The following is a 113,887-nucleotide window of genomic DNA, read 5'->3' on the forward strand; positions in this document are numbered from 1 at the left end:
AGGGCTAGCCTCACGTTGTTAGAGTCTTGGAGGTAGAGCACTGTTTGGACTAGGGGCCCTCATCGGGTTACCGAATTCAGACAAACTCCGAATGCCAAAGACTTATCCGTGGGAGTCAGACTGCGAGTGATAAGATCCGTAGTCAAAAGGGAAACAGCCCAGACCACCAGCTAAGGTCCCAAAGTATACGTTAAGTGGAAAAGGATGTGGAGTTGCTTAGACAACCAGGATGTTGGCTTAGAAGCAGCCACCATTTAAAGAGTGCGTAATAGCTCACTGGTCGAGTGACTCTGCGCCGAAAATGTACCGGGGCTAAACGTATCACCGAAGCTGTGGATTGACATCTACGATGTCAGTGGTAGGAGAGCGTTCTAAGGGCGTTGAAGCTGGACCGTAAGGACCGGTGGAGCGCTTAGAAGTGAGAATGCCGGTATGAGTAGCGAAAGATGAGTGAGAATCTCATCCACCGAATGCCTAAGGTTTCCTGAGGAAGGCTCGTCCGCTCAGGGTTAGTCGGGACCTAAGCCGAGGCCGAAAGGCGTAGGCGATGGACAACAGGTTGATATTCCTGTACCACCTCTTTATCGTTTGAGTGATGGGGGGACGCAGGAGGATAGGGTAAGCGCGCTGCTGGTTATGCGCGTCTAAGCAGTTAGGCTGATGAATAGGAAAATCCGTTCATCGTAAAGGCTGAGCTGTGATAGCGAGGGAATTATAGTACCGAAGTTCCTGATTCCACACTGCCAAGAAAAGCCTCTAGCGAGATAAAAGGTGCCCGTACCGCAAACCGACACAGGTAGGCGAGGAGAGAATCCTAAGGTGAGCGAGAGAACTCTCGTTAAGGAACTCGGCAAAATGACCCCGTAACTTCGGGAGAAGGGGTGCTTATTGAGGTGCATAGCCTCGATGAGCCGCAGTGAATAGGCCCAGGCGACTGTTTAGCAAAAACACAGGTCTCTGCGAAGCCGCAAGGCGAAGTATAGGGGCTGACGCCTGCCCGGTGCTGGAAGGTTAAGAGGAGGGGTTAGCTCACGCGAAGCTCTGAATCGAAGCCCCAGTAAACGGCGGCCGTAACTATAACGGTCCTAAGGTAGCGAAATTCCTTGTCGGGTAAGTTCCGACCCGCACGAAAGGCGTAACGATCTGGGCACTGTCTCAACGAGAGACTCGGTGAAATTATAGTACCTGTGAAGATGCAGGTTACCCGCGACAGGACGGAAAGACCCCATGGAGCTTTACTGTAGCCTGATATTGAATTTTGGTACAGCTTGTACAGGATAGGTAGGAGCCTGAGAAGCCGGAGCGCCAGCTTCGGTGGAGGCGTCGGTGGGATACTACCCTGGCTGTATTGAAATTCTAACCCTCACCCCTGATCGGGGTGGGAGACAGTGTCAGGTGGGCAGTTTGACTGGGGCGGTCGCCTCCTAAAATGTAACGGAGGCGCCCAAAGGTTCCCTCAGAATGGTTGGAAATCATTCGCAGAGTGTAAAGGCACAAGGGAGCTTGACTGCGAGACCTACAAGTCGAGCAGGGACGAAAGTCGGGCTTAGTGATCCGGTGGTTCCGCATGGAAGGGCCATCGCTCAACGGATAAAAGCTACCCTGGGGATAACAGGCTTATCTCCCCCAAGAGTCCACATCGACGGGGAGGTTTGGCACCTCGATGTCGGCTCATCGCATCCTGGGGCTGTAGTCGGTCCCAAGGGTTGGGCTGTTCGCCCATTAAAGCGGTACGCGAGCTGGGTTCAGAACGTCGTGAGACAGTTCGGTCCCTATCCGTCGTGGGCGCAGGAAATTTGAGAGGAGCTGTCCTTAGTACGAGAGGACCGGGATGGACGCACCGCTGGTGTACCAGTTGTCTTGCCAAAGGCATCGCTGGGTAGCTATGTGCGGTATCCATCCAGAGGATGCCCAGCTAAGCATGAAGCCCCCCTCAAGATGAGATTTCCCATAGCGTCAAGCTAGTAAGATCCCTGAAAGATGATCAGGTTGATAGGTCAGAGGTGGAAGCATGGTGACATGTGGAGCTGACTGATACTAATCGATCGAGGACTTAACCAAGTCAAATAGTAGCGAACTCATTCTTACGATTCTTCTTCTGTATTATCTAGTTTTGAGGGAATGAACCTCAAATAAATAGTCCGGCGGTGATGGCGAGAAGGTCACACCCGTTCCCATACCGAACACGGAAGTTAAGCTTCTCAGCGCCGATGGTAGTTGGGGCAGGCGCCCCTGTGAGAGTAGGACGCTGCCGGGCAAACAAAAAAGACAACCTGAAATAGGTTGTCTTTTTTTTGCATTTTTCCAGCTTAAACTGACACCAAAAATAAATAGTAGTTTTTTCCCATAAATCCTATGTTTTGCAACTGCAGAATTTGGAGAAAATCATAATGTAGTGAATCGTTGCATCTTGAAAAAAATTTAAGTATAATTAATGTCAAATATAGTCAAAGTCAGATGATAATGGGGGGTGGGAAGATGAGGAACATCTCCGATATTATTGAAATGTATTTAAAGCAAGTGCTGGAAATGAGTGAGGCAGACCATGTTGAAATTAAGCGAAGTGAAATCGCCGATAAATTTCAATGTGTTCCTTCACAAATAAATTATGTCATAAATACCCGATTTACCATCGAAAGAGGATATATTGTTGAGAGTAAACGCGGCGGAGGCGGGTATATACGTATTATGAAAGTGGAGTCTCATGATTCTGCTGATTTAATTGATCATTTATTGTCACTTTTTCAAAGCAGGATTAGTCAAGCGAGTGCCGAAGATGTTATAGGGAGGCTTGTGCAGGAGGAAATCATCACAAATCGGGAAGCCAAAATTATGTTAAGTGTCATTGACCGTTCCGTCTTATATATTGATCTTCCATATCGCGATGAACTAAGAGCGCGAATGCTAAAGGCCATGTTAACCACTTTAAAATATAAATAATAAAGTTATATCGTAAATAATACTCATTCTTCTCCTACCACCGTGGGGAGAAACCAAGCTTTAGGAGAGGTGAAATTATGATTTGCCAGGAGTGTAATCAAAGACCTGCGGCACTTCATTTTACCAAAATTATTAATGGTGAAAAGACCGAAGTAAATCTCTGTGAGGTATGTGCCCAGGAAAAAAGTGAGATGTTCATATTTAATGGGCAATCCGGATTTAATTTTAATAATTTATTAGCCGGACTATTAAAGATTGATCCATCTTTTCAGACGCCCAGCCAGAGTCCATTTCAACCGGAGGAGGTCCTCCATTGTGGTCACTGCTCAATGACCTTCCCGCAGTTTTTAAAACTAGGCAGGTTTGGTTGTGCACATTGCTATGACACCTTTAAAGACCAGCTGCAGCCGGTTTTAAGAAGACTTCATAGCGGCAACTGGGCACATAATGGGAAAATTCCAAAAAGAATTGGCGGCGATTTACACCTGCGAAAGCAGATTGATGAGTTAAAGGTAAGCTTGCAAGAATGTATTTCACATGAAGAGTTTGAGAAGGCAGCAAAGATTCGGGATGAAATTCGCAGTATGGAAAGAAAGCTTGCCGGCCATGTTGAGGGAGGGGAGTAATTGTGTCACTCGAACATTTTTTACACCAAGCGGTAAGCTCTTGGATGAGTGAGGAAGGACCGGATTCAGACATTGTCTTAAGTACACGAATCCGCCTGGCCCGAAACTTTGAACAATATAAATTTCCAACATTATTTTCTCATGAAGAAGCAAAACAAATTACTTCTGAAATGGAGCGGGTCTTGCAAACGGCCGGTCTGCAAAAATTTAGCCCGATGGAGCTGTTGAAAATTAGTGAATTACAGCCGCTTCAAAAAAGAGTGTTAGTGGAAAAGCATTTAATCAGTCCTCATCTCGCGGAAGACTCGCCGGAAGGTGCAGTGCTATTAACCGAAAATGAAGAAATTAGTATTATGATTAATGAAGAGGACCATATCCGGATTCAGTGCTTGTTCCCCGGATTGCAGTTAACTAATGCCTTAATGGCCGCTAATGAAATTGATGATTGGCTTGAAAGCCATATTCAATACGCATTTGATGAAAAATACGGTTATTTAACCAGCTGCCCGACCAATGTTGGCACCGGGATTCGTGCCTCCGTGATGATGCATCTCCCGGGCTTGATTTTAACCCAGCAAATGAATCGTATCATACCTGCAATCAATCAATTAGGTTTTGTAGTAAGAGGAATTTATGGTGAAGGCAGCGAGGCGCTGGGAAATATTTTTCAAATCTCAAATCAAATTACCTTGGGAAAATCTGAAGAGGATATTTGCAGGGATTTGATGGGGGTTGTCAGCCAGCTAATTTCACAAGAAAGGTCAGCAAGGGAAGCATTACGAAAAACTTCCAACATACAATTAGAAGACAGGGTGTTCCGCTCATTAGGCGTTTTAACCAATAGCAGGATTATAGAATCAAAGGAAGCAGCCCGCTGTTTATCCGATGTTCGTCTCGGAATTGATATGGGCTACATTGATCAGATGTCCAAAACGATTCTGAACGAATTAATGATCCTAACCCAGCCTGGCTTCCTGCAGCAGTATGCCGGAGGACAGCTAAGGCCGCATGAAAGGGATATCAGACGTGCCGCGTTAATTCGCGAACGTCTTAAAATGGAATCTGAAAAAATAAAAGGTGAGGAGTGAGCGCTATGATGTTTGGCCGTTTTACTGAAAGAGCACAAAAGGTGTTGGCTTTAGCACAAGAAGAGGCAATCCGCCTAGGACACAATAATATTGGGACAGAGCACATTCTTTTAGGATTAATTCGCGAAGGAGAAGGGATTGCTGCTAAAGCCCTTTATGGACTAGGTTTAGGCTCTGATAAAATTCAAAAAGAAGTGGAAAACCTAATTGGCAAAGGCCAAGAGTCTTCGCAAATCATTCACTATACACCTAGAGCAAAAAAAGTTATCGAGCTTTCCATGGACGAAGCTAGAAAATTAGGCCACTCCTATGTCGGCACTGAGCATATTCTGCTTGGTTTAATCCGCGAAGGTGAAGGCGTTGCTGCACGCGTGCTGAATAATTTAGGTGTCAGCTTAAATAAGGCTCGTCAGCAAGTACTTCAGCTGCTTGGCAGCAATGAATCAGGGGGACATCAAGGCAGTGCATCCGCAAATGCCAATACGCCGACTTTAGACAGTCTGGCTCGCGATTTAACGGCAATTGCAAGGGAAGGCAGCTTGGACCCTGTCATTGGCCGCAGCAAGGAAATTCAGCGTGTGATTGAAGTCCTGAGCCGCCGTACGAAAAACAACCCGGTGTTAATCGGTGAGCCTGGTGTCGGTAAAACCGCGATTGCTGAAGGTCTTGCCCAGCAAATCGTCAATAATGAGGTGCCGGAGATTCTTCGTGATAAGAGGGTCATGACCCTAGATATGGGAACAGTTGTCGCTGGGACAAAATATCGCGGTGAATTTGAGGACCGTTTGAAAAAAGTAATGGATGAAATCCGCCAGGCGGGAAATATTATTCTATTTATCGATGAGCTCCATACTTTGATTGGTGCCGGCGGAGCAGAAGGCGCGATTGATGCCTCCAACATCTTAAAACCATCGCTTGCCCGAGGTGAACTGCAATGTATTGGAGCAACAACGCTTGATGAATATCGTAAATATATTGAAAAGGATGCAGCGCTTGAACGCCGCTTCCAGCCGATTCGTGTCGATGAACCGACTGCGGATGAATCGGTTCAGATATTACAAGGCTTGCGCGATCGTTATGAGGCGCACCACCGCGTATCCATTTCAGATGCAGCGATTGAAGCTGCCGTTAAGCTGTCAGACCGTTATATTTCTGACCGCTTCCTGCCTGACAAGGCCATCGATTTAATCGATGAAGCGGGATCAAAGGTAAGACTTCGTTCTTATACTACCCCTCCTAATTTAAAAGAGTTGGAGGTTAAGCTTGAGGAAGTCAGAAAGGAAAAGGATGCCTCTGTTCAAAGCCAGGAATTTGAAAAAGCAGCTTCATTAAGGGATTCCGAACAGCGCTTACGCGAACAATTAGAAGAAACGAAGAAAACATGGAAAGAAAAACAAGGAAAAGAAAATAGTGAAGTAACTGTTGAGGATATTGCTGCTGTTGTCTCTAGCTGGACGGGAATTCCAGTTTCTAAACTGGCAGAAACAGAGACTGCGAAGCTGCTTAATTTAGAGGAAATTCTGCATTCTCGTGTCATTGGGCAGGATGAGGCAGTTGTCGCTGTTGCCAAGGCTGTGCGACGTGCCAGAGCGGGATTAAAAGATCCGAAGCGTCCAATTGGTTCTTTCATCTTCCTTGGACCTACAGGTGTCGGGAAAACTGAATTGGCCCGTGCTTTAGCTGAAGCTATGTTCGGTGATGAAGATGCGATGATCCGTATTGACATGTCGGAGTATATGGAGAAGCATTCGACATCCCGCCTTGTTGGTTCGCCTCCGGGATATGTAGGGTACGAAGAGGGCGGCCAGCTGACGGAAAAAGTACGCAGAAAGCCGTATTCTGTTATTCTGCTGGACGAAATTGAAAAGGCTCATCCAGATGTATTTAACATTTTACTTCAAGTACTTGAAGATGGACGCTTAACAGATTCCAAGGGCCGGACAGTCGATTTCCGCAATACCGTATTAATTATGACTTCCAATGTCGGTGCAGAGGCATTGCGGCGGAATAAGTTTGTCGGCTTTAATATTCAAGACACAGCCGACCAGGATTACAAAGACATGAAAGGGAAAGTGATGGAAGAGCTGAAGAAAGCATTCCGTCCTGAGTTCCTGAACCGGATTGACGAAATCATTGTCTTCCATGCACTTGAAAGAAAGCACCTGAATGAAATTGTAACCCTATTATCAGATCAATTAATTAAACGCCTCAAAGAGCAGCATATTTCGATTGAATTAACAACTGCCGCAAGGGACAAAATCTCTGAAGAAGGTTATGACCCTGAGTACGGGGCAAGACCGCTTAAGCGGGCAATTCAAAAGCATATTGAAGACCGGCTTTCTGAGGAGCTCTTAAAGGGTACATTTTCCGCAGGACAGCATGCTATAATTGATGTGGAAAATGGTGAATTTACCGTCAAAACAGCAGAGAAAGAGACTGTAACAAAATAAACGGGTTATAGCTCAAGCGAAGTTTACTAGGTTTTTAAAAAGATGGGAGGTACACGTGAATATAAATGAATCGTGTACCTCTTTTTACATATGGATCGAATTCTCTGCAGGACTAGAGAGGAAGAATCACATGGTTAAACGGAAAACGAAATTTATGTGTCAGGAGTGCGGGTATGAATCCCCAAAATGGATGGGAAAATGCCCGGGCTGCGGCGCTTGGAATAAAATGGTGGAGGAAGTAGAGGTAACCGGTACAGCAAGAAGGGGGGCTTTTGCCCATTCCCAAGGCGGAACAATTGCTTCTAAGCCTACACCTATTACTTCGATTGAAATGGTCAGTGAACCTAGGATCCATACGGATTTAGCAGAACTAAACCGGGTTCTTGGCGGCGGTGTAGTAAAAGGGTCATTAGTACTAATCGGCGGTGACCCGGGGATTGGCAAGTCTACACTCCTTTTGCAGGTCTCCTCACAACTTGCGGGGAAAGGCCATCAGGTTTTATACATATCGGGAGAGGAATCGTTACGGCAGACAAAATTAAGGGCTGAACGATTAGGAATCTCCTCGGAAAACCTGCTTGTTTATGCGGAAACAAATCTTGAGGAAATTAATCGAACGATTGAGCAGAGTAATCCAAGCTTTGTTATCATTGACTCGATTCAAACAGTTTTCCATCCGGATGTGACATCGGCACCGGGCAGTGTGTCCCAGGTTCGTGAATGTACCGCGGAATTAATGAGAATCGGGAAAACAAAGGGAATTGCTATTTTTATTGTCGGCCATGTCACAAAGGAAGGGGCGATTGCTGGACCACGCCTGTTAGAGCATATGGTTGATACGGTACTTTATTTTGAGGGAGAAAGACACCATACCTATCGTATCCTCAGAGCTGTGAAAAACCGCTTTGGCTCAACAAATGAAATGGGCATTTTTGAAATGAAGGAATTTGGCTTGGAAGAAGTGGAAAATCCATCAGAAATTTTCCTTGAAGAACGGTCACGAGGAGCATCCGGGTCCACAGTCGTTGCCTCCATGGAAGGAACGCGGCCGGTTCTGGTGGAGATTCAAGCATTGATCTCCCCGACAAGTTTCGGTAATCCTAGAAGAATGGCGACGGGAATTGACCATAACCGGGTACCGTTATTGATGGCAGTGCTCGAAAAGCGGGTAGGACTTCTGCTGGCTAACCAGGATGCCTACGTAAAAGTTGCCGGCGGTGTTAAATTGGATGAACCGGCCATCGACCTAGCAGTTGCCGTCAGTATTGCCTCAAGCTTTAGAGACCAGCCGACAAGGCCGACAGACTGCATTATTGGTGAGGTCGGATTAACAGGGGAAGTAAGACGGGTATCCCGGATTGAACAGCGTGTCCAAGAAGCCGCGAAACTGGGCTTTGAGCGGGTTATCCTGCCAGCCAATAATCTAGGCGGCTGGAAGGGGCCGAAGGGAGTCGAACTCATTGGTGTATCGTCAGTCAGCGAGGCACTAAGGGCAGCATTAGGGGGATAACAGATGGAGCATAAAAAGTCCGGCGAACAGTCAATTATTGATTTATTGCAATTAATTGCCCCGGGTACGCCTATTCGAGAGGGGTTGGATAATGTCCTCAGGGCCAATACCGGCGGGCTGATTGTCATCGGTTATAATGATAAGGTTAAAACTGTTGTAGACGGCGGTTTTGCTATTAATTGTTCATTTTCACCAAGCTTTTTATATGAATTGGCGAAAATGGACGGTGCTATTATTCTCAATGATACCGCGAATAAAATTTTGATTGCCAACGCCCAGCTGGCTCCCGACCAACACATTCCCTCATCGGAGACAGGAATGCGGCACCGCACGGCCGAAAGGGTAGCAAAGCAGACGAAGGCGCTCGTAATCGCCATTTCCCAGCGCCGAAATGTGATTACCTTGTATCAGGGGAATCACCGGTATGCATTAAAGGATATTGCCGTCATTTTAACAAAAGCCAATCAAGCGATTCAGACATTGGAAAAGTATAAAGTTGTTATGGAGCAGACGATTGCTAATTTTAGTATTTTAGAGTTTGAAGAATCTGTTACATATAATGATTTTTTACTTGTCCTTCACCGGTTTGAAATGGTATTGAAAATTAAAAATGAACTGTTGACTTACTTGTATGAGCTTGGGACGGAAGGAAGGCTCATCCGCCTGCAGATGAATGAGATTCTAACGGAGCTGGAAGAAGAAATGATGCTGATTATCAAGGATTATGCCTTTGACCGGAACGTCAAACCGGAGGAGGTTCTGCAGAAAATTCAGGCATCGGTTAACAGCAGCAATATGGAGGACGTAGCGCTGCTAAAACTATTAGGCTATTTCGGCTATGTCCATCTTGAGGAGAATAAAAAACCGCGCGGCTATCGCATCCTCCATAAAATCCCAAGACTGCCGGCCGTCATAATTGAAAATTTAATCGAAACGTTTAAAGATTTATGCAGCATCATTGCGGCATCGGTAGAGGAATTAGATGAAGTTGAAGGGATCGGGGAAGTACGGGCGAAGAAGATTAAAGAAGGGTTCAAATTAATCAGAGAACGGCTGTACACAGACCGACATTTATAAAAAGTATTGCTAGAACTTTTGAACTATGATAAAATTAAAAATTTCAATTTATTTGACACTTATTTCCTCTGATGCTACCCTATGAGAAATAAGATTTTATCATAACAAAAAAATTTCAAGATGTTTACATTTTGGAAAAATAATTGGAAATTGGCGGTTTCATTTTTGTAAATATGTTTATAATTAATTAGAGGAGGTGAAGAAATGTTAAAACGAATTGTTCAGGCTTGCTTCCTCATTATTGGTGGTACGCTTGGGATCTTATTTCTGCCGGAATTATTTAAAGTAATAGGCTTGGAAACAACCGCCTTAATCAATAATTCCTATGTTACTGCTATTTTAGGTGCTATTATTTTTTATCTTCTTACCTTTTGGGCAGTAGATTATGTGTTTAATTTTATTAAGTGGGCTGAGGATTCCTTAGTCAAAATCCCGGTTACTGATGTGCTGTTTGGAAGTGTTGGGTTAATCTTTGGTTTATTGGTTGCCTTTTTAATTGGGTTTGCCCTAAATGCGGTGCAAGTACCTATCTTGAATGCAGTTGCACCAATCGTATTAACATTGCTGTTTGGTTATCTTGGCTTCCAGGTGGGCTTTAAGAAGCGAGATGAGCTTCTCGGGTTGTTTGGCAGAGGCAGCGGCAAGAAAAAGTCTGCGGAAGAAGAGGCAGAGAAGCCATCCGGGAAATCATTAAAGATTTTGGATACGAGTGTCATTATTGACGGACGTGTTGCGGACATTTGCCAAACGGGATTTTTAGAAGGAACGATTGTCATCCCGCAGTTTGTTCTGGAAGAATTACAGCATATCGCCGATTCATCCGATGTGTTAAAAAGAAACCGTGGCAGAAGGGGTCTTGACATTTTAAATCGGATTCAAAAAGAATTGGCCATTAAAGTAGAAATTTATGAAGGCGATTTTGAGGAAATTCAAGAGGTTGATTCAAAGCTGGTAAAGCTGGCTAAATTAACAAATGGAATTCTCGTTACGAATGATTTTAATTTGAATAAAGTGTGCGAATTGCAAAATGTAGCGGTTTTAAATATCAATGATCTTGCCAACGCTGTGAAGCCAGTCGTCCTTCCTGGAGAGGAATTGACGGTACAGGTCATTAAAGACGGAAAAGAGTATCATCAAGGGGTTGCCTACCTTGATGACGGCACGATGATTGTAGTGGAAGAAGGCAGAGAATACATTGGAAAACGAATTGAGGTTCTCGTCACCAGTGTGCTGCAGACATCTGCAGGCAGAATGATCTTTGCCAAGCCGAAATTATTAGAAAAAGCTTTATAATAATACGTGAATAGAGAGAAAGAATGAGGTTTTACTATGACTTACCAGGTCATTATCCCTGCTGCAGGTCAGGGAAAGAGAATGGGAGCGGGGAAAAATAAACTGTTACTTGAGCTTGCTGGCATTCCTGTACTTGTTCATACGTTAAAAGTATTTGAAGCGGACAAAACCTGTACAGGAATCATTTTAGCCATTCATCCTCAAGATGAAGCGGAATTTCGAGCATTAATCAAAAAGTATCGTCTGAGCAAGGTAATTGGTTTAGTGCCAGGCGGAAAAGAGCGGCAGGACAGCATTTTTAATGCCTTGAAGACGGTTAGAGATGATGGCATTATTCTGGTCCATGATGCCGCCAGGCCGTTTATTTTACGGAATCATATTCATCGTTTAACAGAAACAGCAGCGCAAACGGGTGCAGCGATTATCGGTGTTCCGGCTAAAGACACGATGAAAAAAGTTGGAAATGGTGTTGTGGAAGCGACTGTTGAACGTTCAAGCTTGTGGGCAGTGCAAACCCCACAAGCTTTTCGCGTTTCGCTGCTAGCGGCGGCGTATGAAAAAGCAGAACGGGACAGTTTCCTTGGAACAGATGATGCCAGCCTTGTGGAGCGCTTGGGGCATCCTGTAACGATGGTAGAGGGAGATTACGATAATATTAAGCTGACAACACCGGAAGATTTGTTTTTTGCAGAAGCCATTTTAAAAAAGAGACAAAAATAGAAAAGCCTCAGCGCCTTGCATAGGGCGCTGAAGCTGGATAAAAGGGGTTATAAATGATGTTTCGTATTGGACAAGGCTTTGATGTTCATCAATTAACGGAAGGGCGGCCGCTTATTATCGGCGGTATTACGATTCCTTATGAAAAGGGCTTACTGGGGCATTCCGATGCCGATGTGTTATTACATACTGTGTCAGATGCATGTCTTGGCGCAATTGGCGAGGGCGATATTGGCAAGCATTTCCCTGATACGGACCCTGAGTTTAAAGATGCTGACTCTGCTAAACTGATGGAGCATGTCTGGCAGCTGGTAAAAGAGAAGGGCTATGAGCTTGTCAATGCCGATTGTACGATTATTGCGCAAAAGCCAAAAATGGCTCCCTATATTGATCAAATCCGGGGTCGGATTGCGGAACTGTTAGAGGCGAACACAGATCAAATTAATGTGAAGGCGACGACTACTGAAAAACTGGGCTTTACCGGCAGGGGCGAGGGAATTGCCGCTCAAGCGGTTGTTCTTTTAAAAAAGGCAGACGTTTAGACTTTATCCGGTAAAACCATAGTGGTAAAATGAATCAAGATGAAACCAACTGGGAAAGTGGAGGCATTATAATGTCAAACGAAATACGTGTAAGATATGCTCCTAGTCCAACCGGACATTTACATATTGGAAATGCCCGTACGGCGTTATTTAACTATTTATTTGCCCGCAATAAGGGCGGCAAGTTTATTATTCGGATTGAGGACACGGATAAGAAGCGGAATATTGAGGGCGGCGAACAGAGCCAATTGAAATATTTGAAATGGCTCGGAATCGACTGGGATGAAAGCGTGGATGTCGGCGGTGAATACGGACCGTACCGGCAGTCAGAACGAAATGATATTTATGAAACATATTATAAGCAGCTGTTAGAAAATGGCCAGGCTTATAAATGTTATTGTACGGAGGAAGAGCTGGAGGCTGAGCGGGATGCGCAGATGGAACGCGGGGAAACACCGCATTATTCTGGTAAATGCCGCCACTTAACAGCCGAAGACAGAGCGCGTTTAGAAAGCGAAGGCCGCGAGCCGAGCATCCGCATCCTTGTTCCGGAAGGCAAGACCTATACATTTGATGATATGGTAAAGGGCGTCGTATCCTTCGAATCAGAGGGTATGGGCGACTGGGTCATTGTGAAAAAAGACGGCACCCCGACGTATAACTTTGCGGTATCTATCGATGATTACTTGATGGAAATTTCCCACGTCCTTCGCGGGGATGACCATATCTCCAATACACCGAAACAGTTGATGGTGTATGAAGCACTAGGCTGGGAACCGCCGACTTTCGGCCATATGACGTTGATTGTAAACGAAAGCCGGAAGAAGTTAAGCAAGCGTGATGAATCCATCATTCAGTTCATTGAGCAATACGAGGAATTAGGCTATTTGCCGGAAGCAATATTTAACTTTATTACCTTGCTTGGCTGGTCTCCTGCGGGTGAAGAAGAGCTTTACTCAAAAGATGAATTTATTCAGCTGTTCGATGCCAGCCGGTTATCCAAATCTCCGGCATTATTTGATAAGCAAAAGCTAACATGGATGAACAATCAATACATGAAAAAAATAGAGCTTGACCGGGTTGTGGAGCTTTCCTTACCGCATCTTATCAAAGCGGGACGAGTGAAGGAAAACCTTTCATCCGAGGAAAGAGAATGGGTAAAGAGCCTGGTATCGCTGCTTCAGGAAAAAATGAGCTTTGGTGCTGAAATTGTGGAGCTTTCCGATTTGTTCTTTAAAGAACAAGTGGACTTTGAAGAAGAAGCAAAAGAGGTTCTTGCCGGAGAGCAAGTGCCGGAAGTATTAAAGGCATTTTCAGAAGAGCTGAATGGCCTGGAACACTTCGAGGCAGAATCAATCAAAGCAGCAATGAAGGCAGTGCAAAAATCCACCGGTCAAAAAGGCAAGAACTTGTTCATGCCAATTCGAGCCGCTGTAACAGGACAAACCCATGGACCAGACTTGCCAAAATCAATTGAACTTTTAGGAAAAGAAAAAGTACAACAGCGGATTATGCAAATTATTGGTTAACATTCGGGTTAAAATGTAATATAGTAAATATACAATATTTTATACGAGCTAAAACGTCGAAGAGGATAAGTAAAAGAATGATGCCTGAAAGAGAGAACCATCACCGGCTGAAAGTGGTTCAGGCCGCTCATTGTTTGAAATGCACCTCTGAGCCCCATTTCAAAAGAGAGCTGTCTTGAGTAGATTTGGGCGGAACCTTTCCGTTAACAAGTTAGAGTGAGGCATGTTTGTTTCAGCTGTTGTTCGTTTAGCTGAAAAAAGACAGGTGCCTAATCAGAGTGGAACCACGCACAAGCGTCTCTGTCATTACGACAGGGGCGCTTTTTTATTCAAAATAGTTTACCGGAAGATATGGGGAGGGTTGAAATTGTTTAAACTGTTAAAGGAAGATGTTGATGTTGTATTTGATCAGGACCCGGCTGCCAGGACGTATTTAGAGGTGATCTTGACGTATTCTGGATTGCATGCGATTTGGGCGCACCGATTCGCTCATGCCCTCTATAAGCGAAAATTATTTTTCCTTGCACGGGCCATTTCGCAAATTAGCCGCTTTTTCACGGGAATTGAAATCCATCCAGGGGCTAAAATAGGCAGAAGATTTTTTATCGACCATGGGATGGGTGTTGTCATTGGTGAAACCTGCGAAATCGGTGATAACGTCACGATTTACCAAGGGGTGACATTAGGCGGAACAGGAAAAGAAAAAGGAAAACGCCATCCGACGATTAAGGATAATGTTCTTATTTCTACAGGGGCAAAAGTCCTGGGTTCGATTACAATTGGTGAGAACTCTAAGATTGGCGGCGGCTCGGTTGTGTTAAAAGAAGTACCGCCAAACTCGACAGTAGTTGGAATCCCGGGGAAAGTTGTGATTCAAGACGGCAAACGAATTAGTAAGGATTTAAATCATTGTGATCTGCCGGACCCGGTAGCTGACCGTTTCAAAGAGCTGCAGGCTGAACTGGATGATGTACGGCAAGAGCTTTACGAATTAAAACAAGAAAGGACAAAAGTGAATGGCCATTCGACTATATAATACACTGACTAGAAAAAAGGAAACATTCGTACCGCTGGAAGAAGGAAAAGTGAAAATGTATGTTTGCGGTCCGACTGTCTATAATTATATTCATATTGGTAATGCCCGCCCGGCTATTGTATTTGATACGGTCCGCCGCTATTTTGAATTTCGCGGCTATGATGTGCAATATGTTTCTAATTTTACCGATGTCGACGATAAATTAATCCGGGCTGCCAACCAGCTTGATGAGGATGTACCTACCATCGCAAATCGCTTTATTGAGGCGTACTTTGAAGATGTTTCGGCGTTAGGCTGCAAAAAAGCTGATGTTCATCCAAGAGTTATGGAGAATATGGATATCATTATTGACTTTATCAAACAGCTGGTTGAAAAAGGATATGCATATGAATCAGAAGGAGACGTCTATTTCCGGACACGCAGCTTTGATGAATACGGCAAACTCTCACATCAATCGATTGATGAACTGCAGGTTGGTGCCAGAATTGAAGTGGGGAATAAAAAGGAAGACGATTTGGACTTTGCCTTATGGAAGGCCGCAAAAGAAGGAGAAATCTTCTGGGAAAGTCCATGGGGTCCAGGACGGCCCGGATGGCATATTGAATGCTCGGCGATGGCGAAGAAATATCTTGGCGAAACCATTGATATCCATGCTGGCGGCCAGGATTTAACCTTCCCGCATCATGAAAATGAAATTGCCCAATCAGAAAGCTTGTCTGGCAAGACGTTTGCTAACTATTGGATGCATAACGGGTATATAAATATCGATAACGAAAAGATGTCAAAATCATTAGGAAACTTTGTTCTTGTTCACGATATTATTAAGAAGCATAATCCACAGGTTTTAAGGTTCTTCATGCTGTCTGTGCATTATCGTAACCCAATCAACTACAGCGAGGAATTGCTGGAGAGCACAAAGGCTGCTTTTGAAAGGTTAATAACCTCTTATCAAAATTTAAAGCACCGTAAAGAGGCGAGCACTAATTTAACAGATAATAATCAGCAGTGGTTTGATCAAATTGCCGGCTTACGCAGACAATTTATTGAAGCGATGGATGATGATTTTAATACAGCACTTGCGATATCGGTTTTATTTGAGCTCTCCAAATTAGCAAATTATTACCTGTTGGAAAAAAATACAGCAGTAGAGGTGATCGATACCTTTATTGCGGAATTTGAGACGCTGTTTGCTGTAATTGGTTTGTCGCTTGAGCAGGAAGAAATGCTGGATGAAGAAATCGACGCTTTGATTGAACAGCGGATTCAAGCAAGAAAAAACCGTAACTTCCAATTAGCTGACCAAATTCGCGATCAGTTAAAGGAAATGAATATCATTTTAGAAGACACCCCGCAAGGCACAAGGTGGAAAAGAGGCTAGTTCATGCTGGATTATGAAAATACATTAGATGCCTATCAATTAAAAGCACTTGCCCTGGCTTATATGGGTGACGCGGTATTTGAAATCTATGTCCGCCGTCACCTGCTATATAGCGGTCAGGTTCGCCCCCATCAGTTACACCGTGCCGGTACAAGATACGTCTCGGCTAAGGCACAATGTCAAATCCTGCTTCAAATGCTGGAGGAAGAAATTTTGCATGAGGACGAATTGGCGGTAGTGATGCGCGGCAGAAATGCAAAGTCCGGAACCGTTCCGAAAAACACCGATGTGCAGACATATCATTACAGTACAGCTTTTGAAGCGTTAATGGGGTATTTATATTTATCAGGTAAAATTGAACGTTTGGAAGAGCTTGTCCAAAAGGCGTTTTTATTTGTAGAGGAAAAGAAAGGAGGAGCAACATCATGAATCAAGAATACATCGTTGGCAAAAACCCGGTAATTGAAGCTTTAAAATCGGGCCGCGATATTAATAAAATCCTAATTGCAGAAGGGTCACAGCGCGGGCAAATGCAGCAGGTTATACATTTGGCTAAAGAGGCAAACGTTCTTGTGCAATTTGTGCCGAAAGTGAAGATTGACCAGATTACGGATCAAAATCATCAAGGGGTTCTTGCCTATGTAGCGGCTTATCAGTATGCGGAAATAGATGATTTGTTTGCGGCAGCGGAAAAGAAAAATGAACCTCCTTTCTTTTTGATATTAGATGAAATTGAAGACCCGCATAATTTGGGTTCGATTATGAGAACGGCTGATGCCGTCTCAGCTCATGGGATTATTATTCCAAAACGCCGCGCAGTCGGCTTAACGGCAACGGTTGCAAAAGCATCGACAGGAGCCATTGAATATATCCCAGTCGCCCGGGTAACGAATTTAGCCCGTACAATCGATGAACTAAAGGAACGCGGTATATGGATTGCCGGAACAGATGCATCAGGGACCCAGGACTATCGTCAGTTTGACGGAACATTGCCGCTTGGACTGGTAATTGGCAGTGAAGGAAAAGGGATGGGAAGGCTGATCAGAGATAAGTGTGACTTCCTGATTCGCCTGCCAATGGCGGGTAAAGTGACCTCATTAAATGCTTCAGTTGCTGCAGCCTTGTTAATGTATGAGGTCTATCGGAATCGACACCCTCTTGGGGGATAGGTTTTATGGATATCCTGCTAGTGGATGGCTATAACATTATCGGTGCATGGCCTGAGTTAAAGGCGCTAAAGGATCACGATTTAGCGGCAGCGAGAGATCGGCTAGTTGAAAGAATGGCTGAGTATCAAGCTTTCTCGGGCTACCGGGTAATTGTTGTATTTGATGCCTATTTTGTGCAAGGTACAGCAAAGAAATATAAAAATCATAAGGTTGAGGTTATTTTTACGGGTAAAAATGAAACAGCTGATGAGCGGATTGAAAAAATGGCGATTAGTTTAAGTAATCGAAAAACACAAATTCATGTGGCAACGTCCGATTTTACGGAGCAATGGGCCATTTTTGGACAAGGGGCCTTACGAAAATCAGCCCGCGAACTGCTCAATGAAATGGCCTCGGTAGAAAAGGGGATTGAGAAAAAAGTTAAAACAATTCAGGAAAAAAAACCGGTTTCCAAAATTCCAATTAGCGAAGAAATGGCAGAAATTTTTGAAAAGTGGCGCAGAGGACAAAAATGAGCCTCGACTTCAAAATATTTCTACTGTATAATAATGTTATCTATGCTTGTTGGGTGGAGGGGATCACGCTTGAGTACTGACTTCGGAACAATGGTCAATAAGCAGCTGTTCGTTATGGAAGACGAAGAAATTATTGATCTGGTGCACAAAGGTGATAGTGAAGCATTGGATTATTTAATCCATAAGTATCGAAATTTTGTACGTGCCAAGGCAAGATCCTATTTTTTGGTCGGGGCTGATAAGGAAGATATTGTCCAGGAGGGGATGATTGGTCTCTACAAGGCCATTCGCGATTACCGGGAGGACAAGCTGACTTCTTTTAAAGCGTTTGCAGAACTATGTATAACCCGCCAAATCATCACTGCGATTAAAACAGCGACAAGACAGAAGCATATTCCATTAAACTCGTATGTCTCGTTGGACAAGCCGATCTACGATGAAGAATCGGATCGGACACTAATGGATGTGCTGTCAGGTGCAAAGGTGCTTGACCCGGAAGAATTAATTATCAATCAAGAGGAATTTGATCATATAGAGATCAAAATGACGGAATTATTAAGTGACTTGGAACGCAAAGTCCTCGCTCTTTATTTGGACGGGCAATCCTATCAGGAGATCTCTGAGGAGCTTAATCGTCATGTGAAATCGATTGATAATGCCCTGCAAAGAGTGAAGAGAAAGCTTGAACGCTATTTGGAAATCCGGGAATTTTCCTTATAAAGTCAAAGGTGAATTACTCTGTTTTCGATAGTTATTGACATTAAATTGGGTGTCGTGTTACATTTTTAGGGATATATTGAAGGTGTTATGATGAGTAAAAAGGTGATTCTTGCTTGTGTTGAATGCGGCTCAAGAAATTACTCGACGATCAGCAAAGAGACACAATCTACTAGACTAGAATTGAAAAAATTCTGTAAAACTTGTGCAGCCCATACAATCCACCGAGAAACAAGATAAGTACAGGTTTTAGCACATGCTATTTGCCAAAGTTGGGGGTTACAGAGAATGCAGCGCATAAAGAAATTCTTCAGTGATGTTATTCGTGAAATGAGAAAAGTCAGTTGGCCAAGACGAGGCGAACTTACGCGTTCGACCGTTACAGTGCTAACAACCGTCGCATTTTTCGCTATTTTCTTTACAGTGTTAGATTTAGGGATTTCAAAATTGATTCGTTTAATTCTTGAATAATTACTATTAATTCATGGTATAATGGTAATCAATACAGGAAATTTTATCTAAAAGCCCGTTTTCACGGGTTTTTTAATTTGGTTAGAAAAGCACAGGCTTTTGAAACTTGCAAAAAATAGATGAATCTGGGAGGGACGGACAATCAAGTCCTCTTAAAATGGAAAAGAACTGGTATGTTGTTCATACGTATTCCGGCTATGAAAATAAAGTAAAAGCAAATTTGGAAAAACGGGTAGAATCGATGGGTATGACAGATAAAATCTTCCGTGTCGTTGTGCCTGAAGAAGAAGAAACTGAAATTAAAAATGGCAAGAAAAAGGTTGTAAAAAGAAAGGTATTTCCTGGCTATGTGTTAGTTGAACTAGTGATGACAGACGATTCTTGGTATGTCGTTAGGAATACACCAGGTGTAACAGGATTTGTAGGCTCCGCTGGCTCTGGCTCCAAACCAACTCCGCTATTGCCAGAAGAAGTGACACAATTACTAAAACGCATGGGCGTCGAAGAAAAACGTGTTGACGCAAACTATGAAATCGGTGAAACAGTCCGCGTGAAGGAAGGTCCATTCGCGAACTTTACCGGGAATATCGAAGAAATGGACAAGGATAAAGCAAAGCTAAAAGTACTTGTTAACATGTTCGGCCGAGACACTCCGGTGGAACTTGATTTCTCACAAATTGATAAAATCTAAACCGATATTGTAAAAAAACTTGAAATCATTATGAAAAAGTGTTAATATTTCAAAGGTCAGTATGTCTCAATTTAAGAGACATGACTTTTGCCAAGTTCTTTATTTTTTATATAAAGAAGATAGATGAGTGGGAGGGGGCCCCTATCCTAAATGATTGGATGGTAACCCTGTTAACCACATCACGGACTTTAAGGAGGTGTGTCTCGTGGCTAAAAAAGTAATTAAAGTTGTTAAATTGCAAATCCCTGCTGGTAAAGCTAACCCAGCGCCGCCGGTTGGTCCTGCACTAGGTCAAGCGGGTGTTAACATTATGGGATTCTGTAAGGAATTTAACGCTCGTACAGCAGATCAAGCTGGATTGATTATTCCTGTTGAAATTACGGTGTTTGAAGACCGTTCATTTACATTTATTACGAAAACTCCTCCTGCTGCCGTTCTTTTAAAAGTAGCAGCTGGAATTCAGTCTGGTTCAGGCCAGCCTAACCGTAATAAAGTAGCAACAGTAAAGCGTGATAAAGTACGCGAGATTGCGGAACAAAAAATGCCTGACCTTAACGCAGCTAGCGTTGAAGCAGCAATGCGCATGGTTGAAGGTACTGCACGCAGCATGGGTATCAACATCGAAGACTAATCCATGTAACTGTTATTGTGTAATGAGGGGGTTGCGTAGTTTTTAAATACTCGCAACCTTTTTCGTGGGAGATTAATTCGCTAAAACCACAAATCAAGGAGGAAATTTGAAATGGCTAAAAAAGGCAAGAAGTATATAGAAGCTGCGAAGCTTGTTGATCGCACAAAAGCTTATCCAGTTGCTGAAGCAATTGAACTAGCAAAGAAAACAAACTACGCAAAATTTGATGCAACAATTGAAGTTGCTTTCCGTTTAGGCGTTGATCCTAAAAAAGCTGACCAAAACATCCGTGGTGCTGTAGTTCTTCCAAACGGAACTGGTAAAACTCAACGCGTCCTAGTATTCGCGAAGGGTGAAAAAGTGAAGGAAGCAGAAGCTGCTGGCGCTGATTATGTAGGCGATTCAGAATACATCAACAAAATTCAGCAAGGCTGGTTTGATTTCGATGTAATCGTTGCAACACCTGACATGATGGGTGAAGTTGGTAAACTTGGCCGCGTATTAGGACCTAAAGGCTTAATGCCAAACCCTAAAACAGGTACAGTTACATTTGATGTAACAAAAGCTATTAACGAAATCAAAGCTGGTAAAGTTGAATACCGTGTTGACAAAGCTGGAAACATCCACGTGCCAATCGGTAAAACATCTTTCGAAAACGAAAAGCTTGTTGAAAACTTTACTACTGTTTTCGAAACAATGGTAAAAGTAAAACCTTCTGCTGCTAAAGGAACTTACATGAAGAACGTTACTGTTACTTCAACAATGGGTCCTGGTGTGAAGGTAGATCCATCTTCTGTTTAATCAGAAGGAAATTATTACTAATTGACAAACAAAACGACGTTGTCTATAATAAGTTTTGTTGTTTTAAAAATAAACATTTGTACCGTAGACAGCAGGTGCCTTCAGGCTTAATTCCCTGCCGAGGTTAGCGTATAGAATGAGCTGAAATCGTCGGCTATTTATGCATCCTCCATGTCTCACGTTTGATATGGAGGATTTTTAATGCCTGGTATAAATGTAGACAATCTACAGGAGGTGTAAAGATGAGCAGTGCAATCGAAGCTAAAAAACAAATTGTTGAAGAAATCTCTGAGAAGTTAAAGAACAGCGTATCAACAGTTGTTGTTGATTACCGCGGACTAACAGTTGCGCAAGTAACTGAACTTCGTAAACAACTTCGTGAAGCTGGCGTGGAATTCAAAGTTTACAAAAACTCTATGACTCGCCGTGCTGCTGACGCAGCTGAGCTTTCAGGCTTAAACGATGCATTAACAGGTCCTAACGCAATTGCGTTCAGTACTGAAGATGTAGTAGCACCAGCTAAAATCTTAAATGATTTTGCGAAAAAGAACGAGGCGCTTGAAATTAAAGCGGGGGTTATCGAAGGTAATATCGCAACAGTTGAAGAGGTTAAAGCTCTTGCTGAACTTCCTTCACGCGAAGGTTTACTTTCTATGTTACTCAGCGTACTACAAGCTCCAATCCGCAATCTTGCTCTTGCTGCAAAAGCTGTTGCAGATCAAAAAGAAGAACAAGGCGCGTAAGCTAATTTATTATTGAACTTTAAAATAAACGAACGAAAATTAAGGAGGAAACTTAATCATGACTAAAGAACAAATCATTGAAGCAGTTAAAAATATGACTGTTTTAGAACTTAACGATCTTGTAAAAGCAATCGAAGAAGAATTCGGTGTAACTGCAGCTGCTCCTGTAGCAGTTGTTGGTGGTGCAGGTGCTGCTGCAGCTGAAGAAAAAACTGAATTTGATGTAATCCTAGCTGGCGCTGGCGACCAAAAAATCAAGGTTATCAAAGTTGTTCGTGAAATCACTGGTCTTGGACTTAAAGAAGCAAAAGAACTTGTTGATAACACTCCAAAACCACTTAAAGAAGGCGTTTCTAAAGAAGATGCTGAAGCAATCAAAGCTAAGCTTGATGAAGTTGGAGCTAACGTCGAAGTTAAGTAATTTAGACATAGAGAAAAGCTCGCTGAAGAAGCGAGCTTTTTTTGGCTATATCCTCATGTATCTTCTATATATCAACTCCCCAGGGGGTGAGTCAGGTGACTGAACACTACTATTCTCAGGTTCAAAAAGTTGAAAGTGATCCAAAATATTGGGATTATACCTTAAGAAGCCATTCTTTTCGTTTCAAAACCGATAATGGGGTTTTTTCAAAAAGAGAAGTAGATTTTGGCTCGCGTTTATTAATTGAATCTTTTGTAATGCCCGAAACGGCAGGTTATGTGCTTGATGTAGGCTGTGGTTACGGTCCAATTGGATTATCTATTGCAAAGGATAATCCAGACCGGATGGTTCACATGGTCGATGTGAACGAAAGGGCGATTCAGTTAGCAAAGGAAAATGCGGCGCTGAATCGGATTAATAATATCGAGATATATGAAAGCGATCGGCTGTTGTCTGTAAAAGGAGATAATTTCTCTGCCATCCTAACGAATCCGCCGATTCGGGCAGGGAAAAAGACAGTTCATGATATTTTTGAGCAGAGTGCTGGGAAGCTTGTTCCAAATGGGGAGCTTTGGGTAGTGATTCAAAAGAAGCAAGGTGCACCATCTGCTATCGAAAAGTTAAAGACTATTTTTTCACATGTCGAAACAGTGGACAAAGCAAAGGGCTATTTTATTCTGAAGGCAGTAAAAAATAGTTGACTTGCAATTACCGCTGTGGTAGCATTATAAAATGCCATCATAATATTTTCCGATTTATTCCTATAAATACTTATTTTTCAGTATAAAATACGGATAAGAAGGAAATGATGACAAAATAATAGTCAAAATGTGAAAATGTGGTTTTTGAGTAAAAAACCCTTTTTCTTTTTGTCTTTTGAAAAAGAGTGTTACTCTTTTCCCAAAGGATATAGATTTTTTAAATAACGCTTGATTTGAGGGGTGAATCAGTTGACAGGTCAACTAGTTCAGTATGGACGACACCGCCAACGAAGAAGTTACGCACGAATCAGTGAGGTTTTAGAATTACCAAATCTAATCGAAATCCAAACCTCTTCATATCAGTGGTTTCTTGATGAGGGATTACGTGAAATGTTCCAGGATATTTCACCGATTGAGGACTTTACTGGTAACCTATCACTAGAATTTATTGATTACAGTCTTGGCGATCCAAAGTATTCTGTTGAAGAATCAAAAGAACGGGACGTTACATATTCTGCTCCATTGCGTGTAAAAGTACGTCTTGTGAACAAAGAAACAGGTGAAGTGAAAGATCAAGATGTATTCATGGGTGATTTTCCACTTATGACGGAAACAGGCACGTTTGTTATTAATGGAGCAGAGCGTGTTATTGTTTCTCAGTTAGTACGTTCACCAAGTGTTTACTTTAGCGGAAAAGTCGATAAGAATGGAAAAAAAGGATTTACAGCAACGGTAATTCCGAACCGCGGCGCTTGGCTGGAATATGAAACAGATGCCAAAGATGTCGTATATGTAAGGATTGATCGTACTCGGAAACTGCCCGTTACGGTTCTTTTGCGTGCATTAGGGTTCGGCTCTGATCAAGAAATCATCGAATTGATCGGTGATAACGAATATTTACGCAACACATTGGAAAAGGACAACACAGAAGGTGTCGATAAAGCATTACTTGAAATTTACGAACGTCTTCGTCCTGGTGAACCTCCTACTGTTGAAAATGCGAGAAGTTTATTGATTTCTCGGTTCTTTGACCCTAAGCGCTATGACCTTGCGAATGTAGGACGTTATAAAATAAATAAAAAGCTTCATATCAAAAACCGTTTGTTCAATCAACGTTTAGCGGAGACATTGGCTGATCCTGAAACAGGTGAAATTGTTGCCGAAAAAGGGACCATTCTTGACCGCCGGAACCTTGATCGAATCCTGCCTGCCCTTGAGAAAAATATTAACTTTAAGGGTTATCATCCTGTAGGCGGAGTAGTTGAAGATGAAATTATTCTTCAAGGGATTAAAATCTATGCTCCTGGGGATGAGAATGAAAAGGTTATTAATGTATTAGGTAATGCCTATGTGGCAGAACCAATTAAGAATATTACTCCGGCAGATATTATTGCTTCAATTAGCTACTTCTTTGATTTACTCCATGGAGTAGGCGATACAGACGATATTGACCACTTAGGAAACAGACGTCTTCGTTCTGTCGGCGAACTACTGCAAAACCAGTTCAGGATTGGATTATCACGGATGGAGCGTGTTGTACGTGAAAGAATGTCAATTCAAGACACGGCAACGATTACACCGCAGCAGTTGATTAATATCCGTCCGGTTATTGCGTCGATTAAAGAGTTTTTCGGAAGCTCACAGTTGTCACAATTCATGGATCAGACGAACCCGCTTGCCGAATTAACTCATAAGCGCCGTTTATCTGCGCTTGGACCAGGTGGTTTAACTCGTGAACGCGCAGGGATGGAAGTGCGTGACGTTCACTATTCCCACTATGGTCGGATGTGTCCGATTGAGACACCGGAAGGTCCGAACATTGGTCTTATTAACTCATTATCAACTTATGCGAAGGTGAATCGTTTTGGTTTTATTGAAACGCCTTACCGCCGCGTTGACCCTGATACAGGAAAAGTAACAAATCGGATTGACTATCTGACAGCTGATGAAGAGGATAACTATGTAGTTGCCCAAGCAAACTCACGTCTTGGTGAAGACGGCTCCTTCCTTGATGAGGAAGTAGTGGCTCGTTTCCGCGGTGAGAACACTGCCGTAAAACGCGAGCGGATTGACTACATGGACGTATCACCTAAGCAGGTTGTATCAGCAGCAACTGCTTGTATTCCGTTCCTTGAAAACGACGACTCCAACCGTGCTTTGATGGGTGCGAACATGCAGCGTCAGGCTGTACCTTTGATGCAGCCGGAGGCTCCAAGAGTTGGTACTGGTATGGAATATGTATCCGGTAAGGACTCTGGTGCGGCAGTTATTTGTAAGCATGAAGGTATCGTCGAGCATGTAGAGGCCCGTGAAGTTTGGGTTCGCCGTGTTAAAGAGGTTGATGGGCAAGAGGTTAAAGGGGATCTGGATAAATACCGGATGCTGAAATTTGTCCGCTCTAACCAAGGAACATGTTATAACCAGCGTCCAATTGTTAAGGTTGGCGACCATGTGGTAAAAGGTGAAATCCTTGCTGACGGTCCTTCAATGGAACAAGGGGAATTAGCCCTTGGCCGAAATGTTCTTGTTGCCTTTATGACATGGGATGGTTACAACTATGAAGATGCCATCATCATGAGCGAACGCCTTGTGAAAGATGATGTGTACACTTCTATTCATATTGAAGAATATGAATCTGAATCACGTGATACGAAGCTTGGACCGGAAGAAATCACGCGTGATATTCCAAACGTCGGCGAAGATGCCTTAAGGAATTTAGATGAGCGCGGAATTATTCGTATCGGTGCCGAAGTAAAAGACGGCGACCTGCTCGTTGGTAAAGTAACGCCAAAAGGAGTTACAGAACTTACAGCGGAAGAAAGACTTCTTCATGCCATCTTTGGTGAAAAAGCACGTGAAGTACGTGATACATCACTTCGTGTACCGCATGGCGGAGAAGGAATTGTCCATGATGTTAAGGTATTTAACCGCGAAGACGGCGATGAGCTGCCTCCGGGTGTAAACCAGCTTGTCCGCGTGTATATTGTTCAAAAACGTAAGATTCACCAAGGCGATAAGATGGCTGGTCGACACGGTAATAAAGGGGTTATCTCTAGAATTTTACCTGAAGAAGATATGCCGTTCATGCCGGACGGAACACCTGTTGATATCATGTTAAACCCATTAGGTGTACCATCACGGATGAACATCGGACAGGTGCTTGAGCTTCACTTGGGAATGGCTGCAAGACAATTAGGCATTCATGTTGCAACACCGGTATTTGACGGTGCCACTGAGGATGATGTGTGGGCAACGATTGAAGAAGCAGGCATGGCTCGTGATGCAAAGACCATTCTTTATGATGGCCGTTCGGGTGAACCATTCGATAACCGTGTATCTGTCGGTGTCATGTACATGATCAAGCTGGCACACATGGTAGACGATAAATTGCATGCCCGTTCAACAGGACCTTACTCACTTGTTACGCAGCAGCCGCTTGGTGGTAAAGCGCAATTTGGCGGTCAGCGTTTTGGTGAGATGGAGGTTTGGGCTCTTGAAGCTTACGGTGCAGCCTATACGCTGCAAGAAATTTTAACAGTTAAATCAGATGACGTGGTCGGCCGTGTGAAAACATATGAAGCCATTGTAAAAGGTGAGAATGTTCCAGAACCGGGCGTTCCAGAGTCATTTAAAGTATTAATAAAAGAACTTCAAAGCCTTGGTATGGATGTTAAGATTCTTTCCGGCGACGAAGAAGAAATTGAAATGCGGGATATGGAGGATGAGGACGACTTACAGCAAGTCGATACCTTAAACATTGCTCCTGATGCTCCAAGCATGGAATCTGAAAAGGTTGGCACTAAAGAATAAAAATTAACCCGAGCGCACGGCGCCCGATCGTGCGCTTCGAGTTTTTAACATCAGGGGCTAAGCCCTGAACGCTGCGGCGTTTTTCAACTGTCAGAGGCTAGATGTCAGAAGAACCGGTAAATCATCCGATTTCTTCAATCAAAAGGGAGGATAGGCCCTATGCTTGACGTTAATAATTTTGAGTATATGAAAATTGGTCTTGCTTCACCGGATAAGATCCGCTCATGGTCTTTTGGTGAGGTCAAAAAGCCAGAAACCATTAACTATCGTACGCTAAAGCCTGAGAAGGACGGATTATTCTGTGAAAGAATCTTTGGTCCAACAAAGGATTGGGAATGTCACTGTGGTAAATACAAGCGTGTACGTTATAAAGGTGTTGTGTGTGACCGATGCGGTGTTGAAGTAACACGTGCAAAAGTACGTCGTGAACGTATGGGCCATATTGAATTAGCTGCACCTGTTTCACATATTTGGTATTTTAAAGGAATCCCAAGCCGGATGGGGCTTGTTCTAGATATGTCCCCTAGGGCACTAGAAGAAGTAATTTATTTTGCTTCCTATGTGGTCACGGAAGCTGGTGATACTGCTCTCGAAAGGAAGCAGCTATTATCTGAGAAAGAATATCGCGCCTATCGCGAAAAATACGGTAACAAATTCCAAGCTTCCATGGGTGCGGAAGCAATTAAACGTCTGCTTTCCGATATCGATTTAGATAAAGAGGTAGATATTTTAAAAGAAGAATTGAAAACTGCTCAAGGTCAGCGTCGTACACGTGCGATTAAACGCCTTGAAGTGTTAGAAGCATTCCGTAATTCGGGAAATGAACCGTCTTGGATGGTACTTGATGTACTGCCGGTTATTCCGCCGGAGCTTCGTCCAATGGTGCAGCTCGATGGGGGAAGATTTGCAACTTCCGACCTAAACGATCTATACCGCCGTGTTATTAATCGTAACAACCGCTTAAAGCGTTTATTGGACTTAGGGGCACCAAGCATTATTGTGCAAAACGAAAAGCGGATGCTGCAAGAAGCAGTTGACGCGTTAATCGATAATGGCCGCCGCGGCCGTCCGGTTACAGGACCAGGCAACCGTCCATTAAAGTCACTTTCTCATATGTTAAAAGGTAAGCAAGGACGTTTCCGTCAAAACTTACTTGGTAAACGGGTTGACTACTCAGGCCGTTCGGTTATCGTTGTTGGCCCATACTTGCAAATGTATCAATGTGGTTTACCGAAGGAAATGGCACTTGAATTATTCAAGCCATTTGTTATGAAAGAGCTTGTTGAAAAAGGATTAGCCCATAATATCAAATCTGCTAAGCGCAAAATCGAAAGAGTATCTCCAGATGTCTGGGATGTGCTCGAAGATGTTATTAAAGAACATCCGGTTCTGTTAAACCGCGCCCCTACATTGCATAGATTGGGGATCCAGGCATTTGAACCGACACTTGTTGAAGGACGGGCAATTCGTCTTCACCCGCTCGTATGTACAGCCTACAATGCGGACTTCGATGGCGACCAAATGGCTGTTCACGTACCGCTGTCAGCTGAGGCACAGGCCGAAGCACGGTTATTAATGCTTGCGGCGCAAAACATCCTGAACCCTAAAGATGGTAAGCCGGTTGTTACACCGTCTCAAGACATGGTATTAGGTAACTATTACCTTACCCTTGAACGGGAAGGCGCTGTCGGTGAAGGGATGGTCTTTAAGGATACTGACGAAGCTATTCTTGCCTATCAAAATGGCTTTGTACATTTCCATACCCGCGTAGCCGTACATGCAGGATCTTTAAAGAATGAAACATTTACGGAAGAACAGAATAATAAGCTGCTCGTTACAACAGTAGGGAAACTTATTTTCAATGAAATTCTTCCAAAATCTTTCCCTTACCTCAATGAACCTACTAAGGGGAATCTTGAGGAAAAAACACCTGAGAAGTATTTTGTTGAAAAAGGTGAAGATGTTAAGGCTAAAATTAAGAGTATGCCATTGGTTGATCCATTTAAAAAGAAAGTCCTTGGAAACATCATTGCGGAAGTATTCAAGCGTTTCAAAATTACCGAAACATCGAAAATGCTTGACCGCATGAAGGACCTTGGCTTTAAATATTCCACTAAAGCTGGTATTACTGTCGGGGTAGCTGACATTGTCGTTCTCGGTGAAAAAGAGCAGATTCTTCATGAAGCTCAGGGCAAAGTGGATAACGTACAAAAGCAGTTTAGACGCGGTCTAATTACCGAGGATGAACGCTATGACCGAGTTATTTCCATTTGGAGCCAGGCAAAGGATACGATTCAGGGTAAATTGATGAAGTCCTTGGTTAAAACAAACCCAATCTTTATGATGAGTGATTCTGGAGCCCGTGGTAACGCATCTAACTTTACACAGCTTGCAGGTATGCGCGGTTTGATGGCGAACCCAGCCGGCCGTATCATTGAGCTTCCAATTAAATCAAGTTTCCGCGAAGGATTAACAGTATTGGAGTACTTTATTTCTACACACGGTGCGCGTAAAGGTCTTGCCGATACGGCTCTTAAGACAGCTGACTCTGGTTACTTAACTCGTCGTCTTGTTGATGTTGCGCAGGATGTTATTGTCCGTGAAGACGATTGTGGAACTGACCGCGGCTTCTCAATTCAGGCGTTAAAGGATGGCACTGAAATCATCGAGGCTCTTGACGAACGTTTAATTGGCCGTTATGCACGTATTACAATCAAGCATCCGGAGACAAAAGAAATTCTTGTGCGTGAGAATGAACTGATTACCGAGGATATCGCGCAAATTATTGTTGACGCAGGTATTGAAGAGGTAAAAATTCGTTCAGCCTTTACATGTAATACCCGCCATGGCGTATGTAAAAAATGTTATGGCCGTAACTTGGCTACCGGACAAGAGGTTGAAGTCGGTGAGGCAGTCGGTATCATCGCTGCGCAATCGATCGGGGAACCAGGTACACAGTTAACCATGCGTACATTCCATACCGGCGGTGTAGCAGGGGACGATATTACCCAAGGTTTACCTCGTATTCAGGAAATTTTCGAGGCGCGTAATCCAAAAGGGCAAGCAGTCATTTCTGAAATTGGCGGTGTTGTTGTCGGAATTAACGAAGGACGCGACCGCCAGCATGAAATCGTGATTCAAGGTGAAGTAGAATCCCGCACTTACAATGCGCCTTATACTGCACGCTTAAAGGTCGCAGTTGGTGACAATGTGGAACCAGGGCAGGAATTAACGGAAGGTTCTATCGATCCGAAAGAATTAATCAAAGTGAAGGATGTTATTTCTGTTCAGGAATACTTGCTTCGTGAAGTACAAAAGGTTTACCGTATGCAAGGGGTTGAAATCGGCGATAAGCACGTAGAGGTTATGGTGCGGCAAATGCTCCGTAAAATCCGCGTAAGCGATGCAGGTGAGACAGATGTGCTTCCAGGAACACTTCTAGATATTCACCAATTTACCGATGCCAATGAAAAGGCGTTATTAGAAGGTAAATTACCGGCAACCGGACGTCCTGTATTGCTTGGTATTACCAAAGCTTCACTTGAAACTGATTCATTCTTATCAGCAGCATCATTCCAAGAAACCACAAGAGTTCTTACTGATGCCGCTATTAAAGGCAAGCGTGATGAATTGCTCGGCTTGAAAGAAAATGTTATCATCGGTAAACTTGTACCAGCTGGTACTGGAATGCAGCGCTACCGTAAGGCTGAACCAGTGCTTCGTGATACAACTTCTGAAGAGCCAATCACAGTTGACTAAATAATTTTACGGTACTTGCTTAATAGCAAGTACCGTATTTTAAGACACAATAAATGAAAGTTTTGTTGACATCTATTTTTAAAGATGGTAATATATCAAAGGTGCTCCTATACACCTGATACTTTGGAGGATATCCATTATGTCTTATGAAAAAGTATTGCAGGCGAAGAAGTTCATTATAGGAACAAAACAAGCAGTGAAAGCACTACATGAAGGAACAGTTCTAGAGCTGATCGTTGCCGTTGATGCTGACCGTAAGGTAACGGCACAGGTAATAAACGAAGCCAAAGAACGAAATGTTCCAATTCATTATGCGGACTCAATGAAAAAACTTGGGAAAGCATGCAGAATTCAAGTTGGTGCGGCAGCTGTTGCAATTATCCGTTAAAAACTGTTTTTGTAGATCGAGCAATCTGCAAAAACTTTGTTTTTGCAAAAAAATGAACCACCTGGATGTGTGGACTTAACAATAATGAAGGGAGGAAATACACATGCCTACAATTAACCAATTAGTGCGCAAGCCTCGTCAATCAACGGCTGAGAAGTCAAAATCTCCAGCGCTAAACAAAGGTTATAACAGCTTCAAAAAATCTCAAACAAACGTATCATCACCACAAAAACGCGGGGTTTGTACTCGTGTTGGTACGATGACACCAAAGAAACCAAACTCAGCGTTACGTAAATATGCTCGTGTACGTTTGACAAATGGTATTGAAGTGACTGCATACATTCCTGGGATCGGCCACAACCTTCAAGAACACAGTGTTGTTCTGATCCGTGGCGGACGTGTAAAAGACTTACCAGGGGTACGTTATCACATCGTTCGTGGAGCGCTTGATACTGCGGGTGTTAACAACCGTATGCAAGGACGTTCTAAATATGGTACTAAGAGACCAAAAGCAGCTAAGAAATAATCATACAAAATAGAAGCTTCTTTGAAAGGAGGAAGAAATATGCCACGTAAAGGTCCTGTAGCAAAAAGAGACGTGTTACCAGATCCGATTTATAATTCAAAATTAGTTACTCGTCTGATCAACAAAATGATGATTGACGGTAAAAGGGGTAAATCACAAGAAATTCTTTACTCAGCATTTGATACTATCCGCGAACGCACTGGCAAAGAGCCAATGGAAGTGTTCGAAGCAGCAATGAAAAACATTATGCCTGTACTTGAAGTTAGAGCACGCCGTGTAGGTGGTGCAAACTACCAAGTACCAGTTGAGGTGCGTCCTGACCGTCGCTCAACTCTTGGGCTTCGTTGGTTAGTTAACTACGCTCGTCTTCGTGGAGAAAAGACGATGGAAGAGCGTCTGGCTAATGAAATCATGGATGCAGCAAACAACACTGGTGCATCTGTTAAGAAGCGTGAAGATACACACAAAATGGCTGAAGCAAATAAAGCATTTGCTCACTATCGTTGGTAATTTTACCTTCAATACAAAAACTTTCATACTAGGAAGGAGAAAGACCCAATGGCAAGAGAGTTCTCCTTAGAAAAGACTCGTAATATTGGCATCATGGCACACATCGACGCCGGTAAGACAACGACTACTGAGCGTATCCTTTATTATACCGGTAAAATTCATAAAATCGGTGAAACACATGAAGGTGCTTCTCAGATGGACTGGATGGAGCAAGAACAAGAACGCGGAATCACCATCACATCTGCTGCAACAACAGCACAATGGAATAACCACCGCGTTAACATTATCGACACTCCAGGACACGTAGACTTCACTGTAGAAGTTGAACGTTCCCTTCGTGTCCTAGATGGCGCAGTAGCCGTTCTTGATGCACAATCAGGGGTTGAACCACAAACAGAAACTGTTTGGCGCCAGGCTACTACCTATGGTGTACCTCGCGTAGTGTTCGTCAACAAGATGGACAAAATCGGCGCAGACTTCTTATACTCTGTAAAAACTTTACATGACCGTCTGCAGGCTAACGCTCACCCAATTCAGCTGCCTATCGGTGCTGAAGATCAGTTTACAGGCATTATTGACCTGATCGAAATGACTGCGCGTATCTACGGTAATGACTTAGGAACTGATGTTCAAGAAGTTGAAATTCCAGAAGAGTATAGAGCTCAAGCTGAGGAATGGCGTGAAAAGTTAGTCGAAGCTGTTGCAGAACTTGATGAAGAATTAATGGAGAAGTACCTTGGCGGTGAAGAAATCACTAAAGAAGAGCTAAAAGCAGCGATTCGTAAAGGTACAGTAAACGTTGAATTCTATCCGGTTGTCTGTGGTTCAGCATTCAAAAACAAAGGTGTTCAGCCAATGCTTGACGCTGTAATCGATTATCTTCCATCTCCATTAGATGTACCTGCTATCAAAGGGCATGTACCTGGTTCAGAGGAAGAAATCATTGAACGTCATTCAAGTGATGAAGAGCCATTCGCAGCTCTTGCATTTAAAGTAATGACTGACCCTTATGTTGGTAAATTAACGTTCTTCCGTGTATACTCTGGTACATTAGAGTCTGGATCTTATGTTCAAAACTCTACTAAAGGAAAGCGGGAGCGTATCGGACGAATCCTTCAAATGCACGCAAACAGCCGTCAGGAAATTTCTATTGTTCATTCCGGTGACATTGCTGCTGCTGTAGGTTTAAAAGATACAACTACTGGTGACACACTTTGTGATGACAAAAACCTTGTTATCTTAGAGTCTATGCAATTCCCTGAGCCAGTAATTCAACTTTCTGTTGAGCCGAAGTCAAAAGCAGACCAAGACAAAATGACGACTGCACTTCAAAAGCTTCAAGAAGAAGATCCAACTTTCCGTGCACACACTGACCAGGAAACTGGACAAGTAATCATCGCTGGTATGGGTGAACTTCACCTTGATATCATCGTTGACCGTATGCGTCGTGAATTTAAAGTTGAAGCTAATGTCGGTGCACCACAGGTTGCTTACCGTGAAACATTCCGTGCTTCTGCACAAGTTGAAGGTAAGTTTGCTCGTCAGTCTGGTGGACGCGGACAATACGGACACGTTTGGATTGAATTCTCACCAAACGAAGAAGGTAAAGGCTTTGAATTTGAAAACGGCATTGTTGGTGGTGTTGTTCCTCGTGAATACATCCCGGCAGTTGAGGCTGGTCTGAAAGATTCTCTTGAAAGAGGCGTACTTGCAGGCTATCCGTTAGTAGATATCAAAGCAAGACTTTTTGATGGTTCATACCATGACGTTGACTCATCTGAAATGGCGTTTAAAATTGCTGCTTCATTAGCACTTAAAAATGCTGCTTCAAAATGTCAACCAGTTATATTAGAACCAGTTATGAGAGTTGAAGTTGTTATTCCAGATGAATATCTTGGAGATATTATGGGACAGGTTACAGCACGCCGCGGACGTGTTGAAGGTATGGAAGCACGTGGTAACGCTCAAGTTGTTCGTGCAATGGTTCCACTTTCAGAAATGTTCGGATATGCAACTGCTCTTCGTTCCAGCACACAAGGCCGTGGAGTATTCTCTATGCACTTTGATCACTACGAAGAGGTTCCAAAATCAATCTCTGAAGAAATTATCAAAAAAAATAAAGGTGAATAATTGATTTTCACCTTTATTTCAAGTATAACTACTTATGTAAGAATGGAAACTGTTATTACTGGGCACTGCCTAACGTAGCAGTTTCCGCTTAAAAATATACTTAAATTTTACAATCCAAAGGAGGATTTTCCAAAATGGCAAAAGCTAAATTCGACCGCTCTAAGCCTCACGTTAACATTGGTACAATTGGACACGTTGACCATGGTAAAACTACTTTAACAGCTGCAATCACTTCTGTACTTGCAAAGTCAGGTAAAGCAGAAGCACGCGGTTACGATCAAATCGATGGTGCTCCAGAAGAAAAAGAGCGTGGAATCACAATCTCTACTTCTCACGTTGAGTATGAAACTGACGCACGTCACTATGCACACGTTGACTGCCCAGGACACGCTGACTATGTTAAAAACATGATCACTGGTGCTGCTCAAATGGACGGCGGTATTCTTGTAGTATCAGCTGCTGACGGCCCAATGCCACAAACTCGTGAGCACATCCTTCTTTCTCGTCAGGTAGGCGTGCCATACCTTGTTGTATTCATGAACAAGTGTGACATGGTCGACGACGAAGAATTACTTGAATTAGTAGAAATGGAAGTTCGTGACCTTCTTTCTGAATACGACTTCCCTGGCGATGACATTCCTGTTATCAAAGGTTCTGCTCTTAAAGCATTAGAAGGCGAAGCTCAATGGGAAGAAAAAATCCTCGAGCTTATGAACGCTGTTGATGAGTACATTCCAACTCCAACTCGTGATACTGACAAGCCATTCATGATGCCAGTTGAGGACGTATTCTCAATCACTGGTCGTGGTACAGTTGCTACTGGACGTGTAGAACGCGGACAAGTTAAAGTTGGTGACGTAATTGAAATCGTAGGTTTCACTGAAGAACCAAAATCTACTACTGTAACAGGTGTAGAAATGTTCCGTAAGCTTCTTGACTTCGCAGAAGCTGGCGACAACATCGGTGCTCTTCTTCGTGGTGTAGCACGTGAAGAAATTGAACGTGGACAAGTTTTGGCTAAACCAAAATCAATCACTCCACACTCAAAATTCAAAGCACAAGTTTACGTATTATCTAAAGAAGAAGGTGGACGTCATACTCCATTCTTCTCAAACTATCGTCCACAATTCTATTTCCGTACTTCTGATATCACTGGTATCATCACTTTACCAGAAGGTACTGAAATGGTAATGCCTGGCGACCACATCGAAATGACTGTTGAGCTAATCGCTCCAGTTGCGATCGAAGAAGGTACTAAGTTCTCTATCCGTGAGGGCGGACGTACAGTTGGGTCAGGTTCAATCACAACTATCGCTCAATAATTAGTATAAAAAAAGCAGCTGGGTGACGATCCAGCTGTTTTTTTGCGTGGACAAAGGGCGGAGCGTCGCAAAAGCGGATCTGAATGTAATTGTTAAGTGAATAATATATAGTTTTGTACAATAAATGAAGCGAAGCCAGGCTCTGTTCACACCGCCTTCTCTTATATAAATTCAAGTTCCTTCTATATATATAGAAAGAAAAATAGCGGTGGTTAAATTGGTAGATTGTTGGATATTACTGATATGTATTGAAAATCAAAATTTCAGCGGCTATAATTAAAAAAGTGTTCAGGACATGGAGAGAAAAATAATCGTAATAATTGTTGCGTTTGCTTTATCTTTTATGTATAATAAACAATGTTGGTCTTTGACTGCGATGATGTGAGAGGTTGCTGACACACCCGGCCGCTTTGCCATGGCGCTGTGTTAGGGAAATTCTCACGGAGAATGTCTATTTTAAAAATAGGCGAATAAAGGAGGGAAAATAATGGCAAAACAAAAAATACGTATCCGCTTAAAAGCATATGATCACAGAATCCTTGATCAATCCGCTGAAAAGATTGTTGAAACAGCAAAGCGTTCAGGTGCAGCAGTATCAGGTCCGATCCCGCTTCCAACTGAAAAATCTGTTTACACTATCCTGCGTGCGGTACACAAGTATAAAGATTCTCGTGAACAATTTGAGATGCGGACACATAAGCGTCTAATCGACATTGTGAACCCAACTCCACAAACAGTTGATGCATTAATGCGTTTAGACTTACCGTCTGGTGTAGATATTGAAATCAAACTTTAATCAAAATAAATGTGAAAAAAATTAGGAGGTGTGACTGAAATGACCAAAGGAATCTTAGGAAGAAAGATTGGTATGACTCAAGTATTTGCAGAGAACGGTAACTTAATTCCTGTAACTGTAGTTGAAATAGCTCCAAACGTTGTTCTTCAAAAGAAATCTGTTGAAAATGATGGATATGAAGCCATTCAATTAGGTTTTGAAGATAAGCGTGAAAAGCTGGCTAACAAACCGGAAAAGGGACACGCTAGCAAAGCAAATACTGCTCCTAAGCGCTTCATTCGCGAATTCCGCGGAGACGACTTAGCAGGCTATGAAGTTGGTCAAGAAGTCAAAGTTGATATTTTCGCTACAGGCGATTTAGTAGATGTAACAGGAATCTCAAAGGGTAAAGGTTTCCAAGGCTCAATCAAGCGCCACGGACAATCTCGCGGCCCAATGGCTCACGGTTCTCGCTACCATCGTCGTCCTGGTTCAATGGGACCAGTTGCTCCAAACCGTGTATTCAAAGGTAAATTATTACCAGGACGCATGGGCGGAGAACAAGTAACTGTTCAAAACCTTGAGATCGTTAAGGTAGATACTGAGCGCAACTTACTTTTAATCAAAGGTAACGTACCAGGCGCAAAAAAAGCTTTACTAAAAATCAAAGGTGCGGTAAAGGCATAACGATATCATAAGAAAGGAGGAACAAAGAATGCCAAAAGTAACATTATTTAACCAAAACGGTTCACAAGTCGGCGATATCGAGTTAAATGAATCTGTTTTTGGTATCGAACCTAACCAACACGTATTATTTGAAGCTATTGTGATGCAAAGAGCTTCTTTACGTCAAGGTACCCATAAAGTTAAAAACCGTTCAGAAGTTGCAGGCGGTGGTCGTAAACCATGGCGCCAAAAAGGAACTGGCCGTGCACGTCAAGGGTCAATCCGTTCGCCACAATGGCGCGGCGGTGGTACAGTATTCGGTCCTCAACCACGCAGCTATAGCTATAAATTACCTAAAAAGGTTCGTCGCTTAGCGATCAAATCAGCATTATCTTCTAAAGTAGTAGAAGAAAACATCTTAGTATTAGAAAGCTTAGCGTTCGAAGCTCCAAAAACAAAAGATTTCAAAGCTGTTTTAAACGGTCTTTCTGTTGAGAAAAAAGCATTAATCGTTACAGCTGACCTAGATGAAAATGTAGCATTATCTGCTCGTAACATCCCAGGTGTCACAGTCGTAACAGCTGATGGAATCAACGTACTAGATGTTGTAAATCATGAGAAGCTAATCATGACTAAAGCAGCGGTTGAAAAAGTAGAGGAGGTGCTTGCATAATGGATGCACGCGATATCATTAAGCGCCCCGTTATCACAGAACGTTCTACTGACCTAATGGCTGAAAAGAAATATACTTTTGAAGTAGATGTGAAAGCTAACAAAACTCAAGTTAAAGATGCCGTTCAAGAAATCTTCGGTGTTGAGGTTGAGAAAGTTAACATCATGAACTACAAAGGTAAATTCAAGCGTATGGGCAAATTTGGCGGTTATACAAACAAGCGTCGTAAAGCAATTGTGAAACTGACTGCTGATAGTAAAGAAATCGAATTCTTCGAATCATAAAAACTAACAAGAAGAGGAGGGAAATAAAATGGCGATTAAAAAGTACAAACCTACCTCGAATGGTCGTCGTGGAATGTCAGTATTAAGCTTTGAAGAAATTACTACTAGCACTCCTGAGAAAAGCCTTTTAGCTCCATTAAGCAAAAAAGGCGGCCGTAACAATCAAGGTAAGTTAACTGTTCGTCATCAAGGTGGCGGCCATAAGCGTCAATATCGTATCATCGATTTTAAACGCAATAAAGATGGCATTCCAGGACGCGTTGCCACTATCGAATACGATCCAAATCGTTCTGCTAACATTGCATTAATCAATTATGCGGACGGTGAAAAGCGTTATATCTTAGCTCCAAAAAATTTACAAGTAGGAATGGAAGTAATGGCTGGCCCAGAGGCAGACATTAAAGTGGGTAATGCACTTCCACTAGCAAACATTCCAGTTGGTACAGTTGTACACAACATTGAATTAAAACCAGGTAAAGGCGGACAATTAGTTCGTTCAGCAGGAACAAGTGCTCAAGTACTTGGTAAAGAAGGTAAATATGTACTTGTACGTTTAACTTCTGGTGAAGTTCGCATGATTTTAGCTGAATGCCGCGCGACTGTCGGTCAAGTAGGCAACGAGCAGCACGAACTTGTTCACATTGGTAAAGCAGGTCGTTCACGCTGGTTAGGCAAGCGCCCAACTGTTCGTGGATCTGTTATGAACCCTAACGATCACCCGCATGGTGGTGGTGAAGGCCGTTCACCAATCGGACGTAAATCACCAATGACTCCTTGGGGTAAACCAACTCTTGGTTATAAAACTCGTAAGAAGAAAAACAAGTCAGATAAACTTATTATTCGTCGTCGCAAAAAATAACGGGATTGAACTACGGTTCCAGCTGAGGGCCGTAGAACAATCACGAAGGGAGGTTCATTCATGGGTCGCAGCTTAAAAAAAGGACCATTTGTTGATGATCATTTAATGGTTAAGGTCGAAAAGTTAAATGAATCGGAGAAGAAGCAAGTTATTAAAACTTGGTCTCGCCGTTCAACGATCTTCCCACAATTTATCGGTCACACGATCGCCGTTTACGATGGCCGTAAACATGTGCCTGTATATGTTACGGAAGACATGGTAGGACACAAGCTTGGAGAATTCGCTCCAACTCGTGCTTACAGAGGTCACGCCGCTGATGATAAGAAAACAAGACGTTAAGAGAGGAGGGCATCCTAATGCAAGCTAAAGCTGTTGCAAGAACAGTTCGTATTGCTCCTCGTAAAGCACGTTTAGTCGTTGATTTAATCCGAGGAAAGCAAGTTGGTGAAGCGGTAGCCATTTTGAAACTTACTCCGAAGGCTGTTTCTCCAATAGTGGAAAAAGTATTAAAATCTGCTATGGCCAATGCTGAGCATAATTACGAAATGGACGTTAATAATTTGGTAGTTGCTCAAGCATTTGTAGATGAAGGACCAACATTGAAACGTTTCCGTCCTCGCGCAATGGGCCGTGCAAGCCAAATTAACAAACGCACTAGCCACATCACAATCGTTTTATCAGAGAAGAAGGAGGGATAATCTGTGGGTCAAAAAGTAAATCCAGTTGGTTTGCGTATCGGGATCATCCGTGATTGGGAATCTAAATGGTACGCAGGCAAAGACTTTGCTGAACTTTTACACGAAGACATTAAAGTTCGTGAATACATCACGAAGCGTTTAAAAGATGCTTCTGTTTCTAAAGTAGAAATCGAACGCGCTGCAAACCGTGTGAACGTAACAGTTCATACTGCTAAGCCTGGTATGGTTATCGGTAAGGGCGGTACAGAAGTTGAAGCACTGCGCAAAGCTTTAAATCAACTTACTGGCAAACGTGTTCATATCAATATTCTTGAAATTAAAAAAGCAGATATTGATGCAAAACTAGTTGCAGAAAATATTGCACGTCAATTAGAAAACCGTGTATCATTCCGTCGTGCACAAAAGCAAGCAATCCAGCGTGCAATGCGTGCAGGTGCGAAAGGTATTAAAACAATGGTATCTGGACGTCTTGGCGGTGCTGATATCGCTCGTGCAGAACACTATAGCGAAGGAACAGTTCCACTTCATACACTTCGCGCTGATATCGACTATGCTACAGCTGAAGCGGACACTACTTATGGTAAGCTTGGTGTAAAAGTATGGATCTATCGTGGAGAGGTCCTTCCTACAAAGAAGAAAACTGAGGAAGGAGGCAAATAATATGTTATTGCCAAAACGCGTAAAATTCCGTCGTCAACATCGTGGTAAAATGCGTGGTAACGCAAAAGGTGGTACTGAAGTAACATTTGGAGAATATGGTCTTCAAGCAACAGAAGCTTCATGGATCACAAACCGCCAAATCGAAGCTGCCCGTATTGCGATGACTCGTTACATGAAACGTGGCGGTAAAGTTTGGATCAAAATTTTCCCGCATAAGCCTTACACTGCTAAGCCTCTAGAAGTTCGAATGGGTTCCGGTAAAGGTGCTCCTGAGGGCTGGGTTGCTGTTGTTAAGCCTGGAAAAATTATGTTTGAAATTGCGGGCGTTTCTGAAGAAATCGCACGTGAAGCTCTTCGTCTAGCATCACACAAACTTCCAGTTAAATGTAAGTTTGTAAAACGTGAAGAAATTGGTGGTGAATCAAATGAAAGCTAATGAAATTCGTGACCTAACCACTGCTGAAATTGAACAAAAAGTTAAATCCTTAAAAGAAGAGCTTTTTAATCTTCGCTTTCAATTGGCGACAGGACAACTTGAAAATACTGCTCGCATTCGTGAAGTACGTAAAGCGATTGCTCGCCTGAAGACTATTGTTCGTGAAAGAGAAATCGGCTTTAATAAGTAAAAACTATGAGAGGAGGTTCACATAAATGAGTGAACGTAACCAACGCAAAGTTTACACAGGACGCGTTGTTTCCGACAAAATGGATAAGACTGTTACTGTTCTTGTCGAAACATACAAAAAGCATCCACTATACGGTAAACGCGTTAAGTACTCTAAAAAGTTTAAAGCTCATGATGAGCAAAACCAAGCAAAGGTTGGCGACATCGTACGTATCATGGAAACTCGCCCACTTTCAGCTACAAAGCGCTTCCGTCTAGTTGAACTAGTAGAAAAAGCAGTTATTATTTAATTGTTCGGATAAGCACTATTTCCGAAGGGAGGTTACACACATGATTCAACAAGAATCACGTTTAAAAGTTGCTGACAACTCCGGTGCTCGTGAAGTACTTACCATTAAAGTTCTTGGTGGCTCTGGCCGCAAAACTGCTAACATTGGTGATATCATCGTTTGTACAGTAAAACAAGCAACACCTGGTGGCGTTGTTAAAAAAGGCGACGTTGTTAAAGCTGTTGTAGTTCGTACTAAAAGCGGTGTTCGCCGTCCAGATGGTTCTTACATTACTTTTGATGAAAACGCATGTGTTGTTATCAAAGATGATAAGAGCCCTCGTGGTACTCGTATTTTCGGACCAGTTGCCCGCGAACTTCGCGACAACAACTTTATGAAAATTATTTCCTTAGCTCCAGAAGTTCTATAATATAAATTAAATTGCCTTTAAGGAGGTGCTTACAGATGCATGTGAAAAAGGGTGATAAAGTCAGAGTCATCTCTGGTAAGGATAAAGGCAAGACAGGTGTAGTCCTATCTGCTTTTCCAAAAGACAACCGCGTTTTAGTAGAAGGTGTTAACATCGTGAAAAAACATTCAAAACCTTCTCAAGCGAATCCACAAGGCGGAATCTTCAGCTTTGAGGCACCAATTCATGTATCAAACGTAATGCCTATCGATCCTAAATCTGGTAACCCGACTCGTGTAGGTTATAAAACGGTTGATGGCAAGAAAGTACGCGTAGCAAAATCCGGTGAAGTTCTAGATAAATAGTTTAAAGAAGAAGGGAGGTACACAAAATGAACCGCCTAAAAGATAAATTTGTTAACGAAATTACTCCAGCTCTTGTGAGCAAGTTTAATTATAAATCAGTTATGCAAGTACCTAAGATCGAAAAGATCGTTATCAATATGGGTGTTGGTGACGCAGTTCAAAATGCAAAGGCACTTGACAATGCAGTAGAAGAGCTTGCAATTATCACAGGTCAAAAACCTGTTGTAACACGCGCAAAGAAATCAATCGCTGGTTTCCGTCTGCGTGAGGGCATGCCTATAGGCGCAAAAGTTACACTACGCGGCGAACGCATGTACCAATTCTTGGATAAATTAGTTTCTGTTTCTTTACCTCGTGTACGTGACTTCCGTGGAGTTTCTAAAAAATCTTTCGATGGTCGCGGCAACTATACATTAGGTATTAAAGAACAACTAATCTTCCCTGAAATTGATTACGATAAAGTAAGCAAGGTTCGTGGTATGGATATCGTTATCGTAACAACCGCTAATACTGATGAAGAAGCTCGTGAGCTCTTAACTCAAATTGGAATGCCATTCCAAAAGTAATCGCTAAATAAGGGAGGCGAAAACGTGGCTAAAAAGTCAATGATTGCGAAACAAAAACGCACGCCTAAATTCAAGGTACAAGAGTATACACGCTGCGAACGCTGCGGACGTCCACACTCTGTATATCGCAAATTTAAGCTTTGCCGTATTTGTTTCCGTGAATTAGCATACAAAGGACAAATTCCGGGTGTTAAAAAAGCAAGCTGGTAAAACTAGAGTTTGTGGAAGGAGGTAAAATTAATGGTCATGACAGATCCTATTGCTGATATGCTTACTCGTATTCGTAATGCGAATATGGTACGTCACGAAAAATTAGAAGTGCCTGCTTCTAATATCAAAAAAGAAATCGCTGAAATTCTAAAGCGTGAAGGTTTCGTACGTGATGTTGAATTTATCGATGACAATAAACAAGGTATTATCCGTATCTTCTTAAAATACGGTACTAATAACGAACGTGTTATAACTGGCTTAAAGCGCATAAGTAAGCCTGGCTTACGTGTTTATGCAAAATCAAATGAGGTACCACGTGTCCTAAATGGTCTTGGTATTGCTTTAGTATCCACATCAACCGGTGTTGTAACGGATAAAGAAGCTCGTGCGAAACAAATCGGCGGCGAAGTATTAGCTTACGTTTGGTAAGAAGAGTTTTGAATGAATGGAGGTGCACTAAATGTCTCGCGTAGGAAAAAAACCTATTGAAATTCCAACAGGTGTAACAGTTACAGTTAATAACCATGCTGTTACCGTTAAAGGACCGAAAGGCGAACTTTCTCGCTCTTTTAATCCGGATATCACTATTAACGTAGAAGAAAATGTAGTTACAGTAACTCGTCCTTCTGATTCGAAAGAACACCGTACATTACACGGTACTACTCGTGCGCTCTTAGCGAATATGGTCGAAGGTGTTTCTAAAGGATTTGAGAAAAATTTAGAATTAATCGGGGTTGGATACCGCGCTCAAAAGCAAGGCAAGAAGCTTGTATTGAATGTTGGTTATTCTCACCCGGTTGAGATTGAAGCAGAAGAAGGCATTGAAATCGAAGTGCCTGCAAATACGAAGATTTCTGTAAAAGGTACTGACAAAGAACGTGTTGGTGCATTAGCAGCTAACATTCGTCAAGTTCGTCCTCCAGAGCCGTATAAAGGCAAAGGGATCCGTTACGAAGGCGAATTTGTTCGTCGCAAAGAAGGTAAAACAGGTAAGTAATGCCGCATAGGTAAACGAAAGGAGTGACGTAAATGATTACGAAGCAAGATAAAAACGCTGTTCGCCGGAAAAGACACGCTCGTGTTCGTGCGAAACTTAGCGGAACTTCTGCTCGTCCACGTCTAAATGTGTTTCGTTCAAATAAGCATATTTATGCTCAATTAATCGATGACGTATTAGGAGTTACTTTAGCAAGTGCTTCTACACTAGATAAAGAACTGAACCTTGAGTCTTCAAGCAATCTTGATGCAGCTAAAGCGGTTGGCGAATTAGTTGCGAAGCGTGCGGTGGAAAAAGGTATTACTTCTATTGTCTTTGATCGTGGAGGATACCTATACCATGGACGTATTCAAGCATTAGCTGATGCTGCTCGTGAAAATGGCCTACAATTTTAATAGACAAAGGAGGGACTAAAGAAACATGCGTCGAATTGATCCAAACAAGCTTGAACTAGAAGAACGCGTAGTTACGGTTAACCGTGTTGCAAAGGTTGTAAAAGGTGGTCGTCGTTTCCGTTTCACTGCACTTGTTGTAGTTGGCGACAGAAATGGCCATGTCGGTTTCGGTACCGGTAAAGCCCAAGAAGTACCTGATGCAATTCGTAAGGCAATTGAAGATGCCAAGAAAAATCTTATTGAAGTACCTATGGTTGGAACGACTGTTCCTCACGAAGTAATTGGACGTTTTGGTGCTGGTGAAATCCTGCTTAAACCTGCTGCAGAAGGTACAGGAGTTATCGCAGGTGGACCAGTCCGTGCGGTTCTTGAATTATCTGGAATTCAGGATATCCTTTCAAAATCTCTTGGAACAAATACTCCAATTAACGTCATTCGTGCAACCGTTGAAGGCTTAACACAATTAAAACGTGCTGAAGACGTAGCAAAATTACGTGGTAAATCAGTAGAAGAACTGTTAGGATAAGGGGGGGAAATCAAATGGCAAATAAACTTGTAATTACCCTCAGCAAAAGCGTTATTGGACGTCCAGAGGACCAACGCAAAACAGTTGAAGCTCTAGGCTTACGAAAATTAAATCAAACAGTTGAGCAACAAGATAATGCAGCCATTCGTGGTATGATCAATAAAGTTGCTCACCTTGTAACAGTTAAAGAACAGTAATAAATTGTTGTTTTTCATAAGGAGGTGCCGATATGAAACTACATGAATTAAAGCCTGCTGAAGGTTCTCGTCAAGAACGTAAACGTAAAGGGCGCGGTATTGGTTCAGGTAATGGTAAAACTGCTGGTAAAGGTCATAAAGGACAAAAAGCTCGTTCCGGCGGTGGAGTACGTGTTGGATTCGAAGGTGGTCAAACACCTTTAATGCGTCGTTTACCAAAACGTGGATTCACTAACATCAGCCGTAAAGAGTTTGCTATTGTGAACCTTGATGCTTTAAACCGTTTTGAAGATGGTACAGAAGTTACTCCAGAACTTCTGATCGAAACTGGTGTTGTTAGCAACGAAAAGTCAGGAATTAAGATTCTTGCTAAAGGGAACGTAGAGAAAAAGTTGACTGTAAAAGCTCACAAATTCTCCTCTGCTGCTAAGGAAGCGATCGAAGCTGCTGGTGGAACTACTGAGGTGATCTAATGTTCCAGACAATCTCCAATTTTATGCGCGTGGGTGAAATACGACGTAAGATCATATTCACCCTTTTAATGTTAGTCGTATTTCGACTGGGTACATTTATTCCTGTACCGAATGTAAATGCATCTGTACTTGCTGATCAAGATAAGCTGAGTGTATTCGGGATTTTGAATACGTTTGGCGGCGGTGCTTTAAAGCAGTTTTCCATTTTTGCAATGGGAATTATGCCGTATATTACCGCTTCTATCATTATTCAGCTGTTGCAAATGGATGTTGTACCAAAATTTACTGAATGGTCCAAGCAAGGGGAATCAGGCCGACGTAAGATTGCCCAATTTACCCGTTATTTCACAATAGTGCTTGGATTTATTCAAGCGTTAGGGATGTCCTACGGCTTTAATAATTTAGCAGGCGGCCAATTAATTGAAAACCCTGGAATAACTACTTATTTATTAATTGCGGTTGTGCTGACTGCTGGTACGGCGTTTTTAATGTGGTTAGGGGAACAAATTACCGCTAAAGGTGTTGGAAATGGTATTTCCATCATTATCTTTGCTGGTATTGTTGCCGGTATCCCAACGGTTGTTAATCAAATTTATGTTCAACAATTTGAAAATGCAGGCGAGGCATTATTTTTACGTATTGTGACCGTTGCATTAATTTTGCTTGCGGTGATTGCCATTGTAGTGGGTGTTATTTTCATCCAACAGGCAACACGTAAAATTCCAATTCAATATGCGAAGCGCATGGTTGCTGGACGTAACCCAGTTGGCGGTCAATCGACACATATGCCGTTAAAGGTAAACGCTGCTGGAGTTATCCCTGTTATCTTTGCTGTTTCCTTTATTGTAACGCCGAGAACTGTTGCATCATTTTTTCCGCAAAACGATGTAACCCTTTGGATCATGAAAGTGTTTGATTATTCTCATCCAATTGGCATGATTATTTATGCGGCTTTAATTATCGCGTTTACTTATTTTTATGCCTTTATTCAAGTTAACCCTGAACAAGCAGCGGAAAACTTACAAAAGCAAAGCGGCTATATTCCAGGAATTCGTCCAGGTAAGAGCACGCAAGAATATTTAACACGCGTCTTATATCGTTTAACTTTTGTGGGGGCAATTTTCCTAGCGATTATTGCAGTTCTTCCTGTCATCTTTATTAAGATAGCGAACCTGCCACAATCCGCACAAATCGGTGGAACAAGCTTGCTCATCGTTGTCGGTGTTGCGCTTGAAACATATAAGCAGCTTGAAGCACAATTAGTTAAACGTCATTATAAAGGATTTATTAAATAAAAGGTTTTACGATGGGGGCCCCCTCCCACATTATGGGGACCCCGTAAGCCTATTTTTTAAGCACGAGGGGGAATACGTGTGAATTTAGTATTAATGGGGCTACCAGGTGCCGGTAAAGGTACTCAAGCTGAACAAATCGTCGAGAAATACGGCGTCCCTCATATCTCTACTGGAGATATGTTCCGTGCAGCAATGAAAGAGGGAACAGAATTAGGATTAAAAGCGAAATCCTTTATGGACAAAGGCGAGTTAGTTCCTGATGAAGTAACAATCGGGATTGTCCGTGAACGTTTGAGCAAGGAAGATTGCGAGCAGGGCTTCCTATTGGATGGCTTTCCTAGAACAGTACCTCAAGCAGAAGCATTAGAAACTCTTTTAGAAGAGTTAAACAAAAAAATTGATTACGTCATTAATATCAATGTGGATAAAAGCATTTTAATGGAGCGTTTGACTGGACGCCGAATCTGTAAAGACTGTGGTTCTACGTATCATCTAGTATTTAATCCTCCTGCAAAAGAGGGTGTATGCGATCGCTGCGGCGGAGAGCTTTACCAAAGAGCAGATGATAACGCGGAAACTGTTCAGAACAGATTGGATGTCAATATCAAGCAGCAAGAACCATTACTTACTTTCTACGAAGCAAAAGGATATTTACGTACGATTGATGGTCAGCAGGATATTGAAAAGGTATTTGCTGATATCGAAGAATTACTAAGGGTTATCCGTTAATGCTTAACCCCAAAGATCCCGGCAAGCGACTCTCGAACATCTCCCGGAAAATTCGATAGTATCTGAAAGCAAATGGCTTTTCTATAGTCCTACAGAGTATGCAGGACCGAGAGTTGGGCAAGAATGACATGAGGATGCGATATTACCTCATTACATGAAATTTACTTGCGGACAAATGACGTAGAGTATGTTAAAATTGAAAGGTTGCTAACAACTTACGAACGAGAAGACTCGCTTTACAATACTAGTCTTTACGAACGTTTAATTTTCGAAAGAGAAGGGAGACGGGACCGATGGCCAAAGATGATGTTATTGAAATTGAAGGTAAAGTCATTGAAACTTTGCCAAATGCGATGTTTAAGGTAGAATTAGAAAATGGTCATACAGTGCTAGCTCATGTTTCCGGAAAAATTCGAATGCACTTCATTCGTATTTTGCCAGGAGACAAAGTAACTGTTGAGCTTTCTCCATATGACTTAACACGCGGAAGAATTACGTACCGCTTTAAATAGTTGCTTGCACTCCGTAATACTAAGGAGGTTAGGATAATGAAAGTAAGACCATCTGTTAAACCGATCTGCGAAAAGTGCAAAGTTATCCGTAGACGCGGTAAAGTTATGGTTATCTGTGAAAACCCTAAACATAAACAAAAACAAGGATAATACTCGAGGGAGGTGCACATTTTAAATGGCACGTATTGCTGGTGTAGATATTCCACGTGAAAAACGTGTAGTAATCTCTTTAACTTACATTTATGGTATTGGTAAAAATACAGCACAAAAAATCTTAGCAGAAGCTGGTGTTTCTGAAGATACTCGTGTGCGTGATTTAACTGAAGACGAACTTAACAAAATCCGTGATATCATTGACAAATTAAAGGTTGAGGGTGATCTTCGCCGTGAAGTTTCTCTTAACATTAAGCGTCTAATGGAAATCGGCTGCTATCGTGGTTTGCGTCATCGCCGCGGATTACCAGTTCGTGGACAAAATACGAAAAACAACGCTCGTACACGCAAAGGTCCTCGTAAGACTGTTGCGAACAAGAAGAAGTAATCGGCAAAGGAGGTTAAATTAAATGGCACGTAAAACGAATACACGTAAACGTCGTGTTAAAAAGAATATTGAAGCAGGAGTTGCACATATCCGTTCAACTTTCAATAATACAATCGTAACCATCACTGATGTACATGGTAATGCAATTTCATGGTCAAGTGCAGGCGCGCTTGGATTTAAAGGCTCTCGTAAGTCTACTCCATTCGCTGCACAAATGGCTGCTGAAACTGCTGCAAAAGTATCAATGGAACATGGAATGAAAACTTTAGAGGTTACAGTTAAAGGACCTGGCGCAGGCCGTGAAGCTGCTATTCGTGCACTTCAAGCTGCTGGTCTTGAAGTAACTGCTATTAAAGACGTTACACCTGTTCCTCATAACGGCTGCCGTCCGCCGAAACGTCGTCGCGTGTAATTTTTCTGTATAGAATTTGTATCATTCGTCTATAATGGGATATGATATGAATTTATTTAAAGTTTATACAGAAGATTTATTCCAGTTGTTGTGCACAAAACGGGAACATATACATGGGGGAATTTCAATTAGCGAACATCTAATTGAGGTTTCGACGTTTTGAAGGAGGGTTAATTGATGATCGAAATAGAAAAACCAAAAATCGAAACGGTTGAGATCAGCGATGATGCCAAATACGGTAAGTTCGTCGTAGAGCCACTAGAGCGTGGATATGGTACCACTTTGGGTAACTCCTTACGTCGTATCCTATTATCTTCACTGCCAGGTGCCGCTGTTACTGCGATTCAGGTCGATGGGGTACTTCATGAGTTCTCAACAATTGAAGGCGTCGTAGAGGATGTAACATCTATCATCTTAAATATCAAAAAGATTGCGTTGAAGATTTACTCTGATGAAGAAAAAACATTAGAAATTGATATCCAAGGTTCAGGCCCTGTTACTGCTGGTAACATTACCCATGACAGTGATGTGGAGATTCTAAATCCAGATCAGCACATCGCAACTTTGGCATCAAATGGACATCTACGTATGCGTTTAACTGCTAAGCGTGGACGCGGTTATACTCCTGCTGACCAAAACAAACGTGAGGATCAGCCAATTGGGGTTATTCCGATTGATTCCATTTATACACCGGTTTCTCGTGTTTCTTATCAAGTAGAGAATACTCGTGTCGGTCAGTTATCAAATTTTGATAAATTGACACTTGATGTTTGGACAGATGGAAGCACTGGACCAAAAGAAGCAATTGCTCTTGGTTCAAAAATTTTAACTGAGCATTTAAATATTTTCGTTGGGTTAACTGATGAAGCTCAAAATGCTGAGATTATGATTGAAAAAGAAGAAGATCAAAAAGAAAAAGTTCTAGAAATGACAATTGAAGAACTTGATCTTTCCGTTCGTTCTTATAACTGCTTAAAGCGTGCTGGAATTAACACTGTTCAGGAATTAGCAAATAAAACTGAAGAAGATATGATGAAAGTGCGTAACTTAGGCCGTAAATCACTCGAAGAAGTGAAGGCAAAACTAGAAGAGCTTGGATTAGGCTTACGTAAAGACGACTAGTTTTTACCTGGTCAATCCGTTTTAATGACTTCAACAAAGGAGGGAACCCTTCATGGCATACAGAAAGCTAGGACGTACAAGCGCACAGAGAAAAGCAATGCTGCGTGATTTAACAACTGATTTAATTATCAATGAGCGCATCGAAACAACAGAAACACGTGCGAAAGAACTTCGCTCAACTGTTGAGAAGATGATTACTTTAGGAAAACGCGGTGACCTTCATGCGCGCCGTCAAGCTGCGGCTTACATTCGTAACGAAGTAGCAAATGCAGAAAATGGTCAAGATGCACTTCAAAAACTATTCTCTGATATCGCTCCACGTTACCAAGAACGTCAAGGCGGTTATACTCGTATCATGAAACTTGGACCACGTCGCGGTGACGGCGCTCCAATGGTTATTATCGAGTTAGTTTAATATTGACTAACAGACAACAAGGGCGCTGGACAGTTTAGAACAAACTTGTTCTTTGCCCTTTTTGTATATTACCTGGTTGCTATTATAACCAAGCCAAAAAGAGTGTTACGATGAGCGCAACTCCAGATCGTTTGGAGCCTTCCCAGTTTCATATTACTTTTTTAGGAAGAAAGGAACTGTTTCCTTTTTTGTGACTCGTCTAGCTCATGCACCTCTCCCGATATTTTATAGTTTAAATATATAGTAGAAGCTGCTTACAAGCACTGCCCTGGGAAGAGGTGCAGGCTTTTTTTGTATATGGAGTAGAGAAGAGACTAGTTTAGGGGGGAGAAACTTCGATGAAAACGCCGATTGTGTCACTTAAAGAAGTGACTTTCCAATATGATGGACAGGAACGAAATGCGCTAAATCATGTTTCTTTTGATATTTATGATGGGGAATGGCTGGCTATTGTCGGGCATAATGGTTCAGGAAAGTCGACGATGGCCAAATTATTAAATGGACTGCAATTTCCTAACGAAGGTGAAATTATAGTTTGTGGGAATAAACTTAATGAAGAAAGTATTTGGGATATCCGTAGAGAGATTGGAATGGTTTTTCAAAACCCTGATAATCAGTTCGTTGGAACCACTGTCCAGGATGATGTGGCTTTTGGTTTAGAAAATATGGGCATTCCAAGGGAAGAAATGGTCCAAAGGGTTGAAGATTCATTGAAAAAGGTTAAAATGGATCAATTTCTGCATCAAGAGCCCCACCATCTTTCAGGAGGGCAAAAGCAGCGAGTTGCCATAGCTGGAGTGCTCGCACTAAGACCTGCTATCATAATTTTGGATGAGGCAACATCGATGCTTGACCCAAGAGGCCGGGAAGAAGTGTTAGAAACGGTAAGAACCTTAAAGGATGAAAAATCACTGACTGTTATTTCGATAACCCATGACTTAGAAGAGGCCGCAAAAGCTGACCGGATTATCGTTATGAACAAAGGTGAAGTTTTCCGTGAAGGTACCCCTGAAGAAATTTTCTCAATGGATGAACAATTAATTCAGCTTGGGTTGGACATTCCCTTTTCAGTGAAAATGGCAAAAGCATTTCGCTCAGAAGGAATACAATTATCCAAGTATTATTTATCGGAAGAAGAGTTGGTGACAGAGTTATGGACATCTCGCTCTCACATGTAGATTACCGTTATCAAGCTAACACGCCGTTCGAACGTTTAGCTATACAAGACGTTTCCATTGATATTCCTTCAGGAACTTATATGGCTGTAATCGGCCATACCGGTTCAGGTAAATCAACCGTATTGCAGCATTTAAATGCCCTGCTCGTCCCATCGGAAGGAACCGTAACGATTGGCGATAGAGAAATTAAAGCGCATCAGAAAAATAAAAATTTGCGACAGGTGCGTCAGCGGGTAGGAATTGTCTTTCAATTTCCTGAGCACCAATTATTTGAGGAAAGCGTGGAGAAAGACATTATCTTCGGCCCAATGAATTTTGGCGTTTCAGAAGCGGAAGCCAAAAAACGTGCGCGTCTTGCCTTGAAGCAAGTGGGACTTGGAGAAGAAATCTTAGAAAAGTCACCATTTGACCTGTCAGGCGGTCAAATGCGCCGGGTAGCGATTGCTGGTGTATTAGCGATGGAACCTGATGTCATTGTACTTGATGAACCGACTGCCGGTTTAGATCCTAGGGGCCGCAAGGAAATTATGGACATGTTTTATCAGCTTCATCAGGAAAGAAAATTATCCACGATTCTTGTCACTCACAGCATGGAGGATGCAGCAAGATACGCGGACCGCATTGTGATCATGCAGGAGGGAAAGGTTGCTAAAAAGGGAACACCGGAAGAGATTTTCTCATCGCCTGCAGAGCTCCTGCAAATGGGGCTGGACGTTCCAGAAGTAGTCCGTTTTCAGCTTAAGCTAGAGGAACAGGGAATGGAATTTGAAAAAATCTATTTGTCGATTGAACAATTATCATCTGCTGTCGCTGACGCGTTAAAGCGAGGTGTCCGATCATGATGGAAAAAATGATTTTCGGCCGTTATGTCCCAGCAGACTCTCTGATTCACAAAATGGACCCGCGTTCAAAACTGACCATCATTTTCCTGTTTGTTTGTATTATTTTCCTTGCTAATAATTGGCAGACCTATGTAATTATTGGACTTTATACATTTTTAATGATTGGATTATCCCGGGTTCCGATCCGCTTTCTATACGGCGGCCTAAAGCCGGTTTTATGGCTGGTGGCGTTCACGTTTATCCTCCAGCTATTTTTTACAAGGGAAGGAACTCTTGTGTATCAATGGGGTGTCATAAAAATTTATGCAGAAGGAATTAAAATGGGCTTTTATATATCCTTCCGCTTTTTCTTTCTGATTTTAATGACTTCGCTATTAACGCTGACGACTACACCGATTGAAATTACCGATGGACTGGAAACCCTTTTAGGGCCGTTAAAAAAGATTCGTTTTCCGGTTCATGAAATGGCCTTGATGATGTCAATATCGCTGCGTTTTATTCCGACATTGATGCAGGAAACGGATAAAATTATGAAGGCGCAAATTGCCAGAGGTGTTGAGTTTGCCAGCGGCCCGGTGAAAGAGCGGATTAAGGCGGTCATTCCATTGTTAATCCCGTTATTTGTCAGCTCGTTTAAACGAGCGGAAGAACTTGCGGTTGCGATGGAAGCCAGAGGGTACCGCGGCGGCGAGGGCAGGACTAAATATCGGCAGTTAAGCTGGAAGCAGGTTGATACCCTTCAGATTGTTTTTCTAGCTATTATTACAGTTCTACTCATTTTATTTCGTTCCTAATGGAGAGAATAATGCAAAGATACAAAGCAATTATTGCTTATGATGGTACAGAGTTTTTCGGTTATCAGGTACAGCCGAATAAGCGGACGGTTCAGTCAGAACTGGAGGCTGTTTTGGCAAAAATGCATAAAGGCGCTGAGGTGAAAGTAACGGCCTCAGGGAGAACAGATGCCGGTGTCCATGCGAGGGGACAAGTTGTCCATTTTGATTCGCCGTTATTCATTCCTGAAGAGAAATGGGTAATTGCTTTGAACTCCCTGCTTCCGGATGATCTTTCAGTTCTAACTGTTGAGATGGTAAATGAGTCTTTTCATGCCCGCTTTGCTGCGGTTGGAAAGGAATATCGTTATCGGCTGCTGTTATCGAAGATGCGGGACCCCTTTGAGAGTCGTTACGCTTACCGTTACCCTTATCCTTTGGATCTGGAGGCAATGCAGGCGGCTAGCTGCTATTTGGTTGGCAGACCACTTGATTTTACCAGTTTTTGCTCTGCCAAAACGGAGGTTGTCGACAAGGTCCGGACCATTGAAACAATTGATTATGTGTTGGAGGGGGACCTGCTTACGCTGCGATTTGTGGGTAACGGATTCTTGTATAATATGGTTCGTATTTTGGTAGGAACGCTTTTAGAGGTAGGCTCAGGAGACCGTAAGCCCGAAGAAATGGCCGATATTTTGGAGCGGCAGGACCGGCGCTTTGCCGGTAAAACCGCACCCGCACATGGATTGTATCTTTGGGAAGTGTTTTACAAAAAAAGTCTTTAAAACAACCCCACCTGGTGTAACATTTTCTTGACAATTGGATGCCAACTATTTATTATATAATATGTGTGTGTTTTTAATCCCACGATAAAGCCCCGGAAAGTCTTAATCGTGATTGAAAATATATGATTTGAAACTTAAGCTGCACAGTGGCATAACGTTCATTCCCGGAACAGAATCGGACGTTGATTGCTAATGATCGTGCGAAAACAATAATCTTAATGGATATTAATTAGGAGGGAAATTCATGCGTACAACGTTTATGGCTAATGCCAACAATATCGAGCGCAAATGGTACGTAGTTGATGCTGAAGGCAAAACTCTTGGTCGTCTTGCTTCTGAAGTAGCATCTATCCTACGCGGAAAACATAAACCAACTTATACACCACATGTTGACACTGGTGATCATGTTATCATTCTTAATGCTTCTAAGATTGAATTAACTGGTAACAAGTTAAACGATAAAATTTACTACCGTCACACTATGCACCCAGGCGGTTTAAAGCAAAGAACTGCTCTTGAAATGCGTACAAACTACGCTGAGAAAATGCTTGAGCTTGCTATTAAAGGCATGCTTCCAAAGAATTCTCTTGGTCGTCAAATGTTCAAAAAATTACACGTGTATGCTGGCGCAGAGCATCCACATCAAGCACAAAAACCTGAAGCTTACGAGCTTCGCGGTTAATTAAAGGGAGGGAAACAACTTGGCACAAGTTCAATATATTGGTACTGGTCGTCGTAAGAGCTCTGTCGCACGTGTGCGCTTAGTTCCAGGTACAGGTAAAATTGTAATTAATGATCGTGATATCGACACATATATCCCATTCGAAGCTTTACGTGTTGTTGTAAGACAACCATTAGTAGCTACTGAAACAGTTGGCAGCTATGATGTTCTTGTAAACGTAAGCGGCGGCGGTTATACTGGTCAAGCTGGAGCAATCCGTCACGGTATTGCTCGTGCATTACTGCAAGCTGACCCAGAATTCCGTCCAACATTAAAGCGCGCAGGTCTATTAACTCGTGACGCACGTATGAAAGAACGTAAGAAATACGGTCTTAAAGGTGCTCGTCGTGCACCTCAGTTCTCAAAACGTTAATTATTCGTTTCAAAGGCTCTCAACCAATTGGTTGGGGGTCTTTTTTTGTGTGCCAGGCATGTTCATTTACTTGGCGGTGTGAGTCCGCTATGGGCGTTGGGATATGCGAACCATTAGCTGAAGGCAAGGGTGTTCATGGTGACATGAAATCTGAAGGAAGCCCTAGGCAAATCCTTGGTCTGAGGTACACGAACCACATTTGAGGTTTCAATTTCAGGACGAGTTTGCAAAACAAATTGAAGTCCCAAATATCCCCGGATGGAATTGAAATAAATGTGGCAGACATATGAGGAGAAGGTGGATGAACTTACCCTGGGAGGTCTCTTGATACCCTTTAAAGGAACCTACTTAGTGATAAGTAATTGAATCTAGAGAAGTCAGCCGAGGTCATAGTATCAACCTTACGGTTGAGAAGGACTGAACGAAAGGAGCGACCATGTTAGAGCAGTTTACAAAGGAACGAGGAGACAGCCAATCATATGACTATAAAAGAAGTAGGTGAACGGAATTTACTGAGAACTTTTGTAGAGTTGAGTTACCTTTGTGCAACCTCAAGAGCATGGGAACAATATGGAATCTAATAACGAGTTAATTGTGAGAATTATAAGCCGAGATAATATGAACCTAGCCTTTCAGAGGGTTAAGAGAAATAAAGGAGCTGCAGGAGTCGATGAGAAAGATATAGAAGCAACTCGCCTTTATCTGAAAGAATACGGTCATGAAATCCTCCGACTTATACAAGAAGGAAAATATAAACCACAAGCAGTCAGGAGGGTAGAAATACCAAAGCCCAACGGTGGAAAACGTAAGTTAGGAATTCCCACAGTAACTGACAGAGTCATTCAGCAAGCAATCTCCCAAGTATTAACCCCAATCTTTGAGAAACAATTTAGCCCCTATAGCTATGGATTTAGACCTAATAAAAGCGCACACCAAGCAATAGAACAGGCTAGACAATATATCGAAGAAGGCTACTATTACGTAGTGGACATAGACTTAGAGAAGTTCTTTGATAAAGTACAACACGACAAGCTTATGTCCATCGTTGCCAAGTCTATCACAGATAAAATGACTCTGAAATTAATCCGTCGATACCTTCAAGCAGGTGTTATGGAAAATGGAGTTGTATCGGTGAACAAGGAAGGAACTCCGCAAGGAGGACCACTGAGTCCCTTACTTAGCAATATCATTCTAAATGAGTTGGACAAGGAGCTTGAAAACCGCGGGCATAAATTTGTACGTTATGCAGATGACTGTAACATATATGTTAAGAGTCTAAAAGCAGGGGAACGGGTCAAAGAAGGAATTACAGACTTCATTGAGAAGAAATTAAAGCTCAAAGTGAATGAGGAGAAAAGCGCGGTGGGAAAGCCAATAGCACGTGTATTCTTAGGTATGAGTTTTTATCAATGGAAAAGAAAATCTAAAATATACGTGCCAAAGAAAACCAAGGAAAGATTCGAAGGAAAGCTAAAGAAACTCACGAACCGTAATTGGGGAGTAAGTATGGAATTTCGTATTCTAAAGATTAATCAACTTATTCAGGGATGGGGCAATTACTTTAAAATCGCGGATATTAAGAAATATGCATCCTTAACTGACGCGCATATCAGAAGGCGATTAAGAGCCTGCCGATGGAAAGAGTGGAAGAAAACGAAAACTAAATACAGAAACCTGAAGAAACAAGGTATTCCTTCAAATGTCGCTTGGAGATGTGCCAATACCCGAAAGGGTTACTGGAGATTTTCCAATAATCCAGTCTTGGATTCAGCCTTGAATAAGGATTATTGGATAAGACAAGGACTTAAACAATTAACTCAAATAATTTCATAGAACTTTCGAACCGCCGTATACCGAACGGTACGTACGGTGGTGGTGTGCTGTGAAAGGCACATCAGAGATGAGGGAAGGTCCCTCGATGGAGATTGTACCAGGCAAATCCATCAAACAACCCTAAGCTGCTGCAATAAAGAGTTGTGGTAGTAAGCGTCTAGGGAAAAGGTTGTATTAAAACAATCATGTGAGATATACAAAGATGAACGAAAGTGAATCGCTGAAGAAGTATCGATAACGTAAAGATTTGTCAAAACTTGTTGTTCACCACTAGACAAGGATAAGAGCAGAAGATAACCTGGAAAGCTGACTGTTCGGCAAACGGTATTAAGGCGACATGAGTGTATATCAGGCTCTGATGTGAAACACAGGAACCTGCATCACGATGTTAAGCGAAAAGTCACAAGCTACAGAAAAGCAAGGTCGAAATAGCGAAGCGTGGTACAGGGGCGGAGGTGCTCGTAGTAGTAATGAAGTTGCTGTAATGGCAATGGAGCGAAGGGGCACCATCATTCAACTCAATATCTGATAACAACTGTGGAAACAGGAGGATTTGATGAAAGAGAGTAAGCCATTTAAAATCTCTAAACATGTTGTACTAACAGCCTTTAAAAGAGTAAAAGCGAATAGAGGTAGTGAGGGAATTGATGGACAAGACATAAAGGAATTTGAGAAGAATCTCAAAAGAAACCTTTATAAAGTTTGGAATAGAATGAGCTCCGGTAGCTATTTTCCTCCACCAGTTAAGTTAGTTGAAATACCCAAGAAAACTGGAGGGAAACGAGGACTTGGTATTCCAACAGTCGAGGATAGAGTTGCACAGATGGTAGTTAAAATGTATCTAGAACCAAAGGTTGAACCGATATTTCATGAAGACTCTTATGGATACCGTCCAAATAAATCAGCCATTGACGCTATTGGACAAGCAAGAAAAAGGTGCTGGAAATATGACTATGTCATTGAGTTCGATATTAAAGGATTGTTCGATAATATTGATCATGAATTATTAATGCGAGCTGTTCAAAAGCACACAAAAGAGTCATGGATAAGGATGTATGTAGAAAGATGGCTCAAAGCACCATTTATTGATTCGGAAAATCGTAAGATTGAAAGAAATTCGGGAACACCGCAAGGTGGAGTAATAAGTCCAGTTCTTGCGAACTTGTTTATGCATTATGCGTTCGATGTGTGGATGTTGCGAACAAATCCACGAGCGCCTTTTGAACGATACGCAGATGATGCCATCATACACTGCAAATCGGAAGAAGAGGCTCAGGACATACTGAGAAAACTTAATCAGCGGTTAAAAGAATGCAAACTGGAATTACATCCGGAAAAGACAAAGATTGTCTACTGCAAAGATAAGGATAGGGTAAATGAGTATCCAGTTATTGAATTTGACTTCTTGGGCTACACTTTTCGTAGGATTTTCATCAAAGACAGGTTAGGAAGACTACAATTTAATTTTCTTCCATCAGTAAGTAAAAAGTCCGGGAAATCTTTCCGTAGCAAGATAAAGGCAATGAATATTCATAAGTTTACTGGTTGCAATATCCAAATCATAGCAGAGATGATAAATCCGATGATTAGAGGTTGGCTCAATTACTTCACTAAGTACAATCCATCAGCAGTTAAATACTCAATTGATTGTGTAAATCGGAGATTAACCAAATGGGCAATGTGCAAATATAAGAGATTTAGAGGACATCGAAAAAGAGCCGAAACATGGCTTAAAGCACTGGCAAAAAGAGAACCCAGCATGTTTCCACACTGGGTTAAAGGAATGACTCCTTAATGGTTGAATGATATGAGCCGTATGAATCGAGAGATTCACGTACGGTTCTGTGAGAGCCTCTGGGTGAAACTCCTGGGAGCTACTCGACTGAGAGGTCGGGGGTTAGTCACCCCCTCCTACTCGATTGATTAAAGCAAGGTGGGTTCATTCCATATAAATAGGCTTCTACATCAGTAACAACGACCTATAAAGAATCATAATTTGTTGAAGAGAGCACAAGTACTATACTCGAGGAAATAATTGCCCAATTAAAATATTTTTTCTGCTCTCGTATCTGATAGTAAATACAAAGGGGAGGAAAAAATGTACAATTTTCAAAATGAACTTCAAGGGCTGGGAATGGATCCTTTTCGAGCTGGTGAATTAGTTCCAATTGGTCAACAGGCCCAAGATACACGGTTGTGGGGGCGCTGTGGCGGATTTCGTTGTGGCGGTTTTCGTTGCGGAGGTTTCCGTTGTGGTTTTGGGTGCGGTGGCTGTTTTGGGTGCGGTGGCTGCGGTGGCTGCGGTTTCGGCTGTGGTGGCTGTTTTGGCTTGGGTTTTGGCTGCTTTGGCATCGGTTTCGGTTTTATTTAATTGGCTTGCATTCTGGAAAATATTATTCCACAGAAGAAAGTGCCCCTGCATGGACCTGTGCCATTAGGGGCACTTCTTTACTTTGGTTATCATAATGGACAAAAATTCGTACATAAACTGATAGTACGCAAGTAGTTACGATTAGGGATAAGGAGGATCTGCATGGCGGAACTTAACTCGTCCTCACGTCTGAAGGTCAAAAGGGATACGTTTTTTCTACCGGATCAAGAGAGGGGGGTCTATTTTCGAAATAATGTAAGCTCATTCCGTATGGAAGGCAAAACCATTTATCAGTGGATTGAAAAATTGCTGCCTATGTTTAATGGGGAGCAAACCATGGGAGAACTGACACAAGGATTAACCGCACCGTACCGAGATAGGGTTTATGATATTGGAGAAACGTTGTACAAGAATGGGTTTGTTCGCGATGTCAGCAAAGATATTCCCCATCAAATAGATCCGCAGGTTCTTGAAAGGTATGCTTCACAAATTGAATTTATTGAGAATTTTATGGATTCGGGTGCATACCATTTTCAAGAATATCGTCAGAAAAAGGCTCTGGCCATTGGCTCTGGCCCATTCCTGGCATCGTTGGTTTCTGCCTTAATGGAATCGGGCCTGCCCAAATTAAATGTCATGGTAACAGATACCGTTCCAACCAATAGGCAGCGGCTCAACGAGTTGGTGAATAATGCGAGGAAAATGGATCCAGATGTGGAGATGCTGGAGGTGCCCTACCAAAAAGGGTCGGGGATAACTTTTTGGAAAGAAGCTATTCAACAATATGATTGGATTTTATATGTCTCTCAGGATGGAAATATAAATGAAGTAAGGGATCTAAATCAAGTTTGCAAAGAAGTAAACAAGATATTTCTCCCAGCTATCATTTTAGAAAACGCAGGTCTTTGCGGTCCGTTAACTCATCCGGAAACAGAGGGGTGTTTCGAGTCCGCATGGCGCAGAATTCATCAAACATCATTAAGAGCTGATGAGCAGTCTCAGGCCTTCTCTTCCACAACAGGAGCTATTTTAGCGAATGTCTCTGTATTTGAATTTTTTAAAATGGCTACAGGGATCCCAGATTCCAATCGGAGTGACAAAATTTATCTGGTTGATCTTGAAACAATGGAAGGAGACTGGCTTTACTTTATACCACACCCATCGATTACAGCTAAAACTGTTAAACCTGAACTGGTTGAAAATCTGGATGAAAGACTTCAACAAGAACCGGCCAGGGATGATCAACAGGGTTTACTCTTGGAGTATTTTGGCCGCCTAACTTCAAAAGAAATAGGTATTTTCCATACTTGGGAGGAACGAAATTTACCACAGCTTCCTCTTTCCCAGTGTTATGTTCAGGCAGTTGACCCCGTGTCTGAGGGACCGGCTGAACTCCTGCCGGAAGTGGTCTGTTCGGGCCTGACACATGAAGAAGCCAGGAGAAATGCTGGGCTGAAAGGTATTGAAATGTATGTGTCCAGATTGGCAGCATCTCCTGAATATAAATTTAATAATCAGACCAATTGGGTTGGTACGAATGTCCTAGAGGAATTTATTGGGGTCGGTTCAGGAGAAACAGCTGCAGAAGCTATTTGTCGGGGGCTGCAGGCCTATCTAGAGGAAGAATTGAAACACAGAAAGGATCATACGGTTTATCGTGTCCAAATGGGAGACATAGAAGATAATGAATGCCGATTTTATTTAAATGCGCTGACTACCCTGAACGGTTCACCGACCATTGGTTTTAAAGAGGATGTATTAGGCTTTCCTGTCGTCTGGGTAAGGACAAATGGCCATTGGTACACAGGTGCAGGTTTAAATACCACATTGGCACTTCGAAATACATTGCAGCAAGCACTTTTTGAAGCCCAAAATGGAATTAATTCCGTAGAGAGGCAACAAAAGGAGTCGATGAGATATTTAGAAAAATGGGGAACCAAAATGGAAATTCCTTCGTGTGAGGAAATGGCGCACTTGGAGCTATTACAATCCTCCATACAGGTTTTGAATAGACACAACAAAAAGATAAACGTCTATGATTTGTCGATTGAGCCCTTTTTAAAACAAGGGCTGGCAGGGGTATTTGGTGTGCAGGTACGAGAGGGGGCGTCCCCATGACTGCATGTATCCTCATTGAAGGTGCCGGTTTATTAGCGGATTATGTCTACAATCAGTTGTCCACCAGCTATTTTGTAAGACGTCAAAGCATTTTGGAGGAGGTTCCTTCAGAAACAGAATTGGCTCTGGTGCTAGACGATGCTTGGAATCCATCCGTTCATCAAAAGGCGGAACAGAGACTCAGGGCCGCCGGTATTCCATGGCTTCGGGGTTTCGTTTCTTTTGGTGAAGGAATCATTGGTCCACTCGTTAAGCCCGATACAGCGGGATGTTCCCTCTGTGCTGATAAACGGCGCTTGATAGCAGGACCCGATCGCCTTGAAATGTGGAGCCTTCGAACGAGAATGGGTACCGAAGCAGGGGGTTTGCGTGATGCATGGGCTTCACGATCAGGGCTGCTGCATATGGCCAGCTTGATTTGTAACGAAGTACAAAAAGTTCTTCATGGAGAATCCTCCTTCTTAGAAGAAAGGATGTTCATTACGAATCTGAGAACGTTAACGAACTCCAGTCATTTTTTCCTGCCTGATCCATTGTGTCTGATTTGCAGTCCTATACCTGATGACACATCAGAATTAGCTCAAATTAGCTTAGAGTCCAGCCCTAAATTATCTGGTGCTGGTTATCGCTGCCGTTCAATGGATGAATTGAAAACAGTGCTGGTTGAGGACTATCTGGATGATCGCACTGGAATCATGAATGGGAAAATGGAGGATTTCAGGCTCCCATTTGCAGATGTACTGGTTAACATGCCATTGTTTGGAGCTGATGAGGGGGTAGCTGGCCGATCTAATTCTTATGAAATGAGTGAGCTAACGGCTATTTTGGAAGGGTTAGAACGATATTGTGGAATCGAGCCTCAAGGCAAAAGGAAGAAGGTTCGTGATAGTTACCAAAATGTAAAGCATATGGCATTAAATCCTGCGACAGTTGGGCTTCATGACCAGGAACAATATGCAAAGCCTCATTTTCCATTTAAACCGTATCATCCTGAAGCCCCAATGAATTGGGTTTGGGGTTATTCGTTTTTACAGGAACGTCCTATTCTGGTTCCGGAGCTGCTTGCTTATTACAGTTTGGGCCATGGGGAGTGCTTTGTTTATGAAACCTCTAATGGTTGTGCATTGGGAGGGAGCTTGGAAGAAGCCATTTTCCATGGGATTATGGAGGTCGTCGAGCGGGATTCATTTTTGTTGACATGGTACGCGCAGCTGCCTCTTCCTCGTCTTGACCCTTATTCAGCAAACGATAAAGAATTAGAGCTGATGGTTAACCGGTTACGTGAGGTGGCCGGATATAAAGTTTATTTGTACAATTCGACAATGGAGCATGAGATTCCCAGCGTTTTTGCAGTGGCAAAAAACAGAGGACCAAAGGGTGTAAACCTTATTTGTGCAGCAGGCGCTAATCCCGACCCCATAAGTGCCGTAAAAAGCTCAATTTTCGAGCTCGCTGGAATGATGGTCAGACATGACAAACTATTGGAGGAAAACCGGCAGAAATATGAAGAAATGCTAAAAGATCCATTTGCAGTTCGTTCCATGATGGATCATGGCCTTGTTTACGGTCTGCCGGAAGCAGAGGACCGGCTGAACTTTTTATTGGATGATCATCGTCCATTACGAACGTTTGCTGAGGAATTTAAACAGCCTCCTACGAATCCTGATTTGAAGGAGGATCTTCAGGAAATTCTTCAAAGGTTCCGCCAATTGGATCTTGAGGTTATTGTGGTGGACCAAACGACACCGATAACAAAGCGAAACGGTTTATTCTGTGTAAAGGTATTGATCCCTGGTATGCTGCCGATGACATTCGGCCATCACCTTACCCGTGTCAAAGGGCTGGAGAGGGTCCTCCAGGTACCTATGAAGCTTGGCTATGTCAAGCAGCCGTTGTCATATGAACAGCTTAATCCATATCCTCACCCCTTCCCATAATGAAAACAGGAGGTGTAAGTGTGAAGCTTGAAACATTTCTGCATCATCTCCACTATGATACAGAAAAAGTTGCTCCCCTAGATTGGGAAGTGGATTGGGATGACGCGCCACTTCCCTATAAACTGTACCGCGGCTTGCCTGAGATTCCATTATCTGGAGATGTCCCTTTAACTCTCACAGGACGACAAGCTCAGGAAGAACCCAGAATAGAGGAGCTCGAGTCTTTCTTATGGTATGTTTACGGTTTAACTCAATACGCTCAATCCGCTTTTATCGAGGGGACCGAGGAAAAGGCTGCTGCAAGCTATGCACAGTTATTCCGCAGGTTCGTTCCTTCGGGTGGGGCGTTGTATCCCAATGAATTATATGTGTATGTAAAGCTGAAGGACGTACCAAAGGGAATTTACCATTACGATGTGGCGCATCACAGCCTCCGATTACTTAGGGAAGGAAATTACGATTCTTATTTGTCCAAAAGTCTTGGAAATAACTGTGAACTTTCAGATTGCTTCTGCACGGTTTTTGTCTCAACAGTCTTTTGGAAAAATTTCTATAAATATAATAATTTTTCATACAGACTCCAAGGCTTAGATACGGGTGTAGTCATTGGGCAAGCATTAGAAGTGGCTGATCGGATGGGATTCTCATCACGGGTATGTTACCAATTTCTTGATCGTTCTATTAATCACTTGCTAGGGCTGTCCGAACAGGACGAAAGTGTTTATGCCGTCATCCCTTTATCGATTCATCCGTCCATCCATTGTGCTGACAACTTTAATAGAGAAGAACATGTCTCTGCCGTTGATTTATCCCAAGAAGTGCCATTACTACAAACTGAAACTTATAATCGTTCAAAGAAAGTTCTTGATTATCCTCTGCTCAAAGAAATAAATAAAGCTTCGATGTTGGAAACAACACAATCATTTGTAAAGATAAAAACAGATGATCGTGTTACAAATTCCTTTAGTACGGAATTCATCATGCTGCCATTTACGGAGACCTTTTCGTACGATCTTGATTCTGTTTGCAGAGAGAGATTTTGTCCTGATATTGATTTTAAGATGGGAAAAGTGAGTCAAAAAACATTATCCACATTGTTAACAGAGACATTTTCCTTTGCGTATCATAATGACCTTGACGACACACAAGAGTATCTAGAAAATCGTTTATCATTATACGGTTTTTTTTATAACGTGGAGGGTGTTTCAAATGGTGCTTACGCCTATGACAAAAACGCCCATGCGCTTCGAAGAATAAAAATCGGGGATTTCCGTGAGAATTTGCAATATGGTTTAACAATGCCAAATGTAAATCTGTTTCAGGTTCCGCTTTGTTTGCATGTTGTTGGTGGCAAGGATCACCTTATAGATAAGTTGGGATATAGGGGATACCGAATTCAACAGATGGAAGCTGGTATACTCGTACAACGGCTGCTCCTGCTATCATGTGCCTTAGGGATGGGGGGACGCCCGCTGTTAGGATTTGATGTAAATCGATGTGATGAACTTTACCAAATTGGTTCGAAAGGGGAAACAAGCTTGATTCAGATTCCGGTTGGTCCATACCGTCCTCGTGCATGGTTAAAAGGGAGTTTGCTTAGCTAGTAAAGGGAGAGTACTAATGGTAAAACGGTCAAAAAGTAATCTGTATGTACCTTACTCTATAAATGTTTATTATTTATTAATTGTCAAAGGCTCTCAATTACTGGTTGAGGGTCTTTTTACATGACTTCGAAATCATAATTTATGGGTATGTATATAGTATGGGTAGTGCCGAAATATGACTCTACCCATTGTTCGTTAACTTTCTTAAGATTAACAGAAAGTTGGTACAATAATTGTATTTGGAGGTGGAGCAGGTGGAGCGTCTTGAGCCATATCCCGTAAAACGTTTCCAAGCACACCCAGATCGGTGGAGACAGCACCACAATTAGTTAGTGCAGCTTCTGCCAGAGCCAAGATATCTCCTACAGTTACGCATTCTCCAGGCGCAAAGCCTAAAGCCGCTCTTTGTGCAGCTGTTAGGGTTACTCTATAAGTCTCTAAAACACCGCCCACGCAGCCAAACGGCTGTACGGTGGTAGAAATACAGATGTTTAGTAAATTTGCAAGATACTGACGGAAAATAGCATTTAGAGCCGAAGGAAAGCCAGCTCCACAACGGGTTGTTAATATAGTTCTTGCTCCAGCTTGAGTTAGTGCCCCTCTTATAAAAGTTGCACATCCCTCAACATCTGCCACGTTTCCTGGACATGATCCGCCAATTACAGTAGCACAGGTAGTTTGCCCTGATAATACAGATTTGAAGAATGCTGAATGGGAGCTAATACATTGAATGGCATCACAAACTTCCATTTGAGTAAAAACAGTTGTGCTGAAACGCTGTGCATAAAACCCTTGTGAACGTGGACAAAAAGGTATAGGTCTGATTCCCAATTTATAAATCACCCCTTTTATTTGGTTAGAATATAATATTTTAACTTGTTAATAAGTGATTGGGCTTGTTTCATAATGGGGTTATAAATTAATTAATAAACCTACATAGGTATATATAAAAATTATTTATGGACCATCTAAAAGAGGGGTAAAGGGATCGAAGAAAATGGGATTTAGAGGATACCGGATTCAACATGGGAAGCGGGTGTACTCGTACAACGGAAGAAGGGCTTATCATTATATCTGTTTTCCCGCTTATCTTACCGGATAAGCGGGAAACTTATTGAAGGTATTGGCAGAACTATCCTTAGCAATCACCATGCTTATTAGGATGCAATGGAGGAGGAATAAGCCAGCCTTTTTCTTTATTCAAACGAAGTACTTTTGCACCGAGTGCTGCTTTTTGAATATGGAATTGACCATACATCATCGCTACATCTTCCCTTATAGATTTCCCAATCACTTGACTGCACAAAACTAAACCAGCTGCAATGTCAGCAGAAAGGGCTGCTGCAATTGCTGGATCAGGAATCCGAGCACCTACGGGAATATCCTCTAAACATGCTTCAGGTGGCTCCGGTGATGCTGGCGGCAGACCCACCCCGTTCTCTTTTAATATTTCTTCGACTTGTTTCTTTTCTTGCTGACAATTATCGATGGCTTCCAATAATAGCTTCTTTAAATCTTCATCTCCTGCATGGTTCATCATGGTTTGATAACCAGCAATCATACCGTTACCTGCCAATAATGAAGCCCAAAGATCAAAAACTTCACCATAGTGTAACGGTTCTTCTTTAGGATTTCCACTTAAAATACCCATAGTTGCCCTCCTCAATGTATACATTAGTTTATTCATCCTAGCGGCCCCTTTCCAGAAGCACTAACCCTTTTAAAGGATTTCTTACACCCATATATTCTCCATACATAAGTTTTAAATTCAGGTTTTAAATGGTTTTTGAGATGTAAGTGTCTAATTGATATTTGTTTAAAAATAGGCAGCATTCTCCGTCCTTGTCCCATACAAATTGTAGGTTAATACCATACAATAAAGCAGTTAAGGGAAGTAAGGAGGGGTGAATGTGGGGAAAAAATCAAAACAGAATGGAATCTCAAATCAAGTCATTTCTTCCATTGTCAATGATGTATTTGCTAAAAACGGAATCAATCCGGACGAAGTAAAAATATCTGATCAAAAAAAGAAGGAGATTAAGGCTTTAGTCAGTGATTTATCTAAACAAGTAAAGGAATTTGTTAGCAAGGAAGACAAAAAAATGAAGAAGGACAAAGATAAATAATTTTCATGACGAAGGATAGGAAAAACGCCCCTTTTTTCAAAAATAAATAAACATAGATATTTGTACAAGCCATTCGATAACAGCTTCCGTACAATATATCAATACTAGAAAAAGGGGGTGACTTTATGTCACGTACTAATTTTACAGGTGTGATGGGAGCTGCTGGGGCTGGAACAACACCTGGAAGCAGCGATTCTTTCCGCCAGACTGGGACTCAAAATATGACAACACTTCAAGATTCTACTGAATCCATTACTGTGAGAGGTTCAACTGGTGTTAATGTTACAACAACTGATACAAAAGCGGCTCTTTCACTTCAGGCAGGCTTACAGCTTGCAATTTCTTTAGTATTGTCTGTTGCTGTGGGCAGCACTGCACAAGGGGAACAATTGGCACAACAACTGACGCAGCAGGTTACAACTACACAAAGAAATACTCAAAGCATTCTTGTTGAAAATTCCTCAGCTGTTAATGTTACAACAGTGGATACTGATATTGCTGCAAATATTCAGGCATTGTTGCAGCTGCTTGTTTCGATTGTAGCAAGATTGAATATTTAGGAAGTCGAGGAAAGGGGTAACTTCCTCACTACCTTTTGGACAGCCTGTGCAGTTATTTGTCTCGGGCGTATAAGAAATTTCCAAAATCCAAAATAACACCTTGGTCAGAACATGACCAGGGTGTTATTTAATCGTCCAACTGGTTTCTTACGGCGTAGAGGGCTGCCTGTGTGCGGTCGGCGAGCTCAAGCTTTGCAAGTAGGTTCGACACATGTGTTTTGACCGTTTTTTCAGTAATAAATAAAGCCGCGGCAATTTCCTTATTGCTTTTTCCCTTGGCAATTTCCTTTAAAACATCTAGTTCTCTTTTCGTTAATTCCTCAATTAAATTTTTCTTCGAGTTATTTTTATTGGATAAGCTGGCCAGTAAATGCGAAGTAGCTTTTGGATGAAGCAGGTTTTCTCCGCTGATAATTTTTTTAATGGAGGCGACTAGTTCATCAGGCTGGATATCTTTTAATTGGTAACCGGAAGCCCCTGCCTCGAGTGCCGGGATGACATGGTCCTGATCGGAAAAACTGGTCAGCATCATAATTTTAATTTCGGGCTGACTTTGTTTGATCATTCTTGTTGCTTCGATTCCGTCCATTTCAGGCATCACTAAATCCATTAGAATGATATCGGGTTTGAGCGCTCCCGCCATTTCGACGGCTTCTTTTCCATTGGCGGCCTCGCCAACAATTTCAAGCCCCTTCTGTGTTCTTAGGAAAAAGACAAGGCCTCTTCTGACAACATGATGGTCATCAGCAATTAAAATACGTATATTCACGTTTTTCTCCCCCTAAAACGGAATGTGGATTTGGATTTCTGTCCCGCTTCCCGGCGTACTTTTCAATTGGAAAGTACCATTCAATGCTTCTGTTCGTGCTTTCATATTTTTTAAACCTAAGGAGGGGATGCTTGCATTCTCTTCGTAATGAAAGCCGCAGCCTGTATCAATGATTGTCAGGGCTACCCCGTTACTTGCAGTGTGATATAGTAACTTAGCTTTGGTGGTCTGTGCGTGTTTTTTACAATTCGCAAGGGCCTCTTGTCCGATTCGCCATAAAGTTTCTTCTACTTTTCCAGGAATACTGGCTGCGCCTGTGACCTTTGTTTCTATGGTTAGACCGAGCATATCGGCATAGCTTTTTAATGCGCTTACCAGTCCATTCTCTAATCCATGCGGCCGCAGCTGCCAGATTAATGCCCGCATTTCCCCAAGTGCCTCTTGGGCTAAATCTTGAATATAATGGAACGTTTGTTTAACTTCAGTATTTTGTGTCATTTCGACACCCGCCCTTGCAGTAAGGCTTAGGGAAAATAAAAGCTGATTAACGGAATCGTGAAGATCTCTTGCCAATCGGTTTCTTTCGGCAACAAGCGCTGTTTCTTGTTCGCGCTGAGTCAGCTTGATTCGTTTTAATGCGGTTCCGATTTGATAAGCAACTGCTTCAAGCAGAGCGAGTTCATTCTTTTCAAAATGAGTTTTGTGTGGGGAGCCGACATTTAAAATTCCGAACCGTTCTTTCCCAGCACGGAGCGGTACAGTTGCGTGATGGGTGAGGCCGCAAGTTTCCCCAGCCTTCTCCTCAATGGCATCTTCAATTCGTTTGCATTCCATAATATTGGTTGCTTTATTTAGCTGATGGTTATTGTATTTATTCACGCACCAGCAGGTTCCCTGGCACATCCTGTGCTTTTGATCAGCTGCTAAAGCGGGAGGCAGGGCGGCATCTGCTGCAAGGTGGTGGGTACCGTGTTCATCCATTAAAAAAATCCAGCCTGTTTGCAGTCCCGTCACATGGAGGAGTTTTTGCAGCACACCTGATAAAACTTCCTTTGTGTCTGTACCCTCATTTAAAAGCTCAGCAATTTCTTTTAAGATGCTGATTTCTTCATGACCAGCTTCGACGGACATTTGAATTCTCCTTCACATATAAGTTCTACTGCTATTATATCTTATTTGTAATTATCAGACTTCAGTTTAGATTAGTGAAAAAATTAGAACGTTTGACTCGCAATTAATATGGCCGATTTTACATAAAATGTATAAATAGCCAAAACCGGTTGAAAAATAGCCAAAACCCTTTGGAAAATAGCCAAAATAGATGAAAAAGTAGCCAAAACATATAAAAAAGTAGCCAAAAATCCAGACCAATAAAAAACTCACTGTTTACAACTGCAAAAACTCAATGATTTCCCCATCCGGCCCTTCATAAAAAACACTTTGCCAGCCATTTCGCAGCTCGTAGGGACCTTCAATTTTTCGCCAATCACAAAAACGTTTCATTACCACTTTAAGATGATTAACTTCAAAACAGATATGGGCTGTTTGATCGATACCGGTAAACAACTCAAGTCTAAAATCACCCAACCTTAGAAACCCAATTTCCTCATCCCCAAAAAACATCCTGCTTTCCTCTTTAAAGCCAAGATACTTTTTATAAAAGCTGATGGATTCCTCCATATTGCTCACTTCTAATCCGTAATGGTGAAAGCGCATGATAGATAGCCTCCTATTAGATAATTAAATTCATATCCCCAAATTCATGCCATAAATAGCCTGCTTCAATTGCTTGTTCATAGGCATGCAGTAAGTGGTGTTCGGTAATAAAGGAAGATAGCATATCAAGGTGGCTTGCCCGTGGCTCGTGAAAGCCAGTGAGAATTCCATCTGCAATTTTTAAAGGGAAATCCCTATGGACATATAGATTCGTCATACCCGACAATACCCCATTTCTTGCCGCTGTCTCAAGCGTCCTGACAACGGTCGTGCCAACTGCAATCACTTTTTTGCCGGCAGCTTTTGTTTTAAGAATACGCTCCATTGTTTGGTCTGGAATATGGTATTCCTCCACATTCTCTTCTGGTTTCTGGTGCCACTTGTCATCAAGCAGATAGCTTAACCCGGTATGCAGCTGGATAAAATCAACACCAATTCCTTGCTGCTTTAATTTAAACAGCAGCTCCCAGCTAAACGCTCTGCCGGCAGAGGGCATCTCCACGGAACCGGGATGACTTGCAAAAACGGTTTGATAATAATCTAAGGACCATGGATGTTGAATATATTCATAACGGACCGGTTCACCAAGTTCATAGATACTATTGAAAAGATCGGGGCCTTTTTTGGAAAACTGAATCACTTTAAGCGGCGAATTTTGTATTTCGCTTACTACTGTTGCTGACAAACCAGTTGAAAAAGTCAATCGGTCCTTGATTTTGACAGGAGCGGCGACAATGAGTGCTTCCCATGTTTCGTCAAGGCGACGTCTGGCTAATCGTACTTCTATTTTTGGTGCTATTAGCGCAGGATCCCGTAACCATTCCGCTTGTAAAACAGCCGGAATTGTACGGCTGTTGTTTAAAATCACTAAATCTCCAGGTTCTAGATAATGATTTAGGTGGTAAAAGTGATCATGGCGGACAGCACCTGAACGCCGGTCAAGAACCATCATGCGGACATGATCTCTTCTAATACCCCGCTTTTCAGGCGGGTGTGAAGCATTCAAATTATCAGGAAGATAAAAATCCAATGCTTTAACAGCAGCCATTCTTCATTCCTCCTCTGACTGAGCGGAAAACCGCTTCCCGTTTATTTCCGATGATTGATCGGATGCCAGATATAAAAAGATATCGACAACTTCTTCCGGTTTAGCTAACTGGTAATCGCAATCAGGAACGGCCAAGCGGTGCATATCGGTATCCATTTCACCAGGGTCCACCATGTTTACCCGTACATTGGTTTCACTAAGTTCATCTGCCCATGTTTGCGTAAGCCCTTCAACGGCAAATTTGGAGATTCCGTAAGCACCCCAGCCAGCATAGCCAACATGGCCGGCTTCAGATGTCACGTTGATAATCGAACCTTGATCTCGTTCAAGCATTCCTGGAATCACTCTTCTTGTCACGAGGAAGGGGGACACTGCATTTACCCGCAGTACCTCTGCAAAGTCCTCTTCAGAGTAATCAAGGAGCAGCGGCATCGGACTTGGTCCTAAAATGGAGGCATTATTTATTAGAACATCAATATGACCATAGGCTTCTTCCGTCATCGCAACAAATCGCTCCACATCTCTTGGCAAAGAGACATCAGCGGTGACCGCCAGCACTTCGGCGCCAAGCTGAACCGCCTCTTCTTTCACTCTTAGCAGGTTTTCCTCGGATCTTGCACAAATGGCGAGTTTAGCTCCGGCCTTTGCAAAAGCTAATGTTAATGCTCTTCCCAAACCTTTAGATGCACCTGTAATCATCACAACTTTATTTTTCAACATATTATCTCTCCTTTAGTTGTCTTGATGTCTTAAGCATATCGATTTTTAAAAATTCCATCTTCGTCGAAAAGCTTGAACTTTTCTACGACTTTTGACTGAGATGACGAGACCCCAATAAATTCCTTGTTGACACCAAAGTGAAATGGGGTTACACTATGTGTGTAACCGGTTACCTATCGATAACAGGTTAGCTTTTAAAATAAACAGAAATTTACACACACTCTTTTTTTATAGTGTGTGTAACCGGTTACCTATTTAATTTTTAAACAAACAGAAATTCTCGTCATTATTGACTCCTAAATGGTATAGCGGTAAGCTAACTGTAACCGGTTACCTATTTGAAAAATGGAGTGAAAACTAGTGGTTTCAATAAAAGATGTGGCCAGCCATGCGGGTGTGTCTGTTGCAACAGTATCCAGAGTATTAAATGCCAAAGGATATGTCAGTGAAGACACGAGGAAAAAGGTGGAACAAGCAATCGATGAATTGAATTACAAGCCAAATGAAGTGGCACGGAGCTTGTTTAAGAAACAGTCTAAAACAATAGGCTTAATTGTTCCGGACATTACCAACCCATACTTTCCAGAGTTAGCACGGGCGGTTGAAGATACGGCTGCGAAACTTGGTTATACTGTCATCCTTTGCAATTCCGATGGCAAAATCCAAAAGGAACAGCATTACATGGATGTACTGATGCAGAAATATGTGGATGGAATTATTTTATCCTCCGATACTTTAAGCGATGAGCAAATAAAAGCACTTCACATACCTGTTGTTAGTATTGACCGTGAAATTAGTAAGGATATTCCAACTATTGTAGTAGAAAATAAAAAAGGTGCAAAACTTGCTACACAATTTTTACAACAAAAAGGCCGTAAACGTATCGCTCATATCAGGGGTCCTGTTCATATCGTCAACGCAAACGAACGTTGTGAAGGGTATCAAGAGGTTGTAGGAAATGAGCAGTGGTTTAATGAAAGCTATATTGTAAACGGTCACTTTGAAATGGATGCCGCCATTGAGGCAACAATCGAACTCCTGCAGCGGCATCCAGAAATTGATGGCATTTTTGCGGCAAATGATACGATGGCAATTGGTGCAATCAAAGCAGTTCATAAGCTCGGAAAAAGAACACCTGAAGATATTGCAATTATTGGTTTTGATGGAATTAGCTTATCAAAGGCAACAATACCTGAACTGACAACGATTGAACAGCCTATTTATACAATGGGTGAAAAAGCGGCAGCCATGCTAATTGAATTTATAGAAGAAAAACCAATTGCGGAAACCTTTTATCGGTTGGATGTTCAATTGGTTGAAAGAGAATCATCATGATTTGGCAAGAGGAGGCTAAGGGTATGAACCCTAAACCAAAAATAACCATTGTGGGGAGCATCAATATGGATATCGTGACAATCACGGATCAGCTCCCCAAAATGGGGGAAACACTTATTGGCAAGCAATTTAAAATGAACCCGGGCGGAAAAGGGGCTAACCAGGCTGTTGCAGCAGCAAGACTTGGAGCGGATGTACGAATGATCGGCTGTGTCGGCAATGATAGCTTCGGACCTGTACTAAAGCAAAACATGCAGAAGGAAGGGATTGATGTAACCAATGTGGAACCGGTTACAGATTCCACAGGGACTGCGACAATTATCGTATATCAAGGCGATAATAATATCATTATCGTACCTGGAGCAAACCATCATGTGAATGCTGCGTTTGTTGAATCGAAACGGGATGTGATAGCTGATAGCGATGTCCTCATTCTCCAGCTTGAAATTCCATTGGATGGGGTACAAAAGGCTTTGGAAATTGCAAAAGAACATCATGTAAAGGTGATTTTAAATCCAGCCCCGATTTGCGAACTTCCAGCTGAACTGATAGAGAAAGTGGACTTTTTAACACCTAATGAACATGAATATGCGCTTTTACAAAAAGGGCTGGACGAAAAAGAACTGAAGGAAAAGGTTATTTTAACGAAGGGAAGTCAAGGTGTAGCCTTTTACCAGGGAGATCAAGAAGTCTCCATTCCTGCTTATTCGGTAAAAGTAGTAGATACAACAGGAGCAGGTGATTCATTTAACGGTGGATTTGCGGTTGCCTTAAGTAGAGGTATCTCCGTTTCGGAAGCCTGCCGTTATGGGAATGCTGTAGCAGCCTTGTCAACAACGAAACTCGGGGCACAAACAGGTATGCCGACAGGTGAGGAAGTTGAAGTATTCATTAAGGGGATGAAAGGGTAACCTTCCAATCTCCCCTGTGATAAATAAAACATATTAATAGCATGGAGGGAAATACAATGGTAAAAAGACCAATTATTATTGACACAGATCCTGGAATTGATGATGCAGTAGCGATTGCCGCGGCTTTATTTAGTGAAGAATTGGACCTCCGATTAATTACAACGGTGGCCGGTAATGTTAGTCTTCGAAAGGTAACCTATAACGCTCTAAAATTACTAAAGTTTTTTAATAAAGATGTCCCTGTTGCAATGGGCGCTGATCGTCCGCTGATTAAAGCACCAATTGATGCAAGCGATATCCATGGCGAAAGCGGAATGGCTGGTTATGACTTTGAAGAGCCATCCTATGACCTTCTATTAAAAGAAAACGCTGTAAACGCCATGTATAACGTGATTATGTCGAGTGTGGAGCCCGTAACCCTTGTGCCAATTGCTCCATTAACCAATATTGCGTTGTTATTAAAGATGTATCCTGAAGTGAAGGAACATATTGCTGAAATCGTTATGATGGGTGGCTCTACTGCTCGTGGTAATGCAGGAGTAATGGCTGAATTCAACGTCTACGCTGATCCGGAAGCTGCAAAGATTGTTTTCCAAAGTGGTGTGCCGATGGTGATGGTTGGTTTGGACTGTGGTTTGAAAGCGCTCGTTTATCCAGAGGATAGCCAACAATTAAAGGTAATGAACAAGACAGGGAACATGATTTATCACCTGTTCAATAATTACCGCGGCGGCAGCATGAAAACAGGTCTTAAAATGTATGACAGCACCGCCATTGCCTACTTATTACAGCCAGAAATGTTTACGGTTGTTGAGACTTTTGTTGATGTTGAAACAGCAGGGGAATTAACGGCAGGCTGTACGGTGGTAGATTTAAAAGGGTACCTTGGTAAACCAAGTAATGTAAAGGTTTGCACTGACATTAATCCAGAAATGTTTAAAAAATGGTTTATGGGGTAGCGTCAGGAAAATGCGGATTTACAACGTTAAGGAAATTCCAAAATAAAAAGCCAAATTTCTCAATATTAAGAAATTTGGCTTTCTTGTTGCTCTGGAAAAGCGCCCTTATATGTAGTATGATTTTCCACCGTATTCAACGTAAGTAAAGATAAGAAAAATGCCATATTCGTATCTTTGTAGAAGCATTATATTTAGTAAGTAATTATAGTTTTCAACGTAAACAACGATAGGACTTTACTTGGAGAGGTGGGTATGATAGGCTCGTTTGCCTGTTGAAACCTTAGCTTCAGCCTGTCAAGACAAATCGTACCCACAGAGGCTCCAAGTCAAGTCCTTAAACGCCTATTCTATGGATACATATAAACAATGATAAAGGGTGCACCATATCAATGTTTTGTTGTTGATACTATATATAATGGCCCGATTGTGGAATATTGAATTATTCAATATGGAAACAAATTTCCCCATTATCCTTTCCAATATTTTAAGCTCTCAAAAAAACCTCATTTACCTTATGATACGGTTCTCCGTGTTGTATCTAAATGAGGATTTATCACCCTCTTTGATTACGCAGCAACTTATCCTGTTTCCACACAGTTTATTACATCTTTTATCTTTACAATTCAATTCAAAACAAGTCCATAAACTACTTTGTGGACTTGTTTTTTTATAAAGCCATGAATAAAATGGTTTTCTTTTCAAATAATAAGTAAAAATTATTAAGGATTTTTTCAAATGTCAAACACACCAAATAACAATAACTGCCCAAATTATAAAAAAATTAAATATATCCTCAACCAATCACCAGATTTACTTTGCAGGACAATTGAGGTCGCTGGAGATTGTCTGGAAATCGTCTTTATGAAAAATTTAATTAAGGCTGAAACAGTTAATGAATATGTTATTAAATTCATTCAACAGCTGCCAAAAAAAGATATAAACTATTCTTATTTAATGAAGAATATCCCTATTGACGAGGTAAAGATTGACTTTAAGGAACAAGAAATTATTTCTTCACTTTTAAATGGATTCGTTTATATTTACTTATTAAAAGAAAATAAAGCCCTTTTAGTAAATTGTGCTAATCCAGTTGAAAGATCCATCGAGAAAGCAGAAACTGAATCTTTGGTATACGGCCCTAAAATTTCGTTTACAGAATCATTGTCTTCTAATATAAAAATTATCAGACAAAATCTAAATAATTCTAATTTGTGTACGGATGAATTGGAAATAGGAGAACTTGTTAAAAAGAAATTAAGAATTATTTACATTAAAGATTTAACGGATGAAGACATACTAAAAACACTTAAGCAGAAGCTTGAAAATATTACGGCTGATAATATAAGTGACAGTTCAGTTTTGGCACAGTGTCTTGAAGATAATCATTATTCGTTTTTTCCTCAGTTTATCATGACAGAACTGCCCGATCGATTTCTCTATTCTATTTTAAATGGACGGGTTGGCATCCTTTTAGATCGAAGCCCAGTGGCTATTATTGGGCCTGCTAATTTTTTTTCGTTTTTTGAATCAACAGAGGATATTTATTTACGCTGGTCTTTGAGTACTTTTATAAGATTTATACGTTTTTTTGCTATGGCTGGATCACTGCTCTTTACAGCATTCTATGTTGCAATCCTTACCTATCACTATGAACTTATACCATCTAAATTGTTAATTATCATTGGGCAATCACGTTCACAAGTTCCTTTTCCCCCTTTACTAGAAGCAATATTAATGGAGTTACTAATTGAATTACTTAGAGAGGCAGGGGCACGTCTTCCATCAAAAGTAGGTCAAACAATGGGGATTGTTGGAGGGATTGTTATTGGCCAGGCAACTGTTGAGGCGGGATTAACCAGCAATATTTTAATTATTATCGTGGCATTTAGTGCATTGGGGGCTTTTTCAGCTCCAATTTATGAAATGGGGACTGCTATAAGAATTGCCAGATTTCCTTTCATTATTCTAGCAGGTGTTTGGGGGTTTAATGGGATTATGATCGGTGTCTGTGTACTAGTTGTCCACTTGTTAAAGTTGACATCCTTAAATAGACCTTATCTTGCACCTCTATACCCGTTTAGAATAAAGGATTTAAAATACTTTCTCATACGGCTTCCACACCATTATTATAGGAAACGTCCTGTTGTCAATCGTCCATTAAACGTATTCCGGATAGGATGGAAATTTAAAAAAACAGAAAACGATTTAGATGAATTTTGAGGTGGATAATGAAATCAAATATTAGTTTTGTAAACGCCTATATTGCTTTCTTTATCATTCACACTTCACAAATCGAAATGGGCATACTTGGCGTCCCTAGAATTGTTTTTCTTGAAGCTAAGCAAGATGCCTGGATCAGCGTTCTACTCTCTGGACTATTCATTAGTGTTATCATTTGGATGATAATAAGCATCCTTGCTAAATATGAAAACTGTAATCTTTATGAAATACACGAGAATTTATTTGGTCGCTTTATAGGCAGTATCATCAATACCTTTATGGTTATTTACTTTATTGCAGCACTTTACTCTATCATCATCGCTTATGTTGAATTGTCCCTGACATGGGGATATGAGGGAGTTGATGAATGGGTAGGTGTTTTAGCGCTATTATTAGTAACCATTTATGCCGTATCTGGCGGATTCAGAGTAATTGCAGGGACATGTTTCTTATCCTTCTTAATGACTATATGGCTGTTATTTGTTATTTATCAACCACTTGAATCGATAAACTTCACTAGAATTTTACCCGTCATGTCTGCTACCCCAACACAATTAATGAAGGGAGTATTTAAAACCAGTTTTACAATGTTAGGTTTTGAAACTTTATTTTTTATTTTTCCATTTATAAAGGAGAAAAAAAAGCTGCTTTTTTTCAGTCAATTAGCAATCTGGTTTACTACACTTATTGTATTTATAACAACTGTTATTTCGATATTATTTTTTAGTCCAAAGGAATTAGAAATACATATTTGGCCTGTGGTCAGTATGATAAGCGCGGTCCATTTTCCATTTCTTGAACGGTTTGAATTTATTGCCGTTCCATTATGGATATTGGTTATTTTTCCAAATTTATGTTTATACCTGTTCATTTCTTCAAAAGGAGTAAAACAAATATTTCATTTAAAACAAAAACATGGTATATGGGTAATCTCAATAATCATTTTTATCACGAGTTTTTTTGTCACCAAAAGAGTCGACAATAACCTTTTTTTTGATCAAGTTGGTCATGTCGGCTTTTACCTATGGTTTATCTATCCGATCTTGTTATATTTCATTTCAATCATTAAATCTAAAATTTTTTCACAATCTTAACGGAGTTGAAACGATGAAAAAATGGCTTATTCTATTTTGTTGTCTTCTCTGTACTGCATGCGTGCCCCCTGAAAAAATATTAGAAAGGCAAGGGATTTCAACTATTATTGGTTATGATTTACTTGATAAAGATACATATAAAGGCTCTATTAGCTTGTTGCAATTCGACCGTAAAGAAGAAAAAACAAGTGAAACCATTTCTGCCGTCGGTACTACAAGCAAACAAATAAGACAAAGGTTAGAACAACAAACAAGCCACGACATTACATCTGGACAATTGAGGACAATACTATTTGATAAAAATATAAGTGAAATGATAGGAATTTCATCTTTTTTAGATACAATGCAACGAGACAGCAGCATTGGATCATTAATATTTTTGGCCATTACAAACAATACTGAAGAAGTCATTAAAAATAATAACTATGAAGAATACCCTGAGATGGGGTCATATATTTATCAATTATTGGATAAGCAAGAAAGGAAGGAATTGTTAATAAACTCCAACCTGCATGATTTTTCCTCCACTCTATATGAAATTGGCATCGATCCTACCTTACCTATTATATCGAATAAGAATGGTGCAGCACCCTATATTGAAAAGGTGGCATTATTAAAGGATGATAAAATGGTCGGTTCTATTTCTTTGACAAAAACCTTGTTCATAAAATTATTCACCAATCGCAGGGCTTCTTTGGGAGATATAACATTAAACATTCCTCTAGAGGTTTTAGAAAAAAAGGGAATACAACTAGTCGAAAAGCCAAAAGGAGATAAATTTTATATTACAATTCGCCCAATAAAGCACCGCGGAAGTATTGAATTATCTAAAGAAGATGAAGTTAAGCTAAACGCAACCATTTCGGTTTCAACTATAGAAGTACAGCCTGCAATTACTCTTAACAATAAGAAATCTATAAAAAAATTGGAGCAACTGCTTGGGGAAGAACTAAGCAAAGAATTGGGGGATTTTCTTGAGGAGTTAAGAAAATTAAATACTGATCCAATTGGCATTGGAAGAAAAATAAAAAGCATCAGAAAATATTCCAATTTAAGTGATAAAGATTTGCGGGAAAAGTATTCAAGTTTAAAGTTAAAATCAACTATTAAGGTTGAAATAAAACGAACAGGTGCTGTTGATTAGTAAAGATAGTAGAGAAAAATACTCTACTATCTTAGTATTTCAAGTATATTACGTTCAAGAATATTAACGAAGAAGAACCTCATTTACTTATGGTACGGTTCCCCGCTATTAATACTAAATTAAATCCTCAACAATCGGGCGCTTATATATAGTATCAACAACAAAACATTGATATGGTGCACCCTTTATCATTGTTTATATGTATCCATAGAATAGGCGTTTAAGGACTTGACTTGGAGCCTCTGTGGGTACGATTTGTCTTGACAGGCTGAAGCTAAGGTTTCAACAGGCAAACGAGCCTATCATACCCACCTCTCCAAGTAAAGTCCTATCGTTGTTTACGTTGAAAACTATAATTACTTACTAAATATAATGCTTCTACAAAGATACGAATATGGCATTTTTCTTATCTTTACTTACGTTGAATACGGTGGAAAATCATACTACATATAATGGCCCTTTAATGGAATAAGGAACGATTAATGTTTCCCTTCCGACAGCTTTCTATATAAAGAAGCCCTAGACACATTTGTAATTTCACAAATTTGATTTACAGTCATCCCTCCTTCTTTATATAGCTTTACTGCATAATTCATTCCTGCGTGATTTTTATGATATTTCTTTAACCGTCCTTTAAACTTGCCTTCTTTTTTAGCCAGATCGATTCCTTCACGTTGACGCATACGGATAAGATCTCGTTCTAATTGGTTAACACCAGCCATTACTGTAATTAAGAATTGGCTGTATGGATTATCCTCCGATAAATCTAGCCATGAATCCTTGATTGATTTTAAGCTAGCCTTTTTACTTCGTATTATATCAATCAATTCAAATAAATCCTTCGTACTTCGAGTGATCCGAGTTAGATCTGTAACATAAACTATGTCACCTTCGTGTAAATCCTCTAACATTTTTTGAAGTTGCTCGCGATCATTTGTTGCTCCAGAAACCTTTTCTTCAAAAATAATATCCATTTCTATTTCGTTTAATTGCTGAAATTGCCTTGAAGGATTTTGGCTAGTCGAACTGACACGTATATAGCCGATTTTTCGCAAAATATCACCTCATTTTTGAGACAAGTCTTATGAGACACTCTTAACTATGATTTTATCAGTCTACTGTACTTGTATCAATAGAGTACACTCTATTGATATATAATTGAACTAATTAACTGAATAATTATGGAAATGGGATGATACTGAATGAAAATTGCGAGAGGTAGAGAATTGCTTACACTGGAACAGAGGCAGGATTTTATGCAAATCCCTGAAGATGAATGGATATTGGGGACCTACTTCACTTTTTCCAAACGGGATTTAGAAATAGTTAATAAGCGAAGGAGAGAAGAAAACCGTTTAGGGTTTGCTGTTCAATTAGCTGTTCTTCGGTATCCCGGTTGGCCATACACTCATATCAAAAGCATCCCGGAATCAGTCATACATTATATATCGAAACAAATCGGTGCCACTCCATCTTCGATTAGTCTTTATCCTCAAAGAGAAAATACACTTTGGGATCATTTGAAAGAACTTCGAAGTGAATACGACTTTGTAACTTTTACTCTAAGAGAATATCGAATAGCACTTAAGCATCTTCATCAATTAGCTTTTGAAAATGGCGATGCCATACATCTACTACATGAATGTATAGATTTTCTAAGAAAAAACAAAATCATACTGCCTGCTATTACTACACTTGAAAGAATGGTGTGGGAGGCAAGGACAATGGCTGAAAAGAAACTGTTTAATACTGTTAGTCAATCTCTTACAAATGAACAAAAAGGAAAGCTTGAAGAGATCATTACTTCGCAGCATCCATCCGAATCCAATAAAACGATATTGGGTTGGTTAAAGGAACCACCGGGTCATCCTTCACCCGAAACATTTCTAAAAGTAATAGAACGACTCGAATACATACGAGGAATGGAATTAGAAACGGTACAAATTAGTCATTTGCATCGCAATCGCCTGTTACAACTATCTCGCTTAGGCTCAAGATATGAGCCATATGCATTCCGTGACTTTCAAGAAAATAAGCGATATTCGATATTAACCGTCTATTTATTACATCTTACTCAAGAGTTAACGGATAAAGCTTTTGAAATTCATGATAGACAAATACTTAGTCTGTTATCAAAAGGCCGTAAGGCTCAAGAGGAAATTCAGAAACAAAACGGTAAAAAGCTGAATGAGAAAGTTATACACTTTACGAACATCGGACAAGCTTTAATCAAAGCAAAAAAGGAAAAATTAGACGTTTTTGAGGTTTTAGAATCCGTTATCGAATGGAATTCTTTTGTCTCTTCGGTCGAAGAAGCTCAGGAGCTTGCACGCCCTGCCGACTTTGATTATATAGACTTACTGCAAAAACGATTTTATTCACTTAGAAAATATACGCCAACGCTATTAAGGGTATTGGAATTTCATTCTACAAAAGCAAATGAGCCACTTTTACAAGCTGTTGAGATTATCCGTGGAATAAACGAATCCGGAAAGCGAAAAGTGCCTGATGACTCACCTGTGGATTTTATTTCAAAACGTTGGAAAAAGCATTTATACGAGGATGATGGTACAACAATCAATCGTCATTACTATGAAATGGCTGTTTTAACAGAACTTCGGGAGCATGTTAGGGCAGGAGATGTTTCCATTGTTGGCAGCAGACAATATAGAGACTTTGAAGAATATTTGTTTTCAGAAGATACATGGAATCAAACGAAGGAGAATACAAGATTATCAGTTAGTTTATCATTCGAGGATTATATGACGGAGAGAACCAGCAGCCTTAACAAAAGGTTAAAGTGGTTAGCTACCAATTCCAACAAGTTAGACGGGGTTTCTCTTGAAAAAGGAAAGCTGTCAATTGCACGCTTAGAAAAAGATGTTCCAGAAGAAGCAAAAAAATTTAGTGCAAGCCTGTATCAGATGCTACCAAGAATAAAATTAACCGATTTACTGATGGATATTGCTTATATAACAGGATTTCATGAGCAATTTATTCATGCTTCCAATAATCGAAAACCGGATAAAGAAGAAACAATTATTATTATGGCTGCTCTTTTAGGAATGGGAATGAATATTGGTTTAAGCAAAATGGCTGAAGCAACACCCGGACTTACATATAAGCAATTGGCCAATGTATCACAATGGCGCATGTATGAAGATGCAATGAATAAAGCCCAAGCCGTATTAGTAAATTTTCATCACAAATTGCAATTGTCCTCCTATTGGGGAGACGGTACAACATCCTCGTCCGATGGTATGAGAATGCAGATAGGCGTTTCATCGCTACATGCAGATGCAAACCCACATTATGGAACTGGAAAAGGAGCCACCATCTATCGTTTTACAAGTGATCAATTTTCTTCTTATTACACAAAGATTATTCATACTAATTCAAGGGATGCGATTCATGTTTTGGATGGTTTGTTACACCATGAGACGGATCTAAATATAGTAGAGCATTATACAGACACAGCTGGTTACACAGACCAAATATTCGGACTGACCCATTTATTAGGATTTAAATTTGCTCCAAGAATACGAGATTTATCAGACTCAAAATTATTTACAATAGATAAGGCAAGTGAGTATCCAAAATTAGAAGTCATTTTACGTGGACAAATAAATACAAAGGTCATTAAAGAGAATTATGAGGATGTTTTGCGATTAGCTCATTCTATAAGGGAAGGAACAGTTTCAGCATCCCTTATTATGGGGAAATTAGGTTCTTATTCAAGACAAAACAGCTTGGCTACAGCCTTACGTGAGATGGGCCGAATAGAAAAAACGATCTTTATTTTGAATTATATTTCGGATGAATCATTAAGAAGAAAAATACAAAAAGGATTGAATAAAGGAGAAGCCATGAATGGACTGGCAAGAGCTATTTTCTTCGGAAAACAAGGCGAGCTTAGGGAACGAACCATACAGCATCAATTGCAAAGGGCCAGTGCCTTAAACATAATTATCAATGCCATCAGTATCTGGAATACTTTACATCTAACAAAGGCAGTTGAATATCAAAAACGGTCAGGTAGTTTTAATGAAGAATTATTGCACCATATGTCACCTCTAGGTTGGGAACATATTAATTTACTTGGAGAATACCATTTTAATTCGGAGAAAATGGTCTCGTTAGATTCTTTAAGACCATTGAAACTTTCTTAACGTTGTTAAAACTGGGGGAATCGTCTTGAAAATGGGCTTAGCGTTGTAAATCCGCATTTTCCTGACGGTACCCCTATTTGACTTTAGAGGAATAAACTAAATCACCTGTCTCCTTTATCGATTTAAGAGGAGACAGGTGATTAAAACTTTCACTAATATTAAGCCCGTTTTTACCACAAAACAGTACCTTTAAGTTTTATCCTTATTTCTTATATCGTTCTTACGAAAATCACTTTTCACTAAGAGAATACTCCCCACTTATTCATTTCTTCTGCAGCCGGAGATTGATATCCAATTAATTTACTATGTGTCCAGTTAAATCTTTTCTTTAATTCTACAAGATACTCTGCATACTTAAAAGAGGCTAAGCCTGGATCAATAACCGGTACCCTTAATTCCTCTTGTAATTCTTCATAAAAACCAAACTCTGCAGTACAACCCAGCACAATTACATCTGATCCCTTATTTTGTATGGCATTAAGGGCAGCCGCACGAATTCTCCTTTTAGTTTCTTCATGATCTTTCTGGAAATCATGTACCTTTATTTCTACTGACTCAAACGATGCAAGTTTTTCTATAAACCCGTATTTATGGACATTTTCCTTCATTTCCGGAATACATTTTCTTTCGCTCACAATTATTGAAAAGTTTTCTCCTAGGGTGGCAGCAAGATGAAGAGAAGCTTCAGATGGCCCAATAATGGCCATCCTTTCTGCCACCTCTCTGCAGGCCCTTAGGCCCGGATCATAGAAACAGCCAATGACTGCTGCATCGTACCCGCTAGCTTCTGCTTTTTGCACCTGATTAATTAATTCTGGCATAATCATAGCATTATAGGTATTGTATTGAAGGTGTGTAGGTCCAACACCTTTGAAAGAAATAACATCAACAACAGTACCAGGATCTTTTGCTGAATTAAGCAAATCCCGATACGGTATATCAAATACATCTGTATGCAACGGATTTATATACAAAATTTTCTTTTCCATTATGGTCCCCTTTCGTCTCATAAAGTTATCTCGTGAGGTCTACTAACCATTTTATGAATTACATATTGAATATTCAGTAAATTTTATATAATTATTCAGCTAATCCAAAATTTTCCCTTCCGTCTCTGGTAAGAAGAGTAACGTAATCATAGTAACAACCACAAATACTTCTATAAAAGAAACAGTTGCTACAAATGTCCAGCCCAAACCAATTACAAGACCTATAATAGAAGGGGCAAAAGTATTAGCCCAACGTTGTGAAGCTGCACCAAAGCTATATCCAGTTCCCCGAATATTCGTCGGATAGATTTCCCCGAACCAAGTATTCCATACTGCCCAAGCTCCCTGATTGAAGAATGATAGAAGGAAGTTAAAAAGGTATAATTCAACCATGTTAGACGAAAAAGCAAATAAGAAACCGCTTATAGCTGCGCCGGTTACAAAAAGAAATAGTATCTTTTTCCTTCCAAATTTAGCTGTCAAATGTGAAGCTAATACATAACCTGGAATTTGCATAATGGAGGTTAAAGCAATAAAACCTAAGCTTTCTGACATTGATAGTCCTTTTTCCATTAATAATGTAGGAATCCATGTATACAAACCCCAATAGCCAAAGGCAAGAGTAAAGTTAATAATTGTTTGCAATGTTGTAAGTTTTAAAATCTTGCCTTTAAAAATCTCAAGATAACTTCCTTGTTTGACTTTTAAAATTTCTAGCTGGACATTTTCATCTACTTTTACCTTTCCATCGCTCAGATAATTAATAATCTGTTTTGCTTCCTTTTGTCTTCCTTTTGATACTAGCCAATATGGAGATTCAGGTAGTTTCATTAGCACAAGGGCCCATAACCCAGCCATTGAACTTATAAAGAGAACAGATCTCCAACTTGCTAATAATCCACCTATTTCAGTTGAGAGTGCAGTTATCCCTACCGCAATTAGAACACCAAAAGGCCAGCCCGAAGATAAGTAACCACTTGCTTTTCCACGCTGCTTTACCGGCAATAATTCACCAAAGTACGGAAAAATACAAACAAGTACTCCAGAAATTGCTACACCAGCTAACAGCCTTGAAGTATAAAGCATGCTAAAGTTAATGGAAAAAACACTAATCAATGAAAAGATAGAAAAACCTATTAAACTATAAACCATTGTTTTTTTCCGACCTATTTTATCGGCGATGATCCCAAAAATATAAGCTCCCGGTATCATCCCTAAATAAATTGAACCAATTAGTGAACCCACTTGAACAGTCGATAAGTTAAACTCGGAAGCAATTGAACCACTAACAAAAATGATGACCATTAATTCCCAAGCTTCAACGATAAAAGCGAAGAATATCGCAAGTCCAATAAAAGCATGTCTCTTTGTAAAGGGCATATCATTAAAATATGAGCCCACCTGAACCTTTTCCCCTGAATTATTAATCATCAACGATTGCTCCGCCATAATACTCCTCCTTGGGAATGAATAGTTTAATCCTCTTTACTTTGGGGAATTGTACAGTAGTGTGAATTATCAATAAAATGTTTTGATAATATAACCATGTACTGGGGTTAATATGTTAATTTTTTTATAAGCTTGCTTTTTGTTTAAAAAGGCCCCATTCATGTATCTCCTTATCTGGAGGAGATTGATATCCAATTCTCTTACTATGGCTCCAATTAAATTTTTGCTTCATTTCTACAAGATATTCTGCATATTTAAATGGGGCTAAACTTGCGTCAATAATAGGAATTTCTAGTTCTCTTTGAATTACATTAAAGAAACCAAATTCCATTGTGCACCCCAAGATGATTACATCCGCCCCGTCAATTTCCATTGCTTCTCTTGCAGCTTGTTTAATCCTTTTTTCTGTTTCAGCATGATCCTTTTGAAAATCTGTTACTCCTAAATTGACAGATTTAAAGGAGGCGAGCTTATTTATACAACCGTATTTATGAACATTCTCTTTCATCTCTGGAATCCACTTATCTCTACCTACAATAATAGAAATACTTTCTCCAAGTGTAGAAGCAAGATTTAAACTGGCTTCTGCTGGAGCTGTTATTACCATTTTTTTAGAAATTTCCCTAGCTGCTCTAATTAGCGGATCATAAAAACAACCAATAATCGCTGCATCATAGCCATCCTTTTCTGCCTTATAAATGGTCTCTAGCAATTCTGGCATTATCATTCCTTCATAACAATTGTATTCTAGATGAATTGGTCCAGGCGCTGGTTTTAATGAGACAACATCCACAATCGTATCAGATTGTTTTACCTTCTCGTATTCTTCCTTAAATGTTTGATTATATAATTCAGTTGTGACCGGATTAATCCATAAAATTTTCTTGCTCAAATTGCTCACTCCTTCCTATTAATTCAACTTACATGTTTAAAATAGTTGAAATTCCTCAACTTCATCCTTGGGAGGTGACTGATACCCAACTTTCTTGCTATGAGTCCAAGAAAATTTTTGCTTTACCTCCACTAAAAACTCAGCATATTTAAGTGGTGAAAGAGTAGCATCAATAACAGGAACACCTAATTCATCTTGTAAAGAATCAAAAAAGCCAAACTCCGCTGTACAACCTAATACGATTACATCAGCCCCATCTTTCTCAATTGCTTCAATGGCAGATTCTCTGATTCTATTTTTTGTCTCTTCGTGGTCTTTCTGAAAGTCATGGACTCCTAAATCAATAGATTTAAAGGAGGCAAGTTTGTGTATAAATCCGTATTTATGAACGTTTTCTTTCATCTCTGGAATCCACTTTTGTCTCCCTACAATAACTGAAAAATTTTCCCCTAAGGTCGTAGCTATGTGTAATGCTGCCTCTGCCGGTGCAGTAATAACCATTTTTTCGGCTACCTCGCGACAAGCTCTAATTGCAGGGTCATAGAAACAACCAATAATCACTGCATCATAACCATCCTCCTCTGCCTTTTTAACTGTCCTCAATAATTCGGGAATAACCATAGCTTCATAGCAGTTGTATTCCAGATGAATAGGTCCTTGTCCTGATTTAAAAGAAACAAGATCCACAATTGTTTCTGGACTTTTGTATCGATTTAATTGTTGGGTATAATCCTCATCAAAAACTTCAGTGTGGAGTGGATTAATAAACAAAATCTTCTTTTTCAATATCTTTCCTCCTAAACATATTGTATCCTTACAAAGAGGGTTATCCCTTGAAGTAGCTAACAGATTATTTTTTGCTATCTTAATATCCCTTGTCCATTTCAATTTTTGAGCTTTTAGTGACAATAAGATCTCTCGAAAAATTATTTATACTCTCATGCCCCTCTGATGTAACTAAAACAATATCTTCGATTCTAACGCCAAATTTATCACTTAAATAAATTCCAGGCTCCACACTAATGACCATCCCAGGTTCTAAAATTTGACTGTTATTAAAGGTGACGTAAGGTTCCTCATGAACATCAATCCCTATACCATGACCCGTTCGGTGAGTAAAGTTTATTCCATAACCAGCATTGCTAATAATATCTCTAGCAATTTTATCAATTTCCTTTAATGCAATTCCTGGTCTAATAGCTTTTACTGCCTCATCTTGTGCTTTTTTAACCACTTCATAAACTTTTTTCATTTCTTCAGTTGGTTCTGTTTCCACTACAATTGTTCGGGTGATATCGGAACAGTAATGATTTTTAACCCCTCCCATATCAATAACCACCATATCCCCCGACCTTATAATTGTCTTATCAGTTTGATGATGAGGAATAGCTCCATTTTTACCTGTACCAACAATTGGGTTGAATGACAGCTTATCTACCCCTTTTAGAGCAAATAACCGTTTAATTTCATCTCCGACTTCTTTTTCGGTCATACCTGGACAAATATATTCAATTATTTGTTCAATAACTTCATCGGCTATTTTTCCGGATTCCCTTAGGAGATCAATTTCTTCTTCATCTTTATACAATCTTAAAGATTGTATGATGCCTGCTCCCGTGGTGAAAGATACATTTTTCTTGTATTCCATCAACTCCAATAGTTTTCCACTAGGCCAAGAATCATCAATAGATACAGCAGCAAAGGGATACAGCTTTTTAGCTAGCAATTCAATAGCATTGTCACCATCTTTCCAAAACTCAATTTCAAAAGGTTCAGTTATTAGGATTTCTTCCTTTGACATTTCATGTACAATTATGACTGGTTTTCCGTTTTGAGGAATAATGATTGCTTGTAATCTTTCATGAGAATCAAGCCATGTTCCGCTAAAGTAGTAGAAATTCGATGGAGAGGTTACCACTACTGCTTGTATATTTAATTCTTGTAATTTTATTTGAGCTTGAAAAATTCGGTTTTTAATTATCATTTTTTATCCCTCCTCTTAACTTTCACTGTAATCTGGAGAATCCTTTAGAAAATCTAGAGGCGTATACACGCTAGATTTAGATAAAAAAGAACACGGTGCGTGTGTTAAATAGAGTGTACCTTCCACATTCAATGAAAGAATGTATCCAAATCTTACAAATAAATTGATTTACATGTATAACGCCTCACCCTTAAAAGGGTATATTATATATTCTGATTCAATAGTTTAAATACCTGATTAGCTTTTAACTAATGCATAGACCAATTCAACCGCGCTGTCGCCTTCATTGACACACCAATGCTTTTCTCCTGCAGGAATATACGATGCTTCCCCCTCATTGATTTGGTATGGCTTCTCTCCGCTTTCACCAGATAAAGAGCCTTTGAGAATATAAGAATATTCATGTTCTTCATGGGTAGTCGTTCCTTCTAATGGAAGACGTGCTCCAGCTGGGATGGAGACAAAGCCGAATTTCACTTCAGCACCTTGGAACTGGTCTTTAAAAAGAGTTTGGACGATTTCATCGGTTACTTTTGGTTCTGTAATTTTCATTTCGATTGCCTCCCAATTATGCCTGTCTGCCTGGCAGTTCTTTATATTCGAAAGTCTCTGGATCTACTTCTACCAAGAAGTGCTCTTTTGCCTCTTCAGCTGTGAAATATCCATTCTTTACATCCTTAGCCACTTGAGCAGCTGGACGATTAAGTGGGCTTCCATAGCCGCCGCCTGTTCCTGTCATCAGGCGGACCACATCATTCTTCTGAAGCTTGTACCGAGGGTAAACCCCGTATGGACCATCGACTTCACCATTGGCTTTATGAATGTAAAACTCATTTGGTGATCCTTCATGGCCTTTTTCCATACCCCATGGGTAGAATTTATTCCGGCCATAAGTAATAGTTGCCGCCTGACCATCGCTCAATGCGCGGTAAGCACGGATGACTCCTTTACCACCAACATACTCACCTGCACCGGCTCCATTGCCATCCTGGCGAAGGCTGTATTCATCGATTAACACACCGTAGCGTGTTTCAGCTACTTCAACAGGAATGTTATAGGTTTCACCATCAGCGATACAGAATTGACCGGAAGCACCATCTTGTCTCATACCTCCGCCCCAGCCTCCTACTGATGGTTCAACAATCAGGAATGGCTCATCTGTATCTTGGTGGTTTCCAGTTAAAGTAAAAGAACATACAGACAAATGATGTCCTGCTGTTAGGCGGTTTGGCAGTTGCGGCGCTAGTGCTTTCCATACAAGATCCAGGCTGCCTAGCAGAGTTTCAAAATAGTTGGAAACAGGAACTGGTCTTTCTGCTGACATAATGGATTTTTTATCCACAATGACCTTAAGTGGTCTGAATACACCATCATTGACGTCCTGCTCGGGGTTGGTGATTGCTAAGAAGATTACCCGTACCGCTGACATTAGCCCCGTATAGGAACAATTCATCGGTCCTGGTACCTGCGGTGAGCTTCCGCGGAAATCGCAAATGAACTCATCGTCTGTAATGGTTACTTTTACTTTAATTGGGAACGGCCCATTACCAACACCGTCTGTATCAATGAAATCCTCTGCTTCAAAAACGCCTTTTGGTAGCTTTTGAATTTCTTGGCGGGAAATCGTTTCGCCATGATCTAACAGGTAATTAACAGCTGCTATTATGGTATCTTTCCCATGTTTACCACAGAGCTCTTTTAATCGGCGGTCACCTGTGCGTAACGCCGCCACTTGTGCCCACATATCCCCTAGTGAAAGATCTGGGAAGCGGACATTGGAACGAATGATTTCAACGATGCCTTCGTTTAGGCGGTCTGCTTCGTAAAGCTTGATGCAATTAAATTGAAGTCCTTCCTGGAAGATATCAACCGCATCATTGGTAAATGAACCGGGGTCCTTGCCGCCAACTTCTGTCCAGTGCGCTTTGTTGGCAGAGAATGCGATTAGCTCTCCTTCATAGAAGATCGGCATAACAAGACCGACATCAGAAAGGTGGGAGCCCCCGCCGTTGTATGGATCGTTGATGATGATGACGTCACCAGGCTGTAGCTTTTCGCCAGGGTATTTCTTCAAGGTTTCCTTTACCATGAAGGTAAGCATTCCGATGAATCCGGTTACACCATTGCCTTGAGTAAGAAGGTTTCCTTCGGAATCCGTCAACCCGCTGGCATAATCGAGCACTTCATAAACGATGGGGCTCATGGATGTACGAGCTAGAGCGACGAACATTTCGTCCCCTGCAGCTAAAAGAGAGTCTTTAACGATTTCCAATGTAAATGGATCCACTTTGACATTCGTTGTCATATTACTTCTCCCCCATTTCGATAATGATGTTTCCGAAGTCGTCTAGATGTAATTGCTGTCCTTGGTAGATCACTGTAACCGCAGCCTTTTCTTCCACAATGGCTGGTCCGTGAACGACTTCATTCGGCGGAAGCACTTCACGGTCATAGACTGGTGTATTGACCCATCCTTGTTTTTCATAGTAGACATTACGGTCCTCTTTCTTCGCTCCCTCAACGGAACCTGTGCGTGTCACTTTTCCGATTGCAGGTTTTGGCACTTTGCCAAAAGCGGTTACGTGAAGATTCACGATTTCAGTCGGTGAATCTTCTAGCTTGAATGTATAGTTCTTTTCATGAAGTTCATGGAACTTCGCAATGATTGAGTGCTTATCTTCTTCTTTCCACTTGCCATTCGGTACTGGCACTTTAACAGTGTGCTCTTGTCCGAGGTAGCGCATATCTGCAAAGCGATGGAATTCCACCTGATCAGCTGTCATTCCCTCATCTTCGTAATGAGCAAGGGCATGTTTCTCGATTTCTTCCCATTGATCATCCATTTCAACAAGAGTCAGCTCATTCAAGCGTTTGATGTATGTCTTGATGTAGTCATGACGAAGATCCGTCATAAGCATTCCCCAAGCAGAGAATACCGGTGAAGCAATCGGCACAACGACTTTCTTCACACCTAGCTCAAGAGCAAGTGCTGGCGCATGCATCGATCCGCCCCCGCCAAATGCAAGCAGTGTGAAGTCTTGCGGATTGTGCCCTTTACGGATGGAAATCAATTTCAACGCATTAAGCATGTTCGAGTTAGCAATTCGGATGATGCCAAGTGCTGCTTCTTCAGCTGTAATGCCGAAATGGTCCCCAATTTTCTTCTGAATCGCATCTTTGACATTGTTCATGTCTACTTCATAGTCAAAGTTTTTGGGAGATAGACGGCCTGTTAATAGGTTGGCATCAGTGGTTGTCGGCTCTGTGCCGCCTAATCCGTAGGCAACTGGTCCTGGATAAGCCCCGGCTGACTGAGGTCCAACTTTCAATGAACCTGCATTGTCGATCCAAGCGATAGATCCGCCCCCGTTTCCAATTTCAACGATATCAACAACAGGCGCTTTAATTGGGTATCCTGCATGGCGGCTGTCTTTTTCAATATAGTAGTCAGTGGAAACCTTCACTTCTCCATCTTCAATGAGCGAACATTTAGCTGTTGTACCACCAATATCAAAGGCAATAATATTCTTTTCCCCGATTAGTTCGCCAAGAACAGCAGCTCCGAAAATCCCGGCAACCGGTCCGGATTCAACCATGTTAATTGGCGCTTCTTTTGCATTGTTGAACTTGGTAGTTCCGCCATTGGATTGCATGATATAGCGCTGGTCGATTTCGATTTGCGCTCTTAATTCCTTGTCCAATTTATCAATGTAAGTTGTCGCAGTTGGCTGCACATAGGCGTTTAGAACAGCTGTATTTGTTCTCTCGTACTCGCGCCATTCTTTTGTAATCTCGTTTGATGCGGTAACGAATACTTCTGGCCAAAGCTCTTTGATGATTTTTACTGTCTCTTGTTCATGTGATGAATTTACATAAGAGTGCAAATAGGAAACGGCAATCGCTTCCACACCCTCTTTTTTAAAGTAATTGACGCATGCTTCGATTTCTTCCCTTTTTAGAGTAGAAAGAACTTCACCTTTGTAATTGAGGCGCTCGTCCACTTCAAGTCGCAGATGACGCTCGACAAACGGCACCGGCTTTTTATAGCGGACATTGAATAAATCCGGTCTGTTTCCTCTTGCAATCTCTAAAATATCCCGGAATCCTTTTGTGGTAATGAGACCCATTTTTGCGCCCTTACGCTCTGTCAGGGTGTTAATGATAACCGTCGTACCGTGAATAAACATGGACAGCTGTTCAGTTTTTACGCCAGCTTTATCAATAACGTCAAGGACTCCTTTTTCGAAATTTGGCGGGGTAGTATTGCTTTTTGCAATCCCAACGTAGCCTTGATCGTCAACGTATACTAAATCTGTAAAAGTACCACCGATATCTGTTGCTACTCTCATTTCTTTTACACTCCTTTAATTAGAAAATGATTGGTGTTGTCACGCTTAGAATGAATGTTTCTTCCGAAGTAGGATTTTCCCATTCGTGTACAATTTCAGAAGGAAAATGAATGGTATCTCCGGTTGTCATGCGGTAGCTCTCATCGTTTAAATGAAAGATCACGTCACCTTTTAAGATGTAATAAAATTCCTCGCCTAAGTGACTGTGTTTTTGCTCCTCTTTCAGGTAAGGAGGAAGAATAACCATCATCGGTTCAAGCTTTCGATCGGGAAAAGTGCCTGATAAACGGGCGTATTTTTGCTGCCCGCCATTCACTTTGAAAAACTTCTGTTCCTGTTTTCTTAAAAAATACAACTGTTTGTACTTTTCATCCTCAAAAAAGAAAATCATCGATACCCCTAGGGCATCAGCTATTTTCTTTAGTGAGGTAATAGAAAGGGATGAGGCTCCCCTTTCAATCTGTGATAAAAAGCTAAGCGATAAGCCAGTTTCTTCACTTAATTCCTTTAAAGTAAGGTTGTTTTGCGTCCTTAAAGCTTTGATTTTCTTATAAATATCTTCCATATAAACACAACTCCTAATAAATTGTAGGTCTACTGTAACAAGATAGAGTTGAATTACATAATACAACAAATATTTACTGTGTAACTGTAATTATTATGAATATAGCATAACAATTATCAGAAATAAATATAATTTTAAAATTTTCTATATTATTTGTTCAAATAAAAAAATAAAAAAAATATGGTTTTACAATAAAATTGTAACTTCTTTATGGAATTAAAATTAAAGAGGATTAATTTTACCTTTAAAGGGGGGAAATCAATTTTTAATTTATTGAAAAGGTGTATTCCCACAAGCAATGGGGAAAGTCCTAAAAGACGCATGCTTACTATTTATCTTTAATAAAAAAGCTGGCTTGCAAGATGTTTCTCCTTGCAATGACACGGCAGAGGAATGTTTAATTATCTGTCCTTTCTTTTTCGAATAGGCTCCTTGAATACATAAAAAAAGAAACACTTTACTTTTGTATAGTGTTTCTCTCAATGTCCATTCCTTCAATTAAAAATAAAAAAGGATTTCCAAACTTACTTTTGTTCTTTAACTGAGGATATCTTATTGTACTTATTTAAACCAATAACTCGGCCTAATAAAAATGCTCCAGCTGTTAAACCGATAACCGTGTTGGTCTTCTTGTTTAAAACCTGACTAGCAACAAGTTTTAAATTTTGGGGTCTTTCAGCTAACCGCCTCATGAAATAACCATACCAATCTTCACCGAATGGAACATAGGTGCAGAAATTATAGCCTTCTTTAGCTAATCCAAATTGAAGCTCTTTTCTAAATCCGTAGAGCATCTGAAATTCAAATTTCTCTTTCGGTATCTTATGTTCCTTAACAAAGGATTTGATTTGATTGATGACACGATGGTCATGTGTTGCTATGGAAGTAAATTTACCATTTAATAAATGCCACTTAATAAGTTTGATAAAATTGGCGTCAATTTCTTGCTTCTCTTGAAAAGCATGTTCCCCAGACTCTTTATAGGCTCCTTTAACAATTCTAAGGCGGAAATTTTTATATTTTTGGAGGTCCTCTTCTGCACGATAAAAATAAGCTTGGATAACTGTTCCAACATTATCAAATTCCTTTGATAGCTCGTCAAGTATATCAAATGAAGGCTGCAAATGACTTTGATCTTCCATATCAATATTGATAAACATGTGATAATTACTAGCTTTTTCCACAATTTCTTTCAAGTTATTTAAACAAAAATCATAATCGATATCTAGACCTAGCTGAGTAGCCTTTAGCGAAATATGAGCATCTAATTGATTGGTATTAATCATATCAATGGCTTTTAGAATTTGCTCCTTTGCCTTTATCGCTTCTGATCTTTCAAAAACAAATTCGCCTAAATTATCGACTGTACAGGAAATCCCAAGAGAATTTAACTCTTTAATGCTTTTCATTGTTTCTTCCAAATTTGTTCCAGCAACAACACTCTGTGCTCCAAGTCTAAGTCCATATTTTTTGGCAGCCTGATTAAGAAGCTGGTTTTTAGATAGTCCTATAAATAAATCCTTTATCATATCAATTTCCCCTTACAATAAAATGATTTAAACATTAAGTCATCAGAGAATATAACCCCTAATCACTAGCCTGAGGGGAGTTATCCAGCTCGATAGAACCAATGATCATATTTTTGGTGATTTGATCCCCTTCATTTACACAAAAATCGATTACCTTCCCTCCTGAGCTTTGTTGAAATCCCTCTATTTTTCCATCTTCTTTTCTAACATAGAAAAGCGTTTCCCAATCATAGATGTAATCATTAATGCTGATATTAATTTTCTGGACTATACCAGAGAATGGGCATTGTAATTGCTGAACCATCTTCATTTTCATATCACCCTTTTTAATAAATGGTAAATTTTCTATCGCCCTATAAAACAATTTAGATGGCTAACTAGATACATCAATTATTTAATTTATTTACTTATTTGTTCACTTATCGTCTTAGCCTGCATATGCAAAATTAGATAGTCTGGGCCGCCAGCTTTTGAATCCGTTCCAGACATATTGAATCCGCCAAAAGGATGGTAACCAACGACAGCACCCGTGCACCCGCGATTAAAGTAAAGGTTCCCTACATGAAATTCTTTCTCGGCACGCTCAATATGTTTACGGTTATTCGAAATTAACGCACCTGTAAGTCCATAATCTGTGTTATTAGCAATCTCCAACATATGTTCAAAGTCTTTCGCTTTACAGATTGCTAGAACGGGGCCAAAGATTTCTTCCTTCATCAAACGTGCATTTTCATCGACATCCGCAAAAACGGTCGGCTGGATATAATATCCTTTGGATTCATCTCCCTGTCCCCCTGTGACAAGGGCTCCTTCCTTCTTTCCAATCTCGATGTACTTCATAATCTTTTCAAAAGATTTTTCATCAATCACCGGTCCCATATATGTGTTTCCTTCAGCAGGATTTCCAACAGTCAAAGAGTTTGTTAATGCCACAACCTTTTCAACCACTTTATCGTATACATCCTCGTGAACGACTGCCCTTGAGCATGCGGAACACTTTTGACCGGAAAACCCAAAGGCCGATTTAACAATTGAAGATGCAGCTAATTCGACATCCGCATCCTGGTCAACGATGATTATATCTTTCCCACCCATTTCGGCAATCACACGTTTTAACCATTTTTGGCCTGGTTGAACCTTTGCAGCACGCTCATAAATACGGCAACCAACCTCGCGAGAGCCGGTAAAGGAAACAAATCTAGTCTTTGGATGATCGACAAGATAATCGCCAATTTCCGAGCTGCTCCCTGGAACAAAATTAATGACACCATCAGGTAGCCCAGCCTCCTCCATGACTTCCACAAATTTCGCAGCCACCACAGGGGTATTATTAGATGGTTTTAACAGAACTGTGTTTCCTGCTACTACAGCCGCTGCTGTTGTACCTGCCATAATGGCCAATGGAAAATTAAAAGGGGAAATGATAATACCTACTCCCAAAGGGATATAGTGAAATTTATTCTTTTCTCCTTCCCGGCTAAGAACAGGTACGCCATCTTTTAAATCCAACATTTGCCGTGCATAGAATTCAAGGAAATCAATGGCCTCCGCTGTATCTGCATCGGCTTCAGGCCAAGGCTTACCAGCTTCTTTCACAAGATAGCTTGAAAACTCATGTTTACGTTGACGCAAAATAGCTGCAGCACGAATAAGGATATAAGCACGCTCTTCGGGGTCTTCATGTTTCCATATTTCAAAAGTATTCAAGGCGTATATCATAGCCTTTTCAGCCAACTCTTTATTAGCTAAAGAGACATTTCCTATGACTTCCCCTTTATTTGCCGGGTTTATAGATACCACTTTTTCCTTTGTAATTAGGCGTTCTCCGCCAATTAAAAGTGGGTAATTTTGACCCAACTGTGCTTCAACAGAATTTAATGCGTTTTGAAACTGTAATTTGTTTTCTTCTAATGAAAAATCAGTAAAAGGTTCATGTTTGTATTCTGGGATCCTATTTTTAGTAATCAATTCATATCGACTCCTTTTAATAAAAAAATGCTTTATTCAATAAAAACTATTGCAATAAACATGCCAATTTTAATAACGCTGAAGAATACAAATTTTCAGTAAAATTCATTTACATATATCCCAGAAAACTGTATCCTTTATATACAAAACTTGTATATAGTGTATATTATCTAAACACATTTTGTGAAATGATGAGGTGTTTTAATGAAATCGGAAAATCCCTTTGCTGCTGAAACATTACAGACATTATTAACCTCTCTAGAAGAAGCAATATCAGTTATTAATACACAAGGGCAAATCCTATATTGGAACGAGGCTGCGGAAAGAACTTATAATATAAAAAAAGAGGATATTATCGATAAGAATATTCGAGAATTCTTCCAACATGAAGATATTATGCATTTAAGAGTACTAGAAAATCAGCAACCCGTTCGGGATATGTATCATATCCCTCGTCCAGACAAACACGTATTAATAAGCACCACCCCTATTTATAATCATAAAAATGGATTAATTGGCAGCTTGTCCATCGAAAAAGATATTACCTCAACCATCAAGTTAAATGAAAAATTATCATCACAGTCCAATGAACTGCAAGAATTAAAAATGTACTTTAATCAAAATAACTATGATGACCCTTTTAGCAAAATAAAAGGTAGAAATCAATCCATGCAACTGTTAATAGATGATACCAGGAAAATAGCACAAACGGATGCTGCTATTCTTATTAGCGGGGAAAGCGGAGTTGGCAAAGAATTGTTTGCACAAGCCATTCATGAAAAAAGCCTACGAAATGATAAGCCGTTGATTGCTATTAATTGCGGTGCTATTCCAGATGCATTGTTTGAAAGTGAATTATTTGGTTATGAAGAAGGAGCCTATACAGGCGCAATCAAAGGGGGGAAGCCTGGGAAAATGGAACTAGCCAATGGGGGTACCTTATTTTTAGATGAGGTAGGTGAACTCCCACTAGAAATGCAAGTGAAGCTTTTAAGGTCCCTTCAAGATCAGGAAATTTTCCGAATAGGAGGAGTAACACCTAAAAAGGTGAGTGTGAGGGTTATCGCTGCAACAAACCGCAATTTAGAAAAAATGGTTTCAGAAGGAACCTTTCGAGCAGATTTATATTACCGATTAAACGTATTTTCGGTTCATATTCCACCACTTAGAGAACGTAAAGATGATATTCCATACCTGATCCATGATTTTTTGAGGGAATTTTCCTACAAATATAATAAGCCCAATCTCACCATTCATAATGAGGCTACAAATAAATTAAAACATTACCAATGGCAAGGAAATATCCGAGAATTACGAAATATCATTGAAAGACTTGTAGTTCTTGAAGATCAGAATCTAATTACAGAGAATGATATCTATCGCGTTATACCTAATCTTAAAAAGGATTCCTCACCCTCCATTAAGATTAAGGAATTCTCACTTACTGATGAAAAAGATCAGTTAGAAAAAATGCGTATTATTGACACACTTCAAAATTCGTATGGAAATAAAAGTATGACTGCAAAGAAATTAGGGATTACTCGTGCAACTCTTTATAAAAAGCTAAGAAAATATGGAATTATTTATAATAATGTGATTTTCAAAGACCAAGATTAACTCCTATACCTGATTAGAAGAACATTGAATCAAAATTAAAAACAGACATTAAAAGATAACTCAAATTTTACCTTTTATTAGTAAAACTTAGCCCAGCGAAGCGGTCCCTTTACTTGGGGTGGCGCCCGTGGTATCGCGAAAGCGAAATTTGCCCCTAAGCGTAGCGCCCTAAAGGGACGGAGCTTTTTGGCAAATACCACCACGGGTGCAGGGGCCCCTAGTCAAGGGGGGCGATATTCAAAGACGCACTCTATCTATACCCTTTTGATAAAAAGAACTTGCGCCCGCGCAAGTTCTTTCCTTTCTTTCTCGAATTAGCTTTCAAAAGGGGCTGGCAATGATTCGAAAAGGATCTTCCGACCATAGAGAGGAAGGTCCTGGTGCTGTGTTGATTACGAGAGGTTTTTCCTCGTAATGAACGCAGCAGGCGAATGATTGACAGCCCCCTTCTTCGAATGGGCTGTCGAGGTTTTGCACCATCGAATAATCTTGAATTCTTCGCTTGTATGTGCAGTTATTTGCTTTTCTCTGCAGAGCTGCAAGTGATTCGGAAGTGATCTTGCGACTGCCAGTGGGAGCAAGGTCACGGTGCGGCGGTTATTGCAGGTGCTTTCCCTGCAATGCCCGCCGCATCCGAATGACTTGCGGCGGTCCCTAGTCAAAAACGCCGGCCTCATTAGATAAAAAATGAACATGGTGCGGGGTTTGCACGATGTTCATCTCCTTGTCTTTAACCTTAATTCAGGGGTTCCGAAGCAGTTGCGAGCTATTCGGAACGTCTACCTCTCATTTAACCAGTTCTTCATTTTTTCTATACTATCAGCATAAGGGCGTTTAATTAAGTTCTTTCATATCGTGATAAGGTGCTGCTTGAAACCCCCATCTCCTTGGAAGCGTCTAATATACTTAAATTTCTTTGCTTCCTTTCCTTGCTGATACTCTCCGGGCTGACTTCCTTTTCCTTAACTGTTTCTATGGTTACCGCAACTTTTTCTTTGGCTAAGCCTTTCAACATTTGTGATAAATCCATAGTGTTATATGCTTTCTCTTCAACCAGTATTACATCCTTTTCATCTTTAAAAGTTGTAATCTCTGCTGAAGGAATAATCTGGACACTTTCCTTCAACCAGACGTTTACAAACCAATTTCGTTTTTGCTCAATTTTTGTTTCAATGAAAGGATCTTTATACCGCCATTCTTTTATAATGCAATCTTCTTGAAGGGTATCGAGGATTTCTTCAAATTGTTCCTTAATCCTGGATCCGTATCGTGGATTTACATCTAAATCCATGACCTTTAATAACCCTTTTTCTCCGCCAATATAATAAGCTCTTAAATAATCCGCGCTTCTTTGACGAATTCTCCATTCCGGGTAGTGACAGCTTCGCTGGTACTACCCCTTTATCATTGTTTATATGTAACCGTAGAAAGGCGTTTAAGGACTTGACTTGGAGCCTCTGTGGGTACGATTTGTCTTGAAAGGCTGATTCTAAAATAGAACCCTAAATGGTTCAGTTTTTATTGTAAGAAATGCTTACCGTTGTAAATGCGCATTTTCCTGACTCTGCCCCTTTATGGAGAGTTTATCAGTTTGTATATAGATGGCCCATAGTCTTCTGGAAGCTTGCGGGGCAGAGGAACATAAGCCCCGCAATATTTTATAAAAAATCCAAGAGAAAATAACATAAATATTAAAAGGGGAAAACACTTATGGCAACCAACCTTGTAATGTATGCAGCGGCCGCGATTGCTGTGGCAGTAGTCGTCTATATGTTAATTAAAAAAATGGATATTAAAATTTCCCTTTTCTTAATGGGAATCCTCCTTATTTTGCTGAGCCTTGGAATGGGAAAAGAAATAGCTGTTAAGGATTTTGTCTCAACCGGTTCTTTTCTTCTAGACCCGCTTCAAGTGATTGTCCAGCAATTTAAGGAAACCTTTAGTGCTGCCGGTTTTGTCATCCTGATCTTAGGTGGTTATACAGCCTATATGTCAGCCATTGGAGCAAATGATGTCACGGTTAATGTATTAACCAAACCAATTTCAAAGTTTAAATCTGTGTATGTATTAGTTCCAGTCGTATTTTTACTTGGAAATTTACTATCCCTTGTTATTCCTAGTGCTTCAAATTTAGCAATTATTTTATTAGCAACATTATTTCCAGTCTTAAAGCGGGCAGGGATGTCTTCTTTAACGGCCGCCGCCATTATTGCAACCTCTGCCACAATTATTCCAACTCCATTAGGAAGCGATAACGTTGCGATTGCTCAGGAGTTGGCCAAGCATCAACTATTTGCAAACTTATCTGTAACAGATTATGTCTTTAAATACCATGCGCTTGTGTGAATTCCTACATTAATCTTTATTGCTATTGTTCACTTCTTCTGGCAAAGAAGAATGGACAAAAAGGCTGCTGCAAAATCAGGGGGCCAAACAGAAGCTAACATTAAGGTTGAACAGGCTGTCGAAATTAACGGCGGCAGATTATATAGAACAGTGTATGCATTACTGCCGATTTTCCCAATTGTTCTGCTCTTAGCGGCTTATGGAATGCAAATGGCCACGGGTACAGTGATCAATATAAGTGTTGAGGTTGCAACAATTGTATCGTTTATCCTTGCAATTATCTGTGAATTAATCAGAAACAAAGGAAATAAGAAGGTTTTAGCTGATACCGAGGTCTTTTTCAAAGGTATGGGCGGTGCTATGTCAATCGTTGCCCTGCTAGTAGCTGCGTCAGTCTTTGTCACCGGTTTAAAATCAATCGGGTTAATTGATGCACTTCAACAGTCCATGCAAAACTCCCAAGGCAAAGGTTTAGATTTCGTTTTACCTCTGATCATGGTAGCAGTAACCGGACTTATTACGTTGTTAAGCGGAAGCGGTTTAGCATTATTCTTTGCAATGGTTCCTCTAGTTGTTCCGTTAGCGGATGCAGCTGGTATTAACCCGATTGCGATTTCTGTTCCTATGGGATTAGCAGGAAACCTATTTAGGGCAGTCTCACCGGTAGCAGCAGTTGTGTTAATTGTTGCGGGTACAGTGAAGGTTGAACCGATTGAGATTGTGAAAAGAACGTCTATACCGATGATTGCAGGTGTGGTATTTATGTTCATTTTATCAATGGTACTATTTCTATAGATTTTATTATAGGCTCCTTACCCATAGGGTTAAGGGGCTTTTTTAGTACGATAAAATTTGGCAATTGGAAATCCGCTTACTCTTTGCATTTCTTATGAATCCGGGTTAAAGACTAGTGCTAAGAGGTGAAAAAGAGTGACAGTTATTACAACCTTTAAAGAAAAGCGACGCGAAAAGCAAATTAAATATGAACGTTCTGTATTGCGGGAGTTATCGGTTCAAGCTTTAAAGGAGCGGGTTCAACAATATTTTGGCTCTACAAGAATTACCTCAAACGTGATCATGCATGCAGGTGTGGAAGAGGCTTGCTACGATGTTGCCCTTGAAGCTTATTTATTGGGGGCAAAGTTCAGCAAGTTTGGGTATTACGGCGAGGATATGGAAAAAGTGCGCATGCGCTGCTTTCAAGAGGAAAAACATTTAATTGATACGCTATACAATTTTCTTTTATATTGGGGTACCGGCCAGGAAGGCGCAATGAGCGAGGCACTTTATTATCAGTGTGAGCAATACGTTCATGTCTGGTGGCGCGAGGGCTATGAAAAAGGGCAGATGCGCCACAAGCTGCGGCTTCACTGAAACAACAGAATAACAATTCATTTCTTCCTGTTCTAAATTTCACACTTGTCCCATATATTTTACTGTTTAGTAAGAGCGGGAAGGAATGATTCGGTTGTTAAATCGCAGATGGAAAGTGATAAGTTTTTCTATTGGATTAATTATCTTATTTTTAATTTTACAGCATGATTTTTCCAATGATGATTCATGGAAAACGTGGAATCTTCCTTTGTCAGGAAAAATTATTTTGCTTGACCCCGGACACGGCGGACCGGACGGCGGAGCCGAATCTGGAGATACACTAGAAAAGGACATTGCCTTAGAGATTACTTTAAAAGTCCGCGATTATCTGCAGCAGCAAGGGGCGCTTGTCGTGATGACGCGGGAAACTGACAAAGATTTGGCGGACCCCGGCACAAGGGGCTACAGCAGGAGAAAAGTAGAGGATTTGAAAAAAAGACTGGAAATGATCAATAACTTTGACAATGATTTCTTTGCCAGTATTCACTTAAATGCGATTCCGTCTGTAAGGTGGAGCGGTGCCCAGACCTTTTATGCCCCTCACCATGAGGAAAATGCCCGAGCTGCTAAATTCATTCAAGAGGAACTTCGCAAAAACTTGGAAAATACCAACCGTAAAGCCAAGCCAATCAGCCAGGTTTATATTTTAAAGCATGCAGAAAAACCAGGGGTATTGGTTGAGGTGGGTTTTCTATCCAATCCGGGTGAAAGAGAAAATCTAAAAAACGAATCCTATCAAATAAAGGTGGCAGAATCCATATATAGGGGAATTCTGCGTTATTTTACGAATGAAAAGGAATTGAAAGAAACAGATTAAGCGGGAAGGGGAGAAATACCTTCCTTATTTTTTTGCTCGAAAGGTTTTCAAGGTAATGATAGGACTTAGCTGTGATTCAGATAACTGTTTCTGGATCCGGTTATGGTATACTTAGAGAAGGAAATGAATTCATTTGTGAGGTGTATCGTTCATGTTATCAGAAGCAAGAGTCCGAGAGGTTGTTGGCAGCCTTAAAGAACCATTTTTACATAAAACATTGGCAGAATTAAATGCTATTGAAGAAGTGAAAGTTAAAGAAGAGAAGAATCATGTTAGTGTCAAGGTGCAGGTTGCAAGAACCGGTTCAAGTGAACAGCTTGAGCTGCAAACACAAATCGTTAACGCGCTGAAAGGAGCAGGAGCGGCTACTGTTGGGATCCGTTTCACCCAGCTGCCGGAAGAAGTGCTAGCTGCCCATCGCCATGCTGAACCTGAACAGGAAAAGAATCTCCTTAACTCCCAAACGACAAAATTTGTCGCTATCGCCAGCGGTAAAGGCGGGGTTGGTAAATCAACCGTATCCGTAAACTTAGCGGTGGCCCTTGCCCGGCTTGGGAAAAAGGTCGGCTTAATCGATGCCGATATTTACGGGTTCAGTGTTCCTGATATGATGGGAATTACAAAACGCCCGGTGGTCCGCGGGGAAAAAATTATTCCGGTGGAACGATTCGGGGTTCAAGTGATTTCCATGGGCTTCTTTGTGGAAGATAATGCACCGATTATTTGGCGTGGTCCAATGTTAGGAAAGATGTTAAACAGCTTCTTTAATGAAGTAGAATGGGGCGATATTGATTACTTACTGCTAGATTTACCGCCGGGAACTGGAGACGTTGCTTTGGACGTTCATACTATGCTGCCGCATTGTAAGGAAATTATCGTAACCACACCGCACCCAACTGCGGCATTTGTCGCGGCACGTGCCGGAGCGATGGCACTTCGAACTGAGCATGAGATCCTGGGTGTTATTGAGAATATGGCGTATTTCGAAAGTAAGCTAACCGGCGAAAAAGAATATGTATTCGGCCGTGGCGGCGGTGAAAAGCTGGCGGAGGAATTAAATACGGAAGTCCTGGGGCGTTTGCCGCTCGATCAGCCTGACTGGAATGAAGAAGACTTCGCACCGTCGATCTATCAGAAAGACCATCGCCTTGGAAAAATTTATAACGAAATTGCAGAAAAAGTAGTCGATTGTTTAAATAAATAATAGCTAAAGCCTCTTCCTGCTAATGGAAGAGGCTTTTATTGCGGTTTTAAGCTGCTTAACCGCCGCTTTTTTCACCGGAATCCTGGCTGCTGCCGCCGCCCTTGTCACTTTTAGCCTCTGCTTTTGCTTTGGCATCCTCGGCAGCTTTAATTAGAAATTCCTGCATTTTTACTTTAAACAAAGGGCTGTCCATTGTTTCTGTTATGACTTTTTGCAGATTCTGACGATACTCTTTGCTTTTCATCGAATCTGCCATTTCCTTTTGGACCTCAGGTTCTTTAAAGACCTGAATCATCATGTTTCGATAGTCAGGATCATTCATTAAATCCTTCAGAAGTTTTTCATTTTCAGCTTTTAAATGTTTGGCAATACCCTGTGCAAACTTTGGGTCACTATAGGTTTTCTGCCAAAATTGCGCTGCTTTGTCAGAAGTTAATGTTTGTTGAATCGTATCAGTGATGATCTTTTGATCCATTACAAGCTGCTGCTTCATGGAATCGTCGTCCATCAGATCTTTTATTGCTTTTTTGCCTTCATCTGTTTTTAAAATATCGACCACCATTTTTTTGGTTTGGTCATAATCAATTTGACCTCCGCCGCTAGTATCGCTGGAAGAACAGCTCGTTAATATCATCATGATGGGTAGGAGGAGCAGAATACTTTTTGCCTTCATTGTTAAGCTCCTTTCACAGAAAGATTCCTTTATTTTATAATGAAGAAATTCCGGAAAGATTATTCGTGTGTAACGCAAATAATGGATTTTTCCTATTTCGCTTGGTACAATCAGGGGAGGATTTATTTTATTTTGGAGGTTTAGGGTGTGACAAGCCGAAATTTGGTAAAACTGTTTTGGAATACATTATTAGTTGGCGGGATCACGACGGCAATTGTCGGATTGTTTGTACGCTGGCATGAATTACAGCCATTTTTTGCTGACTTTAAAATTATCGATATCATCTCGGCAATTGTTTGGTTAATTGTCATGGGGTTTCTCTTTAGTGTAATCAGTCAAATGGGATTTTTTGCATATTTAACGATTCACCGTTTTGGGCTGGGGATCTTTAAATCAGTTTCTCTTTGGAATGCGGTGCAAGTGGTACTGATTCTATTTGGATTATTTGATTTGGTTTATTTGCGTTACAGCAACTTTGCGAAATCGGGTGACCCATTGCTTCCATTCCTTGTACCGGCGCTTCTTTTAGCTGTTGTATCGCTTGTGGTGGCTTGGTTAAAGAGCAAGGAGACAAATCGTGATGCCTTTATTCCAGCGCTATTTTTTATGATTGTGGCGACGCTTGTCGAGTGGGTACCTGTTCTAAGGATTAACTCAAGCAGCTGGCTCTATACGATGGTTATTGCATTGCTGGCTTGCAATGCCTATCAAATATTAGTTCTGCATAAATTAAATGCCAAGTCCGCGCAGGAAAGGCAGCAAAAGAAAATTCAAAATGCCAATAAGGCACCAGAACATCAGAAAAAGAAAGTGAAAAAATCAACGGTTTAATTCAAAAAAGGGAGCATACGGCTGGCATTTTGCCCAGCGCATGCTCCTTTTTGTTATTTGATTTCTTTCGAACGGGCATCGCCATTTGAAATCATTTCTGAGACGGTGACGAGCTTCAGCCCTTTTTTGTGTATACCTTGTAAAATGATTGGTAATGCCTTTTCGGTTTGCTTGGCCCCATCTGAGGCGTGAAGGAGTACGATTGATCCATTTTTGGCCTTTTTTACGTTATCGACAATCTTCGTTACGCCAGGATTTTGCCAATCTTTTGAGTCCACACTCCAATGAACAACCGTATAACCATATCGCTTGGCAATTTTTAATGAGCGCTCATCAAAGTGTCCCGTCGGTGCTCTTAAAACTTTTATATCCTTGACGTTCAATTTTCGAAACGCTTCCTGGGCTTTCGAGATATCCTGGCCAATTTTTACATCCTCGAGATCTGTATAGTCCTCATAATTGTAGCCAAGAAGGCCGATTTCATATCCTTCCTTCACAATTCTGGCCACAATATCAGGGTGTCTCTCCGCCCAGGATCCCGCTAAGAAAAAAGTAGCAGCCTTCACGTTTTCCTTCTTCAATGTATCCAAAATAGGCTCCGCTTTTTCGTCGCCCCAGCCAATATTAAAGGTTAGAGCAATACCTTTTTCACCGTGAAAAACTGCTTTAGGACCGTCTTTTGTTGAAAAGACAGGAATTTGGGTTAGGTTCTCAATATACAGGAACCACGCGGTAAAAAAAGCAGCAATTAAAATAAGGACAACATTCTTTAAAGCCTTTCCGTTTAAAACCACAAAAAAATTCATTCGTGACCCCCCGCCTCGTCCAAAAATATCCTTGTCTCAAACCTATGCCTGTCTTTTTCAAAATATGTTGAAAAAACTTGATTATATTTTTTCAAAAAATGGAAAACACTACTATAACAGAAATTTCATGGAGGTTATTCAATGTTTGGACTTCTCATCAACGAAAAAGAAATAAAAGAAATGGAATATCTGCTTAAAAGGGAAATGGATGAAATCCTATTCGATTTAGGAGATGACCGGATCGATCACATTGTGAAAAGGGCCATGGAAGAAAGATATAAAGTGCTATTTGCCCTGTTTAGAAGGGTTGCATCCCCGAATGAATGTATTAAGTATATTAGGAATGGCAGAAAGAACCGTTTAAAGGGTTAATATCAATTATTAAACTTTTTTATGAAATATGGTTGACTTTTATATTTCACCTTGTTATATTAATAAACGTCGCTGCTGACTGATAAAACAACTTAAAAAAAGTTGTTGACAGTATCGGTTGCGGATGATATATTAAGAAAGTCGCTTTAAGCAAACAGCTTTTTTATAGCGACTGAGAAATTCATTGTTCTTTGAAAACTAAACAAACAAAAAACGTCAACAAACAATAATTATTCATCTCTTTATGAGATGAAGCCAACGTAAAATTTATGAGCTAATCAACTTTCTTGGAGAGTTTGATCCTGGCTCAGGACGAACGCTGGCGGCGTGCCTAATACATGCAAGTCGAGCGAACTTGCGGGAGCTTGCTCCCAAAAGTTAGCGGCGGACGGGTGAGTAACACGTGGGCAACCTGCCTGTAAGACTGGGATAACTTCGGGAAACCGGAGCTAATACCGGATAATGCTTATCAACACATGTTGATAAGCTGAAAGTCGGTTTCGGCTGACACTTACAGATGGGCCCGCGGCGCATTAGCTAGTTGGTGAGGTAACGGCTCACCAAGGCAACGATGCGTAGCCGACCTGAGAGGGTGATCGGCCACACTGGGACTGAGACACGGCCCAGACTCCTACGGGAGGCAGCAGTAGGGAATCTTCCACAATGGACGAAAGTCTGATGGAGCAACGCCGCGTGAGCGATGAAGGCCTTCGGGTCGTAAAGCTCTGTTGTTAGGGAAGAACAAGTATCGGAGTAACTGCCGGTACCTTGACGGTACCTAACCAGAAAGCCACGGCTAACTACGTGCCAGCAGCCGCGGTAATACGTAGGTGGCAAGCGTTGTCCGGAATTATTGGGCGTAAAGCGCGCGCAGGCGGTCCTTTAAGTCTGATGTGAAAGCCCACGGCTCAACCGTGGAGGGTCATTGGAAACTGGGGGACTTGAGTGCAGAAGAGGAAAGCGGAATTCCACGTGTAGCGGTGAAATGCGTAGAGATGTGGAGGAACACCAGTGGCGAAGGCGGCTTTCTGGTCTGTAACTGACGCTGAGGCGCGAAAGCGTGGGGAGCAAACAGGATTAGATACCCTGGTAGTCCACGCCGTAAACGATGAGTGCTAAGTGTTAGAGGGTTTCCGCCCTTTAGTGCTGCAGCTAACGCATTAAGCACTCCGCCTGGGGAGTACGGCCGCAAGGCTGAAACTCAAAGGAATTGACGGGGGCCCGCACAAGCGGTGGAGCATGTGGTTTAATTCGAAGCAACGCGAAGAACCTTACCAGGTCTTGACATCCTCTGACACTCCTAGAGATAGGACTTTCCCCTTCGGGGGACAGAGTGACAGGTGGTGCATGGTTGTCGTCAGCTCGTGTCGTGAGATGTTGGGTTAAGTCCCGCAACGAGCGCAACCCTTGATCTTAGTTGCCAGCATTCAGTTGGGCACTCTAAGGTGACTGCCGGTGACAAACCGGAGGAAGGTGGGGATGACGTCAAATCATCATGCCCCTTATGACCTGGGCTACACACGTGCTACAATGGATGGTACAAAGGGCTGCAAAACCGCAAGGTCTAGCCAATCCCATAAAACCATTCTCAGTTCGGATTGCAGGCTGCAACTCGCCTGCATGAAGCCGGAATCGCTAGTAATCGCGGATCAGCATGCCGCGGTGAATACGTTCCCGGGCCTTGTACACACCGCCCGTCACACCACGAGAGTTTGTAACACCCGAAGTCGGTGGGGTAACCGTAAGGAGCCAGCCGCCTAAGGTGGGACAGATGATTGGGGTGAAGTCGTAACAAGGTAGCCGTATCGGAAGGTGCGGCTGGATCACCTCCTTTCTAAGGATATAAGCTGGACATATGAGCCAGACAATAAAAGTTTGTTTGATTGTTTCTTGTTTGTTTAGTTTTGAGGGAGCAATTTTCTCTCAAAGCTTTTTTATTCGTTCTTTGAAAACTAGATAATCGTATAGAAGAAGAAACCAAGTAAGAACCGAGTATCGCCATTTTAGTTTTTCTCTCTAAATTTAGAGTAAAACCTTTTAGGTTAAGTTAGAAAGGGCGCACGGTGGATGCCTTGGCACTAGGAGCCGATGAAGGACGGGACTAACACCGATATGCTTCGGGGAGCTGTAAGTAAGCTTTGATCCGGAGATTTCCGAATGGGGGAACCCACTGCTCGTAATGGAGCAGTATCTTTACCTGAATACATAGGGTATTGAAGGCAGACCCGGGGAACTGAAACATCTAAGTACCCGGAGGAAGAGAAAGCAAACGCGATTCCCTAAGTAGCGGCGAGCGAAACGGGAACAGCCCAAACCGAAAGGCTTGCCTTTCGGGGTTGTAGGACACTCAACATGGAGTTACAAAGGAACGGGGTAGATGAAGCGACCTGGAAAGGTCCGCAATAGAAGGTAAAAGCCCTGTAGTCGAAACTTCGTTCCCTCCTGAGTGGATCCTGAGTACGGCCGGACACGTGAAATCCGGTCGGAAGCAGGGAGGACCATCTCCCAAGGCTAAATACTCCCTAGTGACCGATAGTGAACCAGTACCGTGAGGGAAAGGTGAAAAGCACCCCGGAAGGGGAGTGAAAGAGATCCTGAAACCGTGTGCCTACAAGTAGTCAAAGCCCGTTTATGGGTAATGGCGTGCCTTTTGTAGAATGAACCGGCGAGTTACGATTGCATGCAAGGTTAAGTTGAAGAGACGGAGCCGCAGCGAAAGCGAGTCTGAATAGGGCGAATATAGTATGTAGTCGTAGACCCGAAACCAGGTGATCTACCCATGTCCAGGGTGAAGTCCAGGTAACACTGGATGGAGGCCCGAACCCACGCACGTTGAAAAGTGCGGGGATGAGGTGTGGGTAGCGGAGAAATTCCAATCGAACTTGGAGATAGCTGGTTCTCTCCGAAATAGCTTTAGGGCTAGCCTCACGTTGTTAGAGTCTTGGAGGTAGAGCACTGTTTGGACTAGGGGCCCTCATCGGGTTACCGAATTCAGACAAACTCCGAATGCCAAAGACTTATCCGTGGGAGTCAGACTGCGAGTGATAAGATCCGTAGTCAAAAGGGAAACAGCCCAGACCACCAGCTAAGGTCCCAAAGTATACGTTAAGTGGAAAAGGATGTGGAGTTGCTTAGACAACCAGGATGTTGGCTTAGAAGCAGCCACCATTTAAAGAGTGCGTAATAGCTCACTGGTCGAGTGACTCTGCGCCGAAAATGTACCGGGGCTAAACGTATCACCGAAGCTGTGGATTGACATCTACGATGTCAGTGGTAGGAGAGCGTTCTAAGGGCGTTGAAGCTGGACCGTAAGGACCGGTGGAGCGCTTAGAAGTGAGAATGCCGGTATGAGTAGCGAAAGATGAGTGAGAATCTCATCCACCGAATGCCTAAGGTTTCCTGAGGAAGGCTCGTCCGCTCAGGGTTAGTCGGGACCTAAGCCGAGGCCGAAAGGCGTAGGCGATGGACAACAGGTTGATATTCCTGTACCACCTCTTTATCGTTTGAGTGATGGGGGGACGCAGGAGGATAGGGTAAGCGCGCTGCTGGTTATGCGCGTCTAAGCAGTTAGGCTGATGAATAGGAAAATCCGTTCATCGTAAAGGCTGAGCTGTGATAGCGAGGGAATTATAGTACCGAAGTTCCTGATTCCACACTGCCAAGAAAAGCCTCTAGCGAGATAAAAGGTGCCCGTACCGCAAACCGACACAGGTAGGCGAGGAGAGAATCCTAAGGTGAGCGAGAGAACTCTCGTTAAGGAACTCGGCAAAATGACCCCGTAACTTCGGGAGAAGGGGTGCTTATTGAGGTGCATAGCCTCGATGAGCCGCAGTGAATAGGCCCAGGCGACTGTTTAGCAAAAACACAGGTCTCTGCGAAGCCGCAAGGCGAAGTATAGGGGCTGACGCCTGCCCGGTGCTGGAAGGTTAAGAGGAGGGGTTAGCTCACGCGAAGCTCTGAATCGAAGCCCCAGTAAACGGCGGCCGTAACTATAACGGTCCTAAGGTAGCGAAATTCCTTGTCGGGTAAGTTCCGACCCGCACGAAAGGCGTAACGATCTGGGCACTGTCTCAACGAGAGACTCGGTGAAATTATAGTACCTGTGAAGATGCAGGTTACCCGCGACAGGACGGAAAGACCCCATGGAGCTTTACTGTAGCCTGATATTGAATTTTGGTACAGCTTGTACAGGATAGGTAGGAGCCTGAGAAGCCGGAGCGCCAGCTTCGGTGGAGGCGTCGGTGGGATACTACCCTGGCTGTATTGAAATTCTAACCCTCACCCCTGATCGGGGTGGGAGACAGTGTCAGGTGGGCAGTTTGACTGGGGCGGTCGCCTCCTAAAATGTAACGGAGGCGCCCAAAGGTTCCCTCAGAATGGTTGGAAATCATTCGCAGAGTGTAAAGGCACAAGGGAGCTTGACTGCGAGACCTACAAGTCGAGCAGGGACGAAAGTCGGGCTTAGTGATCCGGTGGTTCCGCATGGAAGGGCCATCGCTCAACGGATAAAAGCTACCCTGGGGATAACAGGCTTATCTCCCCCAAGAGTCCACATCGACGGGGAGGTTTGGCACCTCGATGTCGGCTCATCGCATCCTGGGGCTGTAGTCGGTCCCAAGGGTTGGGCTGTTCGCCCATTAAAGCGGTACGCGAGCTGGGTTCAGAACGTCGTGAGACAGTTCGGTCCCTATCCGTCGTGGGCGCAGGAAATTTGAGAGGAGCTGTCCTTAGTACGAGAGGACCGGGATGGACGCACCGCTGGTGTACCAGTTGTCTTGCCAAAGGCATCGCTGGGTAGCTATGTGCGGACGGGATAAGTGCTGAAAGCATCTAAGCATGAAGCCCCCCTCAAGATGAGATTTCCCATAGCGTCAAGCTAGTAAGATCCCTGAAAGATGATCAGGTTGATAGGTCAGAGGTGGAAGCATGGTGACATGTGGAGCTGACTGATACTAATCGATCGAGGACTTAACCAAGTCAATAAGATTAGCGAACTCATTCTTACCAATCTTCTTCTGTATTATCTAGTTTTGAGGGAATGAAATTTTTAAAAATCCTCTTGACATTTTTTTAAAAAACACTATAATAAAATAGTGTCAATTAAATAAGTCTGGTGGCGATGGCGAGAAGGTCACACCCGTTCCCATACCGAACACGGAAGTTAAGCTTCTCAGCGCCGATGGTAGTTGGGGCAAGCGCCCCTGTGAGAGTAGGACGTCGCCAGGCGTTTCATTGTTCCGCAGTAGCTCAGTGGTAGAGCTATCGGCTGTTAACCGATCGGTCGTAGGTTCGAATCCTACCTGCGGAGCCATTTTTTTGCCTACAAGATTGAAAGCTATGCTTCCATAGCTCAGCAGGTAGAGCACTTCCATGGTAAGGAAGAGGTCAGCGGTTCGAGCCCGCTTGGAAGCTTACCTAAAAATTTGATATTGGCCCCTTGGTCAAGCGGTTAAGACACCGCCCTTTCACGGCGGTAACACGGGTTCGAATCCCGTAGGGGTCACCATTTTGGAGGATTAGCTCAGCTGGGAGAGCATCTGCCTTACAAGCAGAGGGTCGGCGGTTCGATCCCGTCATCCTCCACCATCTTTTAATTTTGTTATGCCGGTTTAGCTCAATTGGTAGAGCAACTGACTTGTAATCAGTAGGTTGGGGGTTCAAGTCCTCTAGCCGGCACCATATGTTGGAGGGGTAGCGAAGTGGCTAAACGCGGCGGACTGTAAATCCGCTCCCTCAGGGTTCGGCGGTTCGAATCCGTCCCCCTCCACCATACATATTTTCTTTTTTTTTGGACATAATGAAGATAGTATATTATTGGGCTATAGCCAAGCGGTAAGGCAACGGACTTTGACTCCGTCATTCGTAGGTTCGAATCCTGCTAGCCCAGCCATTAAAGTGAGCCATTAGCTCAGTCGGTAGAGCATCTGACTTTTAATCAGAGGGTCGAAGGTTCGAGTCCTTCATGGCTCATAATAAAAACACAAGAGATTAATATCCCTTGTGTTTTTTTATTGTATTAAATGTCGGTTTGAAGGCAAAACAGTATAAAATGTTGCCGAGATTGTCTTTAATGTGCAGTTTTGGAGACAAAACAGCATAAAAAATCATCGAAACTGTCTTCAATAAGCCGTCTTGGATACAAAACGGCATAAAAAATCATCGAAACTGTCTTCAATAAGCCGTCTTGAAGACAAACCAGCATAAAAAATCATCGAAACTGTCTTCAATAAGCCGTCTTGGATACAAAACGGCATAAAAAATCATCGAAACTGTCTTCAATAAGCCGTCTTGGATACAAAACGGCATAAAAAATCATCGAAACTGTCTTCAATAAGCCGTCTTGAAGACAAACCAGCATAAAAAATCATCGAAACTGTCTTCAATAAGCCGTCTTGAAGACAAACCAGCATAAAAAATCATCGAAACTGTCTTCAATAAGCCGTCTTGGAAGTCAAGTCCTGATTTTTGTGTAAAATCAAAGGCAATTGTTTTCAACTTATTTCCTTTATATTCTCTATCCATACCCTTTCATTTTTTTTGACGAAACTTCCATGGTTTTTCTTCTACATATCCGGGAAGGGCTGTCAAAGGCTTTTCACTTTGACAGCCCTTCCCGGATATGTGATCATCCCATGATGGAAGTGGAGTCGAA

The 113,887-nt window shown here is 41.4% G+C and carries 112 protein-coding genes, 8 tRNA genes, 4 rRNA genes, 1 pseudogene and 5 other annotated features; of the genes and pseudogenes, 100 read left to right on the top strand and 25 right to left on the bottom strand.

What is annotated here, in order from left to right; translation table 11 throughout:
• Positions 1–421 (top strand) — a sequence feature (23S ribosomal RNA rRNA prediction is too short).
• Positions 422–432: 11 nt separating this feature from the next.
• Positions 433–1,178 (top strand) — a sequence feature (23S ribosomal RNA rRNA prediction is too short).
• 1 nt (position 1,179) lies between these two features.
• Positions 1,180–2,049, top strand: a sequence feature (23S ribosomal RNA rRNA prediction is too short).
• A 91-nt stretch (positions 2,050–2,140) separates the two neighbouring features.
• The 73 genes from rrf (A6749_RS12925) to A6749_RS13280 all read left to right on the top strand — a co-directional run bounded on the left by rrf (A6749_RS12925) (position 2,141) and on the right by A6749_RS13280 (position 64,699).
• Positions 2,141–2,257 (top strand): 5S ribosomal RNA (gene rrf / locus A6749_RS12925).
• 221 nt (positions 2,258–2,478) lie between these two features.
• Positions 2,479–2,940, top strand: coding sequence for a CtsR family transcriptional regulator (locus tag A6749_RS12930; protein WP_066390029.1), 462 nt, complete (start codon positions 2,479–2,481; stop codon positions 2,938–2,940).
• A 77-nt stretch (positions 2,941–3,017) separates the two neighbouring features.
• Positions 3,018–3,566: a UvrB/UvrC motif-containing protein gene (locus A6749_RS12935; protein ID WP_066390036.1), complete on the top strand. Its 549-nt coding sequence runs from the start codon at positions 3,018–3,020 to the stop codon at positions 3,564–3,566.
• Between the two features lie 2 nt (positions 3,567–3,568).
• Positions 3,569–4,654: a protein arginine kinase gene (locus A6749_RS12940; RefSeq protein WP_066390037.1), complete on the top strand. Its 1,086-nt coding sequence runs from the start codon at positions 3,569–3,571 to the stop codon at positions 4,652–4,654.
• 5 nt (positions 4,655–4,659) lie between these two features.
• Entirely contained in the window at positions 4,660–7,104 is a 2,445-nt protein-coding gene (clpC, locus tag A6749_RS12945; RefSeq protein WP_066390039.1) for an ATP-dependent protease ATP-binding subunit ClpC, read from the top strand.
• A 130-nt stretch (positions 7,105–7,234) separates the two neighbouring features.
• The gene (radA, locus tag A6749_RS12950; protein WP_066390041.1) at positions 7,235–8,614 is read left to right on the top strand and encodes a DNA repair protein RadA; all 1,380 of its coding nucleotides are present in this window, start codon (positions 7,235–7,237) and stop codon (positions 8,612–8,614) included.
• Between the two features lie 3 nt (positions 8,615–8,617).
• Positions 8,618–9,691 carry a DNA integrity scanning diadenylate cyclase DisA gene (gene disA / locus A6749_RS12955; RefSeq protein WP_066390043.1) on the top strand — a complete coding sequence of 358 codons (1,074 nt, stop codon included), beginning with the start codon at positions 8,618–8,620 and terminating at the stop codon, positions 9,689–9,691.
• Positions 9,692–9,895: 204 nt separating this feature from the next.
• On the top strand, positions 9,896–10,984 hold the full coding sequence (locus A6749_RS12960; RefSeq protein WP_066390045.1) for a PIN/TRAM domain-containing protein: 1,089 nt from the start codon (positions 9,896–9,898) through the stop codon (positions 10,982–10,984).
• 36 nt (positions 10,985–11,020) lie between these two features.
• A complete protein-coding gene (ispD, locus tag A6749_RS12965; protein WP_066390046.1) occupies positions 11,021–11,704 on the top strand; it encodes a 2-C-methyl-D-erythritol 4-phosphate cytidylyltransferase in 684 nt (227 codons plus the stop codon).
• A gap of 56 nt (positions 11,705–11,760) precedes the next feature.
• Positions 11,761–12,243 (top strand): 2-C-methyl-D-erythritol 2,4-cyclodiphosphate synthase, encoded by a 483-nt coding sequence (gene ispF / locus A6749_RS12970; protein WP_066390049.1) that lies wholly within the window; start codon positions 11,761–11,763, stop codon positions 12,241–12,243.
• 71 nt (positions 12,244–12,314) lie between these two features.
• Positions 12,315–13,772: a glutamate--tRNA ligase gene (gltX, locus tag A6749_RS12975; RefSeq protein ID WP_066390050.1), complete on the top strand. Its 1,458-nt coding sequence runs from the start codon at positions 12,315–12,317 to the stop codon at positions 13,770–13,772.
• Between the two features lie 47 nt (positions 13,773–13,819).
• Positions 13,820–14,077, top strand: a binding site (T-box leader).
• 62 nt (positions 14,078–14,139) lie between these two features.
• Positions 14,140–14,808, top strand: coding sequence for a serine O-acetyltransferase (gene cysE, locus A6749_RS12980; RefSeq protein ID WP_066390052.1), 669 nt, complete (start codon positions 14,140–14,142; stop codon positions 14,806–14,808).
• Positions 14,789–16,186: a cysteine--tRNA ligase gene (gene cysS / locus A6749_RS12985; RefSeq protein ID WP_066390054.1), complete on the top strand. Its 1,398-nt coding sequence runs from the start codon at positions 14,789–14,791 to the stop codon at positions 16,184–16,186. The genes cysE and cysS overlap by 20 nt, the downstream gene beginning before the upstream one ends.
• A 3-nt stretch (positions 16,187–16,189) precedes the next feature.
• On the top strand, positions 16,190–16,615 hold the full coding sequence (locus tag A6749_RS12990; protein WP_066390056.1) for a Mini-ribonuclease 3: 426 nt from the start codon (positions 16,190–16,192) through the stop codon (positions 16,613–16,615).
• The gene (gene rlmB / locus A6749_RS12995; RefSeq protein WP_066390058.1) at positions 16,612–17,355 is read left to right on the top strand and encodes a 23S rRNA (guanosine(2251)-2'-O)-methyltransferase RlmB; all 744 of its coding nucleotides are present in this window, start codon (positions 16,612–16,614) and stop codon (positions 17,353–17,355) included. The genes A6749_RS12990 and rlmB overlap by 4 nt, the downstream gene beginning before the upstream one ends.
• Positions 17,356–17,360: 5 nt before the next feature.
• Positions 17,361–17,870 (top strand): NYN domain-containing protein, encoded by a 510-nt coding sequence (locus A6749_RS13000; RefSeq protein ID WP_066390060.1) that lies wholly within the window; start codon positions 17,361–17,363, stop codon positions 17,868–17,870.
• Between the two features lie 69 nt (positions 17,871–17,939).
• The gene (gene sigH, locus A6749_RS13005; RefSeq protein WP_066390062.1) at positions 17,940–18,590 is read left to right on the top strand and encodes an RNA polymerase sporulation sigma factor SigH; all 651 of its coding nucleotides are present in this window, start codon (positions 17,940–17,942) and stop codon (positions 18,588–18,590) included.
• A 90-nt stretch (positions 18,591–18,680) separates the two neighbouring features.
• Positions 18,681–18,827: a 50S ribosomal protein L33 gene (gene rpmG, locus A6749_RS27660; RefSeq protein WP_084797821.1), complete on the top strand. Its 147-nt coding sequence runs from the start codon at positions 18,681–18,683 to the stop codon at positions 18,825–18,827.
• A 48-nt stretch (positions 18,828–18,875) separates the two neighbouring features.
• Positions 18,876–19,058, top strand: a complete 183-nt coding sequence (gene secE, locus A6749_RS13010) for a preprotein translocase subunit SecE (RefSeq protein ID WP_066390063.1) — start codon at positions 18,876–18,878, stop codon at positions 19,056–19,058.
• Between the two features lie 157 nt (positions 19,059–19,215).
• Positions 19,216–19,749: a transcription termination/antitermination protein NusG gene (gene nusG, locus A6749_RS13015; protein ID WP_066390064.1), complete on the top strand. Its 534-nt coding sequence runs from the start codon at positions 19,216–19,218 to the stop codon at positions 19,747–19,749.
• Positions 19,750–19,954: 205 nt separating this feature from the next.
• A complete protein-coding gene (gene rplK / locus A6749_RS13020; RefSeq protein ID WP_042353722.1) occupies positions 19,955–20,380 on the top strand; it encodes a 50S ribosomal protein L11 in 426 nt (141 codons plus the stop codon).
• Positions 20,381–20,491: 111 nt separating this feature from the next.
• Positions 20,492–21,181: a 50S ribosomal protein L1 gene (gene rplA, locus A6749_RS13025; protein ID WP_066390069.1), complete on the top strand. Its 690-nt coding sequence runs from the start codon at positions 20,492–20,494 to the stop codon at positions 21,179–21,181.
• Positions 21,182–21,245: 64 nt separating this feature from the next.
• Positions 21,246–21,390 (top strand) — a sequence feature (ribosomal protein L10 leader region).
• A gap of 33 nt (positions 21,391–21,423) precedes the next feature.
• A complete protein-coding gene (rplJ, locus tag A6749_RS13030) occupies positions 21,424–21,924 on the top strand; it encodes a 50S ribosomal protein L10 (protein WP_066390071.1) in 501 nt (166 codons plus the stop codon).
• Positions 21,925–21,982: 58 nt separating this feature from the next.
• On the top strand, positions 21,983–22,345 hold the full coding sequence (rplL, locus tag A6749_RS13035; protein WP_066390072.1) for a 50S ribosomal protein L7/L12: 363 nt from the start codon (positions 21,983–21,985) through the stop codon (positions 22,343–22,345).
• Between the two features lie 95 nt (positions 22,346–22,440).
• Positions 22,441–23,046: a class I SAM-dependent methyltransferase gene (locus A6749_RS13040; protein WP_066390074.1), complete on the top strand. Its 606-nt coding sequence runs from the start codon at positions 22,441–22,443 to the stop codon at positions 23,044–23,046.
• Between the two features lie 249 nt (positions 23,047–23,295).
• A complete protein-coding gene (gene rpoB / locus A6749_RS13045) occupies positions 23,296–26,856 on the top strand; it encodes a DNA-directed RNA polymerase subunit beta (protein WP_066390081.1) in 3,561 nt (1,186 codons plus the stop codon).
• Between the two features lie 159 nt (positions 26,857–27,015).
• Complete coding sequence (gene rpoC / locus A6749_RS13050; protein ID WP_066390087.1) at positions 27,016–30,615, top strand: DNA-directed RNA polymerase subunit beta'; 3,600 nt, start codon at positions 27,016–27,018, stop codon at positions 30,613–30,615.
• Between the two features lie 139 nt (positions 30,616–30,754).
• On the top strand, positions 30,755–31,003 hold the full coding sequence (locus A6749_RS13055) for a 50S ribosomal protein L7ae-like protein (RefSeq protein WP_066390089.1): 249 nt from the start codon (positions 30,755–30,757) through the stop codon (positions 31,001–31,003).
• A 103-nt stretch (positions 31,004–31,106) separates the two neighbouring features.
• A complete protein-coding gene (gene rpsL, locus A6749_RS13060; protein ID WP_066321257.1) occupies positions 31,107–31,529 on the top strand; it encodes a 30S ribosomal protein S12 in 423 nt (140 codons plus the stop codon).
• Between the two features lie 39 nt (positions 31,530–31,568).
• Positions 31,569–32,039, top strand: coding sequence for a 30S ribosomal protein S7 (gene rpsG, locus A6749_RS13065; protein WP_066390091.1), 471 nt, complete (start codon positions 31,569–31,571; stop codon positions 32,037–32,039).
• 48 nt (positions 32,040–32,087) lie between these two features.
• Positions 32,088–34,169: an elongation factor G gene (gene fusA, locus A6749_RS13070; RefSeq protein ID WP_066390093.1), complete on the top strand. Its 2,082-nt coding sequence runs from the start codon at positions 32,088–32,090 to the stop codon at positions 34,167–34,169.
• A 134-nt stretch (positions 34,170–34,303) separates the two neighbouring features.
• Positions 34,304–35,491 carry an elongation factor Tu gene (gene tuf, locus A6749_RS13075; RefSeq protein ID WP_066390095.1) on the top strand — a complete coding sequence of 396 codons (1,188 nt, stop codon included), beginning with the start codon at positions 34,304–34,306 and terminating at the stop codon, positions 35,489–35,491.
• Positions 35,492–35,978: 487 nt separating this feature from the next.
• A complete protein-coding gene (rpsJ, locus tag A6749_RS13080) occupies positions 35,979–36,287 on the top strand; it encodes a 30S ribosomal protein S10 (protein ID WP_007085291.1) in 309 nt (102 codons plus the stop codon).
• A 39-nt stretch (positions 36,288–36,326) separates the two neighbouring features.
• A complete protein-coding gene (gene rplC, locus A6749_RS13085) occupies positions 36,327–36,953 on the top strand; it encodes a 50S ribosomal protein L3 (RefSeq protein ID WP_066390096.1) in 627 nt (208 codons plus the stop codon).
• A gap of 28 nt (positions 36,954–36,981) precedes the next feature.
• Complete coding sequence (gene rplD / locus A6749_RS13090; protein WP_066390098.1) at positions 36,982–37,605, top strand: 50S ribosomal protein L4; 624 nt, start codon at positions 36,982–36,984, stop codon at positions 37,603–37,605.
• On the top strand, positions 37,605–37,889 hold the full coding sequence (gene rplW / locus A6749_RS13095; protein WP_066390103.1) for a 50S ribosomal protein L23: 285 nt from the start codon (positions 37,605–37,607) through the stop codon (positions 37,887–37,889). Before rplD ends, rplW begins: the two co-directional genes overlap by 1 nt.
• 28 nt (positions 37,890–37,917) lie before the next feature.
• Positions 37,918–38,748: a 50S ribosomal protein L2 gene (gene rplB / locus A6749_RS13100; protein ID WP_066390109.1), complete on the top strand. Its 831-nt coding sequence runs from the start codon at positions 37,918–37,920 to the stop codon at positions 38,746–38,748.
• A gap of 60 nt (positions 38,749–38,808) precedes the next feature.
• A complete protein-coding gene (rpsS, locus tag A6749_RS13105) occupies positions 38,809–39,087 on the top strand; it encodes a 30S ribosomal protein S19 (RefSeq protein ID WP_066390113.1) in 279 nt (92 codons plus the stop codon).
• A gap of 17 nt (positions 39,088–39,104) precedes the next feature.
• Positions 39,105–39,446, top strand: coding sequence for a 50S ribosomal protein L22 (gene rplV / locus A6749_RS13110; protein WP_066390114.1), 342 nt, complete (start codon positions 39,105–39,107; stop codon positions 39,444–39,446).
• A gap of 3 nt (positions 39,447–39,449) precedes the next feature.
• Positions 39,450–40,106: a 30S ribosomal protein S3 gene (rpsC, locus tag A6749_RS13115; protein ID WP_066390117.1), complete on the top strand. Its 657-nt coding sequence runs from the start codon at positions 39,450–39,452 to the stop codon at positions 40,104–40,106.
• A gap of 1 nt (position 40,107) precedes the next feature.
• Positions 40,108–40,542: a 50S ribosomal protein L16 gene (gene rplP / locus A6749_RS13120; protein WP_066390119.1), complete on the top strand. Its 435-nt coding sequence runs from the start codon at positions 40,108–40,110 to the stop codon at positions 40,540–40,542.
• Entirely contained in the window at positions 40,532–40,732 is a 201-nt protein-coding gene (gene rpmC / locus A6749_RS13125) for a 50S ribosomal protein L29 (protein WP_066390121.1), read from the top strand. Before rplP ends, rpmC begins: the two co-directional genes overlap by 11 nt.
• Before the next feature lie 25 nt (positions 40,733–40,757).
• Positions 40,758–41,021 (top strand): 30S ribosomal protein S17, encoded by a 264-nt coding sequence (gene rpsQ / locus A6749_RS13130; protein WP_066390123.1) that lies wholly within the window; start codon positions 40,758–40,760, stop codon positions 41,019–41,021.
• A 40-nt stretch (positions 41,022–41,061) separates the two neighbouring features.
• The gene (rplN, locus tag A6749_RS13135; protein ID WP_066390130.1) at positions 41,062–41,430 is read left to right on the top strand and encodes a 50S ribosomal protein L14; all 369 of its coding nucleotides are present in this window, start codon (positions 41,062–41,064) and stop codon (positions 41,428–41,430) included.
• A 35-nt stretch (positions 41,431–41,465) separates the two neighbouring features.
• Positions 41,466–41,774, top strand: a complete 309-nt coding sequence (gene rplX, locus A6749_RS13140) for a 50S ribosomal protein L24 (protein ID WP_066390132.1) — start codon at positions 41,466–41,468, stop codon at positions 41,772–41,774.
• A gap of 26 nt (positions 41,775–41,800) precedes the next feature.
• Positions 41,801–42,340: a 50S ribosomal protein L5 gene (gene rplE, locus A6749_RS13145; RefSeq protein WP_066390133.1), complete on the top strand. Its 540-nt coding sequence runs from the start codon at positions 41,801–41,803 to the stop codon at positions 42,338–42,340.
• 24 nt (positions 42,341–42,364) lie between these two features.
• Entirely contained in the window at positions 42,365–42,550 is a 186-nt protein-coding gene (gene rpsN, locus A6749_RS13150; protein ID WP_001085700.1) for a 30S ribosomal protein S14, read from the top strand.
• A 30-nt stretch (positions 42,551–42,580) separates the two neighbouring features.
• Complete coding sequence (gene rpsH / locus A6749_RS13155) at positions 42,581–42,979, top strand: 30S ribosomal protein S8 (RefSeq protein WP_066390135.1); 399 nt, start codon at positions 42,581–42,583, stop codon at positions 42,977–42,979.
• Positions 42,980–43,010: 31 nt separating this feature from the next.
• The gene (gene rplF, locus A6749_RS13160) at positions 43,011–43,547 is read left to right on the top strand and encodes a 50S ribosomal protein L6 (protein ID WP_066390137.1); all 537 of its coding nucleotides are present in this window, start codon (positions 43,011–43,013) and stop codon (positions 43,545–43,547) included.
• 32 nt (positions 43,548–43,579) lie between these two features.
• Complete coding sequence (rplR, locus tag A6749_RS13165) at positions 43,580–43,942, top strand: 50S ribosomal protein L18 (protein WP_066390139.1); 363 nt, start codon at positions 43,580–43,582, stop codon at positions 43,940–43,942.
• Positions 43,943–43,967: 25 nt separating this feature from the next.
• On the top strand, positions 43,968–44,468 hold the full coding sequence (gene rpsE / locus A6749_RS13170) for a 30S ribosomal protein S5 (protein WP_066390141.1): 501 nt from the start codon (positions 43,968–43,970) through the stop codon (positions 44,466–44,468).
• Between the two features lie 14 nt (positions 44,469–44,482).
• Complete coding sequence (gene rpmD, locus A6749_RS13175; RefSeq protein ID WP_066390142.1) at positions 44,483–44,665, top strand: 50S ribosomal protein L30; 183 nt, start codon at positions 44,483–44,485, stop codon at positions 44,663–44,665.
• A gap of 32 nt (positions 44,666–44,697) precedes the next feature.
• The gene (gene rplO, locus A6749_RS13180) at positions 44,698–45,138 is read left to right on the top strand and encodes a 50S ribosomal protein L15 (RefSeq protein WP_066390143.1); all 441 of its coding nucleotides are present in this window, start codon (positions 44,698–44,700) and stop codon (positions 45,136–45,138) included.
• The gene (gene secY, locus A6749_RS13185; protein ID WP_066390144.1) at positions 45,138–46,433 is read left to right on the top strand and encodes a preprotein translocase subunit SecY; all 1,296 of its coding nucleotides are present in this window, start codon (positions 45,138–45,140) and stop codon (positions 46,431–46,433) included. The genes rplO and secY overlap by 1 nt, the downstream gene beginning before the upstream one ends.
• 78 nt (positions 46,434–46,511) lie before the next feature.
• The gene (locus A6749_RS13190) at positions 46,512–47,162 is read left to right on the top strand and encodes an adenylate kinase (protein WP_066390145.1); all 651 of its coding nucleotides are present in this window, start codon (positions 46,512–46,514) and stop codon (positions 47,160–47,162) included.
• A gap of 293 nt (positions 47,163–47,455) precedes the next feature.
• Positions 47,456–47,674: a translation initiation factor IF-1 gene (infA, locus tag A6749_RS13195; protein ID WP_007085268.1), complete on the top strand. Its 219-nt coding sequence runs from the start codon at positions 47,456–47,458 to the stop codon at positions 47,672–47,674.
• A gap of 36 nt (positions 47,675–47,710) precedes the next feature.
• Complete coding sequence (gene rpmJ / locus A6749_RS13200; RefSeq protein WP_000868344.1) at positions 47,711–47,824, top strand: 50S ribosomal protein L36; 114 nt, start codon at positions 47,711–47,713, stop codon at positions 47,822–47,824.
• A gap of 25 nt (positions 47,825–47,849) precedes the next feature.
• On the top strand, positions 47,850–48,215 hold the full coding sequence (gene rpsM, locus A6749_RS13205) for a 30S ribosomal protein S13 (RefSeq protein ID WP_066390147.1): 366 nt from the start codon (positions 47,850–47,852) through the stop codon (positions 48,213–48,215).
• Positions 48,216–48,237: 22 nt separating this feature from the next.
• A complete protein-coding gene (rpsK, locus tag A6749_RS13210) occupies positions 48,238–48,627 on the top strand; it encodes a 30S ribosomal protein S11 (protein WP_066390149.1) in 390 nt (129 codons plus the stop codon).
• Positions 48,628–48,804: 177 nt separating this feature from the next.
• Positions 48,805–49,749, top strand: coding sequence for a DNA-directed RNA polymerase subunit alpha (locus tag A6749_RS13215; protein WP_066390151.1), 945 nt, complete (start codon positions 48,805–48,807; stop codon positions 49,747–49,749).
• A gap of 52 nt (positions 49,750–49,801) precedes the next feature.
• Positions 49,802–50,164 (top strand): 50S ribosomal protein L17, encoded by a 363-nt coding sequence (rplQ, locus tag A6749_RS13220; protein WP_066390152.1) that lies wholly within the window; start codon positions 49,802–49,804, stop codon positions 50,162–50,164.
• Between the two features lie 338 nt (positions 50,165–50,502).
• Positions 50,503–51,342 carry an energy-coupling factor ABC transporter ATP-binding protein gene (locus A6749_RS13225; RefSeq protein WP_066390154.1) on the top strand — a complete coding sequence of 280 codons (840 nt, stop codon included), beginning with the start codon at positions 50,503–50,505 and terminating at the stop codon, positions 51,340–51,342.
• Positions 51,318–52,184: an energy-coupling factor ABC transporter ATP-binding protein gene (locus A6749_RS13230; protein ID WP_066390156.1), complete on the top strand. Its 867-nt coding sequence runs from the start codon at positions 51,318–51,320 to the stop codon at positions 52,182–52,184. The genes A6749_RS13225 and A6749_RS13230 overlap by 25 nt, the downstream gene beginning before the upstream one ends.
• Entirely contained in the window at positions 52,181–52,978 is a 798-nt protein-coding gene (locus A6749_RS13235; RefSeq protein ID WP_066390158.1) for an energy-coupling factor transporter transmembrane component T family protein, read from the top strand. The genes A6749_RS13230 and A6749_RS13235 overlap by 4 nt, the downstream gene beginning before the upstream one ends.
• A gap of 11 nt (positions 52,979–52,989) precedes the next feature.
• Positions 52,990–53,742: a tRNA pseudouridine(38-40) synthase TruA gene (gene truA / locus A6749_RS13240; protein WP_066390160.1), complete on the top strand. Its 753-nt coding sequence runs from the start codon at positions 52,990–52,992 to the stop codon at positions 53,740–53,742.
• Positions 53,743–53,986: 244 nt separating this feature from the next.
• The gene (rplM, locus tag A6749_RS13245) at positions 53,987–54,424 is read left to right on the top strand and encodes a 50S ribosomal protein L13 (protein WP_066390162.1); all 438 of its coding nucleotides are present in this window, start codon (positions 53,987–53,989) and stop codon (positions 54,422–54,424) included.
• A gap of 19 nt (positions 54,425–54,443) precedes the next feature.
• Positions 54,444–54,836, top strand: coding sequence for a 30S ribosomal protein S9 (rpsI, locus tag A6749_RS13250; RefSeq protein WP_066390168.1), 393 nt, complete (start codon positions 54,444–54,446; stop codon positions 54,834–54,836).
• Between the two features lie 570 nt (positions 54,837–55,406).
• Positions 55,407–56,669 carry a group II intron reverse transcriptase/maturase gene (ltrA, locus tag A6749_RS13255; protein WP_066390170.1) on the top strand — a complete coding sequence of 421 codons (1,263 nt, stop codon included), beginning with the start codon at positions 55,407–55,409 and terminating at the stop codon, positions 56,667–56,669.
• Between the two features lie 556 nt (positions 56,670–57,225).
• Positions 57,226–58,464, top strand: a complete 1,239-nt coding sequence (ltrA, locus tag A6749_RS13260; RefSeq protein ID WP_066390172.1) for a group II intron reverse transcriptase/maturase — start codon at positions 57,226–57,228, stop codon at positions 58,462–58,464.
• Between the two features lie 339 nt (positions 58,465–58,803).
• A complete protein-coding gene (locus A6749_RS28935; RefSeq protein ID WP_407937529.1) occupies positions 58,804–59,040 on the top strand; it encodes a hypothetical protein in 237 nt (78 codons plus the stop codon).
• Between the two features lie 162 nt (positions 59,041–59,202).
• The gene (locus A6749_RS13270; protein ID WP_066390179.1) at positions 59,203–61,158 is read left to right on the top strand and encodes a putative thiazole-containing bacteriocin maturation protein; all 1,956 of its coding nucleotides are present in this window, start codon (positions 59,203–59,205) and stop codon (positions 61,156–61,158) included.
• Positions 61,155–63,095: a TOMM precursor leader peptide-binding protein gene (locus A6749_RS13275; protein WP_066390183.1), complete on the top strand. Its 1,941-nt coding sequence runs from the start codon at positions 61,155–61,157 to the stop codon at positions 63,093–63,095. Before A6749_RS13270 ends, A6749_RS13275 begins: the two co-directional genes overlap by 4 nt.
• Positions 63,096–63,115: 20 nt before the next feature.
• Entirely contained in the window at positions 63,116–64,699 is a 1,584-nt protein-coding gene (locus A6749_RS13280; RefSeq protein WP_066390187.1) for a SagB family peptide dehydrogenase, read from the top strand.
• Positions 64,700–64,909: 210 nt separating this feature from the next.
• On the opposite strand, the gene A6749_RS13285 is transcribed toward A6749_RS13280, so the two are convergent.
• A complete protein-coding gene (locus A6749_RS13285) occupies positions 64,910–65,530 on the bottom strand; it encodes a hypothetical protein (protein ID WP_066390194.1) in 621 nt (206 codons plus the stop codon).
• A 307-nt stretch (positions 65,531–65,837) separates the two neighbouring features.
• Positions 65,838–66,350, bottom strand: a complete 513-nt coding sequence (locus A6749_RS13290; protein WP_066390196.1) for a DUF3231 family protein — start codon at positions 66,348–66,350, stop codon at positions 65,838–65,840.
• A gap of 259 nt (positions 66,351–66,609) precedes the next feature.
• Here A6749_RS13290 and A6749_RS13295 point away from each other — a divergent pair, with 259 nt between their 5' ends.
• Together A6749_RS13295 and A6749_RS13300 are read left to right on the top strand one after the other, a co-directional pair.
• Positions 66,610–66,825: a hypothetical protein gene (locus tag A6749_RS13295; RefSeq protein ID WP_066390198.1), complete on the top strand. Its 216-nt coding sequence runs from the start codon at positions 66,610–66,612 to the stop codon at positions 66,823–66,825.
• Between the two features lie 125 nt (positions 66,826–66,950).
• A complete protein-coding gene (locus A6749_RS13300; RefSeq protein ID WP_066390200.1) occupies positions 66,951–67,385 on the top strand; it encodes a spore coat protein in 435 nt (144 codons plus the stop codon).
• 127 nt (positions 67,386–67,512) lie between these two features.
• On the opposite strand, the gene A6749_RS13305 is transcribed toward A6749_RS13300, so the two are convergent.
• The 5 genes from A6749_RS13305 to A6749_RS13325 form a co-directional block, all read right to left on the bottom strand.
• Entirely contained in the window at positions 67,513–68,154 is a 642-nt protein-coding gene (locus tag A6749_RS13305; protein ID WP_066390202.1) for a response regulator, read from the bottom strand.
• A gap of 12 nt (positions 68,155–68,166) precedes the next feature.
• Positions 68,167–69,285 carry a GAF domain-containing sensor histidine kinase gene (locus tag A6749_RS13310; protein ID WP_066390203.1) on the bottom strand — a complete coding sequence of 373 codons (1,119 nt, stop codon included), beginning with the start codon at positions 69,283–69,285 and terminating at the stop codon, positions 68,167–68,169.
• A gap of 255 nt (positions 69,286–69,540) precedes the next feature.
• Positions 69,541–69,870 carry a VOC family protein gene (locus A6749_RS13315; RefSeq protein WP_066390204.1) on the bottom strand — a complete coding sequence of 110 codons (330 nt, stop codon included), beginning with the start codon at positions 69,868–69,870 and terminating at the stop codon, positions 69,541–69,543.
• Positions 69,871–69,886: 16 nt separating this feature from the next.
• Entirely contained in the window at positions 69,887–70,918 is a 1,032-nt protein-coding gene (locus tag A6749_RS13320; RefSeq protein ID WP_066390205.1) for an S-adenosylmethionine:tRNA ribosyltransferase-isomerase, read from the bottom strand.
• 3 nt (positions 70,919–70,921) lie between these two features.
• Positions 70,922–71,638: an SDR family NAD(P)-dependent oxidoreductase gene (locus tag A6749_RS13325; RefSeq protein ID WP_066390206.1), complete on the bottom strand. Its 717-nt coding sequence runs from the start codon at positions 71,636–71,638 to the stop codon at positions 70,922–70,924.
• A gap of 360 nt (positions 71,639–71,998) precedes the next feature.
• On the opposite strand from A6749_RS13325, the gene A6749_RS13330 reads away from it, so the two are divergent.
• The 6 genes from A6749_RS13330 (at position 71,999) to A6749_RS13355 (ending at position 79,301) form a co-directional block, all read left to right on the top strand.
• Positions 71,999–72,973: a LacI family DNA-binding transcriptional regulator gene (locus A6749_RS13330; protein WP_066390207.1), complete on the top strand. Its 975-nt coding sequence runs from the start codon at positions 71,999–72,001 to the stop codon at positions 72,971–72,973.
• A 23-nt stretch (positions 72,974–72,996) separates the two neighbouring features.
• Entirely contained in the window at positions 72,997–73,884 is an 888-nt protein-coding gene (rbsK, locus tag A6749_RS13335) for a ribokinase (protein WP_066390208.1), read from the top strand.
• A gap of 56 nt (positions 73,885–73,940) precedes the next feature.
• On the top strand, positions 73,941–74,843 hold the full coding sequence (gene rihC, locus A6749_RS13340) for a ribonucleoside hydrolase RihC (protein WP_066390212.1): 903 nt from the start codon (positions 73,941–73,943) through the stop codon (positions 74,841–74,843).
• Positions 74,844–75,578: 735 nt separating this feature from the next.
• Positions 75,579–77,063: a spore germination protein gene (locus tag A6749_RS13345; RefSeq protein WP_066390213.1), complete on the top strand. Its 1,485-nt coding sequence runs from the start codon at positions 75,579–75,581 to the stop codon at positions 77,061–77,063.
• Between the two features lie 8 nt (positions 77,064–77,071).
• Positions 77,072–78,157, top strand: a complete 1,086-nt coding sequence (locus A6749_RS13350; protein WP_066390214.1) for a GerAB/ArcD/ProY family transporter — start codon at positions 77,072–77,074, stop codon at positions 78,155–78,157.
• Between the two features lie 13 nt (positions 78,158–78,170).
• The gene (locus A6749_RS13355) at positions 78,171–79,301 is read left to right on the top strand and encodes a Ger(x)C family spore germination protein (protein WP_066390217.1); all 1,131 of its coding nucleotides are present in this window, start codon (positions 78,171–78,173) and stop codon (positions 79,299–79,301) included.
• A gap of 479 nt (positions 79,302–79,780) precedes the next feature.
• Here A6749_RS13355 and A6749_RS13360 read toward each other — a convergent pair whose 3' ends face one another.
• Positions 79,781–80,356 (bottom strand): recombinase family protein, encoded by a 576-nt coding sequence (locus A6749_RS13360; protein WP_058005465.1) that lies wholly within the window; start codon positions 80,354–80,356, stop codon positions 79,781–79,783.
• Positions 80,357–80,503: 147 nt separating this feature from the next.
• On the opposite strand from A6749_RS13360, the gene A6749_RS13365 reads away from it, so the two are divergent.
• Positions 80,504–83,470 (top strand): Tn3 family transposase, encoded by a 2,967-nt coding sequence (locus A6749_RS13365; RefSeq protein ID WP_066390218.1) that lies wholly within the window; start codon positions 80,504–80,506, stop codon positions 83,468–83,470.
• Between the two features lie 239 nt (positions 83,471–83,709).
• Here the strand turns inward: A6749_RS13365 and A6749_RS13370 are convergent, their stop codons facing one another.
• The 12 genes from A6749_RS13370 to pruA form a co-directional block, all read right to left on the bottom strand.
• Positions 83,710–84,459 (bottom strand): aspartate/glutamate racemase family protein, encoded by a 750-nt coding sequence (locus A6749_RS13370; protein WP_066390219.1) that lies wholly within the window; start codon positions 84,457–84,459, stop codon positions 83,710–83,712.
• A 99-nt stretch (positions 84,460–84,558) separates the two neighbouring features.
• Positions 84,559–85,908, bottom strand: coding sequence for an MFS transporter (locus A6749_RS13375; RefSeq protein ID WP_066390223.1), 1,350 nt, complete (start codon positions 85,906–85,908; stop codon positions 84,559–84,561).
• Positions 85,909–86,032: 124 nt separating this feature from the next.
• Complete coding sequence (locus A6749_RS13380) at positions 86,033–86,800, bottom strand: aspartate/glutamate racemase family protein (protein WP_066390225.1); 768 nt, start codon at positions 86,798–86,800, stop codon at positions 86,033–86,035.
• A 36-nt stretch (positions 86,801–86,836) separates the two neighbouring features.
• Positions 86,837–87,586, bottom strand: a complete 750-nt coding sequence (locus A6749_RS13385) for an aspartate/glutamate racemase family protein (protein WP_066390228.1) — start codon at positions 87,584–87,586, stop codon at positions 86,837–86,839.
• A 79-nt stretch (positions 87,587–87,665) separates the two neighbouring features.
• Positions 87,666–88,784, bottom strand: coding sequence for a M24 family metallopeptidase (locus A6749_RS13390; protein ID WP_066390229.1), 1,119 nt, complete (start codon positions 88,782–88,784; stop codon positions 87,666–87,668).
• Positions 88,785–89,021: 237 nt separating this feature from the next.
• The gene (locus A6749_RS13395; protein WP_066390230.1) at positions 89,022–89,336 is read right to left on the bottom strand and encodes a cupin domain-containing protein; all 315 of its coding nucleotides are present in this window, start codon (positions 89,334–89,336) and stop codon (positions 89,022–89,024) included.
• A gap of 16 nt (positions 89,337–89,352) precedes the next feature.
• Positions 89,353–91,089, bottom strand: coding sequence for a hydantoinase B/oxoprolinase family protein (locus A6749_RS13400; RefSeq protein WP_066390233.1), 1,737 nt, complete (start codon positions 91,087–91,089; stop codon positions 89,353–89,355).
• Position 91,090: 1 nt separating this feature from the next.
• Positions 91,091–93,133: a hydantoinase/oxoprolinase family protein gene (locus tag A6749_RS13405; protein ID WP_066390236.1), complete on the bottom strand. Its 2,043-nt coding sequence runs from the start codon at positions 93,131–93,133 to the stop codon at positions 91,091–91,093.
• A gap of 19 nt (positions 93,134–93,152) precedes the next feature.
• Entirely contained in the window at positions 93,153–93,698 is a 546-nt protein-coding gene (locus A6749_RS13410; RefSeq protein WP_066390239.1) for a helix-turn-helix domain-containing protein, read from the bottom strand.
• 524 nt (positions 93,699–94,222) lie between these two features.
• Entirely contained in the window at positions 94,223–95,227 is a 1,005-nt protein-coding gene (locus A6749_RS13415) for a proline dehydrogenase family protein (RefSeq protein WP_066390241.1), read from the bottom strand.
• A 58-nt stretch (positions 95,228–95,285) separates the two neighbouring features.
• Positions 95,286–95,537, bottom strand: coding sequence for a biotin/lipoyl attachment domain-containing protein (locus A6749_RS13420; protein ID WP_066390242.1), 252 nt, complete (start codon positions 95,535–95,537; stop codon positions 95,286–95,288).
• Between the two features lie 89 nt (positions 95,538–95,626).
• Entirely contained in the window at positions 95,627–97,177 is a 1,551-nt protein-coding gene (gene pruA / locus A6749_RS13425) for an L-glutamate gamma-semialdehyde dehydrogenase (protein WP_236719793.1), read from the bottom strand.
• A 222-nt stretch (positions 97,178–97,399) separates the two neighbouring features.
• Between pruA and A6749_RS13430 the strand changes: the two genes are divergently transcribed.
• Positions 97,400–98,812 carry a sigma-54 interaction domain-containing protein gene (locus A6749_RS13430; RefSeq protein WP_066390246.1) on the top strand — a complete coding sequence of 471 codons (1,413 nt, stop codon included), beginning with the start codon at positions 97,400–97,402 and terminating at the stop codon, positions 98,810–98,812.
• A 392-nt stretch (positions 98,813–99,204) separates the two neighbouring features.
• On the opposite strand, the gene A6749_RS28125 is transcribed toward A6749_RS13430, so the two are convergent.
• Entirely contained in the window at positions 99,205–99,474 is a 270-nt protein-coding gene (locus A6749_RS28125; RefSeq protein ID WP_127484460.1) for a hypothetical protein, read from the bottom strand.
• 176 nt (positions 99,475–99,650) lie between these two features.
• Positions 99,651–100,103, bottom strand: a complete 453-nt coding sequence (locus tag A6749_RS13435; RefSeq protein WP_066390247.1) for a helix-turn-helix domain-containing protein — start codon at positions 100,101–100,103, stop codon at positions 99,651–99,653.
• Between the two features lie 437 nt (positions 100,104–100,540).
• Between A6749_RS13435 and dcuC the strand changes: the two are divergent.
• The 4 genes and pseudogenes from dcuC to A6749_RS13455 all read left to right on the top strand — a co-directional run bounded on the left by dcuC (position 100,541) and on the right by A6749_RS13455 (position 104,553).
• A pseudogene (gene dcuC / locus A6749_RS13440) lies at positions 100,541–101,953 on the top strand (C4-dicarboxylate transporter DcuC).
• A 135-nt stretch (positions 101,954–102,088) separates the two neighbouring features.
• The gene (locus A6749_RS13445; RefSeq protein ID WP_066390248.1) at positions 102,089–102,532 is read left to right on the top strand and encodes a YbaK family protein; all 444 of its coding nucleotides are present in this window, start codon (positions 102,089–102,091) and stop codon (positions 102,530–102,532) included.
• A gap of 85 nt (positions 102,533–102,617) precedes the next feature.
• Entirely contained in the window at positions 102,618–103,349 is a 732-nt protein-coding gene (gene cwlD, locus A6749_RS13450; RefSeq protein ID WP_066390249.1) for an N-acetylmuramoyl-L-alanine amidase CwlD, read from the top strand.
• A 151-nt stretch (positions 103,350–103,500) separates the two neighbouring features.
• On the top strand, positions 103,501–104,553 hold the full coding sequence (locus A6749_RS13455) for an Mrp/NBP35 family ATP-binding protein (protein WP_066390253.1): 1,053 nt from the start codon (positions 103,501–103,503) through the stop codon (positions 104,551–104,553).
• 55 nt (positions 104,554–104,608) lie between these two features.
• On the opposite strand, the gene gerD is transcribed toward A6749_RS13455, so the two are convergent.
• Positions 104,609–105,226 (bottom strand): spore germination lipoprotein GerD, encoded by a 618-nt coding sequence (gene gerD, locus A6749_RS13460; protein WP_066390254.1) that lies wholly within the window; start codon positions 105,224–105,226, stop codon positions 104,609–104,611.
• A gap of 147 nt (positions 105,227–105,373) precedes the next feature.
• On the opposite strand from gerD, the gene A6749_RS13465 reads away from it, so the two are divergent.
• Positions 105,374–106,057 (top strand): KinB-signaling pathway activation protein, encoded by a 684-nt coding sequence (locus A6749_RS13465; protein ID WP_066390258.1) that lies wholly within the window; start codon positions 105,374–105,376, stop codon positions 106,055–106,057.
• 53 nt (positions 106,058–106,110) lie between these two features.
• Here the strand turns inward: A6749_RS13465 and pdaB are convergent, their stop codons facing one another.
• The gene (pdaB, locus tag A6749_RS13470; RefSeq protein WP_066390260.1) at positions 106,111–106,863 is read right to left on the bottom strand and encodes a polysaccharide deacetylase family sporulation protein PdaB; all 753 of its coding nucleotides are present in this window, start codon (positions 106,861–106,863) and stop codon (positions 106,111–106,113) included.
• A 141-nt stretch (positions 106,864–107,004) separates the two neighbouring features.
• Between pdaB and A6749_RS13475 the strand changes: the two genes are divergently transcribed.
• The 12 genes from A6749_RS13475 (at position 107,005) to A6749_RS13530 (ending at position 113,205) form a co-directional block, all read left to right on the top strand.
• The gene (locus A6749_RS13475) at positions 107,005–107,235 is read left to right on the top strand and encodes a hypothetical protein (RefSeq protein WP_066390262.1); all 231 of its coding nucleotides are present in this window, start codon (positions 107,005–107,007) and stop codon (positions 107,233–107,235) included.
• Positions 107,236–107,519: 284 nt separating this feature from the next.
• A 16S ribosomal RNA gene (locus A6749_RS13480) occupies positions 107,520–109,069 on the top strand.
• 206 nt (positions 109,070–109,275) lie between these two features.
• Positions 109,276–112,211, top strand: a 23S ribosomal RNA gene (locus tag A6749_RS13485).
• Positions 112,212–112,344: 133 nt separating this feature from the next.
• A 5S ribosomal RNA gene (rrf, locus tag A6749_RS13490) occupies positions 112,345–112,461 on the top strand.
• The 16S, 23S and 5S rRNA genes sit together here with 8 tRNA genes alongside, the layout of an rRNA operon.
• 10 nt (positions 112,462–112,471) lie before the next feature.
• Positions 112,472–112,546: transfer RNA gene (locus tag A6749_RS13495), tRNA-Asn, on the top strand.
• 28 nt (positions 112,547–112,574) lie between these two features.
• A tRNA-Thr gene (locus A6749_RS13500) sits at positions 112,575–112,647 on the top strand.
• A 19-nt stretch (positions 112,648–112,666) separates the two neighbouring features.
• Positions 112,667–112,741: transfer RNA gene (locus A6749_RS13505), tRNA-Glu, on the top strand.
• 4 nt (positions 112,742–112,745) lie between these two features.
• Positions 112,746–112,821: transfer RNA gene (locus A6749_RS13510), tRNA-Val, on the top strand.
• 17 nt (positions 112,822–112,838) lie between these two features.
• Positions 112,839–112,914 (top strand) — tRNA-Thr (locus A6749_RS13515).
• A gap of 6 nt (positions 112,915–112,920) precedes the next feature.
• A tRNA-Tyr gene (locus A6749_RS13520) sits at positions 112,921–113,005 on the top strand.
• A 45-nt stretch (positions 113,006–113,050) separates the two neighbouring features.
• A tRNA-Gln gene (locus A6749_RS13525) sits at positions 113,051–113,125 on the top strand.
• A gap of 7 nt (positions 113,126–113,132) precedes the next feature.
• Positions 113,133–113,205 (top strand) — tRNA-Lys (locus A6749_RS13530).
• 357 nt (positions 113,206–113,562) lie between these two features.
• Here A6749_RS13530 and A6749_RS13535 read toward each other — a convergent pair.
• The gene (locus tag A6749_RS13535) at positions 113,563–113,757 is read right to left on the bottom strand and encodes a hypothetical protein (RefSeq protein ID WP_066390264.1); all 195 of its coding nucleotides are present in this window, start codon (positions 113,755–113,757) and stop codon (positions 113,563–113,565) included.
• Positions 113,758–113,887: the final 130 nt, after the last annotated feature.

It is taken from the genome of Neobacillus mesonae (assembly GCF_001636315.1).
GTDB lineage: Bacteria > Bacillota > Bacilli > Bacillales > Cytobacillaceae > Neobacillus > Neobacillus mesonae.

Excerpts from the sequence above, each read along its gene's own strand:
- A6749_RS13455 (WP_066390253.1), top strand. The coding sequence starts at position 103,501 with ATGTTATCAGAAGCAAGAGTCCGAGAGGTTGTTGGCAGCCTTAAAGAA.
- A6749_RS12935 (WP_066390036.1), top strand. The coding sequence starts at position 3,018 with ATGATTTGCCAGGAGTGTAATCAAAGACCTGCGGCACTTCATTTTACC.
- A6749_RS13225 (WP_066390154.1), top strand. The coding sequence starts at position 50,503 with ATGAAAACGCCGATTGTGTCACTTAAAGAAGTGACTTTCCAATATGAT.
- A6749_RS12930 (WP_066390029.1), top strand. The coding sequence starts at position 2,479 with ATGAGGAACATCTCCGATATTATTGAAATGTATTTAAAGCAAGTGCTG.
- A6749_RS13430 (WP_066390246.1), top strand. The coding sequence starts at position 97,400 with ATGAAATCGGAAAATCCCTTTGCTGCTGAAACATTACAGACATTATTA.
- A6749_RS13055 (WP_066390089.1), top strand. The coding sequence starts at position 30,755 with ATGTCTTATGAAAAAGTATTGCAGGCGAAGAAGTTCATTATAGGAACA.
- A6749_RS13315 (WP_066390204.1), bottom strand. The coding sequence starts at position 69,870 with ATGCGCTTTCACCATTACGGATTAGAAGTGAGCAATATGGAGGAATCC.
- A6749_RS13415 (WP_066390241.1), bottom strand. The coding sequence starts at position 95,227 with ATGATAAAGGATTTATTTATAGGACTATCTAAAAACCAGCTTCTTAAT.
- A6749_RS13310 (WP_066390203.1), bottom strand. The coding sequence starts at position 69,285 with ATGTCCGTCGAAGCTGGTCATGAAGAAATCAGCATCTTAAAAGAAATT.
- A6749_RS13375 (WP_066390223.1), bottom strand. The coding sequence starts at position 85,908 with ATGGCGGAGCAATCGTTGATGATTAATAATTCAGGGGAAAAGGTTCAG.
- secE (WP_066390063.1), top strand. The coding sequence starts at position 18,876 with ATGCAGCGCATAAAGAAATTCTTCAGTGATGTTATTCGTGAAATGAGA.
- A6749_RS13400 (WP_066390233.1), bottom strand. The coding sequence starts at position 91,089 with ATGACAACGAATGTCAAAGTGGATCCATTTACATTGGAAATCGTTAAA.
- rpsQ (WP_066390123.1), top strand. The coding sequence starts at position 40,758 with ATGAGTGAACGTAACCAACGCAAAGTTTACACAGGACGCGTTGTTTCC.
- A6749_RS13405 (WP_066390236.1), bottom strand. The coding sequence starts at position 93,133 with ATGAGAGTAGCAACAGATATCGGTGGTACTTTTACAGATTTAGTATAC.
- rihC (WP_066390212.1), top strand. The coding sequence starts at position 73,941 with ATGGTAAAAAGACCAATTATTATTGACACAGATCCTGGAATTGATGAT.
- clpC (WP_066390039.1), top strand. The coding sequence starts at position 4,660 with ATGATGTTTGGCCGTTTTACTGAAAGAGCACAAAAGGTGTTGGCTTTA.
- tuf (WP_066390095.1), top strand. The coding sequence starts at position 34,304 with ATGGCAAAAGCTAAATTCGACCGCTCTAAGCCTCACGTTAACATTGGT.
- rplP (WP_066390119.1), top strand. The coding sequence starts at position 40,108 with ATGTTATTGCCAAAACGCGTAAAATTCCGTCGTCAACATCGTGGTAAA.
- cwlD (WP_066390249.1), top strand. The coding sequence starts at position 102,618 with ATGATTCGGTTGTTAAATCGCAGATGGAAAGTGATAAGTTTTTCTATT.
- A6749_RS13365 (WP_066390218.1), top strand. The coding sequence starts at position 80,504 with ATGAAAATTGCGAGAGGTAGAGAATTGCTTACACTGGAACAGAGGCAG.
- rpmC (WP_066390121.1), top strand. The coding sequence starts at position 40,532 with ATGAAAGCTAATGAAATTCGTGACCTAACCACTGCTGAAATTGAACAA.
- rplQ (WP_066390152.1), top strand. The coding sequence starts at position 49,802 with ATGGCATACAGAAAGCTAGGACGTACAAGCGCACAGAGAAAAGCAATG.
- rpsS (WP_066390113.1), top strand. The coding sequence starts at position 38,809 with ATGGGTCGCAGCTTAAAAAAAGGACCATTTGTTGATGATCATTTAATG.
- rlmB (WP_066390058.1), top strand. The coding sequence starts at position 16,612 with ATGAATCAAGAATACATCGTTGGCAAAAACCCGGTAATTGAAGCTTTA.
- rpsL (WP_066321257.1), top strand. The coding sequence starts at position 31,107 with ATGCCTACAATTAACCAATTAGTGCGCAAGCCTCGTCAATCAACGGCT.
- A6749_RS28935 (WP_407937529.1), top strand. The coding sequence starts at position 58,804 with ATGGATCCTTTTCGAGCTGGTGAATTAGTTCCAATTGGTCAACAGGCC.
- rplO (WP_066390143.1), top strand. The coding sequence starts at position 44,698 with ATGAAACTACATGAATTAAAGCCTGCTGAAGGTTCTCGTCAAGAACGT.
- A6749_RS13420 (WP_066390242.1), bottom strand. The coding sequence starts at position 95,537 with ATGAAGATGGTTCAGCAATTACAATGCCCATTCTCTGGTATAGTCCAG.
- A6749_RS12990 (WP_066390056.1), top strand. The coding sequence starts at position 16,190 with ATGCTGGATTATGAAAATACATTAGATGCCTATCAATTAAAAGCACTT.
- rplC (WP_066390096.1), top strand. The coding sequence starts at position 36,327 with ATGACCAAAGGAATCTTAGGAAGAAAGATTGGTATGACTCAAGTATTT.
- A6749_RS13000 (WP_066390060.1), top strand. The coding sequence starts at position 17,361 with ATGGATATCCTGCTAGTGGATGGCTATAACATTATCGGTGCATGGCCT.
- rplW (WP_066390103.1), top strand. The coding sequence starts at position 37,605 with ATGGATGCACGCGATATCATTAAGCGCCCCGTTATCACAGAACGTTCT.
- rbsK (WP_066390208.1), top strand. The coding sequence starts at position 72,997 with ATGAACCCTAAACCAAAAATAACCATTGTGGGGAGCATCAATATGGAT.
- A6749_RS13435 (WP_066390247.1), bottom strand. The coding sequence starts at position 100,103 with ATGGATTTAGATGTAAATCCACGATACGGATCCAGGATTAAGGAACAA.
- rpmD (WP_066390142.1), top strand. The coding sequence starts at position 44,483 with ATGGCAAATAAACTTGTAATTACCCTCAGCAAAAGCGTTATTGGACGT.
- rpsG (WP_066390091.1), top strand. The coding sequence starts at position 31,569 with ATGCCACGTAAAGGTCCTGTAGCAAAAAGAGACGTGTTACCAGATCCG.
- A6749_RS13355 (WP_066390217.1), top strand. The coding sequence starts at position 78,171 with ATGAAAAAATGGCTTATTCTATTTTGTTGTCTTCTCTGTACTGCATGC.
- truA (WP_066390160.1), top strand. The coding sequence starts at position 52,990 with ATGCAAAGATACAAAGCAATTATTGCTTATGATGGTACAGAGTTTTTC.
- rplJ (WP_066390071.1), top strand. The coding sequence starts at position 21,424 with ATGAGCAGTGCAATCGAAGCTAAAAAACAAATTGTTGAAGAAATCTCT.
- infA (WP_007085268.1), top strand. The coding sequence starts at position 47,456 with ATGGCCAAAGATGATGTTATTGAAATTGAAGGTAAAGTCATTGAAACT.
- ltrA (WP_066390170.1), top strand. The coding sequence starts at position 55,407 with ATGGAATCTAATAACGAGTTAATTGTGAGAATTATAAGCCGAGATAAT.
- cysS (WP_066390054.1), top strand. The coding sequence starts at position 14,789 with ATGGCCATTCGACTATATAATACACTGACTAGAAAAAAGGAAACATTC.
- pdaB (WP_066390260.1), bottom strand. The coding sequence starts at position 106,863 with ATGAATTTTTTTGTGGTTTTAAACGGAAAGGCTTTAAAGAATGTTGTC.
- rpsK (WP_066390149.1), top strand. The coding sequence starts at position 48,238 with ATGGCACGTAAAACGAATACACGTAAACGTCGTGTTAAAAAGAATATT.
- rpoC (WP_066390087.1), top strand. The coding sequence starts at position 27,016 with ATGCTTGACGTTAATAATTTTGAGTATATGAAAATTGGTCTTGCTTCA.
- A6749_RS13270 (WP_066390179.1), top strand. The coding sequence starts at position 59,203 with ATGGCGGAACTTAACTCGTCCTCACGTCTGAAGGTCAAAAGGGATACG.
- A6749_RS13275 (WP_066390183.1), top strand. The coding sequence starts at position 61,155 with ATGACTGCATGTATCCTCATTGAAGGTGCCGGTTTATTAGCGGATTAT.
- A6749_RS13300 (WP_066390200.1), top strand. The coding sequence starts at position 66,951 with ATGTCACGTACTAATTTTACAGGTGTGATGGGAGCTGCTGGGGCTGGA.
- A6749_RS13230 (WP_066390156.1), top strand. The coding sequence starts at position 51,318 with ATGGACATCTCGCTCTCACATGTAGATTACCGTTATCAAGCTAACACG.
- A6749_RS13410 (WP_066390239.1), bottom strand. The coding sequence starts at position 93,698 with ATGGAAGATATTTATAAGAAAATCAAAGCTTTAAGGACGCAAAACAAC.
- A6749_RS13215 (WP_066390151.1), top strand. The coding sequence starts at position 48,805 with ATGATCGAAATAGAAAAACCAAAAATCGAAACGGTTGAGATCAGCGAT.
- rplF (WP_066390137.1), top strand. The coding sequence starts at position 43,011 with ATGTCTCGCGTAGGAAAAAAACCTATTGAAATTCCAACAGGTGTAACA.
- A6749_RS13390 (WP_066390229.1), bottom strand. The coding sequence starts at position 88,784 with ATGATAATTAAAAACCGAATTTTTCAAGCTCAAATAAAATTACAAGAA.
- A6749_RS13325 (WP_066390206.1), bottom strand. The coding sequence starts at position 71,638 with ATGTTGAAAAATAAAGTTGTGATGATTACAGGTGCATCTAAAGGTTTG.
- A6749_RS13535 (WP_066390264.1), bottom strand. The coding sequence starts at position 113,757 with ATGGATAGAGAATATAAAGGAAATAAGTTGAAAACAATTGCCTTTGAT.
- rplL (WP_066390072.1), top strand. The coding sequence starts at position 21,983 with ATGACTAAAGAACAAATCATTGAAGCAGTTAAAAATATGACTGTTTTA.
- gerD (WP_066390254.1), bottom strand. The coding sequence starts at position 105,226 with ATGAAGGCAAAAAGTATTCTGCTCCTCCTACCCATCATGATGATATTA.
- rpsM (WP_066390147.1), top strand. The coding sequence starts at position 47,850 with ATGGCACGTATTGCTGGTGTAGATATTCCACGTGAAAAACGTGTAGTA.
- rplA (WP_066390069.1), top strand. The coding sequence starts at position 20,492 with ATGGCTAAAAAAGGCAAGAAGTATATAGAAGCTGCGAAGCTTGTTGAT.
- ispD (WP_066390046.1), top strand. The coding sequence starts at position 11,021 with ATGACTTACCAGGTCATTATCCCTGCTGCAGGTCAGGGAAAGAGAATG.
- A6749_RS13290 (WP_066390196.1), bottom strand. The coding sequence starts at position 66,350 with ATGGGTATTTTAAGTGGAAATCCTAAAGAAGAACCGTTACACTATGGT.
- rpsH (WP_066390135.1), top strand. The coding sequence starts at position 42,581 with ATGGTCATGACAGATCCTATTGCTGATATGCTTACTCGTATTCGTAAT.
- ltrA (WP_066390172.1), top strand. The coding sequence starts at position 57,226 with ATGAAAGAGAGTAAGCCATTTAAAATCTCTAAACATGTTGTACTAACA.
- gltX (WP_066390050.1), top strand. The coding sequence starts at position 12,315 with ATGTCAAACGAAATACGTGTAAGATATGCTCCTAGTCCAACCGGACAT.
- secY (WP_066390144.1), top strand. The coding sequence starts at position 45,138 with ATGTTCCAGACAATCTCCAATTTTATGCGCGTGGGTGAAATACGACGT.
- rpsJ (WP_007085291.1), top strand. The coding sequence starts at position 35,979 with ATGGCAAAACAAAAAATACGTATCCGCTTAAAAGCATATGATCACAGA.
- rpmJ (WP_000868344.1), top strand. The coding sequence starts at position 47,711 with ATGAAAGTAAGACCATCTGTTAAACCGATCTGCGAAAAGTGCAAAGTT.
- rplD (WP_066390098.1), top strand. The coding sequence starts at position 36,982 with ATGCCAAAAGTAACATTATTTAACCAAAACGGTTCACAAGTCGGCGAT.
- nusG (WP_066390064.1), top strand. The coding sequence starts at position 19,216 with ATGGAAAAGAACTGGTATGTTGTTCATACGTATTCCGGCTATGAAAAT.
- radA (WP_066390041.1), top strand. The coding sequence starts at position 7,235 with ATGGTTAAACGGAAAACGAAATTTATGTGTCAGGAGTGCGGGTATGAA.
- rplN (WP_066390130.1), top strand. The coding sequence starts at position 41,062 with ATGATTCAACAAGAATCACGTTTAAAAGTTGCTGACAACTCCGGTGCT.
- rplE (WP_066390133.1), top strand. The coding sequence starts at position 41,801 with ATGAACCGCCTAAAAGATAAATTTGTTAACGAAATTACTCCAGCTCTT.
- A6749_RS12960 (WP_066390045.1), top strand. The coding sequence starts at position 9,896 with ATGTTAAAACGAATTGTTCAGGCTTGCTTCCTCATTATTGGTGGTACG.
- rplX (WP_066390132.1), top strand. The coding sequence starts at position 41,466 with ATGCATGTGAAAAAGGGTGATAAAGTCAGAGTCATCTCTGGTAAGGAT.
- A6749_RS13475 (WP_066390262.1), top strand. The coding sequence starts at position 107,005 with ATGTTTGGACTTCTCATCAACGAAAAAGAAATAAAAGAAATGGAATAT.
- fusA (WP_066390093.1), top strand. The coding sequence starts at position 32,088 with ATGGCAAGAGAGTTCTCCTTAGAAAAGACTCGTAATATTGGCATCATG.
- A6749_RS13395 (WP_066390230.1), bottom strand. The coding sequence starts at position 89,336 with ATGAAAATTACAGAACCAAAAGTAACCGATGAAATCGTCCAAACTCTT.
- disA (WP_066390043.1), top strand. The coding sequence starts at position 8,618 with ATGGAGCATAAAAAGTCCGGCGAACAGTCAATTATTGATTTATTGCAA.
- A6749_RS13370 (WP_066390219.1), bottom strand. The coding sequence starts at position 84,459 with ATGGAAAAGAAAATTTTGTATATAAATCCGTTGCATACAGATGTATTT.
- A6749_RS13235 (WP_066390158.1), top strand. The coding sequence starts at position 52,181 with ATGATGGAAAAAATGATTTTCGGCCGTTATGTCCCAGCAGACTCTCTG.
- ispF (WP_066390049.1), top strand. The coding sequence starts at position 11,761 with ATGTTTCGTATTGGACAAGGCTTTGATGTTCATCAATTAACGGAAGGG.
- A6749_RS13350 (WP_066390214.1), top strand. The coding sequence starts at position 77,072 with ATGAAATCAAATATTAGTTTTGTAAACGCCTATATTGCTTTCTTTATC.
- rpsE (WP_066390141.1), top strand. The coding sequence starts at position 43,968 with ATGCGTCGAATTGATCCAAACAAGCTTGAACTAGAAGAACGCGTAGTT.
- rplR (WP_066390139.1), top strand. The coding sequence starts at position 43,580 with ATGATTACGAAGCAAGATAAAAACGCTGTTCGCCGGAAAAGACACGCT.
- rpmG (WP_084797821.1), top strand. The coding sequence starts at position 18,681 with ATGAGTAAAAAGGTGATTCTTGCTTGTGTTGAATGCGGCTCAAGAAAT.
- rplV (WP_066390114.1), top strand. The coding sequence starts at position 39,105 with ATGCAAGCTAAAGCTGTTGCAAGAACAGTTCGTATTGCTCCTCGTAAA.
- rplB (WP_066390109.1), top strand. The coding sequence starts at position 37,918 with ATGGCGATTAAAAAGTACAAACCTACCTCGAATGGTCGTCGTGGAATG.
- rplM (WP_066390162.1), top strand. The coding sequence starts at position 53,987 with ATGCGTACAACGTTTATGGCTAATGCCAACAATATCGAGCGCAAATGG.
- A6749_RS13320 (WP_066390205.1), bottom strand. The coding sequence starts at position 70,918 with ATGGCTGCTGTTAAAGCATTGGATTTTTATCTTCCTGATAATTTGAAT.
- A6749_RS13345 (WP_066390213.1), top strand. The coding sequence starts at position 75,579 with ATGTCAAACACACCAAATAACAATAACTGCCCAAATTATAAAAAAATT.